The organism is Pseudoalteromonas sp. GB56 (genome assembly GCF_054923835.1).
Window position 1 is genome coordinate 2,309,042 of the sequence record NZ_JBPCHK010000001.1, and the last position, 115,343, is coordinate 2,424,384.

At 45.7% G+C, this 115,343-nt stretch carries 86 protein-coding genes, 7 tRNA genes and 8 pseudogenes (2 of these 101 running past the window's edge); 31 read left to right on the forward strand and 70 right to left on the reverse strand.

Annotated features, from left to right (window positions below):
* Window positions 1-1,005, reverse strand: partial view of an acetaldehyde dehydrogenase ExaC gene (gene exaC / locus ACH19P_RS10865; RefSeq protein ID WP_462158569.1) — the 5' portion only. Its footprint begins 516 nt before the window's first position; 1,005 of the gene's 1,521 nt are visible here — the first part of the coding sequence; it begins with the start codon at window positions 1,003-1,005; its stop codon lies beyond the left edge, outside the window.
* A 187-nt stretch (window positions 1,006-1,192) separates the two neighbouring features.
* Between exaC and ACH19P_RS10870 the strand changes: the two genes are divergently transcribed.
* Entirely contained in the window at window positions 1,193-2,086 is an 894-nt protein-coding gene (locus ACH19P_RS10870) for a helix-turn-helix domain-containing protein (RefSeq protein WP_462158570.1), read from the forward strand.
* 55 nt (window positions 2,087-2,141) lie between these two features.
* Here ACH19P_RS10870 and ACH19P_RS10875 read toward each other — a convergent pair whose 3' ends face one another.
* The 3 genes from ACH19P_RS10875 to ACH19P_RS10885 all read right to left on the reverse strand — a co-directional run bounded on the left by ACH19P_RS10875 (window position 2,142) and on the right by ACH19P_RS10885 (window position 5,289).
* Window positions 2,142-2,969: a Tim44 domain-containing protein gene (locus ACH19P_RS10875; RefSeq protein WP_462158571.1), complete on the reverse strand. Its 828-nt coding sequence runs from the start codon at window positions 2,967-2,969 to the stop codon at window positions 2,142-2,144.
* Between the two features lie 145 nt (window positions 2,970-3,114).
* Window positions 3,115-3,807 carry a response regulator gene (locus ACH19P_RS10880; RefSeq protein WP_462158572.1) on the reverse strand — a complete coding sequence of 231 codons (693 nt, stop codon included), beginning with the start codon at window positions 3,805-3,807 and terminating at the stop codon, window positions 3,115-3,117.
* Window positions 3,808-3,810: 3 nt separating this feature from the next.
* Window positions 3,811-5,289: an ATP-binding protein gene (locus ACH19P_RS10885; RefSeq protein WP_462158573.1), complete on the reverse strand. Its 1,479-nt coding sequence runs from the start codon at window positions 5,287-5,289 to the stop codon at window positions 3,811-3,813.
* Between the two features lie 190 nt (window positions 5,290-5,479).
* On the opposite strand from ACH19P_RS10885, the gene ACH19P_RS10890 reads away from it, so the two are divergent.
* Window positions 5,480-6,349: a dioxygenase family protein gene (locus tag ACH19P_RS10890; protein WP_462158574.1), complete on the forward strand. Its 870-nt coding sequence runs from the start codon at window positions 5,480-5,482 to the stop codon at window positions 6,347-6,349.
* A 77-nt stretch (window positions 6,350-6,426) separates the two neighbouring features.
* Here ACH19P_RS10890 and ACH19P_RS10895 read toward each other — a convergent pair whose 3' ends face one another.
* On the reverse strand, window positions 6,427-9,615 hold the full coding sequence (locus tag ACH19P_RS10895; protein WP_462158575.1) for an amidohydrolase family protein: 3,189 nt from the start codon (window positions 9,613-9,615) through the stop codon (window positions 6,427-6,429).
* 210 nt (window positions 9,616-9,825) lie between these two features.
* Window positions 9,826-10,659, reverse strand: coding sequence for a M90 family metallopeptidase (locus ACH19P_RS10900; RefSeq protein ID WP_462158576.1), 834 nt, complete (start codon window positions 10,657-10,659; stop codon window positions 9,826-9,828).
* A gap of 87 nt (window positions 10,660-10,746) precedes the next feature.
* Here ACH19P_RS10900 and ACH19P_RS10905 point away from each other — a divergent pair, with 87 nt between their 5' ends.
* Window positions 10,747-13,104: a DEAD/DEAH box helicase gene (locus tag ACH19P_RS10905; protein ID WP_462158577.1), complete on the forward strand. Its 2,358-nt coding sequence runs from the start codon at window positions 10,747-10,749 to the stop codon at window positions 13,102-13,104.
* A 14-nt stretch (window positions 13,105-13,118) separates the two neighbouring features.
* Here ACH19P_RS10905 and ACH19P_RS10910 read toward each other — a convergent pair whose 3' ends face one another.
* The 6 genes from ACH19P_RS10910 to ACH19P_RS10935 all read right to left on the reverse strand — a co-directional run bounded on the left by ACH19P_RS10910 (window position 13,119) and on the right by ACH19P_RS10935 (window position 21,984).
* Window positions 13,119-15,434 carry a ligand-binding sensor domain-containing protein gene (locus ACH19P_RS10910; protein ID WP_462158578.1) on the reverse strand — a complete coding sequence of 772 codons (2,316 nt, stop codon included), beginning with the start codon at window positions 15,432-15,434 and terminating at the stop codon, window positions 13,119-13,121.
* Window positions 15,435-15,488: 54 nt separating this feature from the next.
* Entirely contained in the window at window positions 15,489-16,040 is a 552-nt protein-coding gene (locus ACH19P_RS10915) for a ligand-binding sensor domain-containing protein (RefSeq protein WP_462158579.1), read from the reverse strand.
* Between the two features lie 119 nt (window positions 16,041-16,159).
* Window positions 16,160-16,819 (reverse strand): CatA-like O-acetyltransferase, encoded by a 660-nt coding sequence (locus ACH19P_RS10920; RefSeq protein ID WP_462158580.1) that lies wholly within the window; start codon window positions 16,817-16,819, stop codon window positions 16,160-16,162.
* A gap of 117 nt (window positions 16,820-16,936) precedes the next feature.
* Window positions 16,937-17,977, reverse strand: a complete 1,041-nt coding sequence (locus ACH19P_RS10925) for a Leu/Phe/Val dehydrogenase (RefSeq protein WP_462158581.1) — start codon at window positions 17,975-17,977, stop codon at window positions 16,937-16,939.
* 368 nt (window positions 17,978-18,345) lie between these two features.
* Window positions 18,346-20,403, reverse strand: coding sequence for a S9 family peptidase (locus tag ACH19P_RS10930; RefSeq protein ID WP_462158582.1), 2,058 nt, complete (start codon window positions 20,401-20,403; stop codon window positions 18,346-18,348).
* 54 nt (window positions 20,404-20,457) lie between these two features.
* Window positions 20,458-21,984: a fumarate hydratase gene (locus ACH19P_RS10935; RefSeq protein WP_347389157.1), complete on the reverse strand. Its 1,527-nt coding sequence runs from the start codon at window positions 21,982-21,984 to the stop codon at window positions 20,458-20,460.
* A gap of 158 nt (window positions 21,985-22,142) precedes the next feature.
* Here ACH19P_RS10935 and pabB point away from each other — a divergent pair.
* From pabB to ACH19P_RS10950, 3 genes and pseudogenes are all read left to right on the forward strand, one after another.
* Window positions 22,143-23,494: pseudogene (pabB, locus tag ACH19P_RS10940) on the forward strand (aminodeoxychorismate synthase component I).
* A 10-nt stretch (window positions 23,495-23,504) separates the two neighbouring features.
* Window positions 23,505-24,083 carry an NUDIX hydrolase gene (locus tag ACH19P_RS10945; RefSeq protein WP_462158583.1) on the forward strand — a complete coding sequence of 193 codons (579 nt, stop codon included), beginning with the start codon at window positions 23,505-23,507 and terminating at the stop codon, window positions 24,081-24,083.
* A gap of 84 nt (window positions 24,084-24,167) precedes the next feature.
* A pseudogene (locus ACH19P_RS10950) lies at window positions 24,168-25,545 on the forward strand (L-serine ammonia-lyase).
* Between the two features lie 72 nt (window positions 25,546-25,617).
* Here ACH19P_RS10950 and cysB read toward each other — a convergent pair.
* Window positions 25,618-26,595 (reverse strand): HTH-type transcriptional regulator CysB, encoded by a 978-nt coding sequence (cysB, locus tag ACH19P_RS10955; protein WP_462158584.1) that lies wholly within the window; start codon window positions 26,593-26,595, stop codon window positions 25,618-25,620.
* A gap of 355 nt (window positions 26,596-26,950) precedes the next feature.
* Here cysB and ACH19P_RS10960 point away from each other — a divergent pair, with 355 nt between their 5' ends.
* Window positions 26,951-27,715, forward strand: coding sequence for a hypothetical protein (locus ACH19P_RS10960; protein ID WP_462158585.1), 765 nt, complete (start codon window positions 26,951-26,953; stop codon window positions 27,713-27,715).
* A 345-nt stretch (window positions 27,716-28,060) separates the two neighbouring features.
* Here the strand turns inward: ACH19P_RS10960 and ACH19P_RS10965 are convergent, their stop codons facing one another.
* On the reverse strand, window positions 28,061-29,353 hold the full coding sequence (locus ACH19P_RS10965) for an NCS2 family permease (protein ID WP_462158586.1): 1,293 nt from the start codon (window positions 29,351-29,353) through the stop codon (window positions 28,061-28,063).
* 230 nt (window positions 29,354-29,583) lie between these two features.
* Between ACH19P_RS10965 and ACH19P_RS10970 the strand changes: the two genes are divergently transcribed.
* Both ACH19P_RS10970 and ACH19P_RS10975 read left to right on the forward strand, forming a co-directional pair.
* On the forward strand, window positions 29,584-30,021 hold the full coding sequence (locus ACH19P_RS10970; protein ID WP_462158587.1) for a SulA-like leucine-rich domain-containing protein: 438 nt from the start codon (window positions 29,584-29,586) through the stop codon (window positions 30,019-30,021).
* A 44-nt stretch (window positions 30,022-30,065) separates the two neighbouring features.
* On the forward strand, window positions 30,066-30,524 hold the full coding sequence (locus ACH19P_RS10975) for a YchJ family protein (protein WP_462158588.1): 459 nt from the start codon (window positions 30,066-30,068) through the stop codon (window positions 30,522-30,524).
* Window positions 30,525-30,630: 106 nt separating this feature from the next.
* On the opposite strand, the gene ACH19P_RS10980 is transcribed toward ACH19P_RS10975, so the two are convergent.
* Window positions 30,631-31,401, reverse strand: a complete 771-nt coding sequence (locus ACH19P_RS10980) for a hypothetical protein (RefSeq protein WP_462158589.1) — start codon at window positions 31,399-31,401, stop codon at window positions 30,631-30,633.
* A gap of 81 nt (window positions 31,402-31,482) precedes the next feature.
* Complete coding sequence (locus tag ACH19P_RS10985; RefSeq protein WP_462158590.1) at window positions 31,483-31,992, reverse strand: VC2046/SO_2500 family protein; 510 nt, start codon at window positions 31,990-31,992, stop codon at window positions 31,483-31,485.
* A 112-nt stretch (window positions 31,993-32,104) separates the two neighbouring features.
* On the opposite strand from ACH19P_RS10985, the gene ACH19P_RS10990 reads away from it, so the two are divergent.
* A tRNA-Tyr gene (locus ACH19P_RS10990) sits at window positions 32,105-32,189 on the forward strand.
* 37 nt (window positions 32,190-32,226) lie between these two features.
* Window positions 32,227-32,311, forward strand: a tRNA-Tyr gene (locus tag ACH19P_RS10995).
* A gap of 25 nt (window positions 32,312-32,336) precedes the next feature.
* Here ACH19P_RS10995 and ACH19P_RS11000 read toward each other — a convergent pair.
* Window positions 32,337-33,035, reverse strand: a complete 699-nt coding sequence (locus tag ACH19P_RS11000) for a M48 family metallopeptidase (RefSeq protein WP_462158591.1) — start codon at window positions 33,033-33,035, stop codon at window positions 32,337-32,339.
* A gap of 185 nt (window positions 33,036-33,220) precedes the next feature.
* Between ACH19P_RS11000 and ACH19P_RS11005 the strand changes: the two genes are divergently transcribed.
* Genes ACH19P_RS11005 through ACH19P_RS11015 form a run of 3 tightly spaced genes read left to right on the forward strand, consistent with a single transcriptional unit; the run spans window position 33,221 to window position 37,539 of the window.
* A complete protein-coding gene (locus ACH19P_RS11005) occupies window positions 33,221-34,042 on the forward strand; it encodes an MHYT domain-containing protein (RefSeq protein ID WP_462158592.1) in 822 nt (273 codons plus the stop codon).
* Between the two features lie 7 nt (window positions 34,043-34,049).
* Window positions 34,050-36,560, forward strand: a complete 2,511-nt coding sequence (locus ACH19P_RS11010) for a PAS domain S-box protein (protein WP_462158593.1) — start codon at window positions 34,050-34,052, stop codon at window positions 36,558-36,560.
* A complete protein-coding gene (locus tag ACH19P_RS11015) occupies window positions 36,553-37,539 on the forward strand; it encodes an HD domain-containing phosphohydrolase (protein ID WP_462159344.1) in 987 nt (328 codons plus the stop codon). Before ACH19P_RS11010 ends, ACH19P_RS11015 begins: the two co-directional genes overlap by 8 nt.
* Here ACH19P_RS11015 and ACH19P_RS11020 read toward each other — a convergent pair.
* Together ACH19P_RS11020 and ACH19P_RS11025 are read right to left on the reverse strand one after the other, a co-directional pair.
* The gene (locus tag ACH19P_RS11020; RefSeq protein ID WP_462158594.1) at window positions 37,536-37,937 is read right to left on the reverse strand and encodes a VOC family protein; all 402 of its coding nucleotides are present in this window, start codon (window positions 37,935-37,937) and stop codon (window positions 37,536-37,538) included. The two genes, ACH19P_RS11015 and ACH19P_RS11020, sit on opposite strands and share 4 nt — an antisense overlap.
* Complete coding sequence (locus ACH19P_RS11025; RefSeq protein ID WP_462158595.1) at window positions 37,927-38,601, reverse strand: HD domain-containing protein; 675 nt, start codon at window positions 38,599-38,601, stop codon at window positions 37,927-37,929. Before ACH19P_RS11025 ends, ACH19P_RS11020 begins: the two co-directional genes overlap by 11 nt.
* Before the next feature lie 185 nt (window positions 38,602-38,786).
* On the opposite strand from ACH19P_RS11025, the gene ACH19P_RS11030 reads away from it, so the two are divergent.
* Window positions 38,787-39,977 (forward strand): class I SAM-dependent methyltransferase, encoded by a 1,191-nt coding sequence (locus tag ACH19P_RS11030; protein WP_462158596.1) that lies wholly within the window; start codon window positions 38,787-38,789, stop codon window positions 39,975-39,977.
* Between the two features lie 47 nt (window positions 39,978-40,024).
* Here the strand turns inward: ACH19P_RS11030 and ACH19P_RS11035 are convergent, their stop codons facing one another.
* From ACH19P_RS11035 to recR, 10 genes and pseudogenes are all read right to left on the reverse strand, one after another.
* Window positions 40,025-40,324 carry a PilZ domain-containing protein gene (locus ACH19P_RS11035; RefSeq protein ID WP_462158597.1) on the reverse strand — a complete coding sequence of 100 codons (300 nt, stop codon included), beginning with the start codon at window positions 40,322-40,324 and terminating at the stop codon, window positions 40,025-40,027.
* A gap of 24 nt (window positions 40,325-40,348) precedes the next feature.
* Window positions 40,349-40,720, reverse strand: a complete 372-nt coding sequence (locus tag ACH19P_RS11040; RefSeq protein WP_462158598.1) for a response regulator — start codon at window positions 40,718-40,720, stop codon at window positions 40,349-40,351.
* 72 nt (window positions 40,721-40,792) lie between these two features.
* On the reverse strand, window positions 40,793-44,695 hold the full coding sequence (gene hrpA / locus ACH19P_RS11045; RefSeq protein WP_462158599.1) for an ATP-dependent RNA helicase HrpA: 3,903 nt from the start codon (window positions 44,693-44,695) through the stop codon (window positions 40,793-40,795).
* A 67-nt stretch (window positions 44,696-44,762) separates the two neighbouring features.
* Complete coding sequence (locus ACH19P_RS11050; RefSeq protein WP_462158600.1) at window positions 44,763-45,191, reverse strand: CBS domain-containing protein; 429 nt, start codon at window positions 45,189-45,191, stop codon at window positions 44,763-44,765.
* 88 nt (window positions 45,192-45,279) lie between these two features.
* On the reverse strand, window positions 45,280-46,314 hold the full coding sequence (locus ACH19P_RS11055; RefSeq protein ID WP_462158601.1) for an isoaspartyl peptidase/L-asparaginase family protein: 1,035 nt from the start codon (window positions 46,312-46,314) through the stop codon (window positions 45,280-45,282).
* Between the two features lie 93 nt (window positions 46,315-46,407).
* On the reverse strand, window positions 46,408-47,736 hold the full coding sequence (locus ACH19P_RS11060; protein ID WP_462158602.1) for a GGDEF domain-containing protein: 1,329 nt from the start codon (window positions 47,734-47,736) through the stop codon (window positions 46,408-46,410).
* 109 nt (window positions 47,737-47,845) lie between these two features.
* On the reverse strand, window positions 47,846-48,448 hold the full coding sequence (locus tag ACH19P_RS11065) for a class I SAM-dependent methyltransferase (protein WP_462158603.1): 603 nt from the start codon (window positions 48,446-48,448) through the stop codon (window positions 47,846-47,848).
* Window positions 48,449-48,495: 47 nt separating this feature from the next.
* Window positions 48,496-49,017, reverse strand: a complete 522-nt coding sequence (locus ACH19P_RS11070; protein ID WP_462158604.1) for a YcxB family protein — start codon at window positions 49,015-49,017, stop codon at window positions 48,496-48,498.
* 128 nt (window positions 49,018-49,145) lie between these two features.
* Window positions 49,146-51,061: pseudogene (gene htpG / locus ACH19P_RS11075) on the reverse strand (molecular chaperone HtpG).
* Window positions 51,062-51,204: 143 nt separating this feature from the next.
* The gene (gene recR / locus ACH19P_RS11080; RefSeq protein ID WP_462158605.1) at window positions 51,205-51,813 is read right to left on the reverse strand and encodes a recombination mediator RecR; all 609 of its coding nucleotides are present in this window, start codon (window positions 51,811-51,813) and stop codon (window positions 51,205-51,207) included.
* A gap of 346 nt (window positions 51,814-52,159) precedes the next feature.
* On the opposite strand from recR, the gene ACH19P_RS11085 reads away from it, so the two are divergent.
* Window positions 52,160-52,306 carry a hypothetical protein gene (locus ACH19P_RS11085; protein WP_462158606.1) on the forward strand — a complete coding sequence of 49 codons (147 nt, stop codon included), beginning with the start codon at window positions 52,160-52,162 and terminating at the stop codon, window positions 52,304-52,306.
* 151 nt (window positions 52,307-52,457) lie between these two features.
* On the opposite strand, the gene ACH19P_RS11090 is transcribed toward ACH19P_RS11085, so the two are convergent.
* From ACH19P_RS11090 to pspA, 11 genes are all read right to left on the reverse strand, one after another.
* Window positions 52,458-52,784, reverse strand: coding sequence for a YbaB/EbfC family nucleoid-associated protein (locus tag ACH19P_RS11090; protein ID WP_462158607.1), 327 nt, complete (start codon window positions 52,782-52,784; stop codon window positions 52,458-52,460).
* Between the two features lie 56 nt (window positions 52,785-52,840).
* Complete coding sequence (dnaX, locus tag ACH19P_RS11095) at window positions 52,841-55,342, reverse strand: DNA polymerase III subunit gamma/tau (protein ID WP_462158608.1); 2,502 nt, start codon at window positions 55,340-55,342, stop codon at window positions 52,841-52,843.
* Window positions 55,343-55,344: 2 nt separating this feature from the next.
* Window positions 55,345-55,890 carry an adenine phosphoribosyltransferase gene (gene apt / locus ACH19P_RS11100; protein WP_347389126.1) on the reverse strand — a complete coding sequence of 182 codons (546 nt, stop codon included), beginning with the start codon at window positions 55,888-55,890 and terminating at the stop codon, window positions 55,345-55,347.
* Window positions 55,891-56,004: 114 nt separating this feature from the next.
* Window positions 56,005-56,349, reverse strand: coding sequence for a 4a-hydroxytetrahydrobiopterin dehydratase (locus tag ACH19P_RS11105; RefSeq protein ID WP_462158609.1), 345 nt, complete (start codon window positions 56,347-56,349; stop codon window positions 56,005-56,007).
* A gap of 10 nt (window positions 56,350-56,359) precedes the next feature.
* Entirely contained in the window at window positions 56,360-57,157 is a 798-nt protein-coding gene (gene phhA, locus ACH19P_RS11110; RefSeq protein WP_462158610.1) for a phenylalanine 4-monooxygenase, read from the reverse strand.
* Between the two features lie 238 nt (window positions 57,158-57,395).
* Window positions 57,396-58,580: a trans-sulfuration enzyme family protein gene (locus tag ACH19P_RS11115; protein ID WP_462158611.1), complete on the reverse strand. Its 1,185-nt coding sequence runs from the start codon at window positions 58,578-58,580 to the stop codon at window positions 57,396-57,398.
* A gap of 120 nt (window positions 58,581-58,700) precedes the next feature.
* A complete protein-coding gene (locus ACH19P_RS11120) occupies window positions 58,701-59,741 on the reverse strand; it encodes a TIGR01620 family protein (RefSeq protein ID WP_462158612.1) in 1,041 nt (346 codons plus the stop codon).
* Window positions 59,738-61,129, reverse strand: coding sequence for a YcjX family GTP-binding protein (locus ACH19P_RS11125; protein WP_462158613.1), 1,392 nt, complete (start codon window positions 61,127-61,129; stop codon window positions 59,738-59,740). The genes ACH19P_RS11120 and ACH19P_RS11125 overlap by 4 nt, the downstream gene beginning before the upstream one ends.
* 121 nt (window positions 61,130-61,250) lie before the next feature.
* Window positions 61,251-61,649 carry an envelope stress response membrane protein PspC gene (pspC, locus tag ACH19P_RS11130; protein WP_462158614.1) on the reverse strand — a complete coding sequence of 133 codons (399 nt, stop codon included), beginning with the start codon at window positions 61,647-61,649 and terminating at the stop codon, window positions 61,251-61,253.
* On the reverse strand, window positions 61,646-61,879 hold the full coding sequence (pspB, locus tag ACH19P_RS11135) for an envelope stress response membrane protein PspB (protein ID WP_462158615.1): 234 nt from the start codon (window positions 61,877-61,879) through the stop codon (window positions 61,646-61,648). The genes pspC and pspB overlap by 4 nt, the downstream gene beginning before the upstream one ends.
* Before the next feature lie 88 nt (window positions 61,880-61,967).
* Window positions 61,968-62,639, reverse strand: a complete 672-nt coding sequence (gene pspA, locus ACH19P_RS11140; RefSeq protein ID WP_462158616.1) for a phage shock protein PspA — start codon at window positions 62,637-62,639, stop codon at window positions 61,968-61,970.
* Window positions 62,640-62,828: 189 nt separating this feature from the next.
* Between pspA and pspF the strand changes: the two are divergent.
* The 6 genes and pseudogenes from pspF to ACH19P_RS11170 all read left to right on the forward strand — a co-directional run bounded on the left by pspF (window position 62,829) and on the right by ACH19P_RS11170 (window position 69,189).
* A pseudogene (pspF, locus tag ACH19P_RS11145) lies at window positions 62,829-63,915 on the forward strand (phage shock protein operon transcriptional activator).
* A gap of 3 nt (window positions 63,916-63,918) precedes the next feature.
* Window positions 63,919-65,522 (forward strand): annotated as a pseudogene (locus tag ACH19P_RS11150) (ABC transporter substrate-binding protein).
* Window positions 65,519-66,553, forward strand: a complete 1,035-nt coding sequence (locus tag ACH19P_RS11155; RefSeq protein ID WP_462158617.1) for an ABC transporter permease — start codon at window positions 65,519-65,521, stop codon at window positions 66,551-66,553. Before ACH19P_RS11150 ends, ACH19P_RS11155 begins: the two are co-directional and overlap by 4 nt.
* Window positions 66,540-67,433 carry an ABC transporter permease subunit gene (locus ACH19P_RS11160; RefSeq protein WP_462158618.1) on the forward strand — a complete coding sequence of 298 codons (894 nt, stop codon included), beginning with the start codon at window positions 66,540-66,542 and terminating at the stop codon, window positions 67,431-67,433. The genes ACH19P_RS11155 and ACH19P_RS11160 overlap by 14 nt, the downstream gene beginning before the upstream one ends.
* Window positions 67,433-68,428: a peptide ABC transporter ATP-binding protein gene (locus tag ACH19P_RS11165; protein WP_462158619.1), complete on the forward strand. Its 996-nt coding sequence runs from the start codon at window positions 67,433-67,435 to the stop codon at window positions 68,426-68,428. Before ACH19P_RS11160 ends, ACH19P_RS11165 begins: the two co-directional genes overlap by 1 nt.
* Entirely contained in the window at window positions 68,428-69,189 is a 762-nt protein-coding gene (locus tag ACH19P_RS11170) for an ATP-binding cassette domain-containing protein (RefSeq protein ID WP_462158620.1), read from the forward strand. The genes ACH19P_RS11165 and ACH19P_RS11170 overlap by 1 nt, the downstream gene beginning before the upstream one ends.
* Here ACH19P_RS11170 and ACH19P_RS11175 read toward each other — a convergent pair.
* From ACH19P_RS11175 to ACH19P_RS11230, 12 genes and pseudogenes are all read right to left on the reverse strand, one after another.
* Entirely contained in the window at window positions 69,175-69,603 is a 429-nt protein-coding gene (locus tag ACH19P_RS11175; protein ID WP_462158621.1) for a hypothetical protein, read from the reverse strand. The genes ACH19P_RS11170 and ACH19P_RS11175 overlap by 15 nt on opposite strands.
* 136 nt (window positions 69,604-69,739) lie before the next feature.
* On the reverse strand, window positions 69,740-71,641 hold the full coding sequence (locus ACH19P_RS11180) for a SurA N-terminal domain-containing protein (RefSeq protein ID WP_462158622.1): 1,902 nt from the start codon (window positions 71,639-71,641) through the stop codon (window positions 69,740-69,742).
* A 322-nt stretch (window positions 71,642-71,963) separates the two neighbouring features.
* Window positions 71,964-72,237: pseudogene (gene hupB, locus ACH19P_RS11185) on the reverse strand (nucleoid-associated protein HU-beta).
* A 218-nt stretch (window positions 72,238-72,455) separates the two neighbouring features.
* Window positions 72,456-74,822: an endopeptidase La gene (gene lon / locus ACH19P_RS11190; RefSeq protein WP_462158623.1), complete on the reverse strand. Its 2,367-nt coding sequence runs from the start codon at window positions 74,820-74,822 to the stop codon at window positions 72,456-72,458.
* A gap of 156 nt (window positions 74,823-74,978) precedes the next feature.
* On the reverse strand, window positions 74,979-76,262 hold the full coding sequence (clpX, locus tag ACH19P_RS11195) for an ATP-dependent protease ATP-binding subunit ClpX (protein WP_462158624.1): 1,284 nt from the start codon (window positions 76,260-76,262) through the stop codon (window positions 74,979-74,981).
* 122 nt (window positions 76,263-76,384) lie between these two features.
* Window positions 76,385-77,002, reverse strand: a complete 618-nt coding sequence (gene clpP, locus ACH19P_RS11200) for an ATP-dependent Clp endopeptidase proteolytic subunit ClpP (RefSeq protein ID WP_347389107.1) — start codon at window positions 77,000-77,002, stop codon at window positions 76,385-76,387.
* A gap of 104 nt (window positions 77,003-77,106) precedes the next feature.
* Window positions 77,107-78,411 (reverse strand): trigger factor, encoded by a 1,305-nt coding sequence (gene tig / locus ACH19P_RS11205; RefSeq protein ID WP_462158625.1) that lies wholly within the window; start codon window positions 78,409-78,411, stop codon window positions 77,107-77,109.
* Between the two features lie 402 nt (window positions 78,412-78,813).
* Window positions 78,814-78,890 (reverse strand) — tRNA-Pro (locus tag ACH19P_RS11210).
* A gap of 33 nt (window positions 78,891-78,923) precedes the next feature.
* Window positions 78,924-79,000: transfer RNA gene (locus ACH19P_RS11215), tRNA-Pro, on the reverse strand.
* 21 nt (window positions 79,001-79,021) lie between these two features.
* A tRNA-His gene (locus tag ACH19P_RS11220) sits at window positions 79,022-79,097 on the reverse strand.
* 8 nt (window positions 79,098-79,105) lie between these two features.
* Window positions 79,106-79,182, reverse strand: a tRNA-Arg gene (locus ACH19P_RS11225).
* Window positions 79,183-79,234: 52 nt separating this feature from the next.
* Window positions 79,235-79,311, reverse strand: a tRNA-Pro gene (locus ACH19P_RS11230).
* 363 nt (window positions 79,312-79,674) lie between these two features.
* Between ACH19P_RS11230 and folD the strand changes: the two genes are divergently transcribed.
* The gene (gene folD / locus ACH19P_RS11235; protein ID WP_462158626.1) at window positions 79,675-80,529 is read left to right on the forward strand and encodes a bifunctional methylenetetrahydrofolate dehydrogenase/methenyltetrahydrofolate cyclohydrolase FolD; all 855 of its coding nucleotides are present in this window, start codon (window positions 79,675-79,677) and stop codon (window positions 80,527-80,529) included.
* Window positions 80,530-80,597: 68 nt separating this feature from the next.
* On the opposite strand, the gene cysS is transcribed toward folD, so the two are convergent.
* Entirely contained in the window at window positions 80,598-81,977 is a 1,380-nt protein-coding gene (gene cysS / locus ACH19P_RS11240) for a cysteine--tRNA ligase (RefSeq protein WP_462158627.1), read from the reverse strand.
* 190 nt (window positions 81,978-82,167) lie between these two features.
* On the opposite strand from cysS, the gene ACH19P_RS11245 reads away from it, so the two are divergent.
* Genes ACH19P_RS11245 through ACH19P_RS11255 form a run of 3 tightly spaced genes read left to right on the forward strand, consistent with a single transcriptional unit; the run spans window position 82,168 to window position 84,322 of the window.
* The gene (locus ACH19P_RS11245; protein ID WP_462158628.1) at window positions 82,168-82,659 is read left to right on the forward strand and encodes a peptidylprolyl isomerase; all 492 of its coding nucleotides are present in this window, start codon (window positions 82,168-82,170) and stop codon (window positions 82,657-82,659) included.
* Between the two features lie 46 nt (window positions 82,660-82,705).
* A complete protein-coding gene (locus tag ACH19P_RS11250) occupies window positions 82,706-83,464 on the forward strand; it encodes a UDP-2,3-diacylglucosamine diphosphatase (RefSeq protein WP_462158629.1) in 759 nt (252 codons plus the stop codon).
* A gap of 42 nt (window positions 83,465-83,506) precedes the next feature.
* Window positions 83,507-84,322, forward strand: coding sequence for a substrate-binding periplasmic protein (locus ACH19P_RS11255; RefSeq protein ID WP_462158630.1), 816 nt, complete (start codon window positions 83,507-83,509; stop codon window positions 84,320-84,322).
* On the opposite strand, the gene miaE is transcribed toward ACH19P_RS11255, so the two are convergent.
* Window positions 84,286-85,098 carry a tRNA isopentenyl-2-thiomethyl-A-37 hydroxylase MiaE gene (gene miaE / locus ACH19P_RS11260; protein ID WP_462158631.1) on the reverse strand — a complete coding sequence of 271 codons (813 nt, stop codon included), beginning with the start codon at window positions 85,096-85,098 and terminating at the stop codon, window positions 84,286-84,288. The genes ACH19P_RS11255 and miaE overlap by 37 nt on opposite strands.
* Window positions 85,099-85,219: 121 nt before the next feature.
* On the opposite strand from miaE, the gene ACH19P_RS11265 reads away from it, so the two are divergent.
* Entirely contained in the window at window positions 85,220-85,819 is a 600-nt protein-coding gene (locus ACH19P_RS11265) for a Yip1 family protein (RefSeq protein ID WP_462158632.1), read from the forward strand.
* Window positions 85,820-85,877: 58 nt separating this feature from the next.
* On the opposite strand, the gene purF is transcribed toward ACH19P_RS11265, so the two are convergent.
* The 10 genes and pseudogenes from purF to fabB all read right to left on the reverse strand — a co-directional run bounded on the left by purF (window position 85,878) and on the right by fabB (window position 99,602).
* Complete coding sequence (gene purF, locus ACH19P_RS11270) at window positions 85,878-87,392, reverse strand: amidophosphoribosyltransferase (protein WP_462158633.1); 1,515 nt, start codon at window positions 87,390-87,392, stop codon at window positions 85,878-85,880.
* A gap of 17 nt (window positions 87,393-87,409) precedes the next feature.
* On the reverse strand, window positions 87,410-87,904 hold the full coding sequence (locus tag ACH19P_RS11275; protein ID WP_347389098.1) for a CvpA family protein: 495 nt from the start codon (window positions 87,902-87,904) through the stop codon (window positions 87,410-87,412).
* Window positions 87,905-87,964: 60 nt separating this feature from the next.
* Window positions 87,965-88,615 carry an SPOR domain-containing protein gene (locus ACH19P_RS11280; RefSeq protein WP_462158634.1) on the reverse strand — a complete coding sequence of 217 codons (651 nt, stop codon included), beginning with the start codon at window positions 88,613-88,615 and terminating at the stop codon, window positions 87,965-87,967.
* A gap of 11 nt (window positions 88,616-88,626) precedes the next feature.
* A complete protein-coding gene (folC, locus tag ACH19P_RS11285; RefSeq protein ID WP_462158635.1) occupies window positions 88,627-89,886 on the reverse strand; it encodes a bifunctional tetrahydrofolate synthase/dihydrofolate synthase in 1,260 nt (419 codons plus the stop codon).
* Between the two features lie 27 nt (window positions 89,887-89,913).
* Window positions 89,914-90,788, reverse strand: a pseudogene (accD, locus tag ACH19P_RS11290) (acetyl-CoA carboxylase, carboxyltransferase subunit beta).
* A 174-nt stretch (window positions 90,789-90,962) separates the two neighbouring features.
* The gene (gene truA, locus ACH19P_RS11295) at window positions 90,963-91,751 is read right to left on the reverse strand and encodes a tRNA pseudouridine(38-40) synthase TruA (protein WP_462158636.1); all 789 of its coding nucleotides are present in this window, start codon (window positions 91,749-91,751) and stop codon (window positions 90,963-90,965) included.
* Window positions 91,752-91,902: 151 nt separating this feature from the next.
* Window positions 91,903-95,868: a FimV/HubP family polar landmark protein gene (locus tag ACH19P_RS11300; protein ID WP_462158637.1), complete on the reverse strand. Its 3,966-nt coding sequence runs from the start codon at window positions 95,866-95,868 to the stop codon at window positions 91,903-91,905.
* A gap of 216 nt (window positions 95,869-96,084) precedes the next feature.
* Window positions 96,085-97,101: an aspartate-semialdehyde dehydrogenase gene (locus ACH19P_RS11305; protein ID WP_462158638.1), complete on the reverse strand. Its 1,017-nt coding sequence runs from the start codon at window positions 97,099-97,101 to the stop codon at window positions 96,085-96,087.
* A 17-nt stretch (window positions 97,102-97,118) separates the two neighbouring features.
* Window positions 97,119-98,234: a 4-phosphoerythronate dehydrogenase gene (locus ACH19P_RS11310; RefSeq protein WP_462158639.1), complete on the reverse strand. Its 1,116-nt coding sequence runs from the start codon at window positions 98,232-98,234 to the stop codon at window positions 97,119-97,121.
* Window positions 98,235-98,387: 153 nt separating this feature from the next.
* Window positions 98,388-99,602, reverse strand: a complete 1,215-nt coding sequence (fabB, locus tag ACH19P_RS11315) for a beta-ketoacyl-ACP synthase I (RefSeq protein ID WP_462158640.1) — start codon at window positions 99,600-99,602, stop codon at window positions 98,388-98,390.
* A gap of 188 nt (window positions 99,603-99,790) precedes the next feature.
* Here fabB and mnmC point away from each other — a divergent pair.
* Window positions 99,791-101,771 (forward strand): annotated as a pseudogene (gene mnmC, locus ACH19P_RS11320) (bifunctional tRNA (5-methylaminomethyl-2-thiouridine)(34)-methyltransferase MnmC2/FAD-dependent 5-carboxymethylaminomethyl-2-thiouridine(34) oxidoreductase MnmC1).
* Window positions 101,772-101,838: 67 nt separating this feature from the next.
* Window positions 101,839-102,198, forward strand: a complete 360-nt coding sequence (locus ACH19P_RS11325; RefSeq protein WP_462158641.1) for a hypothetical protein — start codon at window positions 101,839-101,841, stop codon at window positions 102,196-102,198.
* A gap of 77 nt (window positions 102,199-102,275) precedes the next feature.
* Here the strand turns inward: ACH19P_RS11325 and ACH19P_RS11330 are convergent, their stop codons facing one another.
* On the reverse strand, window positions 102,276-103,142 hold the full coding sequence (locus ACH19P_RS11330) for a flagellar protein MotY (RefSeq protein WP_462158642.1): 867 nt from the start codon (window positions 103,140-103,142) through the stop codon (window positions 102,276-102,278).
* Between the two features lie 183 nt (window positions 103,143-103,325).
* Here ACH19P_RS11330 and rnt point away from each other — a divergent pair, with 183 nt between their 5' ends.
* Window positions 103,326-104,003 (forward strand): ribonuclease T, encoded by a 678-nt coding sequence (gene rnt / locus ACH19P_RS11335; protein WP_462158643.1) that lies wholly within the window; start codon window positions 103,326-103,328, stop codon window positions 104,001-104,003.
* Between the two features lie 75 nt (window positions 104,004-104,078).
* Here rnt and ACH19P_RS11340 read toward each other — a convergent pair whose 3' ends face one another.
* From ACH19P_RS11340 to pdxR, 5 genes are all read right to left on the reverse strand, one after another.
* Window positions 104,079-105,284, reverse strand: a complete 1,206-nt coding sequence (locus tag ACH19P_RS11340; RefSeq protein ID WP_462158644.1) for an MFS transporter — start codon at window positions 105,282-105,284, stop codon at window positions 104,079-104,081.
* Window positions 105,285-105,321: 37 nt separating this feature from the next.
* The gene (locus ACH19P_RS11345; protein WP_462158645.1) at window positions 105,322-106,923 is read right to left on the reverse strand and encodes a tetratricopeptide repeat-containing sulfotransferase family protein; all 1,602 of its coding nucleotides are present in this window, start codon (window positions 106,921-106,923) and stop codon (window positions 105,322-105,324) included.
* A 100-nt stretch (window positions 106,924-107,023) separates the two neighbouring features.
* Complete coding sequence (locus ACH19P_RS11350) at window positions 107,024-109,450, reverse strand: TonB-dependent receptor (protein ID WP_462158646.1); 2,427 nt, start codon at window positions 109,448-109,450, stop codon at window positions 107,024-107,026.
* Between the two features lie 115 nt (window positions 109,451-109,565).
* The gene (locus tag ACH19P_RS11355; RefSeq protein ID WP_462158647.1) at window positions 109,566-110,429 is read right to left on the reverse strand and encodes a carbon-nitrogen hydrolase family protein; all 864 of its coding nucleotides are present in this window, start codon (window positions 110,427-110,429) and stop codon (window positions 109,566-109,568) included.
* A 275-nt stretch (window positions 110,430-110,704) separates the two neighbouring features.
* A complete protein-coding gene (gene pdxR, locus ACH19P_RS11360) occupies window positions 110,705-112,528 on the reverse strand; it encodes a MocR-like pyridoxine biosynthesis transcription factor PdxR (RefSeq protein WP_462158648.1) in 1,824 nt (607 codons plus the stop codon).
* Between the two features lie 410 nt (window positions 112,529-112,938).
* On the opposite strand from pdxR, the gene ACH19P_RS11365 reads away from it, so the two are divergent.
* Window positions 112,939-115,343, forward strand: partial view of a choice-of-anchor D domain-containing protein gene (locus ACH19P_RS11365; RefSeq protein WP_462158649.1) — the 5' portion only. The gene runs 121 nt beyond the window's last position; 2,405 of the gene's 2,526 nt are visible here — the first part of the coding sequence; its start codon is at window positions 112,939-112,941; the stop codon falls past the right edge of the window.

Here is a 115,343-nt window from a genome sequence, read left to right on the forward strand (position 1 = left end):
ATCCAGTGGGTTTCCGCGTTTAATCTTCTTAGTGCGCTCAATCACTTTGGCGATGAACTCGTCATAAATGCTTTCTTGCACCAATAAACGCGATGGGCACGTACACACTTCACCTTGGTTGAAAAACGCCAACACCGCTCCCTCAACACATTTATCGATAAACTCGTCGCTTTGCTGCATCACATCTTCAAAATACACATTTGGAGACTTACCACCCAACTCCACCGTCGAAGGAATAATGTTTTCAGCGGCGCATTTCAAAATATGTGCCCCAACCGGTGTTGAACCCGTGAATGCAATTTTCGCGATGCGCTTGCTGGTTGCTAGTGCTTGCCCTGCTTCAGCCCCGTAACCATTGACCACGTTTAGCACGCCCGGCGGAATTAAATCGCCGATGATTTCCATCAACTTTAATATAGACGCAGGGGTTTGCTCTGCCGGCTTGAGCACCACACAGTTACCCGCTGCCAGTGCTGGTGCCAATTTCCACGCCGCCATCAGTAGTGGAAAGTTCCACGGAATGATTTGCCCAACCACACCTAGCGGCTCATAAAAGTGATAGGCCACGGTATGCTCGTCAATATCACCGATGCTGCCTTCTTGGGCACGAATACACCCTGCAAAGTAGCGGAAATGGTCAACCACTAAAGGAATGTCGGCATTGAGTGTTTCGCGCACCGCCTTGCCGTTGTCCCAGGTTTCCGCAACAGCCAATTGCTCCATGTTTTCTTCAATACGATTAGCAATTTTGAGCAATAAATTACTGCGCTCGGTTACCGACGTTTTACCCCAGCTGGCTTTGGCTTCATGCGCCGCATCTAACGCGAGATTGATGTCTTTGTCATTGGAGCGCGGGATTTTACAAAACACTTCGCCGGTTACCGGAGTGGTGTTGTCAAAGTAATTACCATCAACGGGCGCAATCCATCGGCCACCAATGTAATTTTCATACTGCGAAGCAAATGCCACCACGGCATCCGCTGAATTAGGGTTTGCATAGATCATTGTTGTTGTCCTTATTTGCTGCAATGTAAAAGCGTGCCGAACACTCAGTGCTTGTTGTCATACTGTTCAGGCGAACTTTAAAGCTAGTTCAGTTTGCAAATAAAAACTTGATTGTTATTCCAACTTGCTTGACTGCACGTACAATTTTTGGCCATGCTTAGGGCGTGTTCAGCACAGGAGCGATGAGATGCAGGCAACACCACACTATGATTCTCTTGAACGTCTCGATACACTGATTGACCACCGTTCGGTGTTTAACGCCGACGGTGTGCAATTGTGTATGTACGACACCTATCAATTTAGTGAGCTGATCCCATTTAAAGCGGATGAAATGATGTTTTGTGCCATGATTCAAGGGCGCAAAGTAATGCACCATGAAAGCGTGAGCCAAGGGCGAGATTTCACTCCAGGGCAAAGCTTTGTGATTGCTCCTTCGGAACGTGTTGCTATTGATTTTCCAGACGCTACGCTGGCTACACCCACACGCTGTTTAACCATAGAGATAGACACGCAGAAATTACACCATGTGGCGCAGCAAATGCGCATCCACAACACATGCGAAACTATTGAACAATCCCCCACTTTGCAGCTCACTCATAGTGCCAGCACGCAAAGTGTGTATCAGCGTTTAATGACAGCCTTTAGTGAAAATGAGCAAGATAGAGGCTTGCTTATCGAGCTTGCCAGTACAGAATTACTGGTGCGTTTACTGCGTGAGCAAGATCATCAAGCACTGCTCAAGTGTGCTCAGCAAGACCCGCATGCGAGCGCATGGCACACGGTGGTGGCTTATATCGATGCACATTTAGCGCAGATGATTGATGTAGAGACGTTATGTTCACTGGCCTGTATGTCTCGTAGCAAGTTTTTTAATGCCTTTCGTATGCGCTTTGGGCTGAGCCCACAGGCGTACATTTTGGTGAGAAGGCTGAATAAAGCACAACAACTACTCAGCCAAGGTAAAAATGTCACGGCGGTCTGTTTTGAGACGGGCTTTAACAGTGTGAGTCACTTTAGTCGCCGTTTTAAAAGCCATTTTGGTGCTTCACCTCGCGCATTCAGGCAACAAGAACTCAATTAAAAAAGGCCGCTAAGCGGCCTTTAATGAATGTTTTGGCTGTATTCAACCTGAGATATTAGTCCACTAAATCTTCAGTACCGACAATAAGCCACGGAGCCGATTCTTGGTTCTGGCGCTCTAGGTGCCAAATTTCGTTGATGGGCTCTTTGGTGTTTTCAACCTTATCAAGGTATTGGCCGCTGAACTGCACACTGATAGCCCAATTCGCTACAGACGTACTGGCTCTCACAATACGTGCATCCACAAACAAGACTTCGGTTTGCACATCACCTTGCTCAGCACGAATGGCCTTAAACTCAGCCACCAACTCAGGTGATAAGTATTCAGCTATCACATTGAAATCATTCACATTCCATGCACGTTGAATGGCCACATAATGATCTTTTGCCGCATTTAGGAATCCACGTTCATCAAAATTGGCAGGCAAGTCCATCGGAATTGCTTGTGCACCATACCCTGCACCTGAGTTCATCACAGGTTGCTGATAGCTTTGTTGATTTCTAAACTGGGCACCATTGGCCGATGCCATCGCTGGCCGCGCTTGATTTTTTCGAAGCGCAGAGGTGATCAACTTAAATAGCATAAAGCCAATGCCTGCAAGTAGCAGAATTTCTAATAGCTGCACACCTTCAAAATCATCACCCATCATGGCAGCAATAAGTCCACCAGCGAGCAATCCACCTAGGATGCCGCCCATAATGCCTTTTTTAGTCGACGATTTTTTCGCAACCGTTGTGGTGTCAGTTGTTTGTTGTTTTTGCGTGGTTTGTGTTTGCTCGGTTTTGCCTGTTCTTTTAGAGCCAAACTTTTTGCGCGCTTGTGCGTCAAAACTTGCAGAGAATAATACGCTCAACAGCGTAAAAATAAGTACCCAGTGCTTCATGTGTGTCCTCAATAATATTCGCAGGCCAGAGTGTATAGCAGCGGCCAATCAAGGCAAGGATTTCTGGCCATCTGAGTATCTAAATGACTATTTTTGCGCCAAAAGATGGCTAGGTAAAAAGTTCGGGAAACTAACAAAAACTTTGCTACAGCTTGAACTTGTAACCTACACCATAAATAGACTCAATGTGTTGGCAGCGAGGGTCGACGTTTATTAGCTTTTTACGCAGGTTCTTTATGTGTGAGTCGATACTGCGCTCGTAACTTTCAACGTACTTACCCTGAGTTTGCGTTAACAACTCCTCACGAGAAAACACCTTATTAGGATGCGACATCAACACCTTGAGTAAATTGAACTCGTTGGTTGTCAGTTTTACAAGTGTGCCATCGATATGAACTTGGAATTCATCCTGTGACAGAACAATATTTGCAACACTGAGTGTGTTATTCGCACCGAAGATATGCACTCTGCGCTTCAAAATGGCTTTTACACGCGCCATCAATTCTTTAGGTTTAAATGGTTTACACACATAATCATCAGCACCGACACCAAATCCTAGCAAGTGATCAACTTCATCTACTCTTGCTGTAAGCATAATGATCGGCACATCATTGGTTTGGCGTATTTTTTTACACAATTCAATACCCGTTACGCCTGGCAGCATGATATCGAGAATAATGAGATCAGGGTTCTCACTTGCCACTGCAGTGAGCACCTGATTACCATCATTCACTTGCGTGGACGTGTACCCTTCTAAGAACAGATACTTTTCAATAATATCGGCAATTTTAGTTTCGTCTTCCACTACCAATATATGGGGTGTAGCTCCTTGCATCATCCGTTACCCTTTTGAGACTGGTAATGTAAATTGTATACACAGACCACCGTGAACACTTTTAGTTGCATAAATGCGCCCCTGATGCGCTGTAATAATGTTTTTGCAAATCGCCAAACCAAGGCCAAAACCTCCTGATTTTCGGTTTCGCGATGCATCTGCGCGAAACAAACGATCGAATAGCTTGTCATACAACATGCTATCTACGCCAGGGCCTGAATCTTCAATACTGACCATAACTTGCCCTTGTTGTACGCCCACATTCACAAACACTTGCCCCTGCTCTTGGCTATAACGCACACAGTTTTCAAATAGGTTTTTAATGACTTGGATAATTTTGCCCTTATCAACATGCACGCATATTTCCACCTCAGGCACGTTCAATTGCAAAGATATTCCCCGAGTAGACAATATGCTGCGATACTTTTCAGCTTGGCCAATAACAAGTGTTGTAAGATTGACTGTTTCCTTCAACAGTTTTAATAGCTGCCCTTCCGTTTTAGTGAGTTGATGTAAGTCATTAACCAGCGCGCTGAGCATTGTGACTTCTTCTTGCAATGAGCGCACCGCAGCATCGTCAAAGGGACTCACACCGTCTGCAATCGCACTCAGCTCGCCTTCGAGTATGGTCAAAGGCGTTCTCAACTCATGGGAGATATCCATAATCCACTGTGATTGGGTTTGTTCAAATCGCTTCAATTCTGTCGCTATATTGTTGAAACTATTCGCCAAACTTGCAAACTCGTCGTTACTTGAAACGGTGATATGAGTATCAAAATCACGTTTTGCTAATGCCTTGGCCCCGTGTGTTAGCTGCACTATCGGACGGGTAAAATGACGCGCAAGTACATAGCTGACCACGATGGCTATAATCAAACCGAAAACTAACACCCATGCCCCATTCACGGCCTGATTGCGAATGTACCGACTTGCGAGCTTGGCTTTATTATTGTCATTACGATGCAATTTAAGCGTCGCGATTACGGTGTTATTCAATATCACATCTTGGCGCACAGCGATGCCCTCGATGGAATCTGATTCAATCAACACCCTCCCTTGGCTATCCACTAGCGTGATTCTGCGATCAAACGGGATAAATGGGTCATCCCCTTGAGGGGGGTCAAAATCTGAGTGTCGTGAGGGGTCAAATGATGGATGACGCTTCGGTGGCTCATTGGGTGGGGTCAATTCGAAATCGTTAAACTCGTCATTATTTTTGGAAAACTGCGCACGACTCGAGTGGAACTGTTGCTCGGCAAGCTGCTGCCACGCTCTGGGATTATCTACCAATGAGTCCAAGTTCCCTTCATGGGCATATTCTTGGGCCACTCCTTGGGCGATGCGTGCTACTGCGTCTTTGTCGATATCCTCAAACACATTCCTAAGTACGCGTTGGTTAATCAAGGTGTTCACCACAAATGCGCTGATCACCAGCAATATAATAATCACCACATTGGAGACAAAGAGTTTATGAAATAGCTTCATTTTCACGGAGTTAATTGATTTTTTCAGTGGTATTAATAGCACTATACAAAGCCGTAATGTTGCTGTCTATCGATGCTCATTCATGCCAATGAAGTAACACAATGTCACCATTTTTACTCCACAATTGCTCCACATTTGTGTTTTACACTCATTTTTCATCAACAACGTCGCCCAAAAGTGAGGGAATAATATGAAAGTAAAACCGACTCTTGTTAGTCGCCGCAAAGTCCTGAAAACCCTCGGAGTCGGCATGGCTGCGATCCCTGTTTTAGCCTTTATTGGCTGCAGTGCAGACGATACCATTGTGAATTCAACAGAAGATGACGCGGACACAGGTACGGACTACGGATCAGACAACTCCACCGTCACCAATGACAGTGATTATGTCGCGGGTACAACCGCACTTATCACGGATGATTTTCCAGACGACAGTATTTTTGCAACAACGTCTGCATGCGTATTAGCGTTGACCGAATCCAAAACTGAAGGGCCTTGCTACTTTCAAGCAGATTCCGGTGAGGATATTTCCGATGGGCTTTCGGGTTTACCAATGATGCTGTGTTTGCAGTTGATTGACAGCGACTGTAACCCATTAGCTAACTATGAAATATCAGTTTGGCATTGTGATACCCGCGGTGTTTATTCTGGCGATACATCCAGCAGTGCCGATAGTGCCCGTTTTGCTGGTAATTTTTGCACCGGCGGTGACAGCGCGGCTGAACAAAGCGCTTGGTATCGCGGCACACTCATTACCGACAGCAGTGGCCGAGTTAATTTTAAAACGCACTTCCCCGGTTGGTATTCGGGCCGCACGATACATATTCACTTTCGAGTGACAAACAACAACATGGACTCAGTCATTAGCCAGTTCTGCTTCACTGATTCATTTGCTAAAGAAATCTGCACCACGCACAGCGAATATAAGTCACGAGGTGAACAAGACACACCCCTTTCCAGCGGGGATAACGTCTTTGGCAGCAGCTATGAGCAGTTCATTCTTAATACTGCACAAAATAGCGATGGCACCTTGTTGGCATATCACACAATTCAAATTGCCTAACTCACGTGCTCATTCACTAGCAACAGTCACAAAAAAGCCCGCACTTGGCGGGCTTTTTAATTCACCATTAACCGTGATTAGTTGTTTTCAAAGAACAGCGGCTTGCGCTTATCTTTGCCGACTTCATTCATCGTTTCGGCATCGAACAAACGACCATTAATCATGGTGTACTGCACTTTGTCTGATTGGCGAATGTCACTCAGAATATCGCCATCAATCACGATAAGGTCAGCGAGCTTACCGGCTTCTAGTGAGCCTAGGTTTTTGTCTAGACCCAAGGTTTTCGCTGGGTCAATCGTTGCTGTGCGGATCACTTCCAGTGGCGTCATACCGCCTTGGGCAAACATCCACATTTCCCAGTGTGCCGCTAGGCCTTCACGCTGACCGTGCGCACCCACATTGACCATCACACCTAAATCTTGCAACTCGGCAGATACACGCGCGTTGTTGAAGTGGTTGTAGTGATGCTCAGGTGCTTTGGTACGGCGCATAGAACGCGGTAACAACTGGTTCTGAGGCACAAACTTGCTCAGACGTGGGTGATTCCATACATCTGTTTTATCGTACCAATAATTCTCACCCCAAATACCGCCGTAAGCCACGCCCAATGTTGGCGTGTAAGCCACATTGCTTTGCGACCACAGCTGGCGAATATCTTCATAGATATTGGCAACTGGAATTGAGTGCTCAATTGTTGTGTGACCATCGACCACCATGGTTAAGTTGTGCTGCAGTAAAGAGCCCCCTTCAGGGACGACCATCATGCCCAATTCGCGGCCTGCTTCAATGACTTGCTGGCGTTGATCGCGACGTGGTTGGTTGTATGACTTCACACTAAAGGCACCCACTTTCTGTAAGCGCTCAAGGTGGAATTTCGCATCGTCCAGTGAGTCAACATGCGAGGTGTAACCCGGCATATTCGCACCATACAAAATGGTACCCGTTGAGAAGATACGTGGGCCAACAATCTCGCCAGCCTTTTGCATTTCACTGGCTGCAAAGATTTCCGTGGTGTCGTTACTTGGATCATGAATAGTCGTAACACCCAGTGATAAGCCAGCCAGGTTCTTCCAGTTTTGCTCTGGAATAATTTCATCGCTACCTTGGCCACCGTGAGCATGCGCATCTATGATCCCCGGCATGATTGTTTTGCCAGTTACATCAATAACTTCTGCACCCTTTGGAATACTTACATCGCCTTGCGCGCCGACGGCTTTGATGTGTTTGCCGTCAGTCAACACCACACCGTTTTCAATGACTTGCTCGCCATTCATGGTGATCACTTTCGCACCCACAAGGGCAATCATCCCCTCTGGCTCAGCCATGGTCTTTTTAAAGCCGATGTTGTCGCCACTTTCAACTTTGAAGTTAGCGTTTTCATCTGCTTTGATATTAAATATGCCATCCAATGATGCATGATAAAGTTCAGGGCCAAGGCTCCAATACAAACGGTCGCTCGCACCACTCCAGCTGATGTTTTCACCTGCGCGAACAGATAATTGCTCAACTGGGAATTGGCTGTCTTTGGGGCCAATGTTGATGGTTTTGCCGCGCTCAACAAATGGCGTTACGAATACTTTAAAACGCTCTGCAAATGCGAGGTACTCGCCGTTTGGTGAGATACGGAATTCAGTCGCGTGCTTCGATTCGTATAACTTACGAATTTTCTTCGTCTCTAGCTCGACCACACTGAAGGTTGGCTTTGGCCATGGGCTCATCACATAAATGCGATCATTGTCTTTGCCAAATTGAGGCTGATAACCATCTTCTGTGATAAGCGTTGGCTCACCTTTTCCGTCGGTATCAACGGCATAAATGCCTGACTTGAGTGACCACTCAGGTGCTAATAGACTGCTACCTGATGACTTACGGTAAACCAGCGTTTCGCCATCAGGGCTAAAAGTAGGCTCTACGTATTTACCTGGCTCAGTCGTAAGCGTATCACCGCGACCTGAACGAGCAGATACGACACGCACGCTGCCTTGTTTTTCATCGTCCCACGTAACGTACGCAATTTGCTTACCATCACGTGAGTACGTTGGGAAGAATTCAAAGTGGTCGTCTTGGCTGGTTAAACGCTTAATTTTGCCCGACTCAAGGTCACGTTTATAAATGTGCCCCATCGCCTCGAAAATCGCTGTTTCACCATCTGGTGAAACCTGCACGTTGCGCAGCATTTTCACGTCAAACTCTGGTGTATCTAGCTCTTGCGTAAAACGCACTGCTTTTTGGATTGATTTGGTGGTTTCTACTTCAAAGGCGATTTCAGCGCTTTCGCCGCTATCCACATCAAGCTTATGGATTTTACCACCCGCCCAGAAGATCAGTGATTCGTTGTCAGGAGTCCATGCCATCGTCGGATACACACCATGGATAGCCCATGTTTCTTGCATATCACGTTCTAGTTTGTCGTAAAGCTTGGTTTCTTTACCTGATTCCAAATCATATAAATACAAGGTGCTTTGGAAGTCGTCACGCTTGATATACGCCAAGGTTTTACCATCTGGAGACGGCGTTGGGCGAATTGCACCCCCTGGGCCACTTAAGACTGTTTTAATCTCACCGGTCTCGCGGTCATAACGCTTAATTTTGTAGATACCCTGCACCGAGTCTTTTGAGTAGTGAAAGGTCTTTCCTGGCGTCGCATCTTGTGAGAAATACACATAGCGACCATCCGGTGAAAATGTTGGCTCACCTAAATCTTTTTGGTCATTCGGGCGCTCAGTTAATTGCACACCTGAGCCGCCGGCTTTGTGATACATCCATACCTCACCCGCACCAAGTGAACGGCTTGCAGTGAAGTGCTTACGAGCAACGATGAAGTCGCCATCAGGGCTCCATGCTGGACTGTTAAGCAAGCGGAAAGACTCTTTTGTGACTTGTGTTTGTTCTGAACCGTCTAGGTTCATAATCCAAATATTGTCACCGCCGCCTTGGTCAGAGGTAAACGCAATGTGCTTGCCGTCTGGGCTAAAGCGCGGCTGCATTTGCCAGCCGATGTCTGATGTAAGCTGGGTCGCTTTACCACCGCTCACTGGCATAGTGTATATATCGCCAAGAAGGTCGAATACCAAGGTTTTACCATCGGGTGACACATCCACGTTCATCCACGTACCCTGGGTGACGCTGATTTTCGCGTCTAAAAATTCACCCTGTGGGCTGTCTACTTGCCATTTTTTATCATCTTTTGCGGCTTCATCAGCATGAACCGTTGGCAAAGCAAGTGAGATTGCCAATGCCAAGGCGCTGTATAATGGAGTCTTCATATGATTCTCTGATTAGGTTTAGTTATTATCATTGCCTACTAAAGCAAAAACCATGGCAAAGGGGAAGCAACATGGGCTTAATGGAAGAATTTGAGGGATAAAAAGCGCTTAAAACAATGCGTATTTCGAATTTGGCCATTGAGTTTTTCTTACAGCCATTTGAAACCCGAGCTTGAATCCTTCTTTTAGCCTACGCCTACCAAAATTCTCTTAGAAATCGCGCTGCCAGTCGCTTGGGTCGAATTGATAATAATCTTTTAAAATATTAAACAGCTCGGCATCGAATTGGCGCATTTGGTGCGGCTTTTCAATGAAGGTTTCGGTTGCTACAGCAAAGAACTCTGCCTCATTGGTCGCTCCATAGCTGTGCATAACATGGGGCATATTGTAGGCCACGTGGCTTTTAAGCTTATTGAATGCACGAGTGAACACCTCAGCCCAACGTGCGTATGCCCCTTTATTTGGCAACTCAGGCGTGCCGTTTGTCTGCCCGGTCACTTGGTCTAATTGATGGGCGAACTCATGAAATACCAGATTATGACCATCGCCTGGCAAGCGATTACCTTCAAGCACATCATGCCAACTTAGCACCAATGTCCCTCCGGGCCATGATTCCCCTTCTCGTACCACTTGGTGGTAACTCACCAAGCCAGCTACATCTCGCTGTGTTACGTTGGCGTAATAGGCACTTGGGTACAACAGTACCTCTTTGACATTAGGGTACAGTGGCCAGGGTTTGTTGAGCATGAGTAAACACGCATCTGCAGCAACTACGAGTTTCATCGCGTCATTGACCTGCAAACCATCGCGCCCTAAAAAACGCTTCTCTCCCATAAACCAGCAAATATGCTTTTCTAATTTGGCTCTGTCGGCGTCTGTCATTGCCTTGTATATCGGCATGACTCTGAGCAGTAGCTGTTTTTGTGGCTCACTGAGTTCAGCTTCTTTATATTTTCGCTGCCAACTCGTTAAACGCAGGCTGTCTTGTCGCCAATACACCACAACAAAAGCAACTAGCAGAACGATAAGTATCGCGTTGATCATTTCTTAATTCCTTGACTTCTCTGTTACTTAATATGACCCTTGGCGCGGTATTTCAATCTCAGTGTTCCAATATTCGATAAAAAAACAATGACTACGCTGCCAATTAACGCTATAGAAAATGAGTTTTTACAGACGATTTCAAATCACAATGTCATCGTCCATGCGCCAACAGGTAGCGGAAAATCAACGTGTTTACCTGTATGGGCAGCGCGCTCTGGTCGTGTACTTGTGGTGCAGCCAAGGCGGATTGCAGCGACCTCTTTAGCTCACTATCTAGCACAAAAGAGTGGGCAAAAATTAGGGCAAGAGATAGGTTATGCGATTCGATTTGAAGCACAATTTAGTGAGGACACTCGCATTGTTTTCGCTACTCCCGGAGTAGTTTTACGTTGGTTCTTTGAGAGCCAATTAAAGGACTACGATGTGGTGATGCTTGATGAATTTCATGAGCGCCGCTGGGATACGGATTTATTACTGGCGCTGTTGAAACATTATGGTCGCCACCGCTTAGTGGTGACTTCTGCAACACTTGAAAGCGATTCGATTGCCAATTACATAGATGCAACCACCCTGCACAGCGACGGTCGCATGTTCGCCATCCGCAGCACGTTTTTGTCCGATGAACCTCAGGCTATGCCTTCACGTTATGATCTTGCACCTAGGGTCTATGAAGCTTGTAATTATGCCCTTGAGCACAGTCATAATGACATCTTAGTGTTCTTGCCTGGTCGCGCTGAAATCAATGAATGTATGAGCCTTTGTCGTACATTACCAGTGCAATGTATTGGCTTGCATGGCTCAAGCCCAATGCACGAGCAACAACAGGCACTGCACCAATGTGATGAGCGCCGCATCATCTTTGCCACGAATGTAGCCCAGACATCCCTAACTGTGCCTGGAATTGAATGCGTGATTGATTCGGGATTAGAGCGGCGCACACACTTACGTAAAGGCAAAACTGTGCTGGGTCTCGATGCCATCGCCAAAGACTCACAACAACAACGTAAAGGCCGTTGTGGACGCACAGCGCCTGGGTTGTATATTGGCCTGTTTGGAGAAAACGCCCCTTTACTGGCTCGCACGCCAGTGGAAGTAGAGCGAGAAGCGCTTGATGAATTGGTGCTCGCCAGCGCGTGCGCCAATATCAAGGTTGATGAACTGAACTTACTGACTCCATTGCCTCCAAGCAGCTTGGAAAAGGCACTCACTCACCTAAACGCCATCGGTGCGATAGATGACAAACACATCGCCACGGAGCTTGGTCGTCGAATTTATCCGCTGCCAGTGGATGCTAATTTAGGCTATTTGATTGAGGCCATGCCCACCTCAACATTGCGCCAAGCCATGATTGACATTGCCAGCGTAATTGCCACGCCCGCTCAACTTTACGCTAGCCCTACCAAAGATAATCTCCTGCAATTGGCAAACGCGTTAGGTGAGCAAGTTATTAGCAGTGACATCGCCTTATCTATCGCTGCTGTGCGTGGACAAGGTCATGAGTTCTTAGCGATTGATACGGTGGCATTGGATGAGGCTGGCACTTACAGTAATTACTTACGTATCCACTACCAGTTACCCGAAATCGCCAAAAGCGCACGTTTTGATTACACCGCATTAATAAGCGCCATCGCCAAATCCCAGCCTGAGTGTATATTTGTGCGCAGAAATAACCGCCGGGGCGGATTAGGAAACGGCGCGGGAGAGATTCGCCCAGCTAAAAACTCGCTGTTGCCCGAGAGCACCCAAGCGGCGCTAGTGCTCGATTCATTCTCATTGGCGGGGAAAGGTAAAAAGCATGCAGACACCTTAGCCACCTTATGCGCTCCTATCAGCCTGAACACTGTGTTGCACTGTGTAGCAACGGAAAATGAATTGGTAGGTTGTTACCTAGCAGCGAGTGAGCAGTCCCACAGCCCTCAGATTTGGGCACAACTTTGTAAATCCTACGCAGGCGTTGTGCTTGAAACCATAGATTGCCTTGCTCCAGCTGAGTTATTGATAGACTGCGTGGTGAAACTTATTATCGAAAATCAGTTGTTTATAGGTGTTGGCGAGCAACTTGCGCACGATATTGCATATCATCAACTTTATTTGCGCTACCACGCTATTGAGAAAGATGTTCCAAGCATTGAGCAACACCTTCATGAACGCCTCCACGAATTAGGAGTGCAAGACCAAGATGACCTCGCGTTACTCGAAGCCAGTGATTTAAGCTACAAGGGCATTGATGAATGGGAAGCTAAAGAGTTCATAGAGCGCTACCCACTGCAGGTAACCCTCCCTGGGGTGACGCTAAATATTGAGTATTTGTTTAAAGCAAAACGCGTTGTTGCCCATTACGCCAGTGGCGAACGTAAAGACCCGCCAAAACGGTGGGAATTACCCACGTGGAGTGGTTTACAAATACGCTTTAAGAAAGCCAGTAAGGTCGTTGATATTCGTTAGCAGTCGCTGACGAGTTACTCGATACTCGCGATATTGACGCAGCAATCACGCTCAAAGCCAACGACCCTATTGCGGCCATGCTCTTTAGCGAGATAGAGAGCCTTATCCACATTTGACAGCAAGCGGTCATAATTGGCTGCGCTGTGGTTATCGGCGACACCAATACTGACCGATACATGTAAATCTTCTGCAATGTGCTGATACTCGTGGGCAAACACTCGATCACAGATTGTGTGGGCTTGCACTAATGCGGACTGTTCGTCGGTGTGCGGTAAGAGTATCGTGAACTCCTCACCGCCCCAACGGGCAAATAAGGCTTCCTCAGTTAGACACGTACGAACCACTTCCACCACTTCAACGATCACCCTATCTCCAATCATGTGCGAGTATCTGTCGTTAATTTGTTTAAAATGGTCAATATCGATAATAAGCAGACTCAACGGCAGTTGCTTCTGAGCAGCTACATCAAAATGCTCAATGAGCCAACTATCGAAAGCGCGGCGGTTGGCAATGGCGGTCAGTTGATCATGCGTAGCTTGGTGCTCAAACGCTTGCGCCTGCTCTGCGAGCACTTTCGTTTGCTCTTTAACACGTTGCTTTAACTGTGCTTCACTGCGTTTTAGATGATAAAAACGCAACCGATAAATCAAAATGAGCGACAAAACAAATACCGCAGTAATCGCCAATTTAAACGGGACTGTTTGCCACACTTTTGGCGCGACTTTAAAATTTAAGGTCGTTCCCGCCTCTTGCCACTGCCCATATGGATAACGTGCCCGCACTTGAAATTGATATTTACCTGGCGCGAGGTTGGTGTATTCGGTGATGGACAAATTGCCACGCTCCACCCAATTGCGATCATAGCCTTGTAACTTGGTTTGATACTCAACTCGCTCAGTCATGACAAACCCTAACCCAGCGTATGTAATCGACAATCGATTCACATCAGAAGGGATCAGCATGTCACCCTCATCAATAAGTGTTTGCGATTCATTATCATACTGAATAGATTCAATACTTACTGGCAAAGCGACATTGGCCATTCGTGTCAACTTTTGCGGGTCTACGACGGCAGCTCCACGTGCTGTTGCAACCCAAATACTGTTATCGGTATGGCGAAGTGCGGGATACTGCGACCCACCATTAGCCTGAGAGCTCAGCATTCCGTCCCCTTGATCGAACACAGTCAATACCAACGCAACACTGCTGTCGGACAAGCTCGCTTCTAAATCATCTCTGCTAATGCGAATCACACCTCTGTTACTGCTGAGCCAGAAGTGGTCAAACTCATCTATCACGACTGCAAATAACTTATCTACAGGTAATCCCTGCTCCTTACCCACTTTGGTCATTTTGGAAGTGGCGAGGTCATAATGAAGCAAACCTCGGTCCGTTGCCATCCAAACAACACCCTCTTCCATCGCAAAGCCAAATGCATATTCGGAGTCTAAGTGCTCAGAAATTGGTATTGTGGTGACTTGATTATTATCAATGACCGCGACACCCACCCCCGTGCCTACCCACACTCTTCCAAGATTATCCTGCGCAAGAGACATGATAAAATTACCCGGTAACCCTTCTTTGTCAGTGTAAGTGACAAGTGCATCATGCTTATTTTTATGGACCAAACCCGCTGCTGTACCAATCCAGACCGAACCATCGTCTTGTTCTAACACTGCGCGTACTTCGTTACTCGACAAACCGTTATCGCGGTTATATAAATCTGAGAATTGCTGACCATCAAAGTAGAGTAAGCCGTCCGTGTAGGTGCCGACATACATGCCGCCACGTTTCGCACTGGTCAAGCTCAACACTGAGATAGGTGCTCCTTCTTGCTGGTCCAACGGCGTCGCAATATCGCCATTATATCGGTTGAGGCCATTGCTCGTGCCGATATACAACGAACCGTCTGTGTGGCTCAACAAGGAGCGTACATAATCACCCGACAGCCCTCTGGCCTGACTAAGTGTTGTAAAGGGAGCCTGGCGTAAGCGGAACAAGCCAGCATTCGTACCAATCCAAATACTGCGTTCGTTGTCTTCTAACAAAGACAAAATTCGGTTACTGGGAAGTCCGACGTTGGCATCGAGTTTTTCTAATCCAAACTGGCTTAATCTAAACAAGCCATGATTAATCGTGCCAAGCCAGATATCCCCGCGATAATCCACAAGAATTGAAGACACAGACTCAAACTTCAAGCCTTCGTGAAGTAAGGAAAACTCACCATTGTCATAGCGCCAAATTCCTTGCTCAGTAGCGACTAAAAGTCGGTTTTCACTGTCTTTTGCCAGCTTAAACACCATGCCTGATATAGCCGCAGGCACTTGCATAAGTTTAGATACTTTACCTTCATTGTATCTGTAGAGGCCTTGGCTACTGGCGATTCACACTCCCTCTTGGTGCTCGAGAATGTGATAGGTACTTACACCTTCTAGGTATTTGTGCTCAGCGCCTGCAAAACGACGAACCACACCACCATCTTCAAGTGCTAACCACAAAGCGCCATCACTCACGCGTTTAGCAAAATTGACCATACTGTCAGCCAAAGGCATTGCTTGCCACTGCGTGCCCTTAGCGATACTGACCCCACCGCGAGAGCCTGCTACATATAGGTCATGGTTAAGCGCATCAAGGCTCAGGCTGCGGATGCCCGAATCAGGCAAACCCGTTTGAGGTCCTCGGGTGAAAAGCTTAAATTCTCGGCCATTGAAACGTGCAGCACCTTCCCAGGTCCCCACCCAGATGTAACCGTCTTTTGTTTGTGCGAGGGCATTGATACTGTTATGAGGCAACCCATCTCGGGTGTCCCAAGTTTCAGCAAAGTAGTGATTTAATGGAATATTTTGAAGTGACGTATTTTGAGCTGCTTGCGCGCAAAACGCGAATAAGAAACATATCAATGCAAAGGGATAATAGGCACACTGCACTTTGCTCACCCACAACTCAATTAATTTAAAACTTAACGATATATGAACATACACTTTACACGGTCGGTGAACAATTACAATTGATTACGCCCAATCGCGACATTTTCGCCGCTAAAGGGCTGTATTTGTTAGTCTTTCAGGTACTTTTTAGGATTCAAGAACTTGTTTTGCAGTATCTGAATGAAGCGCGCACTGTGCAAACCATCCATCAACGCATGATGAACATCCAAGGCTAATGGCATCGTCCTCGATTTTCTATTGTACTGGCCAAATACCAATTTCGGGATGCCATTCGATGCGCCTGTATGAGTTGCATGAGAAAAGGCACTAAAATTAAGCCAAGGCAGAACGGAGACGTGAATTAAGTCACATTGGCCTTCAGTGCAGGCAAACGCTTCACTAAATAATGGCTTATTTAATGACTCGGCGCTTTGCAATCGGTGATGCGCTGTGTACGTTGCAAAACTGTCCGCTGAGTTTAGATAGCTAAAACGGAATGTTTCATCTTCAGCAAGTTGCACCACACTCACTCTGGGATTGGCACAATGAACAGCTTCACCGTTATGTATACGCAATCCCATTGGCTGGTATTCAATCGCACTGATGTGTGCCAAATACAGATAAGCTAAAAAGAAAGACACATTGTTCGCACGGCAATACTCATACAGAGGCCACGCCTGCAAACTCACACAAACATTGAAATAAGGTTGATGAAAATCTTTGAAAAATTGGAAATGTTGCTGACGTTCCCAAGCAGATAAATCGACGGGTGTATATGCTGTTGTCATCTATGAAAAACACATAAAAAAGGCATGCTTGGAGCATGCCTTATTCATTACATCGACGCAATAATTTAAGCTACCGTTTAACTAAAACGGCTCTTATTACGCCAATTTTTGCAGAGATTATAGACCGTTTGCGATGATCTCTTCTGCTAGTTCATTAGCCACAACGTGCGTGCCTACTTGCTCAGCGTCAGAACGTTGGAAAATCTCGATAAGTGTATCGTAGATACCTTCAACGTGCTTAGTTGCTTCTTCTGCACTGTAACCTTCTGGCTTAGTTTCGTAATAAACGTTGATGATACCACCTGCGTTAATTACGTAGTCTGGTGCGTAAAGCACACCTTTTTCACGCAGGATCTCACCATGACGTGACTCAGCGAGCTGGTTGTTCGCACAACCAGCAATGATGCCTGCTTTAATGCGAGGGATGGTGTTGTCATTCACAGTGGCACCCAGTGCGCACGGTGCGTACACGTCTACGTCTAGGTCATAGATTTCATCGATGCCAACCGCAGTTGCATTGAAGTCGTTCACTACGCGTGAGGCTGATGCTTCGTTGATGTCTGTAACGAATAGCTCAGCACCAGCATTGTGAAGATGCTTACATAGGTCATAAGCTACTGCGCCAAGGCCTTGTACTGACACTTTAACGCCTTCAAGGTTCTGGTGACGATGCTTGTGTTGGAATGCCGCTTTAATACCTAAGAAAGTACCTAGCGCAGTAAATGGTGATGGGTTACCACTTTTGCCTTCAAGGCCCATTACGTAGTTGGTTTCTTTGTGCATGATCATTACATCACCTGTGGTGATGTTTACGTCTTCAGCCGAATAGTAGCTGCCACCTAGGCGCTCTAATTGCTTACCAAACGCACGGAAAAGCGCTTCTGACTTAATTTCTTTAGCATCACCAATGATAACTGACTTGCCGCCACCAAATGGTAAACGCGCAACAGCATTTTTATATGTCATGCCTTTAGATAAACGCAGTACATCTGTGATTGCGTCTTCGTCACTTGCGTAGTTCCACATACGGCAACCACCTACCGCAGGACCTAATTTTGTGCTGTGAACTGCGATAATAGCCTTTAGGCCTGATTCTTTATCGCTACAAAAAACCACTTGCTCGTGGTTATCAAAATCAACTTGATTAAAAACAGCCACTTTTATTCTCCGAACTTATATACCCTGACACCGGGTGCGCTGAAATTGCCGAGGACTCTATCACTAAGTTGTCAGTCATGCCACTTAATCAGATGATAAAGTCTCGATGCATTCACAAACTAAATATATATTCCAAACAATAAAGATTATTTGGTTTTTTTATCTACATAATGGGAAAAATATACAATTACAAACCATTTAAATCTACCTCTTGGATAACATTACTAAACGACCAGGTGACGTTTACGTTAACGGTAGCTTCTATGTAAATATTTTAATACGGGATAGAGAAATGTCGAATGCGTGATGTAACGGGCGCTCGCACTGCAGTGCACGAGCGTCCGATTAACTGGTCTGAGTAGTAAATATTACTGTTTGGTGTACTTGTCCATCCACGCAAACACTTGCTCATACCAATGTTTTAGGTTGTCTGAGTTGCGGATCCAGTGATTTTCATCTGGGTAAACAACCAGACGTGAATCAATCCCTTTGCGTTGCAACGTAGTAAAGGCACCTAAACTTTGCGCGTACGGTACGCGATAGTCTTTTAGGCCTTGGGTAACAAGCATCGGTGTTTGCCAGTTCTCGACAAAGTCAGAAGGATTAAACTTGGTGTAATCCGCATCTTTTGCCCAGAAAGGCCCGCCCATTTCGTGCTCGGCAAACCACAGCTCTTCGGTGCTTTGGTGGAAACTTGGCATATCAAACAAACCAGCGTGGTTCACTAAACACTTAAAGCCAGTTGGCCAATTGCCTGCAATCCAGTTCATCATGTAGCCACCATAAGATGCGCCCAACGCACAGCCATTTTCAGTATCTAACCACTTATAACTGCGCTTGACATGTGCTAACCCTTTTTGCAGGTCTTGTAATGGCTTACCACCCCAATCACGAGAGATTGAATTTGTGAATTCCTGTCCGTATCCCACTGAGCCGTGGAAGTCTATCATCACCACGCCATAACCCTGCGCAGCCCAAAGCTGCGCATTCCAGCGGCTGTGAAACATGTTACCGAATGAACCTTGCGGGCCACCGTGCACTAAAAATGCCAATGGGTATTTCTTTTTCGGATCAAATTGTGCTGGTTTTACAAGGTAACCGTATACCGTTTCATCGTTCGCACCGGCAAAGTTGAATTGTTCAACATCGCCAAATTCCAAAGATGTTAAATTGTCGCTGTTTACAGCAGTAAGTTGTGTTAACCCTGCACCATCACGATTCATGCGATACAAGTCTTTAGGGGAATTTAACGCATGGCGAGAAAAAACAATTTGTTGACCAACGACATGTACATCACTCACATAGCCATCAGAGAATAATGAACGCACATCACCAAACGCGGTGCTGATTTCAAACAAACTCGTTTGCCCTAGGTCTTTCGCTGTGGCATAAATTGCACGGCCACCTGCGCCGAATGTGAAGCTTCCGACGCTGCGATCCCATTGCTGTGCCAATGATTTAGTTTCACCTGTGCGCAAATCAAGTAGTTGCAGTGTGAACTTGTCAGACTCGAAGCCCGGCTTAGACATGGCTTTATACGCAAGGTAACGGCCATCGTCAGAGAACTGCGGGCTGGAATCCCACGCGGTATTATCAGCAGTTAGATTGCGTGCATCGCCACCATTGATAGAGACTTCGAATAAATCAAAGTTTGTGCTCCACGCATTGTCTTTTGCTTTTACTTTGGCACTGAACACCACTTTTTGGCCATCAGGACTAATCGCCACTTCTTCCATTCCTGAGAACGGTTTGGCTGGCACATCGGTCTGCCAATTAGACGTAATGTCTTTAGCATCCGTAACTAGCTCATCAGTGATGGTCGCGCTAAATAAATGACGGACTTTTTCGTCATTCCAATGATCCCAATGGCGCACCATGAGATCGTCATACACTTGTGCGTTGTATTTAACAGCTTGTTGCTCTTTATCTTTTTCAACATTGCAGGCAAGCGATTCACAACCTGGATAGACATCGAAACTCACTACCAACGACGCGTTATCAGCGCTCAAACGGTAGCCTTCAATATCCAGTGGGAAATCGGTTACTGGTCTTGCTTCACCACCCGCGAGCGGCAAATACCACAATTGCTGTGAGCCGGAGCGAGAAGATAAAAAGTACACGCCCTTATTATCAGCGGCGAATGTGACGTCTGATTCAGTTTTTTTATCGAAAGTGAGGCGTGTCGCTGCGCTTTGGCTTTGCGAGGACGCAAATTCATTTGTCTGTGCGCTTAACGCTTGCACATATAAATCGCTACCTAAAGGTGTCTTTAAACCATACACCAATGTGCGACCATCACTTGAAACAGCAACACTGTGCACTTTATTGAGGTTATTAAGTTTATCAACGCTCAGTACCTCAGCTTGTGATGCGAATGCCGCACTCAAACCCGCTACCAAGGTCGCTATAGAAGTTTTTGTTATCATTTTTCACTCCATAAAAAAGAGCGCAGATGCGCTCTTCTTTTTAACAGATAGGCCTTATTTTAACGCGCTATCCAGCTCTTCGATTTTTGCTTTCCAGATTGCAGGACCTTGTGTATGCGCGTTTGCGCCTTCACTGTCTACTGCAACTGTGACTGGCATGTCTTCTACTTCAAATTCGTAAATAGCTTCCATACCCAAATCTTCAAACGCGACAACGCGCGCTTTCTTAATTGCTTTCGCAACCAAGTAAGCTGCGCCACCAACAGCCATCAAGTAAACCGCTTTGTTCTCTTTGATTGACTCAACGGTTGCTGGGCCACGTTCTGCTTTACCGATCATGCCGATAAGACCTGTTTTCTCTAACATTAGGTCAGTGAACTTATCCATACGTGTAGATGTTGTTGGGCCAGCTGGACCTACAACTTCATCGCCAACAGCATCGACTGGGCCCACGTAATAGATGAATTTATTCGTGAAATCAACGCCTTCTGGCATGCCTTCACCGCTTTCAATCATACCTTGAAGACGTTTGTGCGCAGCATCACGGCCAGTCAAAATCTTGCCGCTTAGCAGTACTGTTTCACCCATCTTCCACTCTTTAATGTCTTCTTTGGTCAAAGTATCAAGGTTCACGCGGCGTGTATCGGCACCCACTTCCCAAGTTACTTCTGGCCAATCTTCCAGCTTTGGAGCTTTCAAATCAGCAGGGCCTGAACCATCTAGAGTGAAGTGTACGTGGCGTGTTGCCGCGCAGTTCGGGATCATCACTACAGGCTTCGACGCAGCATGCGTCGGCGCAGTTTTAACTTTAATATCAACAACCGTAGTTAAACCGCCTAGACCTTGAGCACCAATACCCGTTTTGTTGGCACGCTCGAAGATTTCTAAACGTAGTTTTTCTTCTGTGGTTTGCGCCCCACGCTCCATTAGCTCATGGATATCAACTGGGTCCATCAATGATTCTTTTGCCAGTACCGCTGCTTTTTCAGCCGTTCCGCCAATGCCTATGCCGAGCATGCCTGGTGGACACCAACCAGCACCCATAGTTGGTAGTGTTTTCTCAACCCATTCAGCCACATCGTCTGATGGATTCAGCATGACCATTTTCGTTTTGTTTTCAGAGCCGCCGCCCTTCGCTGCGATCATCACTTCAACTTCATTGCCAGCAACCATGTCGATATGCACAACGGATGGCGTGTTGTCTTTAGTGTTCTTACGTGAACCTGCTGGGTCAGCAACAATTGATGCACGAAGTGGGTTATCTGGGTTTAGGTAAGCACGGCGAGTACCTTCATCAACCATTTGTTGCACGGTCATGTCGGTTTTATCCCATTTAACATCCATACCAATTTTCACGAAACAAGTAACAATACCTGTGTCTTGGCACAGTGGACGCTTACCTTCAGCAGACATGCGCGAGTTAATTAGGATTTGTGCAATCGCGTCTTTGGCCGCTTTGTTTTGCTCTTTGTTGTACGCTTTTTCTAGCGCCTGAACAAAATCCAATGGGTGATAAAACGAGATATACTGCAACGCATCGGCAATGCTGTCGATGAAGTCTTGCTGGCGAATAGTGCTCATAGTTCTTCCTTCATACTTTGGCGCAATACGCTATTTTTAACAAAAGCGATTGCAACCAATCGGTGACGTGCGCACGGTGAGAGAGTGCGACTTCTGAAAAAGTGTAACTTATGATAACCTCCCTGCCCGTTTCGGGCTAGTTCTTCGAGTTGAAGATAATGACAAATTCGCAATTGCACTGCATCAAGGTGCCATTACAGGCACAACCCTGTGATGTATTTACTCATTTTCACCATTTAGCTGGGGCGATTTTCCTCGATTCGGCAAGCGATGAGCACGTCAATAGTCGCTTTGATATCATTGCTATCAATCCGCAAAAATGGCTGAGTGTAAAAGATGCACAGGTCACCATAGATGAGCAACCTATTCAGGGCGATGTGTTTACACTGATGCAAGATCAACTGGCAACCCTGTGCAATGACAAAGCGCCTCATGACCTGCCATTTAGCGGCGGTTGGCTAGGTTACTTTGGTTATGACCTAGGCAGAATTCTCGAGCGCATGCCAGAACTTGCCCAAAATGACATTGACCTTGCGCAAATGCAGGTCGGCTTATACATTGATGCACTCATTTTTGATAAAGCGCACAACCAATGGTTTTATGTCGCCCAACCTGATGTCGATGCTGATACAGGGTTAGCCCAATACCTATCATTGATTGCGCAGCAGCCTGCAGCTGAGCACTTTGCGCTGACATCCACTTGGCAATCTAATATGAGCTATGAATTTTACGCACAGCAATTTGCGAAAATTCAAGACTATCTACGCAGCGGCGATTGCTACCAAATTAACCTTGCTCAGCGTTTCAGTGCCCAGTATCAAGGCTGTGAATGGCAAGCCTACCAGCGATTACGTGCCCACAACCGTGCACCTTTTTCTGCCTTTATTCGCCTACGCGATGGCGCTATTTTATCTATCTCCCAGAGCGCTTTATCGAAGTTAAAAATAATCAGGTCGAAAGCAAACCGATTAAAGGCACGTTACCGCGAAGCGCAGATGCGCAAAAAGATGCGGCATTAGCACAACAACTGGCAAACTCACCGAAAGACCGCGCCGAGAACGTCATGATTGTGGATTTACTGCGTAATGACTTAGGCAAGGTGGCAAAGCCTGGCAGCGTGCATGTTCCTTCTCTGTTTGCCATTGAAAGTTTTCCTGCAGTGCATCACCTAGTAAGCACAGTGCGCTCAGAACTGGCGGAAGGTAAAACGGCCATTGACCAACTTCATGCTGCATTCCCAGGTGGTTCAATTACTGGTGCGCCGAAAATTCGCGCAATGGAAATTATTGAAGAACTAGAGCCGCATCGTCGCAGTGTTTACTGTGGCTCAATTGGCTACTTAAGTGCCTGCGGTGATATGGATACCAGTATTACTATTCGAACTTTGGTCGCGCATAATAATACGCTTTATTGTTGGGCCGGTGGCGGCATTGTCGCAGACTCAAACGTTGAACTTGAATACCAAGAAACGTACCATAAAGTGAATAAAATATTGCCGACATTAGAGTGAGTTAATTGCGGTGGAAAATTTAAACTGTGCGCAGATCATCAGCCGCTACATGCTAACTTCGCCAGTTTGCGACGGAACTAAACGCCACCCCAAACGCCGCAGCGCAGTGATGATGATCATCAGCGATTCGCCTTCTGGCGCGCAAGTACTCCTGTGTAAACGCGCCAGTCACTTGCGTCATCATCCCAGCCAATTGTGCTTTCCCGGTGGTAAGCAAGAGCGCGAAGACCCAACCTTAATGCATACGGCTTTGCGCGAATTGCACGAGGAATTGAATATCCCTGCCAAACACATTGAGGTTATTGGCCATCTGCCGGAAATTAGTACGTTGGGCGACATCGTCATCACCCCATATCTCGCTCATCTAAAGCCGAACACACGCTGGCAAATTGACCAAAATGAGGTCGACGAAGCATTTTTTATCCCCTTCGCCACGCTGTGCCAAAAAGCAAACTGGCAGACATTAGCCATCGAGCGGGCAAACACAACACTGCACTTTGAAGTGTTACAGACCAAGCATGGTCTACTTTGGGGCGCAACGGAGCGCATCATCAGCCAATTCATTACACAGCTTGGTCTGAGCAGTTAAAAATCTGCAAGCTGGGATTACATCTATAATTATTTAACGTTATCATGGCCGACCGTTCAAAAGGTTATGTGAGTTATATCTACTATGATCAGTGCATTTGACATGTTCAGTATTGGCATTGGTCCATCGTCTTCACACACAGTGGGTCCAATGCGTGCTTCGCGACTTTTCGTTCAAGCGCTAGAAGAACAAAATAAGCTTAATGATGTTACCGAAGTGAAAGTTGAACTGTTTGGCTCTTTGGGGCAAACAGGTGTTGGTCACGGCTCGGGCAAGGCCGTTATTTTAGGATTAGCGGGTTACGACCCAGAAACGGTTGACGCTGATGCGGTGCCAGACATCCTTGAAAAAATTGAGCAAGAACAAGTAATTTACCTTGATCAAAAGCATCAGGTTAAATTCCCAAAGCAAGGTGCGATTGTTTTCCATCGTCGTAAGACCTTGCCAAAGCATTCCAACGCGATGGAACTCATTGCGTTTAATGGCAAAGACATTATTGCGTCGCAAGTCTACTACTCTATCGGTGGCGGTTTTATTGTTACCGACCAAGACTTTGACAACGAAAAACAAGCTGCGCTTGATATTCGTGAGCAAAACCCTGCACCTTACCCATTTGATAGCGCTCAAGAGCTTCTTGAATTGTGCAAAGAGTCAGGCTTGAGCGTGTCGAGCTTGATGATGGCCAATGAAAAAACATTACGCTCTGAACAAACCATTCGCGATGAGCTATTCCACATTTGGGAAGTAATGAAAGCCTGCACGGAGCGCGGTATGCGCACTGAAGGAATACTCCCTGGCGGCTTAAAGGTACGTCGTCGAGCGCCAAGCTTGTATTTGAAGCTCAATGTTGAAAACAACAATGATCCACTTCGTGCAATGGATTGGGTCGACTTATTCGCCCTAGCTGTTAACGAAGAGAATGCCGCTGGCGGGCGCGTTGTAACAGCACCCACCAATGGTGCCGCAGGTATTCTTCCTGCGGTATTGATGTATTACCACACCTTTATCAAAGAAGTGGATAGAGAAATTGCCACACGTTACCTACTAACCGCCGCTGCAATCGGTATTCTATACAAAAAGAATGCATCAATTTCTGGTGCTGAAGTAGGTTGCCAAGGTGAGGTCGGTGTTGCCTGTTCTATGGCTGCGGGCGCGTTAACCGAGAATCATGGGGGGCAATGCCACGCATGTTGAAAACGCGGCTGAGATTGGCATGGAGCACAATTTAGGTCTTACATGTGACCCGGTGGGTGGCCTAGTACAAGTACCCTGTATTGAACGCAATGCCATGGGTGCGGTAAAAGCCATCAACGCATCGCGACTAGCTATGCGTGGTAGTGGTGATCAAAAAGTATCGCTGGATAAGGTGATCAAGACCATGTGGGACACTGGTAATGATATGAAAACCAAATACAAAGAGACAGCACGTGGCGGTCTTGCGGTAAATATCATCGAGTGTTAATTCACCATTTGTAGATAAGCAAAAAGGCGACCGCAGGTCGCCTTTTTTAATCTTTATTGAAATTGCTACTGATTAACGCACAGGCAAATCGATGTCTGCAAACATGGCATCCACATCGTCTTGGTTACGCAGCAAGCAGGCTTTTTCGACGCGGTCTTTCGTTAAGTGTGGTGCAAAACGTTCAATGAAATCATACATATAACCACGCAAGAAAGTCCCCTTTCTAAAGCCTATCTTGGTGGTACTGGCTTCAAATAAATGGCTCGCATCAATGACGACTAAATCTTTATCGCTAATTTGGTCAATCGCCATCGAGGCCACAACGCCTACGCCTAAACCTAGTCGCACATAGGTTTTAATCACATCCGCATCGGTTGCAGTAAAGACAATGTGCGGCTCATGACCGTGTGCATTAAAGGCTTTATCAAGCTCTGAACGGCCAGTAAAACCAAACACATAAGTGATTAGGGGATACTGAGCGATGTCAGCAATGGTGAGGTTGTCCGCTTTTTTCGCCAATGGGTGGTCTTTTGCAACCACTATACTGCGATTCCAATGGTAGCAGGGTAACATCACTAAATCGGAATATAAGTGCAATGCTTCGGTGGCAATAGCAAAGTCTGCATCACCGCGTGCTGCTGCATCTGAAATCTGTTGGGGTGTTCCTTGATGCATGTGCAAAGACACGGCTGGGTATTTACTCATAAAACCTTGAATCACTTCAGGTAAAGCGTAACGCGCTTGAGTATGTGTGGTGGCGATGTTGAGCTTACCTTGATCCGGTAACGTGTGTTCATTTGCTACTGCTTTGATCCCTTCAACCTTTGACAAGATTTCACGTGCGATATTAATGATGTCATTGCCAGCACTAGTTACATGGGTAAGGTGTTTGCCGCTTCGCCCGAATATTTGCACACCGAGCTCGTCTTCAAGCATTCTAACTTGTTTCGAAATCCCCGGTTGAGAGGTATAAAGACTCTCAGCGGTTGCTGACACATTAAGGTTATGGTTCAACACCTCAACGATGTACTTTAGCTGCTGTAATTTCATGGTATTAAACTTTCTTTATTATTGTACTTGATACGGCATGCTCTGAAGTATAGCGCTCCAAAGCGCTTGCGAAGGCCTTTTTCGTGAAAACAAGCTCGCACGGCATAAGTCGGAAGATGAATACTAATAGCTTACAAATCAACACCTAGATCACCCCAACCAGTGCAGTTGGTTAGGCTAGCATATTTAATTAGCGCTCGGTACTGTTGATTTATGTCCAAGGCTCAAATCCTCTCCTATACTCTTATTTTATTTAATGTTATTTCATGAATTTGTCGCTAATTACTACCTTCGCTGTGGTTCTTTATGTAACATGGCTGTTAGCGGTTAAAATTATTAGTAAGAGAATCAGTGCATGATAGTTTCTATCATAATCCTGTTGATTGTTGCGCTTATCGTTATTGCGGTATGGGTAAGTGCTGTGCAGCAACATAAAGAAAAACAAGAAGCTCAGCGCCGTCAAGAGCTCCAAAAACAAAAGAAAATTATTGAAGACACTGAAGAAGCGCTCGTGAACAGCGTTAACATTCCGCTCTCTAACAACATTTTGACTATTTTGTACCGTCGCATCTACGATGCCTTAGTTACTATGGTTGAATTGTCTCCCCAATCCAAAGAACTCAAATCTCGTTTAAATGATGCCAAACAGAGATTAACGAATGGTATTGATGAAAACGTGAATGCCGGTGAGAACTTTGTGCTACCTGAGCACGACAAACAACTTATCGCCCTCATTCAAGGCATTAAAAAGTTGAGAAATATCCTTCGTTCCGAACACAGCAAAGGAAAGTTGGATACCCCTGTATTCATGCAAGAAGACAAAATATTTGAGCATTTGCAGCTGAGAATAAATATCGAAAGCCTCATTAAGCGAGGTTCTTCAGCACGCCACGCTAACATGATAGGTTCTGCACGACAGTATTTTGAAAAGGCGTATGCCACCATTTGTGGCCTGAGTTACAGTGATGAGTACGTTGTGATGAAAAAGCAACAACTCGAACAGCTACTCAATGAAATCAGCGTTGAGCTCAAAGCATCCAATGCAAGTACGCGTAAACTCAAAGAAGAACAGGAAAAAGACGACTTAGACGTGTTATTCGCACCTAAGAAAAAGTGGTGAATCAGTTTCTTTTTAATCTATATACCGGCTGAAACCACTTTGCCCCTACTATTCTCTCGAATGCCTGTTTGTTCAAAATGCAGGTTGGGATAGCGCATCAGCAAATACTAAAATAGCCTGCGACAACACCGTAATTTACGCACTCGGGCTTGAACCCCGCATATAGACAGTTGATGAGCTACGCCAGTTGCTTACAGAGCCACTCAAACACGCACTTATACGCAGCAAAGACGGTATATTTTGCAGAGAAAACACAGCCAATACCATCTAATGCTTGGATGTTCTGACTCGTTATAAAAATTACTTAAGCATAAAAAAGCCGCTTCAACAGCGGCTTTTAGGTATTTATGATAAGAAGATAAACTTCAATACGAAGAGTATGCTCAGAATCCACACACTAATACTTACTTCATTGGCTCTGTTACATACTACCTTCACAGCAGTGTAGGCAATAAACCCAAGCGCAATTCCGTGCGCGATTGAGAACGTCAACGGAGTCATCAGTAATACAACGGCCACTGGGATTGCATCAGTCATGTCGTCCCAATCGACTAACTTCAAATTTTGTAGCATCAAAATAGACACATACAAAATCGCACCCGCTGTTGCATAAGCTGGCACCATAGCCGCAAGGGGAGCAAAAAACATCATCAATAAAAAACACATGCCAACCACAACAGCGGTCAAACCTGTACGACCACCAACCGATACACCTGCAACTGATTCAATGTACGAGGTTGTAGTCGAAGTTCCGAGCACGGAACCTGCGATAGTTGCAGTGCTGTCCGCACTGAGTGCACGGCCAAGTCGTGGCATGCGGCCTTGTTCATCCGCTAGCCCTGCTTTTTGAGTTACTGCAACTAAAGTGCCTGAGGTATCAAACAAGTCTACAAATAGAAACGCAAAGACCACGCTAAGCATCGACAACTCAAGCGCGGCTGCAAAATCAAGCTGCATAAAAGTCGGTGCAATCGATGGCGGCGCCGACACAATACCTTGATACTCAACCAAACCCAACGCGAGAGCCAAACAGGTAACCAGCAGGATACTGATTAATACGCCACTTTTAATATCGCGATATAACAACCCAGCAATAATAAAGAAGCTAAGAATTGCAAGCGCTGGTCCCGCACTGGTGATGTCACCAAGCTGTACAAGCGTTGCGGGGCTAGCCACAACAATACCAGCATTTTTCAATGCAATTAACGCCAAGAATGCGCCAATGCCAGTCGCAATTGCACGCTTGAGTACAAGTGGAATAGCATTGATGATCCACTCACGTACTTTGAACAAACTTAGTACTAAGAAGATACTACCTGACATAAACACCGCTCCGAGGGCGGATTGCCACGTATAACCCATTCCTAACACCACACCATAAGTGAAAAAGGCGTTGAGCCCCATTCCTGGCGCGAGTGCTAATGGATAGTTAGCCCAAAATCCCATAATAAAACAACCGATGGCTGCCGCAACACAAGTTGCAACAAAAGCAGCACCTTGATCCATCCCCGCTTCCGCCAACATTGCCGGGTTAACAAAAACAATGTACACCATGGTAATGAAGGTCGTTAAACCTGCAATCACCTCACGCTTTACCGAGCTTCCGTGCGCCTTAATTTTAAAAACACTCTCTAGCATAAGTCTTTTTTCGAGCTAACAAACAAGCGCGCAATACTAGCACACATGCGGACAATTGACCGCCTTTAATAACTAATTGAAGCAATTTTATCGCACCTATTTATTGGGTATTAAGCCAATGATTAAAAAAGCTTCAAAAAAAGCTTGCACACAACAACTGTATAAACTACTGTATACACATACTGTATAAAACACTGTATATCGTTCACATTACCCACAGCGAGGCAAATATGTTACATACAGCAGCTATTCGACACGTTAAAAGCTATAAGCAAGATAACCCTGCATCAATCAACATTGTGCAAACAGAGGATGAAATTTCAGCTTCTTTTGAACTATTAAAAATTGTGCACCGTTACAATAAAAGTAATGGTTGGACTTTGCTCATTGCCCCTGACCACATCCCGAGTCGTGATTTATTGGATTCGTGCTCAATCGATACGAACAAGCTACTGGTAATCCGTAGGAAGCATATCGTTGATGTAGAATATGTTCTTAATTGCGCCCTGCAAAATGGCCGCTATTGTGCAATTGTTACTTGGACAGACATTGTAAACCAACAGCAACTAGAGAAAATGCAACTAAACACGCATCAAGCAAAAGCACAGCTGTTTTGTTTCACATCAGATGACGAGCAAGCTCAATTAGCCGTGCCTCACGTAATGTAAGTTTGTTACACTATTAGCTGATGTATTTTTTCAGAAGAGCTGATATGTGTTTTTGTGGGTCGCCACACTCATTCGAACAATGTTGTGGCGTATATATTAAAGGTCAGCAAAGCGCACCTGACCCATTAGCATTAATGAAATCGAGATACAGTGCATTTTGCACACAAGAAATCGATTACTTATGTGCAACCTGTTCAAGCAAAGCGATCGTGAATAATGCAAAAGAAGATGTTGCTCAATTCGCGCAAGCTGCAAAATTTACCAACTTAGAAATTATCGAAAGTCAGTGTGAACTGACCCCAGCCGTCGTCGAATTCAAAGCACATTATCTCTATGACAACGCGTTATGCTGTATTCATGAACGTTCTACTTTTGTCAAAGAAGGCGGCACTTGGCGCTACGACGAAGGTGAATTGTTTTCTACCTCGGATGTAAAACTAAGCCGCAATGATGCGTGCCCATGCGGTAGCGGTAAGAAATTTAAAAAGTGCTGCGCAATATAAGATATAGCGCGCTCATCTTGGTAATTGCTGTATAAAAAACGTCAACCGACTCTAACTTTGGTTAACGTTAACGGACTGGTATTTCTTACCAGTCCTTTGTCATCCATTAAAACGTATAGCTGGCACTCATTAGCGGCCCATGCGTAATGGTGTCATAACTGAAATAGTTACTACTACCATTGTCGCCCGTATCATAGTCAACGTAGGTCGCCTTATATTGAAAAGACATATCCCAGTTCTCTGTGAGGTCATATACCACACCTAATTTCAAACTCGACGTCAATTTTGCAGATAAGCCAAAACCACCGACATCGGCTGCTGTATTGAAATGCCATTTTTGTGCGAATTCTTTGTTGTAACTAAAGCCCAATATAACGTCTACCCAATCTTCGTCTCTGTCTACAAGACTCGTTTGAGGTAACAAGGCCGTATCCAAATCAAATTGGTAGGTATTATCCCAACGACGCAACCCAACATAATTGACCCAGCTACCTGCAGATGGACTACTGTGCTTGTAGGCTAAACTGAGTTCCAATACACCTTGGCGAACACGGGCACTAAGAAACCCATCTTTTGGGATGTTAAAAGATCGCTTGAGATCCATGTATCCCCAATCTGTGACTACTCCCCAATTTGATTCGTGGAACGCTTCAAAACGCAGCATAAAAGCACTGTCTAAGTTATTCAAAATAGTATCGAAGTCTATTTCAAGTGGTGCCTCTAGTGTGCCAATAGATGAATCTCCATCAATCGCAGTGGCCATCAAGTAAGGTTCAACTTTGAATTGCCATTGGTCTGCATATGCATGCGCACAAGAAAACGCACTTGAAACTGCGAAAAAATAGAAAAAAGTAGAAGTGACTTTCTTAGGTAACATAATCATTCCTTGGTTCATCAGAGTCCTTGGTCGAGTATAGTCTGACAATAAAGGATGTGTTATTTGTTAGCCAAAATAACGCTATGCGATTGCACTGATCCCCTGGCGCTTTAGCTCATCTAGCTGGTCATAAAACGCAGCACCATCCATCTGAGGCTCATTGAGCGACATAGATTTATCTTGATATTTAGCTTGAACCCTAGGTTCGCAGTTATCGATTATCGGCAACGGAATGTGTTTTAAGTCATCACGAATAGCTAACGGTGTTGGCGCGAGGCAATCTTGCAGTCGTAATGAATCACGCAAGCCAATGGAAATGTACTCACATTGATTTTGCGTCAGTAAGATATTGAAATGTTCTGGGGCGCAAGGTCGAGCACGTGCAGCACCCAATTGTGCTCTTAGTTGCTCTTCTTCAACCGTTGAGGCTGGGGCTTGTGACGTGGGTAAATGAAATTGCGCAAAATCGAGCGCATCATGAGAGATCGAAGCAAGCAACCAAGCGAAATCGCCACGACGTTGTTCTTGCACACATTTATTTAGTTGAGTTCCTAATTGCTGCTCATTGCTGAGAATTGACTCAATTTGCATAAAGTTTGTTCGACCTGAATTATATATAACCAGTTATCGGCCGTTTTTAAATTTTCTTTAGTTTTTTTCTTTACTTGAATGCTCAGTTTGCTATTATCGCCGCCGTTGCTTAGGAGGGGTTCCCGAGCGGCCAAAGGGATCAGACTGTAAATCTGACGGCATTGCCTTCGCTGGTTCGAATCCAGCCCCCTCCACCACTATTCTTTAGTTCTAAGCAACCGACCACTTTTGTGTGGAGGGGTTCCCGAGCGGCCAAAGGGATCAGACTGTAAATCTGACGGCACTGCCTTCGCTGGTTCGAATCCAGCTCCCTCCACCACTTTTCTTTTCTTATCCGATTATTCCTATTCGAAGTTCAACTCCAATTTTTGACCATGTTGTTTAAGCCATAATTTTGCTTGGTTTGTGTGTTCGTATGTGTCATCCACCCATCGCCAAAATTCTTTACCATGATTCATATAGCGAATATGCGCGAGTTCGTGCACGATAACGTAATCTATGACCCACTTGGGCGCGCCCACTAAAAAAGTGTTAAAGCTCAATTCACGGCGTTGATTACAACTCCCCCACCTGCGTTTATAACTTCTAATTTTTACTGAACTGGCTTGAACTGCCATGACACTTTGCCAGTGCGCTAATCGCTCATTTATAAACGCGCGCAGAACGTCGCTCAGATGAGCCAACAGCAAGTCTTTTGCTTTGTTCTGTGCGTGATTCACGCGCTCAGCAATCACTAACTCAATGCCCATTGAGTTGCTTATCAATTGAGTACGTTTAGCCCGACTGACCTTAATATCCAGCCAATCTCCGAATAACATGATTTTGTTGTCGCTCAGCGGGTTGCTGGATTGTGCGCTGTAATCACTGTGTTTTTGTAATTGCACTTCAATCCATGTACGTTTGCTTTGCACAAAATCGTCAATAAATCGCTTGCACGCCCCTAAAGGTGCACGCACTGAAACACTTTCGCCCTTCACATGAATGGCGATAGTTCTGCGTTTTTTACTGAAAATCAGGGAATAATCGAGTGGCTGGCGTTCCAAAACTGCTCCAAACGAACCTTTATCAGGTACGATGTGTGTTTTACTGATGTGATGATACCATCGAATAGCATCGTGCCCCCAATGTAATATTTGGAGAGATAATGCTAATTCTTTAAAATCAATGCACTATACTTATAATCGTTTGGGCCATTGCCCAGTAGTTTCACGGGGTAATTAGCCGACTAATGCTTGCACAATTTTTTGTTTTCGACCCAGCTCCTGAGTTCCTAGTGAACGGCTCGTACAACTATGGACTGGTCGCTCTGTCAGTCGTCATCGCCATTTTTGCTTCATTCTTTGCTTTGCATTTGCGTGTATTCGCAGATACTAACCGCAATACTGCATCATATAAATACGCGCTTGTCTCGAGCTCTGCGGCTTTTTCCGGTGGGGTTTGGAGTATGCACTTCATTGGCATGCTGGCATTTACTCTCTGCGTTGAGGTGGATTACAACCTCACGATCACGTCCTTGTCTTTTATACCCGTTTTTTTAGCAACGTTAGTGGCATTTCACCTCATACGCGGCTTTAACGTTGAGACCAAAATTCAATTTATCAGTGCTTTGTTACTCGGCGCAGGAATTGGCTTGATGCACTACAGTGGCATGGAAGCAATGCGACTGGGGCCCAAATTAGCTTATGACCCTGTGTGGTTTGCATTGTCTATCGTTGTCGCTGTGTCCCTTGCGTGGATTTCACTAGCGATTCATATGAAGCTTCGCAGACCAAATGCGACCGCTGCGCAAAGTGTGTTGGCTTGTTTCGTCGGTGCGATTGTTATGGGATTAGCAGTATCCGGTATGCACTATACGGGCATGCATGCAGCTCGTTTTATTTCCCAAACGCCCTACTACTCAGAACAAGCAGACTTAGAACACATTGTTGATTTAGCGTTAGCAATCGCCATGGTCAGTGTCCTATTAATCTCAGTTATTGGTCTGTTGCACAGCTTGCTACGGTTTCGGATCCTGATTAAACAAACAAAAAATCAGCCAATCTCGTCTTGAAGCAGTCTTGAACACTGCGGTCGACGGTATCGTCACTATCACAGACAAAGGCAAAGTCTTGAGCTTCAATGCTGGCGCAGAACGCATCTTGGGTTACACCAGTGATGAAGTCGTCGGGAATAACGTCAAAATGTTAATGCCAGACGATATCGCGATACAACACGATCACTTCCTCGCTCGCTACAAAGAAACGAAAGAGCGCAACATTATCGGATATGGCCGTGAGGTATTGGCGCAGCATAAAAACGGTCATACATTACCCATCCACCTCGGCGTGGGTGAAGTTGCTTTGCCAGATAAGAAAATCATGTTCGTCGGCTTTATCACTGATCTCAGCGAACATAAAAAGATGCAGCAACAGCTGGCAGCTCAAGAGCATCATTATCGAACGCTCATTAATAATATGCCTGGGGTGGCCTTTCGGTGTCGTTTGGATAAGTATTGGAGCATGGTGTACATCAGCCCTATTGTAGAGAGTCTTACTGGCTATACCGATGAGGAGTTTGTGAATGGGCATATCCACTTTTCTGACTTAATCGACCCCGAGTTTGAAGAAAGCTTGCGCGAGAAAATTTACAATGCCATTGCGCTGGAGCAAAGTGACTATTCATTTGAATATCAAATCAAAACCAAATCGGGTAAGCAAAAGTGGATACTCGATAAAGGGACTTTCGAGCCAGACGACACCAATGAAATGTGCATAGCTGGTGTTTTGGTTGATATCAGCGAACGTAAAAGCATGGAACAACAGCTCATTGCGGCTAAAGATAAAGCAGAAGCCGCTGCTGAGACAAAGCAAGCTTTTCTAGCCAATATGAGCCATGAGATACGTACTCCGATGAACTCAATTATTGGCTTTTCAGAAGTACTACTGGACAGCCCTTTGAGTAAAAATCAACGACACCAACTTACCAATGTATTGCAATCCGCTCGCTCTTTGTTGCACTTACTCAACGACATTTTGGATTCCGCTAAACTAGAGCAAGGGAAAGTGTCTATTGAACGGATCCCATTCGATCTGTTAGCGCTATGCGACTCTGTTGTATCTAGTTTCTATCATCAGGCTCAAAGGAAAGGGTTAACGTTAGATATGCAGTTAGATGCATCTCTTGCGACCTATTATGAAGGTGATCCTCAACGTATTCGCCAGGTACTTATCAACCTACTAGGCAACGCCCTTAAATTCACCGAGCAAGGCCGTGTTGCTTTACAGGTAGTCGTGGCAGGCAAAGGTGTGCGATTCGTGATAAGCGATACCGGGATAGGCATTGCACCGGAGCGAATCAATGCGATATTTATGCCGTTTGAGCAAGCTGATGACAGCACAACTCGCCGTTTTGGCGGGACTGGACTTGGCACTACAATTTGTCGTCAATTAGTTAATTTAATGGGCGGCGACATAGATGTGCAAAGCACGCTGGGAGCTGGGAGTGAATTTAGCTTTAACCTTCCACTTTCCCAGGCAAGTGATGAACAAGTCAGTGAGTTACAACAACAAAGTAGCACTACAAATAAACTACCGAAAATGCCGACATTGCATATTCTGATTGCAGATGATGTCGCGCAAAACCGCGAATTGCTTGAATTGAGGCTGGGTAATTTAGGCCATAAAACTCAAGTAGCCGTCAATGGCGAAGAAGCGGTTGCGAAAGCCACTTCCGAACACTTTGACGTGGTCCTAATGGATATTCACATGCCTATTTGTGATGGTTTAGAAGCAACGGCTCGATTACGTCAACACGAACGAGAGACAGGCGCACCAGCAACCGTGGTCATAGCACTTACTGCAAGTGTACTGCAAAGCGACAGAGAGGCCGCGAGGAAAGCAGGAATGGACAGCTTTGCGACTAAACCTGTTGTGGTTGATGATTTGATGTGTGATGTTGCTCGACTGCTGGATATTCAAGTTGATGTCGCCAACGAAAATATTGTTCAGCATAGCGTTCACACCGGCAATATTAGCGTCAATGAAGAAAAAGGCGTTAACCTATGGGGAACACTAGAATTATACATCCACCAACTGCAACAGTTTTATGCTGACAGAGCCAGAGATGTCAAAGCACTCAGTCACTTTGATCAATTGGATGATGAACAATTAATGCTAGTTCATACCTTAAAAGGCCTTGCAGGCAATCTATGCCTGCCTAATTTGAGTGCTCAACTGAATGATATTGAACGCCAAGGTAAGGTAACCGATGAACATCGATTTGCATTATTCAGTTGTTTAGATGAAATTGACGGCTATCTGCAACATCACCCCCTTACCCACGTCACACCCGCTCAGGTATCGGTAGCCAACGTATCTGTATTGAAGCAATTGCTGCCGCATATTCAAGAGCTGTGCGATAATTTTGAATATGACAGCGACAGTTGTGAGCAACTACAAGAAGCTGCTGGGCAACAGTTCATGGACGATGTCGAAAAAATTATCGAACTAATTAATGAGTTCGAATTTGACAAAGCCAAACAACACATCGCCACCCTTGTATCCCAATTAGAGAGCTTTGATGATGAATGAAGATCCACGTCCTACACTGCTCGCGGTAGATGATGAACCCACAAATTTAAAAGTGCTCAACGAGGTACTTGGTAAAGACTATCGCCTCATTTTTGCCAAATCTGGAGAACAAGCACTGACGTTAGCGTCACAAAAGCGACCGGATCTTATATTGTTAGACGTGATGATGCCCAATATGTCTGGTTTTGATGTGTGCAAAGCCCTGAAACAAGACCAAGAGACCGCAGCGATTCCCGTGATATTCGTGACCGCAATGCAAGAGGAAATAGACGAAGCGAATGGCTTTGCGTTGGGTGCCGTAGACTATATCACCAAGCCAATTAGCCCTGCCATTGTCCGCGCCCGAGTGAAAAACCATTTATCTTTAGTTCAAGCAGATTTATTAAAATCAGCACAGCTCGAATTGATTCAAAGATTAAGCCACGCGGCGGAGTACAAAGACAATGAAACAGGCGAGCATATCATTAGGATGAGTCGCTATTGTCATATCATCGCTTTGGCTGTTGGCATGGGTGAACAACAAGCTGAGTCTCTGCTGCTAGCTGCCCCCATGCATGACATTGGCAAAATTGGTATCCCCGACAACATTCTTCTCAAGCCCGGCAAACTAGATAATGACGAATACCAGCACATGAAAGCCCATGCCACCATTGGTGCGGATATTTTAGCTGGGTCTAATTCGGCGTTGATTCAGCTTGCACATCGCTTGGCGCTCGAGCACCATGAGCGTTTTGATGGTAATGGCTACCCGAATGGCCTCAAAGGTGAAGAAATATCTATTGAGGGGCGAATTTGTAGTATCGCAGATGTGTTTGATGCCCTCACCTCCCGACGCCCATACAAAGAGCCGTGGCCAGTCGAAAAGGCGCTCGACCTCATGCGCGAAGAAAAAGGCAAACATTTTGACCCCGAGTTAGTCGATGTATTTATCTCTCAACTCGATAAAATATTGGCAGTAAAAGAAAAGTATTCTAACTAAAGGCGAGATTGTAGCGTCGTATGCTCAAAACACGTGATCTCGTGCATGTTACCACTGGGATCACGAAAATACATTGAAAATGACACTGTGTGATCCGCTAAATGTACACTCACACCATGCTTTTGCAGATGCGCTCGCCATTGAATGAAGGCTGCGGCATCAACATTAAACGCGATACCGTTGCTGCGTTTATTGCCTTCAAATAATGCTAAGCAAATGGACTGGGCGTGATCTTTTAGCATCAACGGTCCATCTTCTTGTTCGTGATACCAAAACTCCAGTTCTGGCACAACATCGAAGCCCATTACATCGTAATAAAAGACTTTGGCCTCCGCCATGTCATCTACTTGCAGATGACAGTGATGAATTCCTCTAAGCGGTGGCACACTAGTATTCATAGACAACGCCAATTTCTTCACCTAACTGACTCAAAAAATCGTGCATATATTGTGTACGCTTTTGGGCTTCAAGGCGTGCACTCTGTGTTTGCATGCTATCGGCTATGCCCAATAATTTCACAAAGAAATGGTCAAGCGTATATTTACCATCATCCGCTTCTCTGTGGTAAGCGAACGGGTCAGTGGGGTGATATAACCCTCGACATATTGCGCCACCCACTTTCATACAACGACTAACCCCAATTGCCCCGAGCGCATCCATCCTGTCAGCGTCTTGCACTATCTTGGCTTCTAAGGTCAGTGGTGTAATATTGGCGCTGAAGCTATGAGCCACGATAGCGTGATGTATAGCGTCGAAATACTGCTCGTCATAATTGATGCTATGAAGAAAAGACAGCGCTTTGTCAGCTGCCATCTGCGAAGCCTTAGCCCTATCTGGGTGATTTTTCGCCACGGCAACACAATCATGCAGCCAAGCAGCGGGTAACACCACTTCCATTTTTGCTTGCTCTTCGGCGCACAACATTTTGGCTACTTTGACCACACGCTCAATATGAGTGATGTCATGAGCGGCATCAGCACTGCCACATTCAAGAAAAAAATCTCGGCAGATATTCTCTACTTTCTGTAAGTGAGGTGATAATTCAACGAGTTGTTTATTCACTGATTCTCTCTATTAAGACCGATTATTTTTAGGCCACACTATGGCGAGTAGTGGATGTTATCAAAAACGTCTACGTTAATTAACTCAAATGACATTAAAACACGCTAACTAAATTGGCAAAATTAATTTGAGTATCGGCGCATCACTGCCTAGAATAGCGCCTCATTTCACAAGCGGGAACAGCTATGGCCGGTGCAATTTATCTTCAACCTGGACGCGAGAAGTCTTTAAAGCGTAAACATCCTTGGATTTTTTCTAAGGCGATTAAAAAAGTGAAAGGCAATTTAGCACTTGGTGATACTGTAACCGTCTATGACAGCAACGGTAAATACCTTGCCACGGCAGCGTACAGCCCTGAATCACAAATTCGCGCGCGGGTGTGGTCCTTTAATGAAAAAGAAGTCATTGATGGTGAGTTTTTCTATCAACGTCTAGCGCGCGCTTTCTCAGTGCGTGAGCACACAATTGAATTGGGTGGCCTTACAGGCTTTCGTTTGTGTGCAGGTGAATCAGATGGCTTACCGGGTGTCACCATCGACAAGTTTGATAATTACTTAGTATGTCAGTTGCTAAGCGCAGGTGCGGAGCGCCACAAGGGTGACATTGTTAATGCCCTACATCGCTTATTCCCTGAGTGTTCTATCTATGAGCGCTCAGACGTTGATGTACGCAAAAAAGAAGGCCTCGCACCAACCACAGGTGCACTGCTAGGTGAAGCGCCAACAGCACCAGTACTTATTCAAGAAAATGGCCTAACGTGCGAAGTGGATATCATTGGCGGCCATAAAACGGGCTTCTACCTTGACCAACGCGACAGTCGTGCAGCACTGGAGCGCTATGTGAAGGATAAAGAGGTCCTCAACTGCTTCTGTTACACCGGTACTTTTGGTTTGTATGCGCTACGTGGTGGCTGTAAAGAAGTGACAAACGTTGACGTATCACAGAACGCGCTAGACATCGCAAAGCGTAATGTTGAGCACAACAATCTTGATATGAGCAAAGCACAATTTGTAAAACAAGACGTGTTTAAATTACTTCGTGAGTACCGCGAACAAGGCCGTAAGTTCGACACCATAGTGATGGACCCACCAAAATTCGCAGAGTCTAAAGCACAGCTGACGGGGGCTTGTCGTGGCTATAAAGATATCAACATGTTGGCCATGCAGTTATTGAACCCTGGCGGCACCTTGTTGACGTTCTCTTGCTCAGGCTTGATGGAGCAAAACTTATTCCAAAAAGTAGTCGCGGATGCAGCGTTAGACGCCCACAAAGATTTGCTGATTGTTGAGCGCTTGAATCAAGCGGCAGACCACCCAATCTCTGGGCCTTATCCAGAAGGATTTTATCTCAAAGGCTTGGTTTGTAAGGTCTATTAAACGCAAGCTGGTGAGTGGCAACCGCCACTCACACGCATTTTTTTGGGTTAATTAATATCCAGCATCTCTACACCCACACAATACTGCCCATCCTCATCTTGAGAACATCGCACTACGCGGGTCAGCGCTTTTAAAGGGGGAATAGCACCACCGGAGGATTTAATGTGCACAGTTGCTGTAACGCCAGGATCAATGGCTTGTTCAACGTACAAATTCATCCCCGTCGCGCTTAAATCGCGGCAGGTCGCTGCGAGTGAGATTGATTGATTATTGATAGATAACTCTATGGTGGCTTCAGTATCGACCGTCATACGGCGAAAGTTGCGGCGCTCATCGTTATAAAGCATGGTTATTATTCTCCTTATGATGCTTTAAATCAGCGTTTGCAAGCTCTCCAGTAGCTCATTAAAGGCCAAGGGCTTAACAAAAAAGCCATCACATCCAGATTCGAACGCTTTTGTCTTTGCCTCTGCTGACTCTAACCCAGAAATAATTAAAATAGGTATCCCACTGGTTTCAGGTGTATTTTTCAAGATTCGACAAGTATCAAACCCATCGAGCCCAGGCATACACACATCCAACAAAATAGCATCTGGGTTAATGACAGAAACTTCCTTTAAGCATTGCTCGCCTGATTTAGCGTATTCCAACTCAAATTGTTCTCTCAATACATCAGTGTAGAACTTAAAATTGAAATACTCATCATCAACGATAAGAAGCTTCGCTTTATTGACCTTTCGCAACTAAAATCCCTATCCCTGTAATACTACTCACTGACCGGTAATTATAACCTAATTCAGATAAAGTTCAGGCAATTAATTTTGCGTAAGGTATTCATTTATAAGGTTAAGTACCCTTTTCGAAGACACCGGGTAAGGCGTACCCAAGGTTTGGGCAAAAAGTGACACACGTAACTCTTGCTGCATCCAAAATAGATCCGTTAGTGCCGGAGGTTGCGGCTCACCTTTTGGATGTTTCGCTACGCATTTTTGATACGCGTCGGCTACTTTGTCCAATTCTAAGGTGCACAATCGGTCGCGATTAGGGTCAACAGGCAACTTTTCCAAACGTCGGTCGATGGCTTTAAGATAACGGCCAAGGTCCGCCATTTTACTGGCGCCATGATGACTGACGAAGCCTTTGAAAATTAAACTCTCTAACTGAGATTTAATATCACCGTGGGCGGTGATCATGCTCAAATCCACCTTACCTCGCATACGCTTGTGAATCGCGTGAGCGAGACTAAGCACCTGCTCCACTTCTAACGCAATGGCGACTACCGTATCGCCGAGCTCACCGCGTATATGCTCTTTGGCGTTTTCGAATTGCTCAGGCTCACGGATATCACCAAAGTCGGCTAATAGCTTATCCACCCCCGCAGATATACAATCATCAATTAATAACTGCACTTTCCCAAAAGGATTGAAATACAAACCGAGCTTGGCTTTATTCGGCAAATTTTGTTGCAGGTATTTAATCGGCGATGGAATGTTGAGTAACACCATACGACGCAGGCCTTGTTGATGTGCGGCATTGGCTTTAGTCGGTGAATCGAACAACTCGATTGCAGTGCTGTCTTTTTTATCGACTAAGGCCACAAACGCTTTAACCTCGTATTGGCCTTGTTTCTTAACATACGACTGCGGCAGAGAGTCAAATTCCCATTGTGTTAAACCTTGGCGCTCAATGCCCTCATCCGCTACTTGCGACAGCGTTGAGCTGACCTTATCAGCGAGCTGTGCTTTAAGTGCGTCTAAATCATATCCACGTGCGACTAACTTATTTTTATCATCACGTACTTCAAAGGCAATTCGCAAATGTTCATCCAAGGTGCTCGTGTCAAATTGCTCTGCATCCACTTTTGCACCTGTCATACGGAATAAACGCAGCGCGAGTGCCTCCACCAGCTTACCTTGCAATGGCTCAACAGAACTTAATACCGCATCCGCATAGTTAGGTGCAGGCACAAAATTTCTACGCTGAGCTTTTGGCAACGACTTAATAAGCGCACAAATCAGTTCATGGCGCAGCGCTGGAATATGCCAATCAAACCCTTCAGCTTGCACTTGATTCAACAGTGCCAAGGGTATTTGCACCGCCACCCCATCAACATCTTGCCCAGGCTCGAAGCTGTAAGTCAGCGGCAACACAAGATTTCCCTGCATCCAAATATCAGGGTAATTGTCAGCAGTAATTTCATCTGCGCCGTGTTGCATTAAATCCGCTTTGGTCATGTGCAAAAAGCGTTTGTTGTTATTCTTTTGCGCTTTGTACCACTTTAAAAAGCTGACACGGTTACACACATCTGCGGGAACGTGCTTGTCGTAGAACTCATACAAGGTGTGCTCATCAACAAGGATATCGCGTCGACGTGCTTTGTTTTCCAAGTCTTGTACTTCTTCGATGAGCTTGCGATTGACTTGCAAGAAGGACTCGTTCGCGCCGAGTTCCTGCTCTACCAGTGCCGTACGAATGAAAATTTCACGACTGACTACTGGGTCGATTTTGTCGTATTGTGCACGCTTTTTCGCAACGATAGTTAAGCCATACAGGGTTTGCTGCTCAAAAGCGATAACGGCACCCGCTTTTTTCTGCCAATGCGGTTCACTGTAGCTGCGTTTAACCAAGTGCTGGGCATTAGGTGACAACCACGTCACATCAATTTTGGCGTTTATACGCGCATACAGCTTGGAGGTTTCAACTAACTCAGCTGACATCACCCATTTAGGGCGTTTTTTAAATAGGTTTGACCCAGGGAAGATATGGAACTGGCTATTGCGAGCACCTTGATAAAAGGCATTCTTATCGTCTTTTTGGCCGACATGACTCAATAAGCCGCTGAGTAATGCTTGGTGCACACTTTCAAAACTCGGTTCATTATTGGAGTCTTTCAATCCCATCTCGTCGCAAATAGTCGAGACTTGATAAACAATGTCTTGCCACTCACGCACACGCATATACGCCAAGAATTCTTGCTTACAAAGCTTGCGGAACTGATTATTGGTCAGCGCTTGTTGTTGCTCTTCGAGGTAGTTCCACAAATTTAAGAAGGCGATAAAGTCTGAATCATCATCATTAAAACGCCCATGCAGTTCATCTGCTTTACCCTTCTTATCTTGCGGTCGTTCACGAGGGTCTTGAATCGCCAATGCCGCGGTAATGATGATCACTTCGCGTAGCGCGCCAATCGGCACACTCGCCAACACCATTTTTGCCAGACGTGGGTCCAGCGGAATGCGCGCCAAATCTCGACCCGATTTTGTTAACGCAATTTGATTGCGGTGTTTACCCTCTTTTACCGCTTCCAACTCTTCAAGAAGACGCACACCATCACTGATATTACGGCCATCCGGTGGCTGCACAAAAGGAAACTCGCTGATATCCCCAAGTCCTAAGCCGAGCATTTGCAAGATAACTGACGCCAAGTTAGTGCGCAGGATCTCTGGGTCGGTAAACTCTGGACGCCCCAAAAAGTCTTCTTCTGAGTACAAACGAATACAGATACCCGCTTCAACACGACCGCATCGGCCTTTACGCTGGTTAGCACTGGCTTGCGACACCGCCTCTATTGGCAAACGCTGCACCTTGGTGCGATAGCTGTAACGACTAATACGAGCGGTACCCGGGTCGATGACATAGCGAATACCCGGCACGGTTAACGAAGTTTCAGCCACGTTGGTCGCGAGCACGATGCGACGTTTATTTCCAGGATGGAAAATTCGGTTTTGCTCGGCATTTGATAACCGAGCATACAAAGGTAACACTTCGGTATGCTTGAGGTTACGCTTACTCAGCGCATCGGCGGTATCACGAATTTCACGCTCACCATTCATGAAGATGAGAATGTCGCCCGGGCCCTCAGCGTACAGCTCGTCTACCGCGTCAAAAATTCCTTGGAGCTGATCGTTCTCATCCTGCTCCTCATCGTTACCTGTTAATTCTGTAAGTGGACGATAACGCACTTCAACTGGGTAGGTACGCCCAGAGACTTCAATAATGGGGGCATCATTGAAATGGCGTGAAAAGCGCTCTGGGTCGATGGTCGCCGATGTAATTATGATTTTTAAATCAGGACGTTTAGGTAATAAATTTTTGAGATAGCCAAGAATAAAGTCGATATTGAGGCTGCGCTCGTGGGCCTCGTCGATAATGATGGTGTCGTATTGATTGAGATAGCGATCATTTTGAATTTCAGCGAGCAAAATACCATCGGTCATGAGTTTGATGTAACTGCGCTCACTGACCTGATCGCTAAAGCGGATTTTAAAACCGACAGTTTGGCCGATTTCGCTTTCTAATTCTTCGGCGATACGCGCGGCAACACTGCGCGCCGCAAGACGGCGTGGCTGAGTGTGGCCAATTAAACCTTCAACACCGCGGCCTAACTCCAAGCAGATTTTCGGTAATTGGGTTGTTTTACCCGAGCCGGTTTCACCAGCAACAATCACCACCTGGTTATTGGCAATCGCTTCTTTAATGTCTTCGCGTTTGTCGCTCACTGGGAGCGCAGCTGGGAATGTCGGTTTAGGTAGTTGCGTTAAGCGGGTGGCACGAGATTGGATACTCGCATCAATAGCACCAGCGATTTTAGCGATAACACTTTGTCTTTTCGCTTCATCACTGATTTTCTGCGCCCCTTGTAGGCGTTTTTTGAGTATGAACTGGTCTTTTTTTAGACACTCATTGAGCTTGGCGTACAAGGCTTTGCTGGCGGACACTTAGCACCCTAATTAACTGCATAAAATGGTCGGCCAGCTTAGCAAAATATCGCTCTAAAGTGTATTGTTAAACAAAGCGTTTTCCCGGTGCATAATTGTCGTGCAGGTGTTTATCTAAGGCCAATAAAACATGTGCACGAGTGATCACCCCCATCAACTTGCCGTGTTCATCGCACACCGGATACATTTTTGGCTTGTTGATTTGCATGGCCTCCGCCAATGCCATCACGCTGTGTTCCGGTGTAACGCACAAAGGCTCGTTAGTCATCACATCGCCAATGACGCAATGCGCCTCGTTTTGATAGGTGGAATTGAGCATTTGCTTGAGGCAGTCCTGTTCAGACACAAAACCAATAACGGTGCCCAAATCATCAACGACCGGCCCCCCTGTTTGCCCGCTTTGAATTAACTTTTCGACCGCACTTTCAATGGACATATTTGCTTTAAAAGTAACAGGTCTGTGGTTGTAATAATCAGCTACTTTAATTGATTGCATACGCACCCCCAAATAATGTTAGCGCCAACACTGTAACTATAGTTGGCGCTTGGGATTTTGCGTAATTTAAGGGGTCGGTAAACGCTATTTATTCGTCCTTAAAAATGCCCACATAGGTCGGTGTAGAATTACTCTTACTGGCGCGATACATACCTGCGGTATTAAACGGCATACTGATGTTGCCTTTGGCATCAACAATAATCACACCACCAGTGCCACCCGATTCAAACATAGGGCCAAAAATCACTTCGTTACCTGCTTGTTCAATGCTTTTGCCTTGGTATTGCACACGGGCGCAAATATCACTCGCCACTTGGTAACGAATGAAGTATTCACCGTGGCCTGTTGCAGACACCGCACAGGAATCATTGTCAGCAAATGTGCCAGCGCCTATCACTGGTGAGTCACCAATGCGACCAAAACGCTTGGCCGTCATGCCGCCAGTGCTGGTACCTGCCGCGATATTACCTTGACTATCCAACGCCACCGCACCCACAGTGCCCATTTTATATTGGTTAGGGAGTGCGTGATGCAATGCTTGGTAGTCTTTGGTGGCAGGCTTAGCTTTATCCAACTTTTCCTTTGCTTTGAGTAGCGCTTCATAGCGATGTTCGGTATCAAATACGCTGTTGTCCACCAGCTTCATGCCTTGCTGCTGCGCAAATGCTTCCGCACCTTCACCACTGAGCATGACATGCACTGAGTTGGTCATCACGAGTCGCGCAAGATCAATGGGGTTTTCGATGTGTTTAACACCCGCCACAGCACCTGCTTCTCGGGTACGACCGTCCATAATTGACGCATCCAACTCATGCTCGCCTTCATAGGTATACACTGCGCCTTTACCTGCATTAAAATACGGCGAGTTTTCAAGTACATTGATTGCCGCGTTGATCGCATCCAGACTCGCACCACCTTGCTCAAGGACTGCGTAACCCACTTCCACAGCCTCAGTCAATTTTGCACGATAGGCTTTTTCTTGCTCAGGCGTAAAACGCGCTTTTTCTATGGTGCCGGCTCCGCCATGAATCGCGATAGCAATTGGAGTCGCTGCTGTGTCTGCAATTGAAGGGAACGAAGACACACTAAGAAGTGCTAAGGCACTCAGGAAAGACAATTTCATACATAGCTCTTATTATTAAGTGATGATGACCCACTATGCGTGGTGAAATCGTTTAGAGCAAGTCGTTGCGATGATTAACCAATGCCGAACACGTTAAGCACTCTCACTGCGGTTGCGCCCAGCTTGTTTCGCACGATACAAGGCCTCGTCAGCTTTTTTCAATAATGACTCAGGTGTGTCTTCGTCGGCTAAATGTGTGGCTACACCGATACTCACCGACAATCGTGAGCCACCCAGCTCATCGATGTGTGCTAGCGCAACCTGTTCACGCAGGAGTTCAGCTTTAGCCAAGGCATCGTTAATTTCTGTGTGATCGAGCACCACGATAAACTCATCCCCACTGTAACGCACAGCAATATCGCTTTCCCGTATGGTGTCTTGTATCAAATTGGCGACTTCGATGAGTACTCTATCACCACTGTCATGGCCAAAAGTGTCATTAATATCCTTGAAATGGTCCAAGTCCAACATGATAAGCGTTAACGGGTGACCATAACGGTTACTTGACTCCATTCGTTTTTGCAGTTGAGAGGAAAGGTGACGACGATTAAACAAGCCTGTTAACGGATCGATAATCGATTCCATTCGCGCTTTATCCCTTTCTTGGATCGTGCGCCGGTTTGAATCTCGAAGCTCATTTACCTGAACCACAATTTTTTGCGCCATAGCATTGAATGCTTTTACGACTGAGCCAATTTCATCGTCTGCCGCATTAGGTACTGGTGTAAAGCGGCCTTGCGCTTCTAATTGCTTTGCCGAAATATGCAATTGCGTTAATGGTTTGACTACTCGTCGTCTGATCAACCCAACTAGCAACAGCATCAATATTAGAAATACAACAAACTCGAGCAAATAGATTATTTGCACCTTATCTAACAACCCATTTAGCTTTTGATGGCGTTCATTAAGGGTTGTCATTTCTAAGGCCTTGAATGCGCGCAATTGGGCACGAATTTCATCCATGTAACGCTGCCCTTCGTCACTGTTTATAAGATCGAGTGACGCTTGCACATCCCCGGTCTTATAAAGTTGAATTGTTTTGGCAAGTTCAGACAGTTTGAGCTCAATTAAGCGCGCCACCTCTTGCAAGCGTTGATGCTGAACAGCGACGTTTTTTTTATTCAGTTGCAGTAATTTTTTGAGGGTTTGTTGCGCCTGCTCAGAACCCGCGGAGTATGGCACCAAATATTCTTGCTTTCCGGTAAGAATAAAGCCCCGCTGCCCCGTTTCCGCATCCGTTAGCTTAAGTAGCAACTGCGACTTTAAATCAAGAATGGTGTTCGTTTCGTTGATTCGTGCTTGCGCTGCATCTGTTTGCTGTTTTACATTCATCATCAGCGCAAAATTGAGCACATACATTGTCATCAAGACAACAAACAGTGTGTAAATACGTGCGCGCAGAGACAATTTAAACACAGCCATAGGAGATAATTTCAGCTAATTACAGTCATTAGCCTAGCTGAAGCAGGTTAAAATGCGAGGTTGAATTACGCTTCGCACACTGTATCAGAAGATGCAATTTACACTGCAATCACCGCTTTTTAGCGACTACTGTGAACAGATGCCAATGATGAGCCTCATTGTTAGCGGTTGTTCCACACACCTCGTGCTCGTCTAATCGAAGAATATTAAAACCGCTAAAACATTCCCTTATTCGTGCCTCATCGAGTACTAAAACATCAGGCCAATAAGCCGCTTTGTTGTAACTCGCGGATGCCATGGTGTCTCTGCATCCTAAAAATGAGCCACTAAACACCCCTCCACTTGCAAGCGCTGTGTTTATGTTTTGCCATACACATTCGAAATCCTCTGGTTTACAAAAAAACAAACTTGCATCGGCAACCACTAAATCAGCTTGGGGATACTTAAAATCTGCAAAACCCGTTTGGGTGAGGTGCACTTGTGCATCATGTTGAAAGCGCTCCATGCATCGTCTAATCGCCTCAGCCTCGATATCAAAGGCATGAACAGTGAAACCTGATGAGCGTAAATAAGCGATGTCTGCTCCCGCGCCACACCCACAATCGATAGCAACCCTTGGTCTAGCCACGCATGTTACAGCGAAGCGCAAATCATCGCGTACAGCACTGTTTTGCGTGCTGTTGTAATAGTGCACTTTTTCTTGTGTGGTCATAGGATCATATCAACAATAATCGGAAGTAATTCTAGCGCCCTATTCCTTTAACCCTGTAATGCAGCGAGTTTAGCATTAAAATCACCGCGTTCTTGCTCGCTAACAAAGGCAGTTTTTGGGATGACTACAGCGATGCTATTATCGATAAATAAATAGAGGTTACCTTGATGCTCATCAACACCTTGAAGCGCTGCCCATTTATATTTGCATTGTGCAAACTCTGAGTGCTCCACGATTCCTTCCTGTGTTAACTCAAGCCGCTTATTCCCTAGCACGATACCATTTTCATCAGGCATTGCATTTCGACGAAAACGCATTTGATGAAGTAATACAGTAACAATAAAAACGACAAAAGGAATTGCCGTTAGGACAGCTGAAGACACGTCAAACCCACTAAATCGTGCTCCGGCCATTCTAAACAGGGTCAAAAACACAATAGTCAATACACACCAAATCAGCATATTCACAATCACCTTAACCGGCTTGTTATTACTTTTGCATAGTTTCTGATAGGTGTAAGTTGAAAAGGTAATGTAGTCTTCTTTGGTAAACGTAAAATTGAGCGTCATCTAGTTCTCACTTCCATGTAACTTACGGATATCTAGATATAATCTCAGGTGATTTTCGCAATGTAAATGACCCAACATAAAAAAGCCCGAGTGGTTAGCTCAGGCTCAACGTTGGGATTGATTTAACTTTACTTGCTTAAATCAAGCATCAGCTTATTCAAGCGAGAGACGAATCCAGCGGGATCCTTCAAGCTACCACGCTCTGCAAGCAGTGCTTGGTCAAGTAGCACTTCTGACCACTGTCCAAACTTGTCTTCATCTTGCTCGTTGTTTAGGTGCTTCACTAACTGGTGTTCTGGGTTTAGTTCGAACACAGGCTTGGTCTCTGGTGCCTTTTGACCGACAGATTCCATCAGCTTGATCATTTGCGAACTCATGTCGTGTTCATCAGCCACAACGCACGCAGGAGAGTCTGTTAAGCGGTGAGTAAAGCGAACCTCTTTTACTTTGTCGCCAAGCGCTGATTTGATGCGCTCAAGCAAACCTTCTACTTCTTTTTCCGACTCTTCTTGGGCCTTTTTGCTGTCTTCGTCATCAAGGTCACCTAAGTCCAAGTCGCCACGCGTAATTGACTGGAACTGCTTCTCTTGGAATTCAGTTAAGTGGCTCATCATCCACTCATCAACACGGTCACTCAGAAGCAATACTTCGATGCCTTTTTTGCGGAAGATCTCAAGGTGTGGTGAATTCTTTGCAGCTTCAAAGCTGTCGGCAACCACATAATAAATTTTGTCTTGGCCTTCGCTCATACGCTCAATGTATTGCTCAAGCGATACATTTTGCGTGTCTTCGTCTGTGTGCGTTGACGCAAAGCGCAACAGCTTAGCGATGGCTTCTTTATTTGCCATGTCTTCAGCTGGGCCTTCTTTGATCACACCACCGAATTCATTCCAGAAAGTTTGGTATTCTTCTGGCTTGTTTTTACCCATGCGCTCAAGCATCTTCAGTACGCGAGATGTACAGCCCTTACGGATTGTTTGGGTGATCTTGTTGTCTTGCAGAATTTCACGCGATACGTTCAATGGTAGGTCGTTTGAATCCAACAGGCCTTTTACAAAACGCAGGTAGCTTGGCATAAACTGCTCGGCGTCATCCATGATGAATACGCGTTGTACGTATAGCTTTAAGCCGCTTTGACGTTCGCGGTTGTATAAATCAAACGGTGCGCGTTTTGGAATGTACAACAAGCTAGTGTATTCAGTTTTACCTTCTACTTTGTTGTGTGCCCAAGTCAGTGGCTCTTCCCAGTCGTGACCTACGTGCTTGTAGAACTCATGGTACTCTTCGTCGCTGATTTCACTCTTATCGCGAGTCCACAGCGCTTCTGCTTTGTTGATTGCTTCCCATTGACCCGGCTGTGCGTCAATTTTCTCGCCATCTGGGCCCTCTGATTCAGGCACAGGCTCACGGTACATCTCTACGGGAATAGAAATGTGGTCAGAATATTTGTTTACGATACCGCGCAAGCGGAAGTCGTCTAGGAACTCTTTTTCATCATCACGCAAGTGCAAAATAATTTCGGTACCGCGCGTTTCTTTGTCAATTTCAGCTAGCGTGTAATCGCCCTCGCCTTGTGACTCCCATTCAATTGCGTGTGTTTCGCCTGCTTTACGAGTGCGCACCGTTACTTTATCAGCCACAATAAACGCTGAGTAGAAACCTACACCGAACTGACCAATTAGCTGCGAGTCTTTCGCTTGGTCACCCGTTAAGTTTTTGAAAAACTCTGCTGTGCCTGATTTCGCAATTGTACCCAGTGCACTGATCACTTCATCGCGGGTCATACCGATACCGTTGTCGGAAATGGTCACGGTACCTTTGTTTTTGTCGGCGCTGATACGAACTTTAAGGTCGGCATCACCTTCGTAAAGGTTACCGTTTTCAAGCGCTAAGAAACGTAACTTGTCAGCGGCATCTGAAGCGTTCGACACAAGTTCACGTAGGAAATCTCTTTGTTTGAGTACAAAGAGTGGATCATAAGATGTAGTAGTTGCTTTACTTCAGTTTGAAAGCCGAGCGTTTCTTTTTCTGATGTTGCTGTCATTTCTCTCTCCGTTAGCAAACAGGTTCAACTGAATTAGTTGAAAAACAGATATGCTCTGTATATGGGGTGAGGCGAAAAAGATTCAAGAGAGATAAAACGAAAAAAGCGCCAAAGGGCGCCTTTTTGCTGAATTTTAGAGCAATTTAGTCGTACGTGACTTGCTTACGCCCATTGAATGCGTGAGAAAGCGTCATGCCATCCACTAAATCTAGCTCACCACCGACCGGTACCCCGTGGGCAATACGTGATGCACCAACTCGGTATTGCCGACATAACTCAGCGATGTAATGAGCAGTTGTTTCACCCTCAACCGTTGGGTTGGTGGCCAAAATCACTTCATTGATGTTGCCTGCCGCTAGTTTTTTCTCCAGCACATCCAGACCAATTTCATTCGGGCCAATGCCATCAAGCGGCGATAAATGCCCCATCAAGACAAAATATAAGCCTTGATAGTGACCTGTTTGCTCCACCGCAAGTACATCCGTGGGCGACTCCACCACACACAACAAGCCTGAATCTTGACGCTTGATGCTGCCACACAGTTCGCATTGCTCCAACTCCGTAAATGTGCGGCAGCTATTACAATGACCAATGTCGGCCATCGCTTGCGTGAGTGCATCACCTAGTTGCGAGCCCCCTTCTCTGTCGCGCTCAAGAAGGTGAAATGCGATGCGTTGTGCTGACTTAGGGCCAATGCCAGGGAGACACCTTAGAGCATCAACAAGTTGCGTAAGTTTTGGCGATAACTGCATTAAATTTCCGATAAAGCTACGGCGCTGTTAACTCAGCGCTCCACATAATTGACGATAAGGTATCAAAACTATAAGAAAAAGTATAAGGGTGTAATGTTTTTGCCGTGATCTGATTGTGCGACCGCATCAATCTTTACTGTTATTCATCACAACTTTGCGACACTGTAGGTGTTGAGTAACTCATTATTTAACTGGGAGTAAGCATTGTAAGTTAATAACCTAGGCGCCCTATAATGAGACCATTTATTATAAGAACTATCGTACTAAACACGTTTCGAGAAGACGGGTATTTTTAAGCCGAGCGCCCCCCCTATAAACGCCCTAAGCCCACCACCAATCGAAATCATTGGAAAAGTGGTTAAGAGATGCAGGAATAGAAGAAAGGTCGCCTTATCAATTGAGGCATACATCTGCGAGCCATTTGCTAGGAGTCAATGCAGATATCCGTTGGCTTGCCACACAAATGGGACATGGTGATTGGGGTTACCTATAAACTATGTATGGTAAATGGATTGAGAACGAAACACCGGATTATGTGAAAGGTTTAGCCAAACAATTAGGTAAGAATATGCTTAATTTATTCCGATTATATTCCAGCACCAAGAAAGCCGACATAAAAGTCGGCTTTTTCATACGCTTAGAACCTAGAACGGCATTTTGAAGCCAGGTGGTAGGTTCATACCGCCTGTTACTTCTGCCATTTTCTTCTGGCTTTCTTCAGCAACACGACGCACGGCATCGTTACAGGCTGCTGCTAGAAGATCTTCAATCATGTCTTTGTCGTCTTCCATCAAGCTTTCATCAATCTCAACGCGACGTACATTGTGGCTACCTAACATGGTCACTTTTACAAGGCCAGCACCTGACTCACCAGTGACTTCTAGGTTAGCGATATCTTCTTGGGCCCTTTGCATGCGCTCTTGCATTTGCTGCGCTTGCTTCATCATGTTGCCCATTCCACCTTTAAACATAGTGTTCTCTCTTCATTTAAATCTATGCTGGCAAAGATAAGGCCAGCGAGGAAAAATTACAATGCTTGCACCGAGTTTTCATCAAGGGTTGCCGAAAATTGCGACATTAACCTTTGAATATTGCTGTCTTCGTTGACTGTTTGCACCGCTTGGTGCAAACGCAACTCATCGATGCTTTGTTGAATCAAATAAGGGGTATTTTCAACCTGTTCAACAAATTGCACATGCAGTGTGATTGCTTGCCCTAGTTGCTCTGACAAACACTCGGCGATTCTATCTCTGAGCGCACCACCATCTAAGTGTTGCTGCTCTTGGTGAACATCCAAATACACATCACCTTGTTGTTGTTTAAACATACTGTGTAATGCAAATTGGCGAGTTCGCCCACCTAAATTCATATCTTCAATCAGTTTTGCCCAGGCATCTTGCTCATGCGCATATTTGATTGCGCTGATTGGGCTAGTAAAGCCTGCCGGAACCGGTATTTGCAATACGGGTTCTTGATTTGCTTCACTCGTACTTGGCGCTTCAAGCTGTTGCAACAGTTCAGGCGCTAATTTGTTCGGGTCAGGCTGATGACGCTCCATTAAGCGCTCAGCTGGCGTTTGGTTGCGTTTTGTGGCCATCGAACTTGGGCGCTTTGGCTGTGGCGGCGGATTTAGCTCCACCACATTCGATTGGGCCGGGTATTCACTGGCTGCTGGCGTATTGCTGTGATCAGCCAATTTTTGGGTTTGCGGTGCGCTTATTTCGGCCCGCTCACCTCGGGCCTCAGTCTTTTTTTCATTACCACCGCTGGCTGGCGCTGGCTTAGCTGTACCCAGCTTACGATTTTGTAAAATACGCGCAATTGCCGACTGAGTTTGCTCTTCCAACGCATTGAGCTGCTCTGCAGGGGCAACTTCTGTTTGCTCATTTGGCTGGGCATCCTCTTGGGGCGCTTGCTGGGCTTGTTGCTGTTTAACTAATGGTTCTGCCACATTTTCTGTGGACTGAGGTTGCACATCAGCAGCGTGTATTTGAGAATCACTCGTTGATTGGGCTTGAAAACCTAAGTCCTGTGCTTGGTTCATCACTGCATCAAATTGTGCAGCGGCTTGCGCCTCAAGCTCTTCGCTAGTTTGCGAATGAGCATCGCCCTGCATTTGCTGATTCATCGCAACGGCAGAATCGTGCGCAGCAGGCATCGATGTAATCGGTTGTTGAGCGGAGGCTGCCGATGGCTGAGTACTATGGTCCCGAGTACTATCGTCCCGAGTACTATCGTCCCGAGTACTGTCGCCCCGAGCCAATTCCGGCCGAGCACTGTCGTCCCGAGCACTATCATCCCCAGTACTTTCGTTCTGAACACGCTCACGCTGTGCTATCTCGGTCGTATTTTTCGCAAGCATCGCACGTAGATTTGCTGCACGCTCTTGCGGCTTGGATTTGGCCGAGGGCATGTCAGCCATAGGCGCTGAATCGCTGGCGCCATAAACGGGTTCGAATGCCAGCAGTCTCAACATCAGCATTTCAAAACCCACTTGGGCTGAACTTGCCCATTGTAAATCGCGCTTGCCGCTTAATAACAATTGATACAGGAGATGGATATGCTGCGGATCAGCGCTTTGCGCTACTTCGCTAACGTATTCACTGTCACGTTCACTCAACGCCGCAGCACTGGGTACGAGCTGAGTAAGCTGAACACAGTGCGTCAGGTTCAACAAGTCATCTAACACAGCAACGTAATTTGGGTTACGAGAAGCCAGATTGCGCGTTTGCTTCATAAGCTCTTCGCCATCTTGCAACAATACGGCACTCAGGAGTTGTTGCGCGTAGCGCACATCCATCAAGCCAAGCATGTCTTTGACGTCGCCCTCTTGCAACTGGGCATTGGTTTGCGCAATAGCTTGGTCTGTCAAACTCAACGCGTCGCGCATACTGCCATCTGCCGCTTTTGCCAGTACTTCAAGTGCGGGCTGCTCAAAATGGATTTGCTCTTGAGACAGAATATTTTGCAGCTGAGTGGTGATTTGATTAACACTCAGCGCACTGAGGTTAAACTGCAAGCAACGCGATAAAATCGTCACTGGTAATTTTTGTGGATCGGTCGTCGCAAGTAAGAACTTAACGTGCTCTGGCGGCTCCTCGAGCGTTTTCAACAAGGCGTTGAAGCTGTGCTTAGACAGCATGTGCACTTCATCTATGAGATAGACCTTAAATTGCCCTCGAGTGGGTGCGTATTGCACGTTATCTAAAATTTCTCGAGTGTCTTCAACCTTGGTACGAGATGCCGCATCAATTTCAATTAAATCGATGTATCTACCCGATTCAATGTCTAAACAGGTGCTGCACTGCCCACAGGGCTGTGCAGAAATGCCTTGTTCACAATTCAGGCTCTTAGCGAAAATACGCGCAATGGTTGTTTTCCCTACTCCGCGAGTGCCCGTAAATAAGTAAGCATGGTGCAAACGCTGTTCGTTTAAAGCGTTTACCAAAGCCTGCTTTACGTGGTCTTGACCCACTAGTTGGTGAAATGTTTGCGGTCGCCATTTTCTGGCAAGAACCTGATAGCTCATGCTTATTCGCCTTCGAATTCGACTAGGTTGTAAACGTCAATTCCTTGTTGGCGAACACGTTGCTCACCACCTAAATCGGGTAGTGAAACAACAAACGCGGCGTCAGTTGCTTCGCCGCCTAGCTGTGCAACCAATTTTGCTGTTGCTTCAATGGTGCCGCCTGTTGCTAACAAATCGTCTACTAACAATACCTTGTCTCCCGGTACGATAGCATCTTTGTGCAACTCAAGGATATCTTCACCATATTCCAACTGGTAGCTTTGTGCAATGACCTCACGCGGTAATTTGCCCGGCTTACGTACTGGAATAAAAGGGACACCTAGCACATATGCTAACGGCGCACCGAAGATAAATCCACGCGACTCAGTGCCAATGATTTTTGTAAAACCTTGGTCTTTGTAACGCTCAACCATATGGTCGATAGTCAATTTAAGTGCTTTTGGATCAGCAAGAAGAGTGGTTACGTCACGGAACATAATGCCCGGCTTAGGATAGTCTGCAACCGTAGCAATCGATTGCTTGATGTAATCAAGATCAGCAGCGCTCATATTTCTTTTCATTTATTTAGTGTTTTAGCGCTGCATTATAGCAACTTGTACAAAACAATGAAGCCACAACAAAAAAGCCACCGCGATGGGTGGCTTTTGTTTATTCAATTTCGATTACAGAGATGCAAATACGTCGTCTGTTTTCGCTGCACAGATGAAATCATTTTTGTGCAAACCTTTAATTGAGTGAGACCACCAAGTGATTGTCACTTTGCCCCATTCAGTTAATAAACCTGGGTGATGGCCTTCTTCTTCAGCCATTGCACCAACAAGATTTGTAAATTCAAGTGCTTGCTTGAAGTTTTTGAACTTAAATACACGCTCAAGCTGCATAATGCCATCGCGTACTTCAGGCACCCAATCAGGGATGTTTCTGATCAACACCGCCAATTCTTCATCTGACACCTTAGGCGCATCCGCACGACACGCTTCACATTTTTGTGCGCTTAATTCAGACATTATTAATTCCTTAACTTGCTAATTTTTCTTTAGGGGGAAATTTTGGCTCAAACAAGCCCAATTCTTTTGCTTCGCCAACCATCGACATTAAATCCATTTGCGAGATCTCAAACAAATCATGGATAGAATTGATGGTGTAATAAACCGGTTGCATGATATCGATTCGATACGGCGTGCGCAGTACATCCAACACATTCATTGCATTGATCTCAGGCTCATCGGTGTAAACATATTGTGTTTCACCTGGGCTTGAGAGAATACCACCGCCGTAAATGCGCAAGCCATCTTCGGTTTGCATTAAACCAAACTCAACCGTAAACCAGTATAAACGTGCGAGAAAAACACGGTCTTTTTTGTCTGCGGCGTAGCCCAACTGACCATATTTATGCGTGAATTCAGCGAAATCTGGGTTGGTCAACATCGCACAATGGCCGAAAATCTCGTGGAAGATATCCGGCTCTTGCAGATAGTCGAACTCTTCACGGGTACGAATGAAGGTTGCCACTGGAAATTGCTTGTTCGCCAACAGACGGAAAAACTCGTCGAAATCGATCAGCGCAGGCACAGGTGCTACACGCCAACCCGTTTCACGCTCAAGTACATCGTTAAGCTCGTGCAATTGCGGAATACGATCCTTTGGCAGGTTGATCTTCTCTAGTCCCGCTAAGTACTCATTACACGCTTTACCCTCGATACAGGCTAGCTGACGCTCAACTAATTCCGACCAAATTTTATTTTCTTCTTCGCTCCAATGGATAATGCCGTTCTCATCTGGCGTCCTTGAAACGTATTTGCTTGATTTAGCCATAACTACCTTTACATCTCGAGCCCTCGGCGACCTTGATACACCGACAACTCCTCAATCTGTGTGTTAACCAGATACTAAGTAAAAGTACGAAAGTTTGTAATAGATGTAGCGAATAACAGTCCGCAGCAAACCAGCAAAAACGTACAAAATAAATTACAGCGAAAAACACAAAAATGTACACACCAGAAATAACAAGCCCTGCAAGAGCCCTTGGTGTGCACATTTATTTACGAACAAGTTAAAGCGCTGTTAATCCAGCATCAAGATCTGCAATGATTTCGTTAACATCTTCGAGTCCGATGGAAATTCGTACTAAACCGTCACTGATCCCCGATGCGCGACGTTGCTCAGGCTCATAGGTCGAGTGCGTCATCGAAGCCGGATGCTGAATTAAGGTTTCAGTGTCGCCTAAGCTAACTGCTAAGGTACACAACTCTAAACTGTTGATGAAGTGTTCGGTTTGCTCGAGCGATGCTTTTAATTCAAAGGCAATTACACCACCCGCATCGAGCATTTGACTTCCGATCAACTTGTTGCCTGGATCGCTAGATAATCCCGGATAATACACCTTCTCGACCTTGTCATGATTGGCCAGGTAGTGCGCAACAATGTGCGCCCCCTCGCAGTGAGCTTTCATACGCACAGATAAGGTTTTTAATCCACGTAGGATTAGCCACGCATCAAAGGGGCTCATGGTTGCACCAATATCTTTTAATACCGTGTATTTTATAGTGTTGATGTGTTCGCTCGAGCCACAAACGAGGCCAGCAACCACATCGCCATGGCCGTTGAGGTATTTAGTCGCACTGTGAACAATTAAGTCTGCGCCATGTTTCACTGGCTTTTGCAAAATGGGCGTAAGAAAAGTGTTGTCGATGACACTTAATAATCCATGTTCCTTTGCAAAAGCACATATTTTGTCTAAATCGTACACCTGCATATTAGGGTTCGCAGGGGTCTCTACGAATATCATTTTGGTGTTTTCTTTTCGTGCCGCTTTTATCGCATCCATATCGGTGAAGTCTACAAATGTAACTTCGACACCATAGCGCGTGAGTAGATGACTAAAGAGCGCGTAGGTACAACCATACACTGTTGTTGATGCAATCAAATGATCGCCTGCACTTAAAAAGCTCATGGTGGCAGCAGAAACTGCTCCCATCCCTGTTGCACACGCTGCCGCATCCTCTGTCTGCTCCAGCGCTGCCAAACGCTGCTCAAGTTCTCGTACCGTTGGATTACCAAGGCGAGAATATATGTAGCCGGCTTCTTCCCCAGCAAAGCGTGCAGCACCTTGTGCAGCGTCATCAAAAATAAATGTTGAGGTCTGGTATAGAGGCGCCGCTAATGCGCGATGAGGGTCAACTCTCCCCTGTTCATTGTGAATACACAGGGTCTTGTCTGAATATGTGTGTTTTGTCATGTTGCCACCGTTTTTTCTTTTAAAATAGTGGCATCGTTGGCGAAATAACAAGCACGCTAGCCGCTTGGACGGCCAGTGAAATTTGAATTACTTTTTATAAGCGTCAACCTTTGTTGACGCTTATTCATCGTCCTTGGCTTGTTGGTCCATTTTCGTCAGTCGGCTAGCCAGCTTTTTAGCTGTGGCACCGAGTAACGACGGCTTTTGTTCAAGTTTAGGGAGTGGTCGACACAGCTCCATGGCTTTGTATCCGATTCGAGCGGTTAACACGCCCGCACTCAAACCTTGCGCGGCACGAGTCGACAGGACGCTCAATAGTTTGGTGCCAAACGCTGTGGCTGCTAAATCAGCAAGTAGCTCAGTGGATCCCACAAATAACATTTGTTTTATCAAGGAGCGATATAAGCGCACTCGGCTCATATACCCAAGCGCTAAGCCATAGTTATTGGCCAGAGCATCCACCAATTTCAATCCACGCCACAACACTGCAAGCATATCTACTACGGCCAGAGGACTCACAGTAACAAGCACAGCTGATTCAACGGCATAACGATTGATCACCTTTTTGGCTTGTTCATCTTGACTGATCAGCAAGGTATCGCGATACAGCACCATAACCTCTCGGTCACTCAGGTGGTCGCCAATCTGTGCTTTAAAGGTGTCAAACTCGGGATGTGCTTGAATACGATTAACGCTTTGCAACCAAGGTAAAGCCTGCCCTATTTGTTCACTGTGCAGTAAACGCTCCGCTTGTTGCTGATGATGTTGATTGACCTTCAAGCGCTTCAAATTGACCAACTCGCGCCACATTAATTTGCCAATAAACAGCACTGCCAAGCCAATAACTGCACTGTACAAGGCACCTAACCACCAAGCAGTTGCAAAACTTGCGGTGATACTTAATACCGTTTCGACCACAATGAGGACGACCAACAGTAAGAAAAACACGCGCTTGAGCACCGAGCGCTTCGGCTTGTGCAAATTTTTAGTCAGCGCTTGTTCCAACTCCCCCTCTTGCTCAAACAGCGTTTCTTCAGTGTCTTGTTTTTCTGGCTCATCGCTGCGCGATACCACCAACGCTGTGTCGAGCGTTTTGTCTTGCTGTTGTGCTGTGTGCTCTTTGAATCTGCGTCCTGGAGCTAGGTTTACTTCGTCACTCATCGTAATTTATCTCCAAGTAAAAATTCCAAGGCGTGATCTATACGCATATGACGTAAGTTACCGTTGTCGTTCGGCAGTGGTGCAAAATCGATAAAATCAAAGCCATGTGCTGGCCATTGCTGTTTGCTCAATGCGTGCCGCGGCGGCTGAGGTGGCAAATAGGTAAGCCAATTGTCCTCGTTCAGTGGCTTGCCGTAGATGCAATGCATCGCTCGGCCCTTCTCATTCACGGTTTTATTCTCTGTTGCACACACTGAAGCCATTGCCATGGTGTCAATTTCGACACCCGCGAAGGTCAGTTCATTGGCTTTAGACTTCACTAAATCGTGCAGTAACAAGGCTAAATCTTGATGGTAATTAACCCCTACTTGATCCGCTTTATTGGCGACAAACAGCAGCTTATCGATATTCGGACTAAACAAGCGCCGAAGCAAATTGCTTTTGCCATATTCAAAGAACTGCAATAACTCACGGATTGCGTCGGTTTGCTCAGCGAAAATATCTGGGCCAAGCTTCAAGGCTTGCAATAAATCGACCAACACAACTTGGCGGTCAAAGCGACAAAAGTAGTCTTTGTAAAAAGGCTTAACCACCTGATTTTTATATGCTTCAAAACGTGCTTCTAACTGAGCGTATTGACTGGAGTCACTGTGTTCTGACGGTGCTGCACAGGGAAAAAAGGCTAGTAAGGGTGCCCCTTCTAATTCGCCAGGAATGAGCATGCGCCCAGGTTGTAAGTTGGCTGCATGCGCATGTGTTTTTATCGCCCGCAGCGTATCTGCATAGACATTACTGAGCGCCTTTAACTGCGCTTCGTTAATTTTTTCGTCGGCGTCAAAATGCGCTAATTGGTTTAAAAACTCTGTAGCATGCGTTTTTCGCACGCTCGCGTTGAGCATGGTTAGCTGTCGCTCACTCCACGTTGCAAAATCCATATTCAACATGGGTAAGTCCATCAACCATTCGCCTGGATAATCAATCAAATCTATGGTCAGCGTCGCGGTATCGCCAAGTTGTGCGCGCAACCCACGTTGTGGGCGGTAACGCATGGCGAGGCGCAACGTGTTGATACGTTTAGTCGATTGCGGCCACTGTGGAGGATGCTGTTGCAAACTCTCCATTGCCTGACGATAGGCAAATGTCGGGATGTTCAATGCTTTTTGCGGGATTTGTGTGGTCGCGATATGACGCCCTTCTCGCACTACTCTAAAAAACGGCAAGTTTTTGTCGTTGGCTTGTTCGCTAAGCTGATGCACCAGCGCGGTAATAAATGCGGTTTTGCCGCTGCCAGACAACCCGGTGACCGCAAGAGTAACGTGGCTATCCAAGGTACGCTGTAAGGTGTTTTTTGCTTTGTCTTTAATTTTATCGAGGCGTGAATACGACAAGTGCGCTCCTTTTTACATCTATCGGTATCTCAAACCAATCCACGGAAACTAATTTTCCACTTTATGAGCAACAAAAAGATAAGCCAACACAGTGGCTTATCTTCTTAGGCAGGGTGAACATTTACAGTTTGTTGATTTCTCGACTCACAGTAAAAGTAGGTGATGTAACATGCTTCTCCATGTTTTGAACTCGGCCGTCTAAATCAGCCATAAAGTCTTTTAAATCCTTTAGCGCTTTACGAGGCGGCTCACCTTTTTGCCAAACCTTGGCTTTCACTTCCCCTACATGAGGATGTTTGTGTGTCTCTTCAGTTGTTGACTCAGTTGGCTTCTTATCTAAGATAAACCAAGCCGCAATATACGCCACAACGAAGATAGGACCGCCGGCCAGTAACACACCTGTTACGAAGATGATACGAACCAGCCATAACTCAATGTTGAAGTAATCGCTTAGACCCGCACATACACCTGCTAATTTGCCACGTTTAGGGTCTCGGTATAGTTCGCGTTTGGTACTCATACCTTGCTCCTCCACTGCGGAGACTCCTGATCGAGAAGTTTCTCTAGTGTGTTAATACGGTCAGCCATTTTTTCTGCTTTGTTCGAAAGCTCTACTAGCTGACGATGCTCATGTTCGCTTAATCCTTGGCTTACTTGCTTCTTAGAGCGGTAATGAAGAATTAACCAAAGCGGTGCCACGAAAATCAAAAATATAACGATTGGTGGCATTAACATATCAAAATCAAACATTCTTCCTCTCCTGCCTGTTGTTTTGGCTTTTTAAGTGTGGGCGCAGCACTCGTTATTGTCGAGTTGGCCCACCACACTTTAGTTATTATTAAGCTTTATCGCTTTTTTTACCCATCTTAGCTTTTAGCGCAGATAGCTCATCATCGATTTTTTCGTCTTTCTCTAACTGTTCGATTTCATCAGAGAGCGACTTCTGGCCCAGTTCATAAGACTCAACTTGTGCTTCTAAACCGTCGATTTTAGTTTCGTAACGCTCAAACTTATCAAGGGCATCTTGCACCTTGTTACCGTCGAGTGTCTTTTTGACATCAAGACGTGATTGCACTGAACGTTGACGAAGAACAATCGCTTTTTGGCGCGCTTTTGCATCGCTCAACTTCTCTTGCAGTGTACTGATTTCTTGCTGCAATTTAGTGATGTGCTCTTCAACGTGCTCCAGCTCGCGCTCTAGCGCTGCTTGTGCTTCAGCTGATTTGTTTTTCTCAATCAGCGCAGCACGTGCCAAGTCGTCGCGGTCTTTAGAAAGAGCAAGTTCTGCTTTTTCTTGCCACTGGTCAACTTGTGCACTCAGTGTTTCAAGACGACGTGTTAAGTCTTTCTTTTCTGCCAAAGTTTTAGCAGAAGTAGAACGGACTTCAACAAGTGTGTCTTCCATTTCTTGGATAATTAGGCGAACCATCTTTTCAGGATCTTCAGCCTTGTCTAAAATAGCGTTGATATTCGAGTTAACGATATCTGCAAAACGTGAGAAAATTCCCATAATCTTATACCTCAAGTGGTGAAGTCTTTGTTGACTACTGTACGTGGTATCAAGTTGCTTGCCAACTTTAAAATAACTTAATAACACTATATTTTTCATTAAGTTAACTAACAAAAGACAAACCCCTTCCTTATCAACCAATAATGAAATACACTAAGCTTTAGCAAAAATAACTAAGAGTTAGTGTAAATGAGCCAGTTTCGTAAAAAGGATGATTCTACTCGGCCAATCTGATAGCTTTTTAACCGTGTTAGATTAAGTGTCTCAACTCGCACCTCTCGATAAACCAGTATTGGTAATTGGTGAGCGCGGCACGGGTAAAGAGCTGATTGCCGCCCGCTTACACTACCTCTCTACGCGTTGGGACCAAACTTATGTCAGTCTTAACTGCGCAGCGTTAAATGAAAACTTGCTCGAAAGTGAGTTGTTCGGTCATGAAAGTGGTGCGTTCACTGGCGCTAGTAAACGTCATGAAGGCCGCTTTGAACGAGCCAACGGCGGTACTTTGTTTTTGGATGAACTTGCTAACACGCCTGCGGCAGTGCAAGAAAAGCTGCTTCGCGTCATTGAATATGGTGAATTTGAGCGTGTCGGCGGCCGAGCCCCCATTAAAGTAGATACCCGCCTTATTTGCGCAACTAACGAAGATTTACCTACCCTTGCCGATGCTGGGCAATTTCGCCATGACTTATTAGACCGCTTGGCGTTTGATGTAATCACACTGCCACCACTTAGAGAGCGTCAGGAAGATATCTTGTTATTGGCAGAGCATTTCGCGATTAATATGGCACGTAATCTTGGCTGGGAGTTGTTTAGCGGCTTTACAACGCGTGCCAAAGCAGCGTTGTTGGATTATGACTGGCCAGGTAATGTGAGGGAGCTGAAAAATGTTATCGAGCGTAGCTTGTATCGCCATGGTAATGAAAATTTGGCCGTGCACAGTATTAATCTGGACCCTTTTGCCAGCCCTTATCGCCCTAAACCAGTCGCTTCGCGTTCAGTGAGCACACCAGTGACTGCAAGCACGCCTATCCACACAGAGGTACCCACAACCACAGAGGTTACTGCTGCAGGTGCATCAAATAGCTTTAGCTTCCCCTGTGACTTGAAACAAATGTCTGCTGACTATGAAACCGAGATGCTCACTCAAGCACTTAAATTTAGTCAATTTAATCAAAAGAAAACTGCACAAATGCTCGGATTAACGTATCATCAACTTAGAGGATATTTGAAGAAATATAATTTGCTAGATTCGCAGCAAAAACAAGAGGCTTAGCCCGTGTATAAATGGTTGTTAGGCACCGTGGCAGTATTGTTGGCCGGGTGCCAAAATGAAGATGCCCAGTATGCGCCTATTGAAGGTATGGTCTATTGCGCTGAAGCCAACCCCGTGTCATTTAATCCACAAGTGACTACCTCAGGCTCCACCATTGATCTTATTTCTAAACAGCTTTACAACCGTTTATTGCGTATCGACCCCATCACCGGTGAATTTATCCCTGAGCTAGCATCAAGCTGGGAAATCAATGAAGATGGCACAGAGATTACCTTTCACTTACGCGAAGACGTCAAATTTCACACTACCCAATATTTTACTCCGACGCGATTATTTAACGCAGACGATGTGGTGTTTACCTTTAGCCGTTTGTTTGATGTGTATAACCCCTATCATTTTGTAGGTGAAGCAAATTATCCCTATTTTCAAAGTGTTGGTCTTGACCAACTAATACGTAATATTCGCAAGGACTCTCAGTATCAGGTCACTTTCGAGTTATTTAATCCTGAAAGTAGTTTTCTTGCCAATATTGCAACAGACTTCGCAGCAATTACATCGCGCGAGTATGCGATGAAGCTCATGGAGTCGGAGCAAATGGAGCTGTTTGATCAACTTCCTGTTGGCACTGGGCCGTTCGTATATCGCGAATACAAACGCGACCGCCTTATTCGTTATTACAGCCACCCAGATTACTGGGAACATCAGGTCAACTTGGACCAACTGGTATTTGACATCACGCCTAACGGTACGACCCGTATCGTTAAATTATTGACCAAAGAATGTGATGTGACACCGCACCCAAGTGCGACTCAGCTCAATGTTTTGCGTGAGCGCAGTGACATCGACTTACAACAGCAAGATAACCTCAACATTGGTTACTGGGCATTTAATACGGAGCGAGTCCCTTTTAACGACCCGAAAGTACGTCGCGCCCTCGCCCATGCCGTTAATATCGATAAAATTATGCAGGCGGTGTATTACGGCCAAGGCGTTAAAGCCACGTCAATGCTCCCCCCATCAGCTGGGCTTATCAGGAACAAAATAATCTACCTGAATACGATCCAGATGCCGCCAGAGAGCTGCTTGCCCAAGCTGGCTACAAAGATGGCTTTGATATGAGCATTTGGGCCATGCCTGTGAGTCGTATCTATAACCCCAATGCACGAAAAATGGCGGAGTTGATGCAAAGTGATTTGCGTGCAGTAGGAGTCAATGTACGCATCGTTGAGTACGAATGGAACACCTTCTTACAACGCGTTGATGAACACCGACATGACAGCGTGCTCCTTGGTTGGGCAGCTGATACACCTGACCCAGATAACTTTTTTAGTCCGTTATTAAGTTGTGCAGCGACTTACAGTGGTAAAAACCCTGCCAATTGGTGCAACCCTGAGTTTGATGCCTTGCTCACTCAGGCCTTGGCCACAACAGACCAAGAACAACGAAAACAATTTTATAGTCAAGCACAACAAATGATAGCTAATCAGCTTCCTCTTCTGCCATTAGCGCACGGCAGGCGCTCGCAAGCCAACGACACGCGAATTCACGGTATTACATTAAGCCCGTTTGGCGGTATTTCCTTAGCGCAAGCGAGTAAAACACCATGATGTTAGAGTTTGCAATTCGCCGCATATCCTTGTTGATATTTATGTTATTCACACTGAGTGTGTTTACGTTCTCATTAGGATATTTGTTCCCAGGTGATGTGCTCACTAATTTCAGCGGGATTGATACTGCAGGATTCTCTCAAAGTGCGCAGCTGCGAGAGAAGTATCACTTGGATCAAGGTTATGTACATCAATACTTCGCCTTTTTAGGGCGCATTTTACAAGGCGATTGGGGGCATTCGTTCGCCTCCGCAGACCCAGTGTTTGACCACGTGGTAACGCTTGCACCTGCGACATTTGAACTGGCCGTTTACGCATTAATGGTGTCCGTTGTCGTGGGTGTGCCAGCGGGGATTTTAGCGGCACTATCACAAGGTCGTTGGTTGGATAAGTTAATAAGCGGCACCACGCTTGTGGGTTACTCGTTACCCATCTTTTGGTTAGCTCTGGTGTTGATCATGGTATTTTGCCTGCAACTGGGCCTTTTCCCTATGTCTGGGCGTATCAGCCTGTTGTATGAAATACCTGCGACTACGCACTTTATTTTGCTCGACATCATGATTGCCGGCTTCCCCTATGGCGGCCAGGCGTTTACCGATGCGCTTCATCACCTAGCGCTCCCTACATTTGTATTAGCGACCTACCCAACTACGGTTCTAGTAAGGTTCACCCGAGACTCAATGCTCAATGTACTTGAGCAAAATTACATTAAGACTGCCAGAGCTAAGGGCTTAAGCAGAAGCCAGTTGATTATTCACCACGCATTGCGCAATGCCTTACTGCCAGTCATTAAACAAATCGGCTTACAGTTTAGTGCCTTGATCACGCTTGCAATGATCACTGAAGTTATTTTTTCTTGGCCCGGCATAGGCCGCTGGCTAATAGACAGCATTTATCAGCGTGACTTCCCTGCTATTCAAGGTGGACTGCTCGCGATTTCGATGTTCATCATATTCGCAACTATTTTTACCGAGTTGCTGTATACCCTGCTAGACCCGATTTCACGGAATCAAGCGCATGGCAAATTATAAGTTATTTACAGAGCAGTCTAACATCTCGCCATTGTCTCGATTGTGGCGAAAGTTCAGAACCAATCACGTTTCGCTCGTTGGTTTATGGCTGTTCATTGCGTTGACGATACTGGCAGCAACGGCGCCGATATTGGCTCCTTATGGGATTAATGAACAGCATGCCAATGCGCTATTAATTCCGCCATCATGGCATGAAGATGGGGATGTTCGTTTTATTCTCGGTACCGATGATTTGGGCAGGGATGTACTTTCTCGACTCATGAACGGTGCAACTTATACCTTCGGTCTGTCTATCGTAGCCGCGCTTGTGACCACCTTGGTGGGCGTTCTAGTGGGCACTTTTGCAGGTATCAGTCGAGGTTTAAGAGCGAGCTTTCTTAATCACTTACTCGATATCACCTTATCAATTCCATCGATGCTACTTGCCATCATTATTATTGCGATCCTCGGCCCGGGGTTAATGAATACGGTTTGGGCGATTATTTTCGCGTTACTGCCCCAGTTTATTCACTCGGTTCGCAACTTAGTGGTTGAAGAGCTTAATAAAGATTACATTAGTGCGTTCAGACTCGATGGAGCGAACCATTGGCAAATCCTTGTTCGCGGCATTTTCCCAAACATTTACGAGCGCATCGTGGTTATATTTACCATGGCACTGTCGCTGGCGATACTCGATATTGCCGCGCTGGGCTTTTTGAAATTAGGCGCACAACCACCGACCGCTGAATGGGGTGCCATCTTGGCAGAGAATTTAGGCCTCATTTATTTGGCTCCGTGGACCGTCGCATTGCCAGGTATTTTGTTATTCCTTGCGGTTCTTTCAACCAACCTTGTTGGCGACGGCTTACGTAATGTTCTTAAAGAGAGACGGGCCGACTGATGCAGTTACTGGATATTCGCAATCTCACTATCGAACTTAGAACGTCTGATTCAACGATTCGCGTCGTAGATGGCGTAAACTTCAGTCTCAAAGAAGGCGAGGTTCACGCCCTCATTGGCGAATCAGGCTCGGGAAAAAGTCTTATTGCAAAGGCACTGGTTGGTGCCCTAAATCAACGTTGGGAAGTACGCGCCGATAGGATGCACTGGCGCGGTGTAGATTTGATGCGTTTATCCGATGAAAAGCGCAGAAAGCTCGTTAGCCAAGACTTAGCCATGATCTATCAAGAGCCTAGCCGTTGTATGGACCCGACGGCGAAAATAAGTAACCAGCTCGAAGAGAGCATACCCGATGCCGATAGCGAAGGTAATATATTTCAACGCCGCAGAGCTAAGCAAAAACGTGTTAGAGCTTTACTACACAAAGTCGGTATAAAAGAACATTCAAAAGTGCTCTCTAGCTACCCTCATGAGCTTTCTGAAGGCGTTTGCCAAAAGGTAATGATCGCAATGGCCATTGCCCGCTCACCAAAGTTATTAATCGCCGATGAACCCACAACCGCATTAGAGAGCACCACTCGAGCACAGGTTTTTAGACTTTTAAAGAGTCTTAACCAGTTGAAAAACATGTCAATCCTCATGATCTCACACGAGCTCGAGGAATTGACTGATTGGACTCATGGAATGCATGTTCTGTATTGCGGACAGATGGTTGAAGCAGGGCCAACAGAAGAGGTATTTGCTCGCCCTCGACATCCGTATACCAAAGCCTTGTTGCAAAGTTTACCCGATTACGATGCAGCACTAGAGCATAAGCAACCCTTGTTCGCGCTCAAAGGAACAATCCCTACTTTGCAGCATTTACCCATAGGTTGTCGCCTAGGTCCTCGCTGCCCTAACGCCCAAAAAGCCTGTGTGGCGACACCCAAACTGGAAAGAGAGCATGGCCACAGCTTTGCCTGTCACTTTCCTCTACACAAAGAGGAGCAAAGCTGATGCAGCCTTTACTCAAGGTTCAAGGTTTGAATAAGCAAATTGCTCAGCGCTCGGGCTTTTTGCAGCGTAAAATGGTGTATCTGCTTAAAGATATCTCTTTTTGTATTAGCCAAGGCGAAACCTTAGCTGTTATTGGTGAGACTGGGGCTGGTAAAAGTACTCTCGCTAAAGTGTTAGCGGGCGCAGATGAAGCAAGTAGTGGCCAAATTTTACTGGAGAGCGAACTGATTAAAGATGGCAGCAAACAGCTTATGGATAGCCGCAACATTCGCCTGATCTTCCAAGACCCAACAACCTCACTGAACCCTGCGCTAACCATTGAAGAGATTCTCGATGACTGCCTGCGCTTCAACACAGAACTCATTGCCGAAGAGCGCTTGGAGAAGATAAAACAAACCTTGTCCAAAGTGGGTCTACTCGTTGAGCATCGGCACTATTACCCGCATATGTTTTCGGGTGGTCAATTACAGCGTGTGGCGCTCGCCAGAGCCTTAATACTCGATCCTAAGGTGTTGGTATTAGATGAGGCGCTTTCGTCCCTAGATCCCTCAGTACGCGCACAAACAGTGAATCTTCTCCTCGAGCTTCAGCGAGAGACAGGCTTGAGTTATGTGCTTATCACGCATCACCTCAGTTTAGTTAAACATATGAGCGACCAAGTAATGGTCTTAGACCATGGTGAAATTGTGGAATACGGCAACACTAAAGACATTTTCTGCAACCCGCAGTCTAAAACCTGTCAACGTTTATTGACGTGTTGATTGCCTCAGCGCTTCGAGCAAATTATTTGCGTCATCGGTACCGATGCTGACCTTGTCGCCATTTTTAAGAATGAGTTGAATCGCGGTATTCCCACTGACGCAATATAACCAACCATCGAAGGTATAGCGAATACCCCAGCCGTTATACCATTTAGTTGTTATTATTTTGGCATCTTCAATCTCGTGTAACGCAATAGACTTGCGCCAAAATCCAGGGCCGAAAGACCAAGAAATCTCACTCGACGTCACATTAACGTTCAAACTATAAAACAAGCCAGCTACGACAGCGGGTATTGCTAAGGCTGGCCACATTAACCTGATGTCACTGTTGGGTACTGACAACCCCACTAATACCAATACAATCGCCAAAATGGCTAAAATCGTGGTACCAATTTGTCTGTGTTGATAGCGCATCAATACACCTGTGAGTTTTCATCGCGATGAGTTTGACGATATCAAACGCTCAATGGATAAGCCAATAAGGGGGAGCAAAACCCAAAATGCAAAAAAGGCCGCTAAGCGGCCTTTTTCAATGAGTTAGTATCTAGGTTTATTCAACGCTAGTAACTGTCGCTGTGCGAACCACTTCAGCTTGCGCCTCTAGTGCTTCTACGAACGTTTCATAGTTTTTGTTAGCAAGCTGCATTGTCAGGCTTTGCTTAATTTGCTCGTTAACGTCTGTTTCACTCGGTGTATTAACTGATTTCAGTGCCACAAGAGCAACACTACCATTACTTAGCTCAACCATGTCGACTACTGGAGTATCTGATGGGTGTGCTAGCTTGAATACTTGCTGAGTTAATGCTGGTGGAACCGTAAAGCTACGACGTGTTAACGCATCGTCACTTTGAAGCTCGATACCCGCTTGCTCTGCAACTGCAGCGATTGCAGTACCATCATTCAGCTGCGCTAGGAATGTTTGTGCTTGTTCTTTCGCTGCTGTTGAAGCCTTGTCGGCAACCAAGGTGCTACGAATTTGGTCTGACACCAAGGCTAATTCTTTCGTTGCTGCTGGCTTGTAGTCAACAACACGCACTACCACAACATGCTCATTGCCTAAATCCAACACTTCTGAATTCACACGGTCTTCGAGTAGTTCTGGAGAGAAAATTGCCGCGAGCACATTTGCTTGATTAAGCGGTGCCGGTAGCGCATTTCGTGAACTCAGTTCAGTCGTTTTAACTTCTGCGCCGATGGCGTTCGCTGCATCTTCTAGCGTGTCTGAGATTTCAAATGCTAGTTCAGCTAGCTCTGTTTGTTTCTGGTAATAGATATCCGCTTTCTCAACTTTCTCAAGTTCTGTGCGGATTTCCTGCTCTACATCTGCAAGCGCTTTAACTTCACCCGGCTGTAGGTCAGTTAACTTAATGATGTGGTAACCAAATTCAGACTGTACAACGTCCGATAGTTCACCTACTTCGCCAAGCGCAAAAGCGGCTTGTTCGAAATCTGGGTCAAGCATATCGCGTTCAATCCAATCAAGATCACCGCCTAGTTCAGCACTCACAACGTCATCAGATTGTGTTTCGGCTAGTTCGACAAAATCCGCACCGTCTTGCAATTGCACGAGCAATTCTTGTGCTTTTTGCTGAGCAGCGGCATCGTCTTCACTGTTTTCAACAAGAATATGTGCAACACGGCGTTTTTCAGGTTCTGTGTAAAACGCTTTGTTCTGCTCGTAATATTCGTTGATTTGCGCATCAGTTACAGGCTCTGCTAACTCAACAGATGCAGAATCGAGCTCTACATACGCTACTTTTACTTGCTCTGGTGCTAAGAATTGAGCTTGGTTAAGGTCATAGTATTCCTGAATTTCTTCTTCAGAAACGCTTACGCCTTCTTTAAACTGGTCATTACTAACGATGAAGTAATCAATCGCACGTTGTTGTTGTTGTAAACCAACCGCACTGTTTAATTCATTACTTAGTGTAAAATCAGTACCCGCTAGTGCAGCAACTAGTTGTGAACGCGTCATTTCCTCACGAAGATATTCGCGGAAACCATCTGCTTGGAAGCCCATTTGGCGAATAACCTGCAGGTAGCGATCGTTGCTAAACTTACCACCGAATTGAAACGCTGGTAATTCTAGAATTGTCTTACGAATTTCTTCATCACTTACACGCAATCCCATTTCTGCCGCTAATTGCGATTGTAGTTCTTGTTGGATTAAACGGTTTGTGACTGACTGACGTAATTGCGCCATGAAAGTAGGATCATTTGCTAGTTGCGCAAAGTATTCGCCAAATTGCTGTTCTTGACGCGCACGCTCATTTTCGAACGCCCTTGCAAAGTCACGCTGTGTGATTTTTACCCCATTCACCTCAGCGACGGATTGCTCGGTACTTTGGCCTAAATAGCCACCGATCCCTGCCAAAGCAAAAGATAAAATCACTAGCCCTAGAATGATTTTGGCCGCTAAACCTTGCGAACCCTCTCTGATTTTTTCTAGCATTTATCTTTATCTCTGTTTATACAAATCGTATTTAATGATTAACCATTGATAGCAACGTAAACATAAAGTGATAACAAGGCAGTAATTTTGACGTGTAGTTGTTCTACATGAGAAATTACTCACACCGTTAGCGCTTTGTTCAGCACGCTAGATTGGTTAAATATGTAAGTCGATTGGTATTATTAGTACCCCCTTCACTTTTGCCTAATTATTCGTTGTGCATAAAAGTGAAGGATATAAAAAAAGCGTATCTTAGCAGATACGCTTTTTCACTTGAAGCGATTGCGTGCAATACACACAAATCGCTACCAAGCGTCGCAAATTAATTAACTGCGTCTTTAAGCGCTTTACCTGCTTTGAACGAAGGAATCGTTGCAGCAGCAATTTGGATCTCTTCGCCAGTTTGTGGGTTACGGCCAGTGCGCGCTGCGCGCTCACGTACAGAAAAAGTACCGAAACCAACTAGGGCAACTGAATCGCCATCTTTAAGTGCAGTTGATACTGACTCAATGAATGAATCCAACGCACGACCCGCAGCCGCTTTAGAAATATCAGCATTCGCTGCGATTTTGATCAATCAATTGAGACTTATTCACAATATCATCCCCTTACATTGTTATTATTCAGAGCGATTCACCATTTACGTGTGTTTACAATCTGGCGTGATCACTTTGTTATTAAATTTAGAAAAAATAGACACTTTTCTAAAACCTAAATCGTCTTGAAACCTAGGCCCTGCAAGGCCTAGGCTCAATTCCAGTGCTTAACTTATCACACCCGAGTGATTTGAAAAGCCCTTTACGATAAATTTTTGCTATTTTGACTCACTTTTTGAGCTATCGACGCTAAAACGCTCTATTGGCTGGGCTAACGCGATGTCTAGCACATCATCAATCCACTGAACTGGATGAATTGATAAGCCTTCAAGAACATTTTCAGGTATCTCTTTTAGGTCACGCTCATTCTTCATTGGAATAATAACCGTTTTGATACCACCGCGGTGAGCCGCAAGTAATTTCTCTTTCAAGCCACCAATTGGTAGTACTTCTCCGCGCAGCGTGATTTCACCTGTCATAGCAACATCCGAGCGTACAGGGTTGCCCGTTAAGCTAGAAACCAAGGCTGTTACCATCGCAATACCGGCACTTGGACCATCTTTTGGCGTCGCACCTTCTGGTACGTGTACATGAATATCGCGCTTTTCATGGAAATCATCGTTAATTCGTAGCTTTTCTGTACGGTCACGAACAACCGTCATTGCCGCCTGAATTGACTCTTTCATGACATCGCCCAATGAGCCTGTGTAACTTAGCTTGCCTTTACCTGGCACCGCTGAAGACTCGATGGTCAATAGATCGCCACCGACTTCCGTCCATGCCAAACCGGTCACTTGGCCAATGCGATCGTCTCCTTCAGCTTTACCGAAGTCATAGCGTTGAACACCCAAGTACTCTTCAAGATTCGACTCATCGATAACAACATGCTGTAGCTTTTTATCAAGCAAAATGTTCTTAACGGCTTTACGGCATAACTTTGAGATTTCACGCTCTAAACCACGTACACCTGCTTCACGGGTGTAAAAACGGATAATGCCAATAATCGCACTATCATCGATGGTAATTTCCTTATCTTTTAGGCCATTACGCTTAGTTTGCTTTGGAATTAGGTGTTGTTTCGCGATGTTCAGCTTCTCGTCTTCGGTGTAACCCGATAAACGAATCACTTCCATGCGGTCCAAAAGTGGACCTGGAATATTAAAGCTGTTCGACGTCGCTACAAACATGACGTCTGACAAATCATAATCCACTTCAAGATAATGATCCGCAAACGTACTATTTTGCTCAGGGTCTAACACCTCAAGTAAGGCAGACGCAGGATCACCACGCATATCCGATGACATCTTGTCGATTTCATCTAACAAGAATAATGGGTTACGCACGCCTACTTTGGTCATATTCTGAATTAGTTTACCTGGCATAGAGCCAATGTAAGTACGACGGTGACCTCGGATTTCAGCTTCATCTCGCACGCCACCAAGTGCCATACGCACATACTTACGGCCTGTGGCTCGCGCTATGCTCTGACCGAGTGATGTTTTACCCACGCCTGGCGGACCAACAAGGCACAAAATTGGGCCTTTAAGCTTATTGATTCGATGTTGCACCGCTAGGTACTCAATAATGCGATCTTTGACCTTCTCCAGACCATAATGGTCAGAGTCTAAAATCTTTTGCGCACCTGCTAGGTCTTTTTTGACTTTGGACTTTTTCTTCCAAGGTACATTAGTCATGGTGTCGATATAAGAACGAACAACCGTCGCTTCTGCAGACATCGGCGACATCATCTTAAGCTTTTTAAGCTCAGCCATCGCCTTTTCTTGCGCTTCGCTCGGCATGCCCGCTTCTGAGATTTTCTTTTGCAGACCTTCGAATTCATCAGGCACATCATCAAGCTCACCGAGCTCCTTTTGAATGGCCTTCATTTGTTCGTTTAGGTAATACTCGCGCTGAGATTTCTCCATTTGCTTCTTAACGCGCGCACGGATTTTCTTCTCAACTTGTAGCAAGTCAATCTCGCCTTCCATCATCGCCATGAGGAATTCAAGACGCTCTGTCACATCACTGATCTCAAGCACCTTTTGCTTTTCAGGCACCTTAATAGGCATATGTGCTGCCATCGTATCAGCGAGTCGCGCTGGCTCTTCTATGCCAGAGACAGAAGTCAGCACTTCTGGTGGAATTTTCTTGTTAAGTTTTACATAACCTTCAAATTGGCTGACTGCGCTGCGAATAAAGATATCGTGTTCGCGCTCGTCGATATCATTCGATGGAATGTATTCCACCTCAGCAACAAAGAAGTCGTCTTCTTGGGTGTATTTTTCGATTCGAGCACGCTGCGTACCTTCGACGAGCACTTTAACGGTGCCGTCAGGCAGCTTGAGAAGTTGTAACACACTCGCCACTGTACCTACGTCGTAGATTTCGTCGCTATTTGGGTCATCCACTGAAGCATCTTTTTGCGCTACGAGGAAAATTTGTTTGTCTTTATCCATCGCTGCCTCAAGACAGCGAATTGATTTCTCACGTCCAACAAACAAAGGGATCACCATATGTGGGTAAACCACGACATCCCTAAGTGCCAGTACTGGAATTTCAACGCGATCCGTTCTTTCAAGCGTCATGCTAACTCTCTTCGGACTTCTTAAAATTTAAAGATTACCCAAGTATATGGGGATTGGCAGGGCAAAGTTCAACAAATTTATAAAAAAAGGAGCCTAATGCTCCTTTTTATTTTTATTCGCTTACTTTTTATACTATTTCATTGATATGAAACGCTATTATTCGGAAGCTGCTTTATCTTGATTGGTGTTCTCATAGATAAGAATAGGATCTGATTCACCTTTAATCACGGTTTCATCAATCACTACTTTGCTGACATCTTCCATTGAAGGTAATTCGTACATAGTGTCTAACAATACACCTTCAACAATTGAACGTAAGCCACGAGCACCCGTTTTACGCTCCATTGCCTTGTGAGCAATCGCTTTGAGCGCGTCTTCGCGGAACTCTAATTCCACATCTTCCATCTCAAACAATGCTGCGAACTGCTTAGTTAACGCATTCTTAGGCTCGTCCAAGATTTGGATCAAGGCATCTTCATCCAACTCAGTTAACGTTGCCACAACAGGAAGACGGCCAATGAACTCCGGAATAAGACCGTATTTCACCAAATCTTCTGGCTCTACATCTTTAAATGTTTCGCTCAGGCTGCGTTCTGACTCAGATGACTTAACATCAGCACCAAAACCAATACCTGTATTTTTCGTGCTGCGCTGCTCTATTACTTTATCTAAGCCGGCAAATGCACCACCACAGATAAATAGAATTTTTGAAGTGTCAACTTGCAAGAACTCTTGCTGCGGATGCTTACGACCACCTTGAGGTGGAACAGATGCAACAGTACCTTCAATTAACTTCAGCAATGCCTGCTGCACACCTTCACCAGATACGTCACGGGTGATTGATGGGTTATCAGACTTACGCGAGATCTTGTCGATTTCATCGATATAAACAATACCGCGCTGTGCTTTTTCAACGTCGTAATCGCACTTTTGTAGCAATTTTTGGATGATGTTCTCAACATCCTCGCCCACATAACCAGCCTCGGTTAGTGTCGTTGCATCAGCCATAGTGAACGGTACGTCGAGCAAGCGTGCCATCGTCTCAGCCAGTAATGTTTTACCACTACCCGTTGGGCCAATAAGCAAAATGTTACTCTTACCAAGTTCTACGCCATCGCTAGAACCTGCGTTACGTAAACGCTTATAGTGGTTATAAACAGCGACCGAAAGTACCTTCTTCGCGTGTTCTTGACCAATAACATAATCATCTAGGTGGCTACGGATTTCCTTTGGAACTGGCAACTTATCAGATGCATTTGCCTTAGGAGCGATATCCTTTATTTCTTCCCTGATGATGTCGTTACATAAGTCGACACACTCATCGCAAATATAGACCGATGGGCCTGCGATTAGCTTACGTACTTCGTGCTGAGACTTACCACAAAACGAGCAATACAGCAGTTTGCTTGTCTTTTCGCCGTCTGTTGGTTTATCAGACATTCAGCTACCTCATTCTTTGCGCTACGAACTTTATAACATTGTAGCAAATGGACTTCTTAAACAAATATACCAAAGTTCACGGCATTATGCCGCTTCGATGGGATAAAAGAGTAACGCTGAGATTACTTAGCGTTACGTCTATCAAATACTGAGTCGACTAGACCGTACTCTACTGCCGCATGCGCGTTCATAAAGTTATCACGATCTGTATCTCGAGAGATCACATCTAATGGCTGACCTGTATGTTCGGCCATCAGTCTATTTAGTTTATCTTTAATAGACAGAATTTCTTTAGCATGAATTTCAAAATCAGATGCCTGACCTTGGAATCCACCTAATGGCTGGTGAATCATTACACGCGAGTTTGGCAAACAATGGCGCTTACCTTTCGCACCACCAGATAATAAAAATGCACCCATGCTTGCAGCTTGACCTACGCACAATGTGCTTACATCAGGTTTGATGAAATTCATCGTGTCATAAATTGACATACCTGCAGTCACAGAACCGCCTGGTGAGTTGATGTACAGGTGGATGTCTTTTTCTGGATTTTCTGATTCTAAAAACAATAATTGTGCGACGATCAAATTGGCCATTTGGTCTTCAACCTGGCCAGTTAAAAAAATGATTCGCTCTTTAAGAAGACGAGAGAAGATGTCGTAAGAACGCTCACCCTTAGCGGTTTGTTCTACTACCATCGGGACTAATGCGTTAAGCGGATCTGTCATACCATTATTCATTATTACTTGATTCCTTAGTGACCGACACAAACTAAAATGGCTCGGTGCTTTGCGAACAAAGCATACGAGCCATTTAAACGTTGCTTGTAACTTAAGTCAACGACTTATTGAGCCGCCTGCGGGTTCATAATGTCGTCAAACGCAGTTTCAACGTCAGTTACTTTCGCTTTCTCAACGATTGCATCAACTGCTTGCTCTTCTAGAGCAACGTTACGCATTTGTTGCATAAGCTGTTCGTTAGACTTGTAGTATTCAACTACTTCACTTGGATCTTCGTAAGCAGAAGCCATAGTTTCGATTAGCTCTTCAACTTTCGCATCGTCAGACTTGATGTCGCCAGACTTGATTACTTCACCTAGAAGAAGACCTGTTTTAACGCGCTTAACTGCTTGCTCGTGGAAAAGCTCTGCAGGTAGCTCAGGCATGTTTTGTGCGTTGCCGCCAAAACGCTGTGCTGCTTGCTGACGTAGTGCATCAATTTCTTGGTCGATAAGTGCTTTTGGTACGTCGATTTCGTTTTGAGCTAGAAGACCGTCAATAGCTTGAGCCTTCACTTTCGCTTTAACAGCTTGAGCAAGTTCGCGGCTCATGTTCTTTTTAACTTCTTCTTTAAGAGCGTCAACACCGCCTTCAGTAATACCGAATAGTGTTGCGAACTCTTCGTTTAGTTCAGGAAGCTCTTGAACTTCTACTTTCTTCACTGTGATAGTGAATTGAGCAGCTTTACCTTTTAGGTTTTCTGCGTGGTACTCTTCTGGGAAAGTCACGTCAGCAACAACTTCTTCGCCCGCTTTTTTGCCAACGATGTTGTCTTCGAAGCCTGGGATCATACGACCTTGGCCAAGCTCTAATGGGAAGTTTTCAGCTTTACCGCCTTCAAACTCTTCACCGTCGATAGTACCAACGAAGTCGATAGTTACACGTGAATTGTCAGCAGCTGCTTCTTCAGTTTCAGCCCATGAAGCGTGTTGCTTACGAAGAGTTTCAAGCATGTTAGCTAGGTCTTCGTCTTTTACTTCAACAACCGGTTGCTCAACTTCGATGCTCTCAAGACCGTTAAGCTCGATCTCAGGATATACTTCGAAAGTTGCTTCGAATTCTAGGTCTTTACCAGCTTCAAGTGACTTAGGAGCGAACGTTGGCGCGCCTGCTGGGTTGATTTTCTCAGCGATGATAGCGTCGATGTAGTTACGCTGCATAAGGTCACCAGCAACTTCTTGAAGTACAGCTGGGCCAAAGCGCTTTTGAATGATAGAAACAGGAACTTTACCCGGACGGAAACCGTCAATACGCTGTGTTTTAGACAGTTGTTGTAAGCGTTTTTTTACTTCGGTCTCAACGTTCGCTGAAGGAACAGTGATAGTCAGACGGCGCTCAAGGCCTTGAGTCGTCTCAACAGAAACTTGCATGATTTACCTCAATCTTCAAATGTGGCGGCGTTGCGCCTTCCTTACATACATGGCGATCGTTTATCTTGGCCAATCACATTCTTCGGCAAATTGCCTAGGTGATGACGGGGCGATCCCTATGCCTGCACTGCCCTATGGGCACTTATGTTTAACAATAGACGCGGCATTATAACCTAATATTTATAAGAGTCGAGAGCGCAGGCCAATAAAATAGCGGATGAGGAGGATTTACGAGTGCAACTGCTTAGTTTCAACTCACTTGGAGTTAAACTCGGTCAATTTGCATACGTTTATGTAAACAACGGCTTAAGAAAAATTGACTGCATCAATGCAATGTGACTGTGGTATTCAGGTGAATTTTTTTAACGTTGGGACGAAGCGTTTTGCTTCTGTGTAGAGAGATGGTCGGCGATGCAGGATTTGAACCTGCGACCCCTTGGACCCAAACCAAGTGCGCTACCAAACTGCGCTAATCGCCGATAATCTAATTGTGTTTTCTACCAGGTAAAGGATGGTCGGCGATGCAGGATTTGAACCTGCGACCCCTTGGACCCAAACCAAGTGCGCTACCAAACTGCGCTAATCGCCGATATATATACCGGTAGAAAAATGGGGCGACTGACGAGACTTGAACTCGCGACAACCGGAATCACAATCCAGGGCTCTACCAACTGAGCTACAGCCGCCACTATAATGGCGCACCCGGAAGGATTCGAACCTTCGACCGACGGCTTAGAAGGCCGTTGCTCTATCCGACTGAGCTACGGGCGCGGTGCAACGAATACTTCTTCGTGTGCAAACCAAGTGACACTTTCAGAGAAAGTGGTCGGCGATGCAGGATTTGAACCTGCGACCCCTTGGACCCAAACCAAGTGCGCTACCAAACTGCGCTAATCGCCGATACTTGTTTTGTCTGAGGTTTCGAACTCGACCCCTCGTTGACAACGGGGTGCATAATAGTGATTTGACCTGATGACGTCAAACACTTTTTTCACGCAAAGTGTGCGTTTGCTCATTTTTAACACGCTTTGTATAAGATTTGTTATTTTTGGTCGATATTTTATCAATTTAGCCTATAAAACAGTGCTTTCATTTATTACACAGCTTGGCTAGGAAGCGCTTTTCTGCGAAAATATCGGCCATGTTCTTTTGCGGTCACCCCTTTTAAATCCCGCAAAGAATAATAGTAAGTATTTCGTTCTAATATATGTGTAGCTATTTAGCGCCCCCTAAATGCACACAACCCCAATTTAAAGGTTACTCATGACGGCAAACATCATTGATGGCAAGGCGATTGCGAAACAAGTTCGTACGCAGGTTGCACAACGCGTTGCAGAGCGCAAAGAACAAGGGCTTCGTGCTCCAGGTTTAGCAGTTGTGCTGGTAGGCCAAGACCCTGCAAGCCAAGTCTATGTTGGTTCAAAGCGTAAAGCGTGTGAAGAAGTGGGCTTTGTCTCTAAGTCGTTCGACCTTCCTGGCGATACCAGTGAAGAACAACTTCTTGATTTGGTAGATCAACTTAACGCCGACCCAGAAATTGATGGTATTTTGGTGCAACTACCTTTACCCGAAGGCTTAAACGCAGAGAAAGTACTCGAGCGCATCACCCCTCATAAGGATGTTGATGGTTTCCATCCTTATAACATTGGCCGCCTTGCACAACGTATGCCTGCCCTTCGCCCGTGTACGCCAAAAGGCATCATCACATTGTTAGATTCAACTGGCGTACGCTATAAAGGAATGCACGCTGTCGTAGTAGGTGCATCAAACATTGTTGGTCGTCCAATGTCGCTTGAATTGCTTCTTGCTGGTTGTACAACAACAGTTTGTCACAAGTTCACTCAAGATTTAGAGGCGCACGTGCGCCGCGCTGATTTAGTTGTTGTCGCTGTAGGTAAACCAGAGTTTATTCCAGGTGAGTGGATTAAAGAAGGTGCCTTGGTTATTGATGTAGGTATCAACCGTCTAGACAGCGGCAAACTTGTAGGTGACGTTGCCTACGACGTCGCGAGCCAACGCGCAAGCTTTATTACACCTGTTCCGGGCGGTGTTGGCCCGATGACTGTGGCGAGCCTAATTGAGAATACACTTGAAGCGTGTGAAAACTTCCACAGCTAGTAGTTAGATAACCAAGACATAAAAAAAGCCAGCTTGACCGCTGGCTTTTTTATTGCGAGACGTAAGGCTTAAGCCTTACGCCATGTTGTTTTTCCTGCACTGTCTTCAAGGATAACCCCTAAAGCATTAAGCGCATCGCGGGCTTCGTCAGCTGCAGCCCAATCTTTACTTTCGCGCGCAACACGACGCTTTTCGATGAGTGCTTCAATTTGTGCTGCTTCATCATCGTCCTGTTCACCTTGTAAGAATGATGCTGGATCTTGTTGTGCGATTCCCAATACTTCTGCCAGTTTTACAAGAATATAGGCGTGTTGACCCGCTGCGTGAGCATCTTCACCTTTAAGACGATTTACTTCCTTCGACAGCTCAAATAACACAGGTAGTGCTTCTGGTGTGTTGAAGTCGTCATTCATTGCCGACTCAAAACGCTTTGCGTACTCGTTCTCTTTCAGTTCCACTTCAACAAGCTCTACATCACGCAGTGACGTGTAGATGCGCTCCAACGAAGAACGAGCTTGCTCCAAGTTTTCTTGTGAATAGTTCAATTGGCTACGATAGTGACCATTGATTAAGAAGTAACGTACGGTTTCACGGTCGAACGCCTTTAACACTTCACGCACTGTGAAGAAGTTACCTAAAGACTTAGACATTTTTTCTTTATTCACCTGAACCATGCCAGTATGAATCCACGTCTTCACATAACGACCATTATTGGCACAGCATGATTGGGCAATTTCATTTTCGTGATGCGGGAACTGCAAATCAGAACCACCGCCGTGAATATCAAAATATTCACCTAAGTGCTTCGAGCTCATCGCAGAACATTCTATGTGCCAACCTGGACGACCATCACCCCAAGGCGAAGACCAGCTGGGCTCACCTGCTTTGGCCTTTTTCCACAGTACGAAATCAAGCGGATCATCTTTACCTGCGGCTACTTCAACACGCGCACCCGCTTGCAGCATTTCCAAATCTTGTTGTGACAACGCACCGTATTCTTTAAAGGTCGATACGTCGAATAGTACGTCCCCACTTTGAGCAACATACGCATGCTCTTTGGCAATCAAACGCTCAATCATGGCGATAATATCGTCCATGTGACCCGTTACTGTCGGCTCAATGTCAGCGTCAAGAATATTCAAAGCGCGAAAATCTTCGTGCATTGCCGCCGTCATGCGCTCAGTTAGCGCATTAATTGGCTCGTTGTTTTCGTTTGCACGATTAATAATTTTATCGTCGACATCCGTGATATTACGCACGTAAGTTACGTCGTATCCAAGGTAACGAAGATAACGATTCATGACATCGAAAGACACGTATGTGCGCGCATGGCCTACGTGACAATAATCATAAATGGTGATCCCACACACATACATGTCCACTTTATTCGCATTTAATGGCTCAAAGTGTTCTTTTTGACGTGAAAGTGTGTTGTATATTTGCAACATTACCAAGGGATCCTATCTGTTTTGTTAATCGCGCTATCTTACCATCGCCCTGCACAACTCGCCACATGGAGCGCACTGAAAAGCGACAAAAATAAACAGCTTGAAAGGCTTTGAACCGTGCTCGCGCATTGAGAGTTTTGAGGTGCTGAGATAAAATAGTCTCTTCACCTTATTAGATTAGAGATTCATCATGGTTGTATTAGAAACCAATTTCGGCACCATCAAACTAAATATGTTTGAAGCCGAAGCACCAAAGACAGTTGCAAACTTCCTTAACTACGCTAAGTCTGGCTTTTACGATGGCACTATTTTCCACCGTGTTATCGACGGCTTTATGATCCAAGGTGGTGGCTTTGCTTCAGGTATGGACCAAAAGTCTGTACAGGACTCAATTGAAAACGAAGCAAACAACGGCCTTAGCAACAAAAAAGGCACTGTGGCAATGGCTCGTACGCCGGATCCACACTCAGCTACAGCCCAATTCTTCATCAATGTTAACGACAATGACTTCCTAAACTTTACGAGCGAAACATCGCAAGGTTGGGGTTACTGTGTATTCGCTGAAGTCGCTGAAGGCATGGACGTTGTTGAGAAAATCAAAGGCGTTGCAACTGGCTCAGCTGGTTTCCATCAAGATGTACCACTTGAAGAAGTGGTAATTACAAAAGTTACCGTAGAGTAATTTGTATCAGCGCGGCTTAGCCGCGCTTTTACTTTTTAAGGCCCTCATGAGACGCACACTGTTTATTTCCGACTTGCACTTAAGCGCAACACAGCCCGAGATCACCGCTGAATTTTTTGAATTCCTCGACACTCAACTAAGCGAAGAGGTTGACGCACTTTATATCCTCGGCGATTTTTTTGAAGTCTGGGTCGGTGATGATGCCAACGACCCCCTGAGCGATGACATTGCGGCACGTTTAAAATCAATCTCAGGCTGTGGCATCAAGGTCTACTTTATTCATGGCAATCGCGATTTTTTGGTAGGCAAAAAGTACGCAGAGCAAGCGGGAATGACGTTATTACCAGAGCAAACCGTAATCGACCTCTATGGGACACCGACACTGCTGTTGCATGGTGATGAGATGTGTACTCAAGATGTTGAGTATCAAAAGTTCCGCAAAAAGTCCCGAGGTTGGTGGTGGCCGCGCTTGATGCTGTCCATGCCACTGTGGTATCGGCGCCGTGTAGCGCGCAAGGCTCGCATCAAAAGTAAGATGAGCCAACAAAAAAAACGGGCTGAAATTCTTGATGTAGAACCCAGCTCAGTTGACAAAACCTTTGCTGTGCATAAAGTCCGATTAATGATCCATGGTCATACGCACCGCCCAGCGATTCATTGCCACGGCGCAAATACACGCATTGTTTTAGGGGATTGGTACTCGCAAGCTTCCTACATTATCGCTACAGAACAAAGTATTTCACTGCACTATGCAAATGAAATAAAAGAATTTTGTCCTCCACACCCTTCCTCACACGATCAATAGACTATACTCGAAGGCAAATCTAGCCAACAAAGAGGTGTAGATTTGCTCTCTCGCTACTTATATTTCTTCCTTGTTATTGTGTTACTAAGCGCATCTGTAAAAGCGCATGAACGTGTGCGCATCGTGACTGAGCCTTTTCCGCCCTACTTCGCTCCAGAGCTGCCCCAAAATGGCTGGCTTGCTCATGTTGTCCATGAAGCTTTTAGTCTTGAAGACATAGACACGAGTGTCGATTTTACACTATGGACTCGCGCCTTAAAAAACAGCAAGCGATATAAAAATGTGGGTTTACTTGGGAGCTACAAGACCCCATCGAGAGTCGGCAGCTATTACTTCAGTTGCGAGATAGCAACAACCGCCACGGGTCTTTATCACCATCGTAACAGTCACACAAACTTCACAGGAAATTTAGCCTTACTAGAGAACAACATTATTGTGACCGGACGAGGGTATGCAATAGACACACAAACATTGAAGAAGCTTAAAACCAAAGTCCTCGAAGTACCTGAGATTTCAAAGGCACTTGAATTACTCGCTAATCGTCGTGTCGATTGGGTGTTAGGTGCAAAAGAAGTGACAGACTTTTACATCAAGCAGTCAGACTATGGGGATTTGTTACTTTTTGACCCACCAGAGATAGAAAAAAATTCGTTGCATTTAGCGTTCAGCCGCAATTTCAAAGAAAACCAAGCGCTGCTCCGGCACTTCCATTTGGGGCTAAAGACGCTCATTTCATCTGGCAGAATCAATGAGATCCTCTCCCTTCATGGAATGGATGAGCTGCAGCAGCAAGAGTATATTCAGCGGCTGCAGCAAACACTTTATGAATCAGGAAACTGTGATGGTTTACCTGAGTGAAACTTAAAGTCATCGTCGTTTGAAGCAATAAGCTGTGCCTCAACGTCACCAAAAAAACTGATCCGCTCGGAGATATCTTCACCCGCAATTTCTTCCGCCAACGTCAGATAGTCTTGGTAATGACGCGCTTCTGAACGCAGTAAGGAAACGTAGAATTCGCCTAAACGGGCATCAACATGCGGTGCAAGCATGGCAAAACGCTCACATGAACGGGCCTCTATGTACGCACCACAAATTAACTTATCAATGAGTGCTTGTGGTTCATAGGTGCGAACGTGGCGCAGTAGCCCTTTCGCATATCGACTTGACGTGATTTTATCGTATTCAATTCCCGATTCCTGCATGATTTCGAGCACTTGATAGAAGTGATGGAGTTCTTCTTTGATCAGCAGCACCATTTTACCAATCAAATCTTGGCCGTAGGGTGCGCTTGATTTTGGGATCATCGATTTATTTAAACGGTTGTAATCAGCTAGCTCTTGCCAATCACCGACTTGTCGATAAGTAAAATCTTCATAGGGCTTGAGCCATTGTAATAGCGCTTCACCACTTTGCTCATCGACCGCATAACGACGAATTAGAAACATGGCACTTTGCGCGGCTTTAAGCTCGCAAATTAAGTGATCGGTCAAAATAATACGTAAGTTTTCTGGCTTTTTAGCTTCTTCGACCCATTCTGTGGGCGTTTCACATCGTAAAAAATCGTTAATGGGAGCCAGTAGTTGCTGATACTTCTCTAGCATAAATTCGGATAAAACGTTGAGTAATGCTGTCATTTTACCACATTCGTCGGGTTTCGGGACTTTCTTGACAAAACTCACGCTCTGAACGATACATAAATAAGTGCTGGTGAAAAATAATACAGCCAAAACAACCAGTTTAATTAAGGGGCACACTATGATCCTAAATCACTTATGGGGCTTATACGCTCATCCAGTTGAAGAGTGGCAAACGATTGATAATCGTCACGAAAGCTTGTTATACAGCTTGTCTCACATCCTTCTTATCGCATTGATTCCTAGCGCAATGGGTTATTATTCTGCGGTACACTTAGGATGGAGTATTGGCACGGGCGATCCCGTTTATCTCACGCACGATAGCGCGGTTATGATTGGCGTGGCTATGTACGCGGCACTGATAGTCGGTGTATTTGCACTTGCTTATTTAGCACATTGGATGGCAAAAACATTTGGTGCTGAACCGACGTTCACCCAAACACTTGAGCTCGCAGCTTATACGTCAACACCTGTTTTTATGGCAGCATTCGCAGCATTTTATCCAACACTTTGGTTCATCGTATGTGTTGGTTTAGTAGCACTCAGCTATTCAGTTTATTTGCTCTACACAGGCGTGCCTATCTTAATGCATATTCCGCACGAGCGCGGCTTTATCTATGCTAGTTCAGTGGTGACATGTGGCTTAGTCTTGTTAGTAATAATTCTGGCTGCTACTGCCATTCTTTGGACTAATGGAATTGTATCTCCTGTATTCAGTTAACGTTTTCGACTGAACATTAAAAAAGGCCGCGTATGCGGCCTTTTTCTTAAGCGAGTGCTTAATCGTCTTGGTTATGGATTTCCAAGTTTGCAGACATTGCCTTTTCACGACCTGATTTTGCAGAGTCGTTACGCAACTCATCGATACGATTTAAGTACGCTTGATTGATGTCACCGGTTACATAGTTACCATCAAATACAGATGTTTCGAAGCGAGTGATCTCAGGATTTTCCTGTGATACTGCGTCGACTAAATCATCAAGTGATTGGTAGATAAGACCGTTTGCACCGATGCTTGCGTTGATATCTTCAACTTCACGGCCGTGGGCAATAAGCTCAGCAGCAGAAGGCATATCAATACCGTATACGTTAGGGAAACGTACTTCCGGTGCAGCAGATGCGAAGTATACATTTTTAGCACCCGCTTCACGCGCCATCTCTACGATTTGTGCAGACGTTGTACCACGTACAATTGAGTCATCTACTAACAATACGTTCTTACCTTTAAACTCACGCGCAATCGCATTGAGTTTACGGCGTACCGACTTCTTGCGAAGCTCTTGGCCTGGCATGATAAACGTACGACCGATGTAACGGTTTTTCACAAAGCCTTGGCGGTAAGGCAAGTCTAAAACTGAGGCAATCTCTAGCGCGATATCGCATGAAGTCTCAGGAATAGGAATAACAACGTCGATATCTTTGTCAGCCCACTCACGTTTGATCTTCTCACCTAACTTGGTGCCCATGTTTACACGCGTTGCGTACACAGACATGTTGTCAATCGTTGAATCTGGGCGAGCGAAGTACACAAACTCGAACAAACATGGGTTGTATACTGACTTGTCTGCGCACAGTTTCGAGAACAACTGACCATCTTCAGTTACATAGATTGCTTCGCCTGGGGCTACATCACGAATTACTTCAAAACCGTCCGTATCAAGCGCGACACTCTCCGAAGAGAACATGTATTCTGTGCCCTTTTCAGTTTCTCGCTTACCAAAGATAAGAGGACGAATACCGTGCGGGTCACGAAACGCAACCATACCGTGACCAATGATCATGGCAAGCGTCGCATAACCGCCGATTACTTTAGAATTTACTTCAGAAATTGCAGCGAAAATATCTTCTGGATCAAGGCGCATTTTGCCTGATTTGCACAGCTCGTGAGCGACAACATTAAGAAGAATTTCTGAATCAGAAGTTGTATTTACGTGGCGACGAGCCTCAGTAAATAATTGTTCCTTTAATTGCTCAGCATTGGTCAAGTTACCATTGTGCGCCATGGCAATACCAAATGGCGAGTTCACGTAGAAAGGCTGAGCTTCTGCTGAACTTGACGTTCCTGCGGTTGGGTAGCGTACATGGCCGAGGCCAATATTGCCCTGCAGACGTTTCATGTGTCTTGTATGGAATACATCCTTAACAAGACCATTTGCCTTACGCAGACTGAAGGTACTATCTTCAATAGTTATAATACCTGCCGCGTCTTGGCCGCGGTGTTGCAAAACAGTTAAGCCATCATACAACGCTTGATTGACAGGCGATGTTCCGACTATACCAACGATACCACACATTAATTTTTCCTCGCCGATTAACGGTTAGCTGAATTTAAAAAGCTTGAGTTGCTTTCAAGGTAGTCGAAGAACCACTCGATAACAAAGCCAAATTCAGGGATTAGTCGAGATGCGCTCCACCAGTTTGTATTTGGGGCTCCGGTAAAGGCATCCAGAAAGAAAAGAATAGCGCTCACGACCAACACGCCACGAAGTGCACCGAACACAATACCAAAGAGGCGATCGGTGCCTGACAAACCAGTACGTTCCACTAGTTCACCAAGGATATAATTTAGCAATCCACCCAATAACAGCGTAGAGAAGAAGAGTATGGCTATCGCTGCTGCATTTCTTAAAAGGGGTTCTGAAATGTTCGTGAGGTAGGAAGCTAAATAAGGGTAAAAGATACTGGATACAAAAAACGCGGCGGCCCAAACGGCCAGTGACATAGACTCTTTAATAAAGCCTCGCACCAAGCCAATAATGGTAGACAGTGCAATAATGCCGGCAATGGCGTAATCAACCCAGATCATAATAACCACTAGTCGTTAGTTTGGGGCGCATTCTATCGGAGCGAGGCATTAATTGCCAGATCATTTTGTTACTTGAAACTGAGTAACACGGCCTTTTAAATTAGTGAGCTTTTGCAGCTGGGGCAATTGTTGCTCTAACTTTGCCTTATCCAGTTCTGGGCCGACCAACACTTTAGTTAACGTGCCGTTTGGCGTCTTTACCGCACGGGTAAAGACATTAAAACCGTTGTCTTTAAGCTTTTTCGTCAGCGCATCTACACTGCCTTGGCGAGAAAACGCCCCTAATTGCACAACATACGCCATTTGCGTCAGATTACTCTGAGCAGGACGCTCGAGAGGTTCCGAAGGAGTGAGAGTTGAAACCGTGACAGTTTCTTCACCAGATGCATCTTGTGCGCTTTGCTCATTTGACGCGGTAGCAGTGGTTGCTTGAGATTGTTCATCATTGGACTCAGGCGTTTTTGCGGTCAGTTGATCATCATCTGCATTGAGTTCTTCTACCACGGCATCAGCAGGCAGTTTGGCTTCGTCTGCTTTTTGCGACAAAGCCTCTTGAAGGTCAATAGACTTAAACTCAGGGCGCTCGGGTATTGCTTTAAAGCCCTCTTTGTAGCGCACTTTGTCGCCATCAAGAATATTGGGGATAAAAACAATAGCAGCGACTACCACGATGGTGGTACCAACTAAGCGATTTACAAACCCTGAGTTCACTTTTTAAGCCCTTAACTATCAAAAAATGTGATTGCTTCTGCAACAGTGTAAAACGATCCGAATATAATCAAAAGGTTTTGCTCACAAAGTTGTGGTAAAACCGTTGAAATTGCATCGCCAACACAATCATAAGTACCACTTACAGACACGTAAGGCTGCAACGTTTTTGCTAACTGTTGTGCCTGTGTACCTCGAGGATTGTCCAATGTCGCAACGTGCCAGAAATCTACGGCCTGTTGCATTGCGGTCACCACATCTTTGTGTTCTTTGTCTGCCAGCATGCCAACGACTGCATGAATAGTAAACCCTTGTTCCTTAAACGCATTTAAACGCTTGGCTAAAAAGCGAGCGGACTCCCTATTGTGTGCGACATCCGTGTAAACCAAAGGCTCTTCACTGAGTTTTTGGAAGCGCCCTTGTACACTTAAACTTTTTAAAGCATCAGCAATAACAGTGGCATCGGGTAACAAATCCAACTTATACAATACACTTAATGCAGTTGCGGCGTTTTGTGCAGGAATAGCAGGTTGCGCGAAACACAAATCGTAATCGGCCATCTTCCAGCTAAAGGTAAGTGCATCTTCGTTAAAATGAAAATCGCGTTTTGACAAACATAAGTCAGCATTAATCTCTTCACCGTAGTCAATCACGGTATGCGGAATGTCTAAATCACCCACAACTGCGGGAACGCCTTTACGGAAAATACCCGCTTTGTCGTAACCAACGAGTTCACGTGTATCACCTAAGTATTCTTTGTGGTCCAAATCAACAGTGGTAATCACACTAGCAATCGGCGAAACAATATTGGTCGCGTCATAACGCCCGCCTAACCCGACTTCCAGCAGCACATAATCTACGTCAATGCGTTTAAAAATAGCCAGTGCACCCAGAGTACCGTATTCAAAGTAAGTCAGCGCCGTATCACCACGGCCTTGGTCAAGCTCGTAAAACGCGTCAACGTGGTATTGATCGTCTAATTCAGCACCGTTTATACGCACACGCTCGTTATATCGAATAAGGTGTGGTGATGCATAGGTGCCCACGGTAAAACCTTGAGCCAATAATAGCTTCTCAAGACACTGTGCTGTGGTGCCTTTACCATTGGTCCCTGCGATAAGGATAATCTTGCTGCGAGTTTGTAGTAAACCGACCTGCTGCGCGACCTTTTGTACGCGCTCAAGGCCCATTTCAATGTTGGCAGGATGAAGTTGCTCTAAATAACAAAGCCAATCATCTAAGCTAGACGATTGGCTCGGTTTTAAATCTGACATAGGTAAGTTTCTAGATTGCCGAGAAATTTACGCTACTCTATGCTCTTGTTCCGTAGAAGGCAAGTTCATTAGCTTGGCAACTAAGCGAGCTAAAGTGTCACGCATTTCACGACGGTCAACGATCATGTCGATGGCGCCGTGCTCCAGTAAGAACTCACTGCGTTGGAAACCATCTGGTAACGTTTCACGTACCGTTTGCTCAATAACACGTGGGCCTGCAAAACCAATTAGTGCTTTTGGTTCAGCAACGTTAACGTCACCTAGCATCGCTAATGAGGCAGATACACCACCCATGGTTGGGTCTGTCAGTACTGAGATGAAAGGCAAGCCTTTGTCACTCATTTTAGCCAGTGCAGCACTTGTTTTTGCCATTTGCATCAAAGACATAAGTGCTTCTTGCATACGTGCACCGCCCGATGCAGAGAAACAGATAAGTGGCATGTTGTGTTCTAAACACATATTCACTGCTTCAACGAAACGCGCACCTACGACCGACCCCATTGAACCGCCCATGTACGCGAATTCAAATGACACAGCTGCTACTGGAATACCTTTCAATTGGCCTTTCATAGCAACAAGGGCGTCTTTCTCACCACTGCTCTTTTGTGCAGCACTGATGCGATCTGAATACTTTTTAGAGTCTTTAAATTTCAGCACATCTTTTGGTTCGAATTGTGCGCCTAACTCCGTACGACCTGCATCATCTAGGAATAGCTCCAAACGCTTACGCGCTGTGATACGCATGTGGTGGTCACACTTCGGACATACATTCATCGCTTTTTCTAGCTCAGCCTTATAAAGGATGGCATCGCATGATGTACATTTAGCCCATACACCCTCAGGAATTTCTTTCTTGCCTGAAGATTTAGTCGTTTTTGGTAAGATCTTTCTAACCAGCTCATTTGCAACTCTCTTAATGCTTGTTAGTAGCGGGGTAACTCAGCACCCCAAAATTAGCCGATAAATTAGCACAATTAAAACATGAATTTAGTTGCTTAGATATAAAAAACTGGTCGGCGTAGTCTAATACGGCAACCAGTCTCATTATTATGCGAACCAACTAGGGAGTATTTACTTTAGTTGTTAGGTAGGAATAAAGGTCCAAGCGGCGTTGAGGGAATTTGCCATTTCTCAGGATAATCAACATCGACCAGGTATAAGCCATTCGGTTTAGCTGTTGCACTGGCCTGCGTTCTATCTTTAATTTGCAGTAGATGTTGCATCCAATCTGGCTCTTGCTCACCGACACCGATATCGATTAAACAGCCTGTTATGTTACGTACCATGTGATGGAGAAACGCATTGGCTTTAATATCAATCACGATGTAATCGCCTACTCGCTCAACATTGAGATGGTGAATATTGCGAAACGGGGTATTTGATTGGCAGTGTACAGCTCTGAACGAGGTGAAATCTTGCTCGCCTAACATATAGTGACAGGCGGCATTCATGCGCTTTTCATCTAAAGGATGGTGGTAATGAGTCACGCCCGAGCGCAAAATACCTGGGCGATAAGGGTGATTATAAATTACGTAACGATAACGTCTTGCCGTTGCACTGAAGCGAGCATGAAACTCGTCATCCGTCTGCATCGCATAACGTACAGCAATGTCATCGGGAAGCTGTGAGTTCATGCCGAGTGTAAATGCGCCCATGTCGCGCTCAGCATGAGTATCAAAATGCACAACCTGACCTGTTGCGTGTACACCCGCATCCGTTCTTCCTGCGCACGTGATGTCCACAGGGTGATTGCAGATTCGAGATAAGGCTGTTTCGATTTCTTGCTGGATACTACTGACGTGAGATTGACGCTGCCATCCACTGTAGCGAGCTCCGTTGTATTCAATTCCTAAAGCGACGCGCATTGACTTACTGTATTGCTGAAAATTTCCGGCATTTTATATGCTCCAACAAGAAATAGCTAATTTCCCACTGTTGCGACCATTATTAACGGCGCAAATTGCAGGGAAATAATCATCTTTATACAAAAAAAGCAGCCTAGGCTGCTTTTTGGTATTAACTTTGTAGTCGATCTTTGAGCGCTTGCGCTTCTTCTTGCAAAGATTCTGGACCGTTATCCAACACTTCTTGAAGAGCCTCTAGTGCCGAATCTACGTCATCAATTTCCATGTAGGCACGCGCTAAATCTAATTTGGCACTAAAGCCGCCATCCTCGGCATCAACATCTGTTTTAGGTGTATCTTCGAGCAGATCATCAAACTCCCCTAGCCCCACATCCATATTTGGGTCCGTGTATGGTTCATCGTCAGAATCCGCGTCGTCACTTTGCTCCAGCAATTCATCGATGTCCACATACGCGTGTTCATCAGCTTGCGTGTGTTGCTCACTTTGTATGGAGTCAGAAGCGTCGGCATCATCAGCGAGTAAGGCCCCTAAGTCCATGTCTTCATCTTGCCCGTCTGCTGAAATATCATCTGGTTCAGCTAGTTCATTGAGTAACGCATCAAAATCTGTTTGCGTTAAATCGGCAAGAAAATCCTCATCCATTTGCGAGTCATCAGCATCCACGAAATCTTCATCGAATGATGCATTAAGATCACTCTCTAGCTCATCATCAAGCAGTTCGCCAAGCTCTTGACTACCCGACAAAGCCATCGCCTCACTTAATTGCTGCTCTGTCTCACTGCTGAAATCTTCATCGAGTTCCAGTTCAGGATAGTCTTCAAGTTGCGCGCTTGGATTTTCAACATCGCCCATATCTACTGGGGGTTCAAGCACCTCAACTTGTTCTGGGTCGTCCAGTAAAGGGTCATCACCTAAGTCAATTTCTAAACCAGGCTCATCGAAATCAGCAAAATCGTCTTCGAGTGTTTGTTCTGAAAGTTGCTCTACTTGTTCAGTCGCAGCAGAATCGTCTTCTGTGTCATCAGCCGCTGCATCATCTGCTAACTCGAACTCTAAACTCGGTTCGTCGAAATCAGCAAAATCGTCTTCGCCTGTTTGTTCTAAAAGTTGCTCTGCTTGTTCAGTCGTAGCGGTGTCATCTTCTATGTCATCAGTTGCTACATCATCTGCTAATTCGAACTCTAAACTGGGTTCGTCAAAATCAGAAAAGTCTTCATCATGTTCTGTATTCGCTTGCTCAACGGGCTCTGTGTTCCCAGGAATTGGCTGGTCAACATCAAGTTCTTCAGCCTCAACAAGTTCGTCCTCTAATGATGTTTCTGGATCCTCTTGAAGTGTCTCATCTAACGCGCGTTCTTCATTAAACGTGTCCAGCGTATCTTCTGCGGATAAGGCTGCGGCTAGTTCCTCATCAACGTTTAAACCAGTTTCATCTCCAAGCTGTTCCTCTAACGCTGCCTCTGCATCGTTGTCGATTACCTCTTCGGTCTCAGGGTCGTCAAGCAATGCATTAACATCAAGGCCCTCTTCAGCATCTAGCGCTGGGCTTTCTTCCTCGGTTTCATCGAGTAAAGCACCAACATCTAAATCGTCTTCAATATCAAGCTCAGTACCTTCTTCAGCAGATTCATCTAGTAATGAATCGATATCAAGTTCATCTTCCGATGTTAGCTCGGCATCATCGCTCGCTGCTTCACCCAGCAAAGAGTCGACATCAAGTTCATCTTCAGCGTCTGGCTCAGCATCATCGCTCGCTGCTTCGTCCAGCAAAGCATCAACATCAAGTTCATCTTCAGCGCCTAGCTCAGCGTCATCACTTGCAGCTTCATCCAGCAAAGAGTCGACATCAAGCTCATCTTCCGCGCCTAGTTCAGCGTCTTCGCTCGCCGCTTCATCAAGCAAAGAGTCAACATCAAGCTCGTCTTCAGCGTTTGGCTCAGCATCATCGCTCGCTGCTTCGTCCAGCAAAGCATCAACATCAAGTTCATCTTCAGCGCCCAGCTCAGCGTCATCACTTGAAGCTTCATCTAGCAAAGAGTCAACATCAAGTTCATCTTCAGCGCCCAGCTCAGCGTCATCACTTGCAGCTTCATCAAGCAAAGAGTCAACATCAAGTTCATCTTTAGCGTCTGGCTCAGCATCATCGCTCGCTGCTTCGTCCAGCAAAGCATCAACATCAAGTTCATCTTCAGCGCCTAGCTCAGCGTCATCACTTGCAGCTTCATCCAGCAAAGAGTCGACATCAAGCTCATCTTCCGCGCCTAGCTCAGCGTCATCACTTGCAGCTTCATCCAGCAAAGAGTCAACATCAAGCTCGTCTTCTGAACCTAGCTCAGTGTCTTCGCTCGCCGTTTCATCAAGCAAAGAGTCGATATCAAGTTCATCTTCCGCGCCTAGTTCAGCGTCTTCGCTCGCCGCTTCGTCCAGCAAAGAGTCCACATCAAGCTCGTCTTCTGAACCTAGCTCAGTGTCATCGCTCGCCGCTTCGTCCAGCAAAGAGTCGATATCAAGCTCGTCTTCTGAACCTAGCTCAGCGTCTTCGCTCGCCGCTTCGTCCAGCAAAGAGTCCACATCAAGCTCGTCTTCCGAGCCTAGTTCAGCGTCTTCGCTCGCAGCTTCGTCCAGCAAAGAGTCCACATCAAGTTCATCTTCGTCTAGGGTATCTGCGTCCTGAGGAAGTTGCTCATCAGCAAGCTCCTCAGAAAAAGCCGCCATCGCTTCATCACTATCATCCCCTGTTTCAAGTGCAGGAGCAGACTCTACTTCGTCACTCACGTCATCAGTAGCAAATAAGTCGTCTATATCGTCATCGGACAGAATGTCGTCCGGTTCACTTTCTGGCGGCACATCGACGCTGATATCTTCGTTTGGTAGGTCAAAGTTCTGTTGTAACACCGCCTCTTCTTGAGACACGACACCATTGTCTTCATCGTCGAACACAATGTCATCATCACCGAGCAAATCATCCAATTCATCTTGGTCAAGTAAAGAATCTGTGTCTAATGAGTCAGCATTATCTTCGTATAAAATGTCATCGCCTGAATCAAGGAAGTCATCATCGTCAAGTTGAATACCCGGTTCATCAAGCGGTTCATCCAACATATCATCCAGTGGCCCATCAAGCGTGTCATCAAGTGGTAAGTCATCAAGGCCATCGTCACCGGCTGACAAATCCAAGTCATCTATGCCACTTGTTGGTGCTTTTTCTGTATTTAGTGTGGGTGCTTGGGGAATAAATTCGTCATCATTGGTTGGTTGCGCTGGCTCTTTTGCGCCGCGCTTTTTCAATATAAAGATGATTAATGCCAACACGGCTAGTGCTGGAATAGTCATCATCAATACCAATTTCAACCAATCTGGAACGCCGTCTAAGATGCTCTTGTTTGCTTCTTCTTGGGCTTGTTGTTTTCTTGCTAACGCCTCACGCTCAGCGAGAATTTGCTGCAACTGTCGTTGTAATTCCGCATCTTTTTCATCAAGTTGCGATTTTACTGAACTCAACTGCTCTGTGATTTTTTCTAGTTGTGACTTTAATTGCTGATTTTCAGCCAAAATCGATTCAACATCAGAAACCGACAGCTTAAATTGCTCTTGAAGCTGGGCTAAGCGCGCACTTTGCTCCTGCTTCACTTGCTCAAGCTCCGTTTTAAGCTCTGACTTTGCCTTTTCTACATCGGCTTGACGCGCAGAATTGGTCTGTTTCGCGACTAAGTCAATTTCACCTGCATCCAACTTGCCCGATTTTATTTTTTCCCACAATGCATCATCGAGCTCTGACTTTTGGCGTGCACGCTTAGGATCAATAGTGCGAATTTCTTGTAATGAAGGGATACGCAAATAAGCACCGTCAACCATATGGTTGAGGTTTTTATCTAAAAATGAGTCTGGATTCTTTTCGTATAAAGCAACCATGACCTGGTACATGGTCACTGAATTATCAGGTTTAACCTTGGCGGCAATACGCCAAAGGGTATCGGTAGGTTTAATTGGTCCGATTGAGCGGCCCTGTTCTCCGTAATCAACGCCTTTGGGGCCGCGAATTTCTGTATTTTGTGCGCTCGCACCACTGTGTGTAAGGGCTGCTATCAAAAAAACCAGTGTGACTAAAGTGCGCATGCTCTTCCTTTAATAACGTTTTCTACTGTGTTTGCAGGCTGTGATCGTGTGACCATTTTCTGACGAATCGTTGTTATTGTTATGCTTACCAGCAAGCATCATTCCACTTTCAAACTATAAACCAGTTATTTATGAATATCCACGGCCAAGGCGGCAATTTGCATACTTTGTGAAGTTTTTGATAAATAACAAAAAAGCGGCCAATGGCCGCTTTTGCTATAGATAGTGAGCAATGAGCTCTTCAGCAATCTGCACACTGTTAGTTGCAGCCCCCTTTCGGGTGTTATCGCTTACAACCCACATATTCAGGCCATGAGGGTGTGAAATATCTTGCCGTACTCGCCCTACATACACACTGTCATTGCCACTGGCATCAGAAACAGGTGTTGGATAATCATGTTCGTCTTCAATCAGCTCTACGCCCGGCGCATCTTGGAGTAATTGTTTTACATGTTCTACGTCCACAGGCATGCGCGTTTCTAGATGAATCGCTTCAGCATGGCCAAAAAACACAGGCACACGCACAGCTGTTGGGTTCACCATGACGGTCTCATCACCCAAGATTTTTTGCGTTTCCCACACCATTTTCATTTCTTCGCGGGTGTAGCCATTGTCTTCAAACGCATCAATCTGAGGAATGACATTGAATGCCATTTGCTTTGTGAAAACCTTGTTGTCCATCGGACGGCCATTCATTAAGTTGGCTGTTTGCTTAGCAAGTTCGTCGACTGCTTCTTTACCTGCGCCCGATACTGCTTGATACGTAGACACATTAATGCGCTCAATACCGTATGCATCATAAATAGGCTTTAATGCCACAAGCATCTGGATTGTGGAACAGTTTGGGTTGGCGATAATATTTCGGTTACGGAAATCTGCTAGGCTTGCACTGTTTACTTCAGGCACCACTAATGGAATGTCGTAATCGTACCGAAACTGTGACGTGTTATCGATCACCACGCAACCTGCCTCAGCTGCAATCGGTGCATACTTTTCTGATACGCTACCACCGGCAGAAAACAAGCCAATATGCGCTTGTGAGAAATCAAACTCTTCTACGTCTAATACTTCAATGGTTTCGCCATTAAACTCGATATCTTCACCCGCAGAGCGGCTGCTTGCTAGAGGGAACAATTGGTCAACTGGAAAGTTTCGCTCAGCGAGAGTTTCAATGATTTGGCGTCCAACCAAACCTGTAGCGCCCAGTACGGCAACATTAAATTTTTGCGACATGCTTCTTCCTCAAGGCATTAAATACTGAACCCAAACGCAGCCAAAGCGTTCAAGTTAGGGTTATTTCCAGTAAGCTTCAGTGTACTTAGCTCACGGCGAACCGGATAGGTTTTACGCAAAACGTCAAAGCCATGGCTATGAAGTTGAGCGCGCAAGATGGCATCGTCTCGACGCACATCGTAAATTAAATGAACAAGAGAGCCCAGTTCGTCTAGGCTCCAAGTACTTGCAAGCGTCAGCTCACTCATACTCGGTGTCGGTAAATGGTCAGTCAGCGTGCTTTGTGGCTCGATATTAAGATGACGGCAAAGTGTTTCATACAACATATGAGTACCACGCCCTTTACCCTCTAACGTGTGACCGGCAATATGTACAGTCGCCAATTCCACAAAAGGCAATAAATCTTCGAGAATATCTGGCTCGTTTTCCCATACATCAAGTACTAAGCACAGGTCATCGTGTTGTTCTTGGCGAGATAATAACGCCTTATTATCAATCACATCACCGCGACTGGCATTAATTACGATTTTATTCGCAGCTAAGGCGTTAATGCGCTGCTCGTCCAGCAAATGGTAAGTGCAATGTGCCCCATCTTTTACTAGCGGAACGTGGAAGGTGACAATATCGGCTTGTGCCACAGCTGAATCTAAATCAAGCCAAGGTCCTTCATCGCCACGCTCTTGACGAGGTGGGTCTACCAACAAAGTTTTCACACCCACTGCCGCTAGTTTGTCTGCCAGACATTGGCCAATACTGCCAACCCCAACAATGGCGATGGTTTTTTCGAACACTGAAAAATGCTGCTCTTGGGCCAATGCAAAAATGGCGCTCAAAACATATTCAGCGACAGCCACAGAGTTACAACCAGGTGCACTCGAAAAAGGAACGTCACGTGCAGTTAAGTATTGCTCGTCAATATGATCCACACCTATCGTCGCCGTGCCTACAAACTTTAGGTTGTCATTGTGTGCGAGCAACGCTTCGTTGACTTGAGTAACTGAGCGAGTCAACAACACATCAGCTTGCTGGGCCTGCTCTGGGGTGAGTGACCTGCCATCAAAACGCTCTATTTCACCTAACGAAGAGAAAAACGCCTCTACAAGCGGCATGTTTTGGTCTGCTAATATTTTCATGAATTATCCCAGCAACGACAGCGGAGCGGTATTTTATACCAAGTTGCTGCATTATTTAATCTCTAAGGCGCACAATTGTCTTATTCACGTCATCAATCGCGTAAAAACAAAAAAGCCACGCGATTGCGTGGCTTTTTTCACACTAAGGCTGGTTTAGCTTTTGAACTTGCTCATTACTAATGTCGCGTTCGTACCACCAAAACCAAAGCTGTTAGACATAACAGTGTTCAATTCAACATCACGACGCTCAGTCACGATATCTAAACCTTGTGCTTGCTCGTCTAATTCATCAATGTTGATTGAAGGCGCAACGAAATTGTTTTCAAGCATTAACAATGAGTAAATCGCTTCGTGCACACCCGCTGCACCTAACGCGTGACCTGTCATCGCTTTAGTTGCACTGATAGCTGGAGAGTTACCACCAAACACTTCTTGAATTGCACCTAGCTCTTTCACATCGCCCACCGGTGTAGATGTACCGTGTGTGTTTAGGTAATCAACTGGTGTATCTAGGTTTTGCATCGCTTGGCGCATACAACGTACTGCACCTTCACCTGATGGTGCTACCATGTCGTAGCCATCTGATGTTGCGCCATAACCTGTGATTTCAGCATAGATTTTAGCGCCACGAGCAAGTGCATGCTCTAATTCTTCAACAACAACGATACCGCCGCCGCCTGAGATTACGAAACCGTCACGGTTCGCATCATAAGTACGTGATGCTTTTTCTGGCGTTTCGTTGTACTTAGTAGACAGCGCGCCCATCGCGTCAAATTCCATCGCCAGAGTCCAGTGCAGTTCTTCACCACCGCCTGCGAAGATAACGTCTTGCTTACCCAGCTGGATTTGCTCAACCGCATGACCGATACAGTGTGCAGATGTTGCACATGCTGAGCTGATTGAATAGTTAACACCTTTGATTTTGAATGGTGTAGCCAAACAAGCAGACGTGGTACTCGCCATTGTACGAGGAACCATGTAAGGCCCTACGCGCTTCACGCCTTTTTCACGTAGCGTGTCAGCCGCTTCAACTTGGTATTTAGAAGAGCCACCACCTGAACCTACGATTAGGCCAGTGCGCTCGTTAGATACTTGCTCATCTGTAAGCTTTGCATCTTCAATAGCTTGTGCCATTGAGATGTAAGAGTAGGCAGCTGCATCACCCATGAAACGAAATGCTTTACGATCTACAAGCTCTTTTACATCTAAGTCGATGCTACCTGATACTTGGCTACGTAAATTGTAGTCAGCGAATTCTTGATTGTAAGCAATACCGCTTTTGCCCGTTTTTAAAGACTCTAGTACTTCTTCTTTATTATTACCGATGCTTGATACAACACCGATTCCCGTAATAACGGCTCTTCTCATGAGAATTTACCCTAGCTTATATCTAAATTGCGTGTAGTGTACGCGCAAATGTCCTTTGAAGTGGTCATTCCAGCGTACATATGTACTCTGAACTTTTCAAGCGCCATGCGATGATTCTTTTGTTGACAATATACGTACCGACTTAAAGGGGCTAAAATAGCGCGCAAATTGATGAATACCGAGTCCTAATGATTACCCACGCCACCTTACATTTTAATGAAACTGGCACCCCTGTTGCCGATGATTTTGACGACGTTTACTTTTCCAATGACGATGGTCTTGCTGAATCAGATTATGTATTTTATCAGCATAATCAGATAGATGAGAGACTTAAATCACACCCTCGCCGTCATTTTGTTATCGCTGAAACCGGCTTTGGGACGGGATTAAATTTTTTAAATGCATGGCAACGATTCAATAACTGCGACAACAAACAAGCACAAGCTCTGCATTTTATCTCCTTTGAAAAGTTTCCCATTCGCAAAGACGATTTGGTTTTAGCGCTCAATAACTGGCCGCAACTAAAAGAATACGCCAGCCAACTCATAGCGCAGTACCCCGATGCACTTGAAGGATGTCATCGCCTTCATTTTGAGAATGTCACCTTAGATTTGTGGATTGGTGACGTTCACGACTCGCTCGCCACCATGAATTACGGCACTCAAGGTCTGGTCGATGCCTGGTTTTTAGATGGCTTTGCGCCGAGTAAAAACCCAGACATGTGGCAACAAAGTTTATTCGATGCGATGGCGCATTTGGCTCGTGAAAATGCCACATTTGCAACCTTCACGGCGGCAGGGTTCGTACGCCGCGGTCTCAAAGACGCCGGTTTTGAAGTGCAAAAAGTAAAAGGCTATGGCAGAAAGCGCGAAATGGTGGTGGGAAAAATCACCGCTCCTACAGCCAAAGCAAACTGTCTGGCACCACTGCGACGTATGCCGAGAAATCTGAACAAGATTGCCGTGATTGGCGGTGGAATTGCCAGTGCTACATTGTTGCATCGATTAAGCGCACGCGGCATCGCTGCCAGCTTATTTTGCGCCGACGATGCGCTTGCACTAGGCGCTTCGCACAACAATCAAGGTGCTGTCTATCCGCATCTGCAAGCTGACAACTCTCCTTCGAGTGAGTTCTTTGCGCATAGCTTTGCCTACGCAAGGCGTTTTTACGACACGTTGTTAGCTGCTGGCCACCATTTTGATCATCAATGGTGTGGTGTATTGCTGCAAGGCGTCAAAGAAGAAATCTTAAAACGCCAAGCGAATCTTGTTGAAAAAGATAACTGGCCTCATTGGCTTATTCATCAAGTCAACGCGCAACAAGCCTCAGACATAGCGGGCATTGACACGCCATACGGCGGTTTATTCATTCCCCAAGCAGGTTGGGTCAGCCCCCCCCCAATTAGTGCAAGCAACAATAGACTCAGCCTGTGCGCAGGTAGCGCATGCATTGCATTTCAAAGTGCCTATCACCCGTCTACAAAAGGTGGGCTGCCAATGGCTACTGCACAGTAACGATCAAGTACATGGGCCTTTCGATGATGTCTTCGTGTGCATGGGTGAGCACAGCGAGCAACTGTTACAAGGCAGTGGTATTGGTTTGCAGAGCGTTCGCGGTCAAGTATCACACCTGGTCCAAAGTGACGCCTCCGCTGAACTGAAAACCGTGTTGTGCCATAAAGGCTATTTCACACCAAGTACCTCTGGCGAACATTGCATGGGTGCCACTTTTACTAAAGACACTCAAGCGCGCGATATTCGCGAGCACGACAACCACACCAACTGGCAACAATTTGCCGGATTTTATGGCAACTGCGCGTGGACTAAAGAATTGGGTCAGATCAATGGCGCAAAAGCAGCTATCCGTGCAACCCTCGCGGATCATTTACCGCTGTTTGGTCAATACGCGCAAGAACACGAATACACTCACGCTTTTCCACTACTAGGGAAAGGAAAATGGGAACAAGACCAGCCACTTATACATGACGCCGAAGGACTCCATTTGTTTACTGGGCTTGGCGCGCGCGGATTGTGTACAGCACCACTGAGCGCTGAAGCACTTGTAGCAAGCTTATGTGATGAACCTTTGCCGATCAGTTTACGGGTCGATAACGCACTTCATCCAGCTCGTTTTATCACTCGCAGCTTAAAACGCGGACAAATAATATGATTTTTTGTTAAACATGAGTTAACTTTATATATGATATCTAATGATTTTTCATATATGGAGTGGAACCATGAAGAACGCCCTTCGTCGAGCGGCAACCATGATAGCAGGAGGAGTGCTATTTGTAGTCAGCCAACAGGCCTTTGCTGATTTATCTGTCGTGCCCTTGCCTGAAGATTTTCAGACCCGTATGACGGTCGAAAAGAAATACCCAATGGTGTTGGACGGTTTTACTCGATTAAGCGATGCAGAAGTTCAGTCCTTTTACAGCAATAAACTAGGCGAGCCACTGAAGACAACCACAGATATTGGCCGTTTCACCTTGTTCTATAATGTGGCTGGTCACCCAGTAAAGATTAGTGTTTATCAACGTGGTGAATGGACCGAAGTGAGCGCAATGGTCAGTGCATCTGCCGACGCACAGATGTAAACGTCCAGCCTGCGATTGTTCAATGATAAAAAAGCCAGCATGAAGCTGGCTTTTTTATCGGCTGATTGAATGGCCAATTATGGCTTAGCTATTTGTATCACGACCCTGCGGTTTTTACTGCGGCCAATAACGGTTTCATTCGGTGCCACGTGACGCTTTTCGCCATAACCCGTTGTAACCAATTTACCTTCGTCTACCCCTAACTCTTTAATGTAATTAGCGATGGCTTCAGCGCGGCGTATCGATAATTGTTCGTTGATCCATCGACCACCGTAGCTATCGGTATAAGTAGAAATGGTGATTTGTTCAATCTCTTTGTCGTGTTTTAAATACTCGCCAATTTGCTGCAACCGCCTTTTCGAATCCTTCGTCAACTCGCTGGAATTCTTTTTGTAATTCATTACAGTAAACGCAATGTCTTCGAAACTGTAGGGTAATAAGCTGTCACGACACTGCAAGAAGGACCAATAAGCATCTTTAAAATTGATTGACGACAGTGCAACAGCAATACGGTCTTGCTGATTACGCCAATCCTGATAATAAAATGTCGGGTGATTTCCCTTTTCCAATTCAGATAACATCAGCCAGGTTGTTTTGTTACCCAACTCACCATCAAATTGACGCAATAAGTCCATCGACGCTAATGGTGTTGCTGTTTGCCCTGGACGCCATGAGGGCGGGACTGCTTCAAGGGAAGCGATATCATAGTTGTCCGGTTGAACCACCATGTCGAGGTTAAACAACAAATCTCGGTTCTTACTAGCATTTGCACTAAATACTGCTTCGCCATAGTACGGAACCTCATGATTCAACTGGCAATGTAATCGCGTGTTTTCGACCAAATCCCAATTGGAGCTTTGTGCATTAGCTTCATACGTGCGCATGGCGCCGTAAGCACTACTGGTTAAGCAAAGCGCAATCGCCAATGCTGAAAACTTAATCATGAATACACCCTACTCTGTCGGTATTTTGTCACCTGAAATCACCCATCGATATCAAAGCAAAAATTATACCATTCACCACTTTGAACCCTGCCACAACATCATAATTTTTTACCTTTGCCCCTGTCGTGCGGAGTCTGTTTTTGACATAATAGCCGACCTTTATTGGTATTTGGCAGTATTTGAATGGCAGACGCACAACAACCACTTTTTGCAAAACGTTTTCGTGGCTTCTTTCCTGTAGTTATCGACGTAGAAACCGCAGGCTTTAATAACCAAACGGATGCGCTATTGGAAATTGCGGTCACCACCTTAAAAATGGATGACCAAGGTGTGCTCAGCCTAGATGAAACCCAGCACTTCCATATTGAACCCTTTGAAGGTGCCAATATCGAACAATCTGCGATTGATTTCAATGGCATAGACCCGTTTTCACCGCTTCGAGGCGCTGTGGATGAGTCTGAAGCAATGAAGAGTATCTGTAAATTTGTGCGCAAAGCGCAAAAAGATGCGGGGTGTCAGCGTTCAGTGATTGTTGCCCATAATGCCGCATTTGATCACGGCTTTTTAAACGCAGCCATCGAGCGCTGCAACATTAAACGGACTCCATTCCATCCTTTTGTAAGCTTTGATACCACCTCGCTTGCTGGATTAGCACTGGGCCAAACGGTATTGGCAAAAGCTTGCCGGGCAGCCGGGATTGAATTTGATAATTCGCAAGCACACAGTGCCCTGTACGACACCGAGCGTACCGCCGAATTGTATTGTTACATCGTCAATAAATGGCAAGCATTGGGGGGTTGGCCACTGCCTGAAGAACCCACTGAAGAAGAGGCAAACGAGCAACAAAGCGACAGCGAGTAAGCCCTTTTGAATATCGCGCTTAACCGCTAGGTTCAAGCGCGAATTAACCTTATCTTAGTAAGGCCTTGTGAAACCCTAACTTTGTGCGTGTTTATCCAAAGTGCGGGCAGGTTTAAGAACACAAATGGCACTGCCAACTAAAAACACAACGGCTAAGTAAATAACGACATTGTACTGCTCTCCACTGAGTACCAAAGCAGCCACCATCGGTCCTGACGCTAATCCCATTTTTGACGCAAACCCACCCATTGCAGCAAACTGCCCTGCTTTATCCAGCTCGGAGCAGATCCCGAACATATAGGGCAACACGAAGGCCCAGCCTATACCAATAACAATATTGGCGTACAAATATACGTCTGCGTTATAGCTATACACCAACAACCAAGAGCAAAATGCAGTGACAGCAATGCCCAAAAGCAGCGCGCCCAATCGACCAAATTTCTTACCTATTATTATCACTAGAGCCGCACCAACTAACGCAACCCAACTTGCCATACCCAATGACGCACTCATAAATTCCATTTCGAGATTTGCAGCCAAACCAAGTGCAATCATATAGGCAAATAAGCCCATATTAGCTCCTTGAAACAAGAAGATAGCAACCAGTGTGAAAACCAACAAAAGGGTATTTTTTGTATCATTTTTAATCGCTTCTACCTTGGTATCATCTACATCGTATTGTGGTAGAAACACCAACATAATAAGCGCAACAACACTGAATGCCATCAAGGCATAAAACAGCGCTGCAGTACCATAATGTGGTACCAACCCTGGTAAAAACATCAGACCGAGCCCGCCCAGCCCCCATTGAATTAACAAGAGATAACCAAAGGTTTTATCTGGGTCTTGGGTGCGCGAGATGATGCTAAATCCAATGCCAACCAGCAACCCACCGGTGACACCATGCAACGCTCTGACCGCGACCATAAGCCAAGGCGAGTCAATGTGCATCGAGGCAAAATCAATAACCAACAACGCAGCTAGCAAACAGTAAGCCCAGCGTTGCCAACGTATTTTTTTGATTATAAACACAGCCAGAAGAGAGCCAAATGACGCACCGTACAGGTTCGCAGAACTCACGAACCCAGCCTCTTTATTGGTAAAACTCAACGCTTCAATCAAACCACTTACGACTGCTGGCATAATATTGATGTAAAAAATGCCCGCTGTGGTTAAAAATGCCAACATGACTTTGGCCATGACCCCGTTCGGCGCAACTTTATAATTGTGCAGCGTTTGTTCCTGACGATGTTGTTCAGCAGTGACTATGGAATCTGGCATAAAACCTCTCTTATTATTGTTGTGGTGAGATGCGTGGTTAATCGCATGCTATGCCCGCTTTTGTTAGTTGTTGTTTTAGCGGTGCTAATAGCGATTCATAGTTTCTCCACTGATCGCGGGAAGTCGAATAAAGGCCTTGTCTTACCTGCGATGCACTCGCCGTCGTACTCGCTGCTTTATTCGCTTCAAATTTAAGCATATGTGGCGTTACTTCAATATTGCAGTAATGCGCTAGCGCACCCACACTCGGGGCAAAATCATCAACCAAATCTTCGTACTGCAGCGTGAACATCGCACAGCCAAGCGATTGTTGAAATTGCACCATCATCTTTTGATGAGCGATGTAATATTGCGCCAGCTCATCCAAATTGTAGGAAAATGGGTAGCCATGAGTGAACAACTGTTTGTACATCGCATAACAAGTCGCCATTGGATGACGTTGAACATAAATGATTTTGGCATTTGGCAAGGCTTTGTGAATAAGCCCTGTGTAAAGTGAGTTCAATGGCAATTTATCAATAACGAAGCGAGCATCTGGATTTTCATCATTGAGGCAGGTGAGATAACGCTCACCTAATTCTTTAAAGTCCAATTGTGCGCTGCGTTTTACCAGATCAGGCTTACTTAACTGAGGCTGCGGATTATCTGCACGGATCATCTGTGTCATGGCCCTGGCGAAGTGGTTTAACTCACCTGCACTCTCTATATCATGATGTTGGGTAAGCACCCGTTCCACCAGCGTACTTCCTGTACGGGGTAGTCCAAGAATAAAAATAGGCCTATCACTGTCACACGCTGGCGACTTACTGGATATCAAACGGTGATTGAAGACACTGGTTAACGTATTCAGTGTGCGCACATCGCCACTGACGCTATAGCGCATGTGCGCGCGACGTATATCTGCGCCGTGTTTTACACAATCAGCACTGTGTGCGTACTGTTCAATGTCTTCAAATTCCTTCGCCAACGCATAATTGAGTTGAGCTTTCGCAATGGGGGGCAAGCTTTCAACTTTGAGTAAAGATTGAAGCTGTTCGATATGGTTGTCGTCTGGAGTTTGCTTTTTGATGCTTGAACGCAGCAGCAACGCTTCTGAGTCTTTAGGATTGATAGCGAGGGCTTTATCTAAATGCTCGGTAGCCTGAAGTAACTCTCCTAAATAACGCTCTACAGATGCCAAGTTAAAATACAAAGTTCCTAGGTGGTCGTTTGCATCACTACTATCTATGGCCAACAAATAATGCGCTTTGGCCAATGTGTATAACCCCAATTGATTCGCGAGCATGGCCACCTCACCATGTTTAGCGTAACCTGCATCCGCAGACAACTCGACACTTTTGAGTACTTTTTTCGCTTGTTGTTTGTTCCCTGACAAAATCAGACAACGGACCTTATGCATCCGCCATCGTGGTTCGCTCGGCTCCATTAACATAGCTTTGTCGATTGCTTCAAGCGCACAAATAAACCGGCCCTGTTGCATGGCTAAAAAGCTAGACACAAACCAGCTTTGCACTTGATGGGGGAACTGCTTTGACAAGGAGGAACAGTGGGGTTGGGCTTGGCGAAATTGCCGTTGATTGATTAATTGCCAGACACGGTTTAAATCTTCATTGTATTGCCCGTCATTATCAACTTGCATATCTACCTCCTAATACTACTCTCGAATTACCCTAACACCCAGCGCTACAAACTAATAGTAAAATGCGGGCTAACTTTAGTGCTAACCCGCTGTATTTACGTTAGAAACTGTAGCTCACTGACAAACCTATAGTACGTGGCAAACTGATGTAAGATTTCGATGAGTTACCTAGGAAGTTTTCACTCGGATCGGTTCCCATGTGGCCTTCGGTGATTAAACCTGTGACCCCTTCTTCATTGGTGAGGTTTTTCACATAGAGCGTTAAGTCCCACTGATCCATGCTTAAACGCGTGCTGGCATTAAAGATGGTGAAGCCATCAATCTCTGCTTGGCGCGTTGGGTTTTCACCCAACCAGTTTAATGACTCTGATTGGTAGTAAGCGTTGGCACGGGTGATCCAATACATGCCACCTTCCAAGGTGTGTGTATAGTCAAGCGAGAAGCTCAGTGTATGCTCGGGCGTTAACGGCAACGTATCGCCTTTGTCTGCTACTTGCGTTGTTGGTGAATCGACCCACACAGGTGACGGCGCAAAGAAGTCTTCGCTAAGCTCTGCTTTTACATGGGCATAACCGAGCACATAACGTAAATCATCCGTAATATACCCTTGTAACTCAGCCTCTAACCCTTTTGTTTCTGCAGCTTCGCCGTTGGCAACGGTAAAGAAGCCCCATGCTGATGCGGTATTAAGCTGTGGGTTTTGCCAATCCATATAGAACGCAGATAGTGTGTAACTGTGCGCTCTATCGGCCAAATAGCCTTTTACACCGAACTCATAGTTTGTCACGCTATCCGATTGATAACTTTGCCATTCTGGACGCTCCGCTAAATTACCTTCCAAGGGCACCGCATTGGCACCACCACGGCGGTAGCCTTCCGAAATAGTACCGTAGAGCATAGTGTCAGCACTGATATCGTAGGAGATATTACCTTTGAACAAAATGTCATCTTCTTCACTGGTAAAGCTTGGATCGTCTCCTAAGAATGGCCAGATCGGCAAAATCAGATCGGTTTCGTTGACGTACTCATTATCAAAATAACGCGCGCCGAGTGTGGTACGTAATTTGTCAGAGAAGTGGTAAGTTAACTCACCGAAAATGGCTGTGTCTTTAAAGTCCACGTTACGGCGATAGTAAAAATCTTGGTCTGTGTAGACCATACCGTAATCGCCCATGACGTCCCACCAATCAAATGCCGCTTCGGCCCATGCTTGATACCCTGGCATGAAGCTATCTTGATAAGTGAAAGACTCTTGGTCCATGTAATACAATCCAAACACCCAATCGATATTGTTTTTGGTTTCGTTGGAGACAAGGCGAATTTCCTGCACTAAGGCTTCATCTTCATAGCCACGTACCGCTTTGGCGAGCGGCCTTGGTGAGCCATAATATAAATCGGCAAACCAGTCTTGTTGAGCGTAAAACCCGGTGTTATCGCTGATTGCTTCACCTTCGTGGTCATACATGGATGTACTCGATGTGAGCGTCGCAAAGCCCAAGTCCCATTCGACTTCAAGCGCTGTCAATGACACATCACGCTCTGACGGCTCCAAGATTGCAGCACCGTTTTCATATTCGCCGTATTGCTCCTCTTGGCCATTGACCCAGTGAGTACCTTTAGTTACTTGGCGACGTCCACCGGTTTCATCTTCTTGAAACTGGTGTGAAATGAGAATGTTCAACGTATCTGTTGCTTGAAATAGCAGCGACGCACGGCCGTAACTGATGTCCACATAATCAGCATCTTCAACACGCTCAAACAAAGGGCCACCACTGGCGATATCACCACCTTGTGCCAGTGGTGCGTAATTATTGCTATCTAACTGATAAACATGGGCATAGTCGACGATGCCGTCATTATCTACCTTGCCAAAATTAGCGCGAAAGGCAACGCTATCACCCAAAGGAATATTAATCATGGCATCGAGGTTGAGGTTATTACCTTCAGAACCATCTGTTTGGCTGTAGTTAAGGCCAACCTTGCCGTAAAAATCTCCCGTATCAGGACGATTCATGCGGTATTTCACGGTACCCGCCAGCGAGCCTGAACCATACAATGTGCCTTGTGGGCCACGTAATACCTCAACCATTTGTACATCTTTTAAGATGAAGTTGGCATACAAAGGGGTGTCGTTAACATAGGATGCAACGGTAGGTACGGCTGATAATGGCACGTCACCATTGGCACCATTGTCGACATTAACGCCACGAATGATCACGCCATTGACCGTACCCGAATTACGATAACCGCGGTCAACAACAGAGATACCTGCCACATTTCTCATTAATTCGGATGAGTCCACAATGTTGCCATTGGCCAACTCTTCACCAGACACTGCGGAAATATTGTAGGGCACTTCTTGAATGCTTTGTGTGCGGCGGTTCGCTGTGACTTCAATACGTTCCATTTTACCCGCTTGTTCAGCTTCTTGCTCATCTGCAAATACCTGAGTTGGTATGACGCAAAGCATTAATGCTGAGCTAATTGCAGTACCTAAAAGTGATTTTTTAAACGTAACCTGTTGCATAGCGTTGGCTCCATCAATTTGTTGTTTTTTTCGCCTTTGATTCAGACTAATTCATGCTTATGGGATCAAATAGAACCAGTTTTTATAAATCGATTGGTCCAGTTTGTTATTTTCCCTACTGCACATTTTTTGTGTCTGACGCGGGAATTGCTAATTCACCAAGACTATTTAATTCATTGTTTTTATTTATTATTTCTGAATACTTATTGATAGCTACTTTGTTATCTCTAAAGCTTTTCAGTGGCTGGCCCAACATTAATAGACCACGTTCGCGGTTTCGTCGTACCACTGAAAAGTCCACTTCTATAGGGATGGCTTCTGTGTCGCTACCAGCTTGATACAACACATCACCTTGAGGACCAACAGCAATCGATTGACCATTACCTATAGGCCCCGCCGCATTAACAGCGAGCACGTAACATTGGTTTTGAATAGCGGTGGCTTGGGCCAGTATTAATTCTTGCGGGCGGTCTATCGTGCCTGTCAACGTGGGGTAAATGATCATCTCAGCGCCGAGGCATGTGAGTGCTCTGGCCACTTCTGGAAACCACAAGTCATAACAAATTGCGATTCCTATTCTCCCCTGAGGCACATCAAAAACCACATAGTCACTGCCGCATTCCACGCCTTGCTCATAAGGGTAGAATGGGAATATTTTCCTATACCTATCAACCACCTCACCATTGTTGTTGATAATTGATGTGGTGTTATAGATATGCTCACCATCACGTTCAAACAAGGAGCCTGGTATCAGCCAGACATTGTGTTCTTTAGCGAGCTGGCAATAAAAATCCTCTGTTTTGTTGGGCAGCGGTTCGGCATATTTTTTATCTATGCCAAAGCTGGCTAACTCGCTGAGGACTATCATATCCAGCCATGGATAGCGCTTTTTAGTGCTGGCAATATACCGAGCAATGGTCGCTAGCGAGTCTTCATTAGCGAGCTCAAGTTGCAATCCAGCGATAGAAAAATGGTTCATGTGTGCAATACCTGCGTGAAGTTATTCATTAAAAATGTGCATCCTTGGAACCAATCTATAAACTCATGCGGGCGTTGAGTAGTACCAGATACCACAAACCAATGGAGCCAGTTAATCTAGGGCGTGTTGATCGTTGCTGTTTGTTTTTGCAGCAGGCAGTGGGGTATTTTGGCCAGGCAGAACCTACGTCGCATAGTGACTCTATGTAAGTCAGGTGATAACGCAGATAAAATACCCCAATGGCACTGCCCATAGGGTTCAACCAAAGACATACTTCAATGGTCAACACGCTCTAAGTAATCAACTATATTGAGGTAGCGTACAAACGCGTAATTGGTGTCGAACCATTTGATTTGTTGGCCATCACTGACCACGTAATAGCTTTTCTCTTCCCCGTAGCCCCACAATTGCCACCGGCGATAATAGCGACCATTGTCTATCCACCACACACCGACATCAGTTTCTTTATCTAATCCACCAGTGCTGCCTCGCATGGTGCCATCAGGCCACAGCTCTATGAGGCATGGCACGCCATACACCATTTGGCATTCCAGTCGAACTCCACTGAGCACCTGCGCTAAGCGCGCATCATCTAGCAACTGCCCTTTAGCATTGGACAGGGTTTCTTCGTCATCTGCGAGTGTGTGAATAAGATCGGCCAGCTTACTGACACCGTCACGAATACGCTCGTTTGCGATACTGGTGACCCCCATGCGAAAGCAGTTTTCTGGGTAATCACTGCGGGCGTAATAACGCTTAACTGGCTCCAATAAAATACCCACATCGGCTGCCTCTTTGAGAAGACGCTCACCATCGAGATTTTTCGGGCCAGTGACCCAATAAGCTGTGCCACCTTGTATGGGGCCAGTATTTATACAATTGGGTAAATAGATATTGAGCGCTTCTCGCAAGGTCAACCAGCGCTCAAAAAACACCTTATGTAGATGCATCATGTAGGCATCGAAGTAGCCCATGGCTAAGAAGTGGGCCACCGCCCGCTGGTTGTTCAAAGGCGGTGTACGGGTCGTGACTTTACGCAGTTTTTTTAGCTCATGAATAACGCCACTGTCGGCCACTACGAAGGCAATTTGCACGCCCGAAGCCATCACTTTTGACAAACAAGACACATACAACACCCGATTTTGTGTATCGAGCGAGCGCAGCGCGGGATGCGGTTGGCCAAGAAAGTTACTTTCAAACTCAAAGTCGTCTTCAATGATTAATAAGTCATGAGCTTGTGCTTTTTGCAGTAATTCGCGGCGACGCTCCATAGACATAGTCACACTAGTCGGTGTTTGGTGGCTGGGTGTGGTGTAGAGCATGTCGCAATCGTTTAGGGCATCGCTCACCACCACACCTTGTGAATCGACATCTTGATAAACCAACTGCGCACCTTGGCGTGCAAGCAAGTCACGTATTTCAGGGAAGCCAGGTTCTTCTACAGCCACTTTCACTGAATCATCCACGAACAATTGCGTGATTAAATGCAGTGCCTGTTGGGAGCCAACTGTGATAAGGATTTCATCTCTATCCGCGACGATACCGCGGCGCGGTAAAATCTTACTACGGATTTCATCGAGTAACATTGGGTCGTCTTCCAACCCCTGTAATTTAGACCACTGGGCAATTTCTTTCGGCGCGTTCGCCTTGCGGTTTGCGTCGCGCCATTGGGCCACTGGGTACAACGAGGCGTCGAATTTTCCGTCTAAAAATGGATAAGGGTAACTGTGCCAGTTCAATGGGCTTGAGGTTTCATTAGTGCTTTGCAACGTCCCTTTAAAGCGATGCGCATTATCCTGCGATTGGTGTTTGTGCGTCAGTAAATGCTGATTGGCCACCTTGCCTTGAGCGATTAACTCGTTCACATAGATACCGCTGCGTTGTCGGCTAACTAAGTAGCCTTCATCGAGCAATGCTTGATAAACCAACACCACGGTATTTCTGGAGACGCCCAGTTGATCCGCCAACTTTCGTGAAGACAGCATTTTGGTACCAGGTAAAAAGGTGCCATGGACTATGCCCTCAACTAATTGCTGACGAATTTGATTTTGCAGACTCGTGTCGCTGTGCGAGTCAATGTGAATTAAATGCTTGCTCATTTTTTCAACTTATCTGCTAGTTGCTGATTTTGCAATAACAACAAAGCGCAAAGTCAACCATGTAAGCCATTGATTTGTAGCTATTTAACAAACATTTCAAGCGAGCTTATGAGTAATAAACCACATTAATAAAACACGCTGCATGCACCATAAAATCAGGCTTTTTCGTGCAATTCCAGCACTGATTTTTGCCCAAATATGGGCGCGCCATAGCCAATTAAAACTAGGCAAATTTGGCACCATAAAAACTTACAAACTGGCACTATTTTTTTGCAGGCCTGTTGATAGTTTAAATTTTAGGCAAGCAATTTGGCATACAACATTGGACGATGTATTACCCCCGCTCATGCCTAAAAGGGGCCATAAAGAACTATTAGGTGGCTAATTTAATCAGTTATTGGGACAGACAAATGAAAACAACAATATTGATACCCATCGTCCTCACCCTTGCATGCTCCGCCAGCATTGGCCACGCACAGGTGGTAGAAGATTTTGAAAATGGCAGCATAAGTGCCTGGACAACCTCTGGCACAGTGGAAATTCACACCATCACTGCACTCGGGAATTACTCGATGCGACTCAAAGGGGGGGCCAGTGCCGAGCGCATGTTTGCCACCAGTGGCGATGTTACTGTGTATATGAGCGCAAAGAGCCTTGAAACTGGGGACTCCTGTGACGTATTCGTATCGCAAGACGGTGTTAATTGGGGCGCACCCATCTTTACCTTAAGCAACGGCCAAGATGATGGTCAATTTTCATCTGCCACTGCGACAACCTCAGGCGGACAAACGCACATCCGTTATGTACAAAATGGGACCTCAGCGGATTATTGTTTTGCCGACAATATCAGCATTGAAAATGCCGGACCCGCAACCCCGATTTTGACTCTAAGCGGCTCTGGTTCATTTGGTAGCGTTACAGTAGGTAGCACGAAAACAAACGCATTTACAATTACCAATACGGGAAATGCCGACTTAGCCGTGCAAAATATCACAGGCATTAGCGCACCGTTTAGCCTCTCAGGCGACACCTGTAGTTCGACGACGCTCATGGCAAATGCGCAATGCGATTTCAACGTCACGTTCGCGCCAAGTACCGAAGGCGCAGCAACAGCCACTTTGAATATCAACAGTAATGTGCCAACCCAGAGCATTAATTTGCAAGGCTCAGGGGTGGATGGCACGCCTCCACCACCGCCCTCTGGTGATTTACATGTGTTCAGTGGCGATGGCAACGTAAGCCGAACTGCATTAACGCTGAGTCAGCTTAACGGCTCCACTCTGTCAATGATGGACTTTAGCCACTACAGCCATGGCTCCAGTGAATTAAACGCCGATAATTCTCTCGCCAAAGAACCAAGCAATACGTTCAGTGGGCGGCTAGTGCTCAATCAAGGCAGTAGCACAGCACTTAACTTTGTGGAGCGCACATCTGGGCGAGGCATTGCCAGTGACTATAACGACCCAGGTCGCTTACCTGCGTTTGACTTTGAGTTCGTACAAGTAGGCTCGCATATCATTCCTAAACAACGTGGCTTGATTGTTTCTGGCAATATTGGTGCGCCCGATTACCAAGATTGGAATTACATCCTTGAACCTGGTCGTGTGTGGGATGAAAATGCCGACAGCGGCTATTCTCGTGTGGCCATTCCTTTTGCGCTACAAGAAAATCAAGCGAACTGTACACACAATGGCATGATCACCTTTGCCTTCAAAGACGATGGCTCGATCACCAATGCCGCAGTGCAAGTGGGTGGGGAAACCTGCTTGTATTTTCAATATGACCTCTGGGGTATGGTAGATGCAGACTATATTGCCGGCCCCGTTGCCAACAGCGCTACTATCGTCACAGCATATGAATCAGAAGTACTCAATCGCATACCAACAAAACCAATCAGTGCACTGGCGACTGATTACCCAAGCAGCAACGTCAATGTGGCGAATATCGCCTCCGAGCAAGCATCAGCCCCCACTACTCACGGTGTGCTCTACAATGGTGTGCATTACGCTGCACCTTGCTCTACCCGCTATGGCGACTACCCCTATTGTGAAGTCATGAGTTTGCCCTCTTATTCCACAGCCAAAACGGCTGTTACCAACTTTGCCTATGCGCTATTGCTAGAACAAGACGCGGGTGTACGTAACTTGATGGTTTCTGCCAATGTGCCTGAATGCCAAGACAACATTAACGGCACGGATTCTATTTGGAGTGACGTAAGTATTGAGAATGCGCTGGATATGGCCACTGGTAACTACCGACTCTCTTCTTACGAAGGTGATGAAGGCAGCACGGCGGTCCTTAATGAGTTCTTTTTAACCTACAGCCACGATGACAAAATCAAGCATGCGTGTGAGCGCTACATCCGCAAATCAACGCCTAACACCCATTTCTCTTATCATTCGTCTGATACTTACATCGCTGGCGTAGCGCTGGATAATTACACCTCTGGCGATCTATTTGATAAATTGGTGAACGAGGTATACAAACCGTTGCACTTAAGCCCTGCTACCTACACTACCGTGCGCACTCAAGGTGCTGTAAGCGATCCATTCTGGAGCCATGGCATGACGTGGCACGCAGACGACATGGCTAAACTCGGCCAACTTGTGAATAACCGTGGTGTTATTGCTGGCCAGCAAATACTCAGCAGTGCCTTTATGGATGAAATGCTGTTGCAAACCAGTGATATTGGTCTGCAAACCTATGGCGCTGAGTCCACATATATTAACGGCATGTGGACCTACGATATGGGCCAACGTACCAATGCCGTTTGCCCGAGTGGCTCTTGGGTGCCTTATATGTCAGGCTATGGCGG

Bases quoted from the DNA above. Each gene is read 5' to 3' on its own strand.
- ACH19P_RS10870 (WP_462158570.1), top strand. From the start codon at position 1,193: ATGCAGGCAACACCACACTATGATTCTCTTGAACGTCTCGATACACTG.
- ACH19P_RS10875 (WP_462158571.1), bottom strand. From the start codon at position 2,969: ATGAAGCACTGGGTACTTATTTTTACGCTGTTGAGCGTATTATTCTCT.
- ACH19P_RS10880 (WP_462158572.1), bottom strand. From the start codon at position 3,807: ATGATGCAAGGAGCTACACCCCATATATTGGTAGTGGAAGACGAAACT.
- ACH19P_RS10885 (WP_462158573.1), bottom strand. From the start codon at position 5,289: ATGAAGCTATTTCATAAACTCTTTGTCTCCAATGTGGTGATTATTATA.
- ACH19P_RS10890 (WP_462158574.1), top strand. From the start codon at position 5,480: ATGAAAGTAAAACCGACTCTTGTTAGTCGCCGCAAAGTCCTGAAAACC.
- ACH19P_RS10895 (WP_462158575.1), bottom strand. From the start codon at position 9,615: ATGAAGACTCCATTATACAGCGCCTTGGCATTGGCAATCTCACTTGCT.
- ACH19P_RS10900 (WP_462158576.1), bottom strand. From the start codon at position 10,659: ATGATCAACGCGATACTTATCGTTCTGCTAGTTGCTTTTGTTGTGGTG.
- ACH19P_RS10905 (WP_462158577.1), top strand. From the start codon at position 10,747: ATGACTACGCTGCCAATTAACGCTATAGAAAATGAGTTTTTACAGACG.
- ACH19P_RS10910 (WP_462158578.1), bottom strand. From the start codon at position 15,434: ATGCAAGTGCCTGCGGCTATATCAGGCATGGTGTTTAAGCTGGCAAAA.
- ACH19P_RS10920 (WP_462158580.1), bottom strand. From the start codon at position 16,819: ATGACAACAGCATATACACCCGTCGATTTATCTGCTTGGGAACGTCAG.
- ACH19P_RS10930 (WP_462158582.1), bottom strand. From the start codon at position 20,403: ATGATAACAAAAACTTCTATAGCGACCTTGGTAGCGGGTTTGAGTGCG.
- ACH19P_RS10935 (WP_347389157.1), bottom strand. From the start codon at position 21,984: ATGAGCACTATTCGCCAGCAAGACTTCATCGACAGCATTGCCGATGCG.
- cysB (WP_462158584.1), bottom strand. From the start codon at position 26,595: ATGAAATTACAGCAGCTAAAGTACATCGTTGAGGTGTTGAACCATAAC.
- ACH19P_RS10960 (WP_462158585.1), top strand. From the start codon at position 26,951: ATGATAGTTTCTATCATAATCCTGTTGATTGTTGCGCTTATCGTTATT.
- ACH19P_RS10965 (WP_462158586.1), bottom strand. From the start codon at position 29,353: ATGCTAGAGAGTGTTTTTAAAATTAAGGCGCACGGAAGCTCGGTAAAG.
- ACH19P_RS10970 (WP_462158587.1), top strand. From the start codon at position 29,584: ATGTTACATACAGCAGCTATTCGACACGTTAAAAGCTATAAGCAAGAT.
- ACH19P_RS10975 (WP_462158588.1), top strand. From the start codon at position 30,066: ATGTGTTTTTGTGGGTCGCCACACTCATTCGAACAATGTTGTGGCGTA.
- ACH19P_RS10980 (WP_462158589.1), bottom strand. From the start codon at position 31,401: ATGTTACCTAAGAAAGTCACTTCTACTTTTTTCTATTTTTTCGCAGTT.
- ACH19P_RS10985 (WP_462158590.1), bottom strand. From the start codon at position 31,992: ATGCAAATTGAGTCAATTCTCAGCAATGAGCAGCAATTAGGAACTCAA.
- ACH19P_RS11005 (WP_462158592.1), top strand. From the start codon at position 33,221: ATGCTTGCACAATTTTTTGTTTTCGACCCAGCTCCTGAGTTCCTAGTG.
- ACH19P_RS11015 (WP_462159344.1), top strand. From the start codon at position 36,553: ATGAATGAAGATCCACGTCCTACACTGCTCGCGGTAGATGATGAACCC.
- ACH19P_RS11020 (WP_462158594.1), bottom strand. From the start codon at position 37,937: ATGAATACTAGTGTGCCACCGCTTAGAGGAATTCATCACTGTCATCTG.
- ACH19P_RS11030 (WP_462158596.1), top strand. From the start codon at position 38,787: ATGGCCGGTGCAATTTATCTTCAACCTGGACGCGAGAAGTCTTTAAAG.
- ACH19P_RS11035 (WP_462158597.1), bottom strand. From the start codon at position 40,324: ATGCTTTATAACGATGAGCGCCGCAACTTTCGCCGTATGACGGTCGAT.
- ACH19P_RS11050 (WP_462158600.1), bottom strand. From the start codon at position 45,191: ATGCAATCAATTAAAGTAGCTGATTATTACAACCACAGACCTGTTACT.
- ACH19P_RS11055 (WP_462158601.1), bottom strand. From the start codon at position 46,314: ATGAAATTGTCTTTCCTGAGTGCCTTAGCACTTCTTAGTGTGTCTTCG.
- ACH19P_RS11060 (WP_462158602.1), bottom strand. From the start codon at position 47,736: ATGGCTGTGTTTAAATTGTCTCTGCGCGCACGTATTTACACACTGTTT.
- ACH19P_RS11065 (WP_462158603.1), bottom strand. From the start codon at position 48,448: ATGACCACACAAGAAAAAGTGCACTATTACAACAGCACGCAAAACAGT.
- ACH19P_RS11070 (WP_462158604.1), bottom strand. From the start codon at position 49,017: ATGACGCTCAATTTTACGTTTACCAAAGAAGACTACATTACCTTTTCA.
- recR (WP_462158605.1), bottom strand. From the start codon at position 51,813: ATGCAGTTATCGCCAAAACTTACGCAACTTGTTGATGCTCTAAGGTGT.
- ACH19P_RS11090 (WP_462158607.1), bottom strand. From the start codon at position 52,784: ATGTTTAAAGGTGGAATGGGCAACATGATGAAGCAAGCGCAGCAAATG.
- dnaX (WP_462158608.1), bottom strand. From the start codon at position 55,342: ATGAGCTATCAGGTTCTTGCCAGAAAATGGCGACCGCAAACATTTCAC.
- apt (WP_347389126.1), bottom strand. From the start codon at position 55,890: ATGAGCGCTGCTGATCTTGATTACATCAAGCAATCGATTGCTACGGTT.
- ACH19P_RS11105 (WP_462158609.1), bottom strand. From the start codon at position 56,349: ATGTCTGAATTAAGCGCACAAAAATGTGAAGCGTGTCGTGCGGATGCG.
- phhA (WP_462158610.1), bottom strand. From the start codon at position 57,157: ATGGCTAAATCAAGCAAATACGTTTCAAGGACGCCAGATGAGAACGGC.
- ACH19P_RS11115 (WP_462158611.1), bottom strand. From the start codon at position 58,580: ATGACAAAACACACATATTCAGACAAGACCCTGTGTATTCACAATGAA.
- ACH19P_RS11120 (WP_462158612.1), bottom strand. From the start codon at position 59,741: ATGAGTGACGAAGTAAACCTAGCTCCAGGACGCAGATTCAAAGAGCAC.
- pspC (WP_462158614.1), bottom strand. From the start codon at position 61,649: ATGAGTACCAAACGCGAACTATACCGAGACCCTAAACGTGGCAAATTA.
- pspB (WP_462158615.1), bottom strand. From the start codon at position 61,879: ATGTTTGATTTTGATATGTTAATGCCACCAATCGTTATATTTTTGATT.
- pspA (WP_462158616.1), bottom strand. From the start codon at position 62,639: ATGGGAATTTTCTCACGTTTTGCAGATATCGTTAACTCGAATATCAAC.
- ACH19P_RS11155 (WP_462158617.1), top strand. From the start codon at position 65,519: ATGATGTTAGAGTTTGCAATTCGCCGCATATCCTTGTTGATATTTATG.
- ACH19P_RS11160 (WP_462158618.1), top strand. From the start codon at position 66,540: ATGGCAAATTATAAGTTATTTACAGAGCAGTCTAACATCTCGCCATTG.
- ACH19P_RS11165 (WP_462158619.1), top strand. From the start codon at position 67,433: ATGCAGTTACTGGATATTCGCAATCTCACTATCGAACTTAGAACGTCT.
- ACH19P_RS11170 (WP_462158620.1), top strand. From the start codon at position 68,428: ATGCAGCCTTTACTCAAGGTTCAAGGTTTGAATAAGCAAATTGCTCAG.
- ACH19P_RS11175 (WP_462158621.1), bottom strand. From the start codon at position 69,603: ATGCGCTATCAACACAGACAAATTGGTACCACGATTTTAGCCATTTTG.
- ACH19P_RS11180 (WP_462158622.1), bottom strand. From the start codon at position 71,641: ATGCTAGAAAAAATCAGAGAGGGTTCGCAAGGTTTAGCGGCCAAAATC.
- lon (WP_462158623.1), bottom strand. From the start codon at position 74,822: ATGACGCTTGAAAGAACGGATCGCGTTGAAATTCCAGTACTGGCACTT.
- clpX (WP_462158624.1), bottom strand. From the start codon at position 76,262: ATGTCTGATAAACCAACAGACGGCGAAAAGACAAGCAAACTGCTGTAT.
- clpP (WP_347389107.1), bottom strand. From the start codon at position 77,002: ATGAATAATGGTATGACAGATCCGCTTAACGCATTAGTCCCGATGGTA.
- tig (WP_462158625.1), bottom strand. From the start codon at position 78,411: ATGCAAGTTTCTGTTGAGACGACTCAAGGCCTTGAGCGCCGTCTGACT.
- folD (WP_462158626.1), top strand. From the start codon at position 79,675: ATGACGGCAAACATCATTGATGGCAAGGCGATTGCGAAACAAGTTCGT.
- cysS (WP_462158627.1), bottom strand. From the start codon at position 81,977: ATGTTGCAAATATACAACACACTTTCACGTCAAAAAGAACACTTTGAG.
- ACH19P_RS11245 (WP_462158628.1), top strand. From the start codon at position 82,168: ATGGTTGTATTAGAAACCAATTTCGGCACCATCAAACTAAATATGTTT.
- ACH19P_RS11250 (WP_462158629.1), top strand. From the start codon at position 82,706: ATGAGACGCACACTGTTTATTTCCGACTTGCACTTAAGCGCAACACAG.
- miaE (WP_462158631.1), bottom strand. From the start codon at position 85,098: ATGACAGCATTACTCAACGTTTTATCCGAATTTATGCTAGAGAAGTAT.
- ACH19P_RS11265 (WP_462158632.1), top strand. From the start codon at position 85,220: ATGATCCTAAATCACTTATGGGGCTTATACGCTCATCCAGTTGAAGAG.
- purF (WP_462158633.1), bottom strand. From the start codon at position 87,392: ATGTGTGGTATCGTTGGTATAGTCGGAACATCGCCTGTCAATCAAGCG.
- ACH19P_RS11275 (WP_347389098.1), bottom strand. From the start codon at position 87,904: ATGATCTGGGTTGATTACGCCATTGCCGGCATTATTGCACTGTCTACC.
- folC (WP_462158635.1), bottom strand. From the start codon at position 89,886: ATGTCAGATTTAAAACCGAGCCAATCGTCTAGCTTAGATGATTGGCTT.
- truA (WP_462158636.1), bottom strand. From the start codon at position 91,751: ATGCGCGTCGCTTTAGGAATTGAATACAACGGAGCTCGCTACAGTGGA.
- ACH19P_RS11300 (WP_462158637.1), bottom strand. From the start codon at position 95,868: ATGCGCACTTTAGTCACACTGGTTTTTTTGATAGCAGCCCTTACACAC.
- ACH19P_RS11305 (WP_462158638.1), bottom strand. From the start codon at position 97,101: ATGTCGCAAAAATTTAATGTTGCCGTACTGGGCGCTACAGGTTTGGTT.
- ACH19P_RS11310 (WP_462158639.1), bottom strand. From the start codon at position 98,234: ATGAAAATATTAGCAGACCAAAACATGCCGCTTGTAGAGGCGTTTTTC.
- fabB (WP_462158640.1), bottom strand. From the start codon at position 99,602: ATGAGAAGAGCCGTTATTACGGGAATCGGTGTTGTATCAAGCATCGGT.
- ACH19P_RS11325 (WP_462158641.1), top strand. From the start codon at position 101,839: ATGAAGAACGCCCTTCGTCGAGCGGCAACCATGATAGCAGGAGGAGTG.
- ACH19P_RS11330 (WP_462158642.1), bottom strand. From the start codon at position 103,142: ATGATTAAGTTTTCAGCATTGGCGATTGCGCTTTGCTTAACCAGTAGT.
- rnt (WP_462158643.1), top strand. From the start codon at position 103,326: ATGGCAGACGCACAACAACCACTTTTTGCAAAACGTTTTCGTGGCTTC.
- ACH19P_RS11340 (WP_462158644.1), bottom strand. From the start codon at position 105,284: ATGCCAGATTCCATAGTCACTGCTGAACAACATCGTCAGGAACAAACG.
- ACH19P_RS11345 (WP_462158645.1), bottom strand. From the start codon at position 106,923: ATGCAAGTTGATAATGACGGGCAATACAATGAAGATTTAAACCGTGTC.
- ACH19P_RS11350 (WP_462158646.1), bottom strand. From the start codon at position 109,450: ATGCAACAGGTTACGTTTAAAAAATCACTTTTAGGTACTGCAATTAGC.
- ACH19P_RS11355 (WP_462158647.1), bottom strand. From the start codon at position 110,429: ATGAACCATTTTTCTATCGCTGGATTGCAACTTGAGCTCGCTAATGAA.
- pdxR (WP_462158648.1), bottom strand. From the start codon at position 112,528: ATGAGCAAGCATTTAATTCACATTGACTCGCACAGCGACACGAGTCTG.